General features: G+C 56.6%; 103 protein-coding genes and 6 tRNA genes (1 of these 109 running past the window's edge). 72 read left to right on the top strand and 37 right to left on the bottom strand.

Annotation, left to right across the window (positions count from 1 at the left end):
* The 3 genes in view from E2F51_RS01265 to pstB are tightly spaced (at most 13 nt apart) and all read left to right on the top strand, a layout consistent with a single transcriptional unit that may run on beyond the window.
* Nucleotides 1-1666: the 3' portion of an ABC transporter permease subunit gene (locus E2F51_RS01265; RefSeq protein ID WP_134822557.1), read on the top strand. 470 nt of this gene lie to the left of the window's left edge; the window shows 1666 of its 2136 coding nt (coding positions 471-2136); the start codon falls outside the window, past its left edge; the stop codon is at nt 1664-1666.
* On the top strand, nt 1663-3309 hold the full coding sequence (gene pstA / locus E2F51_RS01260; protein WP_013203373.1) for a phosphate ABC transporter permease PstA: 1647 nt from the start codon (nt 1663-1665) through the stop codon (nt 3307-3309). The genes E2F51_RS01265 and pstA overlap by 4 nt, the downstream gene beginning before the upstream one ends.
* 13 nt (nt 3310-3322) lie before the next feature.
* Nucleotides 3323-4096 carry a phosphate ABC transporter ATP-binding protein PstB gene (pstB, locus tag E2F51_RS01255; protein ID WP_013203372.1) on the top strand — a complete coding sequence of 258 codons (774 nt, stop codon included), beginning with the start codon at nt 3323-3325 and terminating at the stop codon, nt 4094-4096.
* 50 nt (nt 4097-4146) lie between these two features.
* Here the strand turns inward: pstB and purN are convergent, their stop codons facing one another.
* A complete protein-coding gene (gene purN, locus E2F51_RS01250; RefSeq protein ID WP_013203371.1) occupies nt 4147-4785 on the bottom strand; it encodes a phosphoribosylglycinamide formyltransferase in 639 nt (212 codons plus the stop codon).
* Entirely contained in the window at nt 4782-5822 is a 1041-nt protein-coding gene (purM, locus tag E2F51_RS01245) for a phosphoribosylformylglycinamidine cyclo-ligase (protein ID WP_041692384.1), read from the bottom strand. Before purM ends, purN begins: the two co-directional genes overlap by 4 nt.
* Before the next feature lie 243 nt (nt 5823-6065).
* On the opposite strand from purM, the gene upp reads away from it, so the two are divergent.
* The 3 genes from upp (at nt 6066) to hda (ending at nt 8832) form a co-directional block, all read left to right on the top strand.
* The gene (upp, locus tag E2F51_RS01240; protein WP_013203369.1) at nt 6066-6692 is read left to right on the top strand and encodes a uracil phosphoribosyltransferase; all 627 of its coding nucleotides are present in this window, start codon (nt 6066-6068) and stop codon (nt 6690-6692) included.
* A 67-nt stretch (nt 6693-6759) separates the two neighbouring features.
* Nucleotides 6760-8043: a uracil permease gene (gene uraA, locus E2F51_RS01235; RefSeq protein WP_134822556.1), complete on the top strand. Its 1284-nt coding sequence runs from the start codon at nt 6760-6762 to the stop codon at nt 8041-8043.
* Between the two features lie 87 nt (nt 8044-8130).
* On the top strand, nt 8131-8832 hold the full coding sequence (gene hda / locus E2F51_RS01230; RefSeq protein WP_219845779.1) for a DnaA inactivator Hda: 702 nt from the start codon (nt 8131-8133) through the stop codon (nt 8830-8832).
* A 35-nt stretch (nt 8833-8867) separates the two neighbouring features.
* On the opposite strand, the gene E2F51_RS01225 is transcribed toward hda, so the two are convergent.
* On the bottom strand, nt 8868-10328 hold the full coding sequence (locus tag E2F51_RS01225) for a M48 family metallopeptidase (protein WP_134822555.1): 1461 nt from the start codon (nt 10326-10328) through the stop codon (nt 8868-8870).
* Nucleotides 10329-11151: 823 nt separating this feature from the next.
* Between E2F51_RS01225 and E2F51_RS01220 the strand changes: the two genes are divergently transcribed.
* The 9 genes from E2F51_RS01220 to E2F51_RS01180 all read left to right on the top strand — a co-directional run bounded on the left by E2F51_RS01220 (nt 11152) and on the right by E2F51_RS01180 (nt 20488).
* Nucleotides 11152-11757: a DsrE family protein gene (locus E2F51_RS01220; RefSeq protein ID WP_013203365.1), complete on the top strand. Its 606-nt coding sequence runs from the start codon at nt 11152-11154 to the stop codon at nt 11755-11757.
* A 181-nt stretch (nt 11758-11938) separates the two neighbouring features.
* Nucleotides 11939-12952, top strand: coding sequence for a LacI family DNA-binding transcriptional regulator (locus E2F51_RS01215; protein WP_134822554.1), 1014 nt, complete (start codon nt 11939-11941; stop codon nt 12950-12952).
* A gap of 34 nt (nt 12953-12986) precedes the next feature.
* A complete protein-coding gene (locus E2F51_RS01210) occupies nt 12987-14006 on the top strand; it encodes an ABC transporter substrate-binding protein (protein ID WP_013203363.1) in 1020 nt (339 codons plus the stop codon).
* Nucleotides 14006-14884: an ABC transporter permease gene (locus E2F51_RS01205; RefSeq protein WP_134822553.1), complete on the top strand. Its 879-nt coding sequence runs from the start codon at nt 14006-14008 to the stop codon at nt 14882-14884. The genes E2F51_RS01210 and E2F51_RS01205 overlap by 1 nt, the downstream gene beginning before the upstream one ends.
* Nucleotides 14884-15705, top strand: coding sequence for an ABC transporter permease (locus tag E2F51_RS01200; RefSeq protein WP_134822552.1), 822 nt, complete (start codon nt 14884-14886; stop codon nt 15703-15705). The genes E2F51_RS01205 and E2F51_RS01200 overlap by 1 nt, the downstream gene beginning before the upstream one ends.
* Complete coding sequence (locus E2F51_RS01195; RefSeq protein ID WP_134822551.1) at nt 15705-16685, top strand: ABC transporter ATP-binding protein; 981 nt, start codon at nt 15705-15707, stop codon at nt 16683-16685. Before E2F51_RS01200 ends, E2F51_RS01195 begins: the two co-directional genes overlap by 1 nt.
* Before the next feature lie 23 nt (nt 16686-16708).
* Nucleotides 16709-17542, top strand: a complete 834-nt coding sequence (locus tag E2F51_RS01190; protein ID WP_134822550.1) for a phosphodiesterase — start codon at nt 16709-16711, stop codon at nt 17540-17542.
* A 159-nt stretch (nt 17543-17701) separates the two neighbouring features.
* Nucleotides 17702-19309 (top strand): sensor domain-containing diguanylate cyclase, encoded by a 1608-nt coding sequence (locus E2F51_RS01185; protein ID WP_134822549.1) that lies wholly within the window; start codon nt 17702-17704, stop codon nt 19307-19309.
* Nucleotides 19310-19414: 105 nt separating this feature from the next.
* On the top strand, nt 19415-20488 hold the full coding sequence (locus E2F51_RS01180) for an AI-2E family transporter (RefSeq protein WP_134822548.1): 1074 nt from the start codon (nt 19415-19417) through the stop codon (nt 20486-20488).
* Nucleotides 20489-20590: 102 nt separating this feature from the next.
* Here E2F51_RS01180 and bcp read toward each other — a convergent pair whose 3' ends face one another.
* Nucleotides 20591-21058 carry a thioredoxin-dependent thiol peroxidase gene (gene bcp / locus E2F51_RS01175; RefSeq protein WP_013203356.1) on the bottom strand — a complete coding sequence of 156 codons (468 nt, stop codon included), beginning with the start codon at nt 21056-21058 and terminating at the stop codon, nt 20591-20593.
* Nucleotides 21036-21629 (bottom strand): glycine cleavage system transcriptional repressor, encoded by a 594-nt coding sequence (locus E2F51_RS01170; protein WP_013203355.1) that lies wholly within the window; start codon nt 21627-21629, stop codon nt 21036-21038. Before E2F51_RS01170 ends, bcp begins: the two co-directional genes overlap by 23 nt.
* A 158-nt stretch (nt 21630-21787) precedes the next feature.
* Here E2F51_RS01170 and dapA point away from each other — a divergent pair, with 158 nt between their 5' ends.
* The 5 genes from dapA (at nt 21788) to E2F51_RS01145 (ending at nt 27628) form a co-directional block, all read left to right on the top strand.
* The gene (dapA, locus tag E2F51_RS01165) at nt 21788-22666 is read left to right on the top strand and encodes a 4-hydroxy-tetrahydrodipicolinate synthase (RefSeq protein ID WP_013203354.1); all 879 of its coding nucleotides are present in this window, start codon (nt 21788-21790) and stop codon (nt 22664-22666) included.
* A 15-nt stretch (nt 22667-22681) separates the two neighbouring features.
* Entirely contained in the window at nt 22682-23716 is a 1035-nt protein-coding gene (bamC, locus tag E2F51_RS01160; protein ID WP_013203353.1) for an outer membrane protein assembly factor BamC, read from the top strand.
* A 129-nt stretch (nt 23717-23845) separates the two neighbouring features.
* Complete coding sequence (purC, locus tag E2F51_RS01155) at nt 23846-24559, top strand: phosphoribosylaminoimidazolesuccinocarboxamide synthase (protein WP_134822547.1); 714 nt, start codon at nt 23846-23848, stop codon at nt 24557-24559.
* A 172-nt stretch (nt 24560-24731) separates the two neighbouring features.
* Complete coding sequence (locus E2F51_RS01150; protein ID WP_105760887.1) at nt 24732-25604, top strand: neutral zinc metallopeptidase; 873 nt, start codon at nt 24732-24734, stop codon at nt 25602-25604.
* A 2-nt stretch (nt 25605-25606) separates the two neighbouring features.
* Nucleotides 25607-27628: a tRNA(Met) cytidine acetyltransferase TmcA gene (locus tag E2F51_RS01145; RefSeq protein WP_134822546.1), complete on the top strand. Its 2022-nt coding sequence runs from the start codon at nt 25607-25609 to the stop codon at nt 27626-27628.
* Between the two features lie 59 nt (nt 27629-27687).
* On the opposite strand, the gene E2F51_RS01140 is transcribed toward E2F51_RS01145, so the two are convergent.
* Genes E2F51_RS01140 through E2F51_RS01130 form a run of 3 tightly spaced genes read right to left on the bottom strand, consistent with a single transcriptional unit; the run spans nt 27688 to nt 29380 of the window.
* Nucleotides 27688-27873 (bottom strand): YpfN family protein, encoded by a 186-nt coding sequence (locus tag E2F51_RS01140; protein WP_134822545.1) that lies wholly within the window; start codon nt 27871-27873, stop codon nt 27688-27690.
* A 17-nt stretch (nt 27874-27890) separates the two neighbouring features.
* Nucleotides 27891-29018: a succinyl-diaminopimelate desuccinylase gene (gene dapE, locus E2F51_RS01135; protein WP_013203348.1), complete on the bottom strand. Its 1128-nt coding sequence runs from the start codon at nt 29016-29018 to the stop codon at nt 27891-27893.
* A 2-nt stretch (nt 29019-29020) separates the two neighbouring features.
* On the bottom strand, nt 29021-29380 hold the full coding sequence (locus E2F51_RS01130; protein WP_013203347.1) for an ArsC family reductase: 360 nt from the start codon (nt 29378-29380) through the stop codon (nt 29021-29023).
* Between the two features lie 143 nt (nt 29381-29523).
* Here E2F51_RS01130 and E2F51_RS01125 point away from each other — a divergent pair, with 143 nt between their 5' ends.
* Both E2F51_RS01125 and ypfM read left to right on the top strand, forming a co-directional pair.
* On the top strand, nt 29524-29718 hold the full coding sequence (locus E2F51_RS01125; protein WP_013203346.1) for a hypothetical protein: 195 nt from the start codon (nt 29524-29526) through the stop codon (nt 29716-29718).
* Between the two features lie 316 nt (nt 29719-30034).
* Nucleotides 30035-30097, top strand: a complete 63-nt coding sequence (gene ypfM / locus E2F51_RS24265; RefSeq protein ID WP_141653794.1) for a protein YpfM — start codon at nt 30035-30037, stop codon at nt 30095-30097.
* Between the two features lie 85 nt (nt 30098-30182).
* On the opposite strand, the gene acrD is transcribed toward ypfM, so the two are convergent.
* Together acrD and narQ are read right to left on the bottom strand one after the other, a co-directional pair.
* Nucleotides 30183-33299, bottom strand: coding sequence for a multidrug efflux RND transporter permease AcrD (gene acrD / locus E2F51_RS01115; protein ID WP_134822544.1), 3117 nt, complete (start codon nt 33297-33299; stop codon nt 30183-30185).
* 262 nt (nt 33300-33561) lie between these two features.
* Nucleotides 33562-35220 carry a nitrate/nitrite two-component system sensor histidine kinase NarQ gene (gene narQ / locus E2F51_RS01110; RefSeq protein ID WP_134822543.1) on the bottom strand — a complete coding sequence of 553 codons (1659 nt, stop codon included), beginning with the start codon at nt 35218-35220 and terminating at the stop codon, nt 33562-33564.
* Nucleotides 35221-35599: 379 nt separating this feature from the next.
* Between narQ and E2F51_RS01105 the strand changes: the two genes are divergently transcribed.
* The 9 genes from E2F51_RS01105 to E2F51_RS01065 all read left to right on the top strand — a co-directional run bounded on the left by E2F51_RS01105 (nt 35600) and on the right by E2F51_RS01065 (nt 45420).
* The gene (locus E2F51_RS01105) at nt 35600-35875 is read left to right on the top strand and encodes a YdgH/BhsA/McbA-like domain containing protein (protein WP_013203341.1); all 276 of its coding nucleotides are present in this window, start codon (nt 35600-35602) and stop codon (nt 35873-35875) included.
* A gap of 319 nt (nt 35876-36194) precedes the next feature.
* The gene (gene ansP / locus E2F51_RS01100; RefSeq protein ID WP_013203339.1) at nt 36195-37664 is read left to right on the top strand and encodes an L-asparagine permease; all 1470 of its coding nucleotides are present in this window, start codon (nt 36195-36197) and stop codon (nt 37662-37664) included.
* Between the two features lie 324 nt (nt 37665-37988).
* Nucleotides 37989-38762, top strand: a complete 774-nt coding sequence (locus E2F51_RS01095; protein ID WP_041692094.1) for an ATP-binding cassette domain-containing protein — start codon at nt 37989-37991, stop codon at nt 38760-38762.
* Nucleotides 38763-38795: 33 nt separating this feature from the next.
* Complete coding sequence (locus tag E2F51_RS01090) at nt 38796-39779, top strand: autoinducer 2 ABC transporter substrate-binding protein (protein WP_134822542.1); 984 nt, start codon at nt 38796-38798, stop codon at nt 39777-39779.
* Nucleotides 39779-40756, top strand: a complete 978-nt coding sequence (locus E2F51_RS01085) for an ABC transporter permease (RefSeq protein ID WP_245174164.1) — start codon at nt 39779-39781, stop codon at nt 40754-40756. The genes E2F51_RS01090 and E2F51_RS01085 overlap by 1 nt, the downstream gene beginning before the upstream one ends.
* Complete coding sequence (locus E2F51_RS01080) at nt 40753-41697, top strand: ABC transporter permease (protein ID WP_134822541.1); 945 nt, start codon at nt 40753-40755, stop codon at nt 41695-41697. The genes E2F51_RS01085 and E2F51_RS01080 overlap by 4 nt, the downstream gene beginning before the upstream one ends.
* A gap of 3 nt (nt 41698-41700) precedes the next feature.
* Nucleotides 41701-43029 carry a M20 family metallopeptidase gene (locus E2F51_RS01075; protein ID WP_134822540.1) on the top strand — a complete coding sequence of 443 codons (1329 nt, stop codon included), beginning with the start codon at nt 41701-41703 and terminating at the stop codon, nt 43027-43029.
* A gap of 63 nt (nt 43030-43092) precedes the next feature.
* The gene (nudK, locus tag E2F51_RS01070) at nt 43093-43671 is read left to right on the top strand and encodes a GDP-mannose pyrophosphatase NudK (protein ID WP_013203333.1); all 579 of its coding nucleotides are present in this window, start codon (nt 43093-43095) and stop codon (nt 43669-43671) included.
* A gap of 657 nt (nt 43672-44328) precedes the next feature.
* Entirely contained in the window at nt 44329-45420 is a 1092-nt protein-coding gene (locus E2F51_RS01065; RefSeq protein WP_013203332.1) for a DUF1176 domain-containing protein, read from the top strand.
* Between the two features lie 138 nt (nt 45421-45558).
* Here E2F51_RS01065 and tkt read toward each other — a convergent pair whose 3' ends face one another.
* From tkt to rpiB, 3 genes are all read right to left on the bottom strand, one after another.
* Entirely contained in the window at nt 45559-47559 is a 2001-nt protein-coding gene (gene tkt, locus E2F51_RS01060) for a transketolase (protein WP_134822539.1), read from the bottom strand.
* A 25-nt stretch (nt 47560-47584) separates the two neighbouring features.
* Nucleotides 47585-48535: a transaldolase gene (gene tal / locus E2F51_RS01055; RefSeq protein ID WP_013203330.1), complete on the bottom strand. Its 951-nt coding sequence runs from the start codon at nt 48533-48535 to the stop codon at nt 47585-47587.
* 319 nt (nt 48536-48854) lie between these two features.
* A complete protein-coding gene (gene rpiB / locus E2F51_RS01050) occupies nt 48855-49313 on the bottom strand; it encodes a ribose 5-phosphate isomerase B (protein WP_013203329.1) in 459 nt (152 codons plus the stop codon).
* A gap of 415 nt (nt 49314-49728) precedes the next feature.
* On the opposite strand from rpiB, the gene E2F51_RS01045 reads away from it, so the two are divergent.
* The 7 genes from E2F51_RS01045 (at nt 49729) to maeB (ending at nt 58956) form a co-directional block, all read left to right on the top strand.
* On the top strand, nt 49729-51069 hold the full coding sequence (locus tag E2F51_RS01045) for an MFS transporter (RefSeq protein ID WP_134822538.1): 1341 nt from the start codon (nt 49729-49731) through the stop codon (nt 51067-51069).
* Nucleotides 51066-52817 carry a dihydroxyacetone kinase family protein gene (locus E2F51_RS01040; RefSeq protein ID WP_134822537.1) on the top strand — a complete coding sequence of 584 codons (1752 nt, stop codon included), beginning with the start codon at nt 51066-51068 and terminating at the stop codon, nt 52815-52817. The genes E2F51_RS01045 and E2F51_RS01040 overlap by 4 nt, the downstream gene beginning before the upstream one ends.
* Entirely contained in the window at nt 52817-53611 is a 795-nt protein-coding gene (locus tag E2F51_RS01035; RefSeq protein WP_134822536.1) for a triose-phosphate isomerase family protein, read from the top strand. Before E2F51_RS01040 ends, E2F51_RS01035 begins: the two co-directional genes overlap by 1 nt.
* Nucleotides 53596-54402, top strand: coding sequence for a sugar phosphate isomerase/epimerase (locus tag E2F51_RS01030; protein ID WP_134822535.1), 807 nt, complete (start codon nt 53596-53598; stop codon nt 54400-54402). The genes E2F51_RS01035 and E2F51_RS01030 overlap by 16 nt, the downstream gene beginning before the upstream one ends.
* A gap of 4 nt (nt 54403-54406) precedes the next feature.
* Nucleotides 54407-55264: a phosphogluconate dehydrogenase C-terminal domain-containing protein gene (locus tag E2F51_RS01025; protein WP_134822534.1), complete on the top strand. Its 858-nt coding sequence runs from the start codon at nt 54407-54409 to the stop codon at nt 55262-55264.
* Between the two features lie 154 nt (nt 55265-55418).
* Nucleotides 55419-56381, top strand: a complete 963-nt coding sequence (locus E2F51_RS01020; RefSeq protein ID WP_013203323.1) for a sugar-binding transcriptional regulator — start codon at nt 55419-55421, stop codon at nt 56379-56381.
* Between the two features lie 295 nt (nt 56382-56676).
* Entirely contained in the window at nt 56677-58956 is a 2280-nt protein-coding gene (gene maeB / locus E2F51_RS01015) for an NADP-dependent oxaloacetate-decarboxylating malate dehydrogenase (protein ID WP_134822533.1), read from the top strand.
* 60 nt (nt 58957-59016) lie between these two features.
* On the opposite strand, the gene hemF is transcribed toward maeB, so the two are convergent.
* Together hemF and amiA are read right to left on the bottom strand one after the other, a co-directional pair.
* Entirely contained in the window at nt 59017-59925 is a 909-nt protein-coding gene (gene hemF / locus E2F51_RS01010) for an oxygen-dependent coproporphyrinogen oxidase (protein ID WP_134822532.1), read from the bottom strand.
* Between the two features lie 50 nt (nt 59926-59975).
* Nucleotides 59976-60854, bottom strand: coding sequence for an N-acetylmuramoyl-L-alanine amidase AmiA (gene amiA / locus E2F51_RS01005; protein ID WP_134822531.1), 879 nt, complete (start codon nt 60852-60854; stop codon nt 59976-59978).
* 211 nt (nt 60855-61065) lie between these two features.
* Here amiA and E2F51_RS01000 point away from each other — a divergent pair, with 211 nt between their 5' ends.
* The 4 genes from E2F51_RS01000 to E2F51_RS00985 all read left to right on the top strand — a co-directional run bounded on the left by E2F51_RS01000 (nt 61066) and on the right by E2F51_RS00985 (nt 63640).
* A complete protein-coding gene (locus tag E2F51_RS01000) occupies nt 61066-61491 on the top strand; it encodes a GNAT family acetyltransferase (RefSeq protein WP_013203319.1) in 426 nt (141 codons plus the stop codon).
* 56 nt (nt 61492-61547) lie between these two features.
* Entirely contained in the window at nt 61548-61994 is a 447-nt protein-coding gene (locus E2F51_RS00995) for a DUF2919 domain-containing protein (RefSeq protein ID WP_013203318.1), read from the top strand.
* Nucleotides 61995-62110: 116 nt separating this feature from the next.
* The gene (locus tag E2F51_RS00990; RefSeq protein WP_013203317.1) at nt 62111-62728 is read left to right on the top strand and encodes an RpoE-regulated lipoprotein; all 618 of its coding nucleotides are present in this window, start codon (nt 62111-62113) and stop codon (nt 62726-62728) included.
* A 15-nt stretch (nt 62729-62743) separates the two neighbouring features.
* Complete coding sequence (locus E2F51_RS00985; RefSeq protein ID WP_134822530.1) at nt 62744-63640, top strand: Dyp-type peroxidase; 897 nt, start codon at nt 62744-62746, stop codon at nt 63638-63640.
* 64 nt (nt 63641-63704) lie between these two features.
* Here the strand turns inward: E2F51_RS00985 and xylB are convergent, their stop codons facing one another.
* A complete protein-coding gene (gene xylB / locus E2F51_RS00980) occupies nt 63705-65168 on the bottom strand; it encodes a xylulokinase (RefSeq protein ID WP_134822529.1) in 1464 nt (487 codons plus the stop codon).
* Between the two features lie 17 nt (nt 65169-65185).
* Nucleotides 65186-66505: a xylose isomerase gene (gene xylA, locus E2F51_RS00975; protein ID WP_013203314.1), complete on the bottom strand. Its 1320-nt coding sequence runs from the start codon at nt 66503-66505 to the stop codon at nt 65186-65188.
* Nucleotides 66506-66858: 353 nt separating this feature from the next.
* Here xylA and xylF point away from each other — a divergent pair, with 353 nt between their 5' ends.
* The 12 genes from xylF (at nt 66859) to E2F51_RS00915 (ending at nt 79698) form a co-directional block, all read left to right on the top strand.
* Complete coding sequence (xylF, locus tag E2F51_RS00970; RefSeq protein WP_134822528.1) at nt 66859-67854, top strand: D-xylose ABC transporter substrate-binding protein; 996 nt, start codon at nt 66859-66861, stop codon at nt 67852-67854.
* Between the two features lie 31 nt (nt 67855-67885).
* Nucleotides 67886-69427: a xylose ABC transporter ATP-binding protein gene (locus tag E2F51_RS00965; protein WP_134822527.1), complete on the top strand. Its 1542-nt coding sequence runs from the start codon at nt 67886-67888 to the stop codon at nt 69425-69427.
* Complete coding sequence (gene xylH, locus E2F51_RS00960) at nt 69405-70583, top strand: xylose ABC transporter permease XylH (RefSeq protein ID WP_134822526.1); 1179 nt, start codon at nt 69405-69407, stop codon at nt 70581-70583. Before E2F51_RS00965 ends, xylH begins: the two co-directional genes overlap by 23 nt.
* 133 nt (nt 70584-70716) lie before the next feature.
* Complete coding sequence (gene xylR / locus E2F51_RS00955) at nt 70717-71895, top strand: D-xylose utilization transcriptional activator XylR (RefSeq protein WP_134822525.1); 1179 nt, start codon at nt 70717-70719, stop codon at nt 71893-71895.
* A gap of 162 nt (nt 71896-72057) precedes the next feature.
* The gene (locus E2F51_RS00950; protein ID WP_134822524.1) at nt 72058-73074 is read left to right on the top strand and encodes a sulfate ABC transporter substrate-binding protein; all 1017 of its coding nucleotides are present in this window, start codon (nt 72058-72060) and stop codon (nt 73072-73074) included.
* Nucleotides 73074-73907: a sulfate/thiosulfate ABC transporter permease CysT gene (gene cysT, locus E2F51_RS00945; protein ID WP_013203308.1), complete on the top strand. Its 834-nt coding sequence runs from the start codon at nt 73074-73076 to the stop codon at nt 73905-73907. The genes E2F51_RS00950 and cysT overlap by 1 nt, the downstream gene beginning before the upstream one ends.
* Nucleotides 73907-74782, top strand: coding sequence for a sulfate/thiosulfate ABC transporter permease CysW (gene cysW / locus E2F51_RS00940; RefSeq protein WP_013203307.1), 876 nt, complete (start codon nt 73907-73909; stop codon nt 74780-74782). Before cysT ends, cysW begins: the two co-directional genes overlap by 1 nt.
* On the top strand, nt 74772-75860 hold the full coding sequence (gene cysA, locus E2F51_RS00935) for a sulfate/thiosulfate ABC transporter ATP-binding protein CysA (protein WP_134822523.1): 1089 nt from the start codon (nt 74772-74774) through the stop codon (nt 75858-75860). The genes cysW and cysA overlap by 11 nt, the downstream gene beginning before the upstream one ends.
* Before the next feature lie 79 nt (nt 75861-75939).
* On the top strand, nt 75940-76818 hold the full coding sequence (cysM, locus tag E2F51_RS00930; protein WP_134822522.1) for a cysteine synthase CysM: 879 nt from the start codon (nt 75940-75942) through the stop codon (nt 76816-76818).
* A gap of 93 nt (nt 76819-76911) precedes the next feature.
* On the top strand, nt 76912-77592 hold the full coding sequence (locus E2F51_RS00925; protein ID WP_013203304.1) for a response regulator transcription factor: 681 nt from the start codon (nt 76912-76914) through the stop codon (nt 77590-77592).
* The gene (locus tag E2F51_RS00920) at nt 77589-78938 is read left to right on the top strand and encodes an ATP-binding protein (protein ID WP_013203303.1); all 1350 of its coding nucleotides are present in this window, start codon (nt 77589-77591) and stop codon (nt 78936-78938) included. The genes E2F51_RS00925 and E2F51_RS00920 overlap by 4 nt, the downstream gene beginning before the upstream one ends.
* Before the next feature lie 64 nt (nt 78939-79002).
* Nucleotides 79003-79698 (top strand): GntR family transcriptional regulator, encoded by a 696-nt coding sequence (locus E2F51_RS00915; RefSeq protein ID WP_013203302.1) that lies wholly within the window; start codon nt 79003-79005, stop codon nt 79696-79698.
* Here E2F51_RS00915 and E2F51_RS00910 read toward each other — a convergent pair.
* Nucleotides 79695-80918, bottom strand: coding sequence for an amidohydrolase family protein (locus E2F51_RS00910; protein ID WP_134822521.1), 1224 nt, complete (start codon nt 80916-80918; stop codon nt 79695-79697). The two genes, E2F51_RS00915 and E2F51_RS00910, sit on opposite strands and share 4 nt — an antisense overlap.
* Nucleotides 80919-81066: 148 nt before the next feature.
* Here E2F51_RS00910 and E2F51_RS00905 point away from each other — a divergent pair, with 148 nt between their 5' ends.
* The 8 genes from E2F51_RS00905 to E2F51_RS00870 all read left to right on the top strand — a co-directional run bounded on the left by E2F51_RS00905 (nt 81067) and on the right by E2F51_RS00870 (nt 89976).
* Entirely contained in the window at nt 81067-81468 is a 402-nt protein-coding gene (locus E2F51_RS00905) for a nuclear transport factor 2 family protein (protein ID WP_134822520.1), read from the top strand.
* 259 nt (nt 81469-81727) lie between these two features.
* Complete coding sequence (locus E2F51_RS00900; RefSeq protein WP_134822519.1) at nt 81728-83302, top strand: ABC transporter substrate-binding protein; 1575 nt, start codon at nt 81728-81730, stop codon at nt 83300-83302.
* A gap of 23 nt (nt 83303-83325) precedes the next feature.
* The gene (locus E2F51_RS00895; protein ID WP_134822518.1) at nt 83326-84291 is read left to right on the top strand and encodes an ABC transporter permease; all 966 of its coding nucleotides are present in this window, start codon (nt 83326-83328) and stop codon (nt 84289-84291) included.
* 10 nt (nt 84292-84301) lie between these two features.
* The gene (locus E2F51_RS00890; RefSeq protein ID WP_134822517.1) at nt 84302-85270 is read left to right on the top strand and encodes an ABC transporter permease; all 969 of its coding nucleotides are present in this window, start codon (nt 84302-84304) and stop codon (nt 85268-85270) included.
* 14 nt (nt 85271-85284) lie between these two features.
* Nucleotides 85285-86277: an ABC transporter ATP-binding protein gene (locus E2F51_RS00885; RefSeq protein ID WP_013203296.1), complete on the top strand. Its 993-nt coding sequence runs from the start codon at nt 85285-85287 to the stop codon at nt 86275-86277.
* Nucleotides 86274-87299, top strand: coding sequence for an ABC transporter ATP-binding protein (locus E2F51_RS00880; RefSeq protein WP_106381730.1), 1026 nt, complete (start codon nt 86274-86276; stop codon nt 87297-87299). The genes E2F51_RS00885 and E2F51_RS00880 overlap by 4 nt, the downstream gene beginning before the upstream one ends.
* Nucleotides 87296-88486 (top strand): amidohydrolase family protein, encoded by a 1191-nt coding sequence (locus E2F51_RS00875; RefSeq protein WP_134822516.1) that lies wholly within the window; start codon nt 87296-87298, stop codon nt 88484-88486. Before E2F51_RS00880 ends, E2F51_RS00875 begins: the two co-directional genes overlap by 4 nt.
* On the top strand, nt 88483-89976 hold the full coding sequence (locus E2F51_RS00870) for an amidohydrolase family protein (protein WP_245174162.1): 1494 nt from the start codon (nt 88483-88485) through the stop codon (nt 89974-89976). The genes E2F51_RS00875 and E2F51_RS00870 overlap by 4 nt, the downstream gene beginning before the upstream one ends.
* A gap of 49 nt (nt 89977-90025) precedes the next feature.
* On the opposite strand, the gene crr is transcribed toward E2F51_RS00870, so the two are convergent.
* From crr to cysZ, 5 genes are all read right to left on the bottom strand, one after another.
* Nucleotides 90026-90529: a PTS glucose transporter subunit IIA gene (gene crr / locus E2F51_RS00865; protein WP_053144436.1), complete on the bottom strand. Its 504-nt coding sequence runs from the start codon at nt 90527-90529 to the stop codon at nt 90026-90028.
* A gap of 43 nt (nt 90530-90572) precedes the next feature.
* On the bottom strand, nt 90573-92300 hold the full coding sequence (gene ptsI / locus E2F51_RS00860; protein WP_134822515.1) for a phosphoenolpyruvate-protein phosphotransferase PtsI: 1728 nt from the start codon (nt 92298-92300) through the stop codon (nt 90573-90575).
* A 220-nt stretch (nt 92301-92520) separates the two neighbouring features.
* On the bottom strand, nt 92521-92778 hold the full coding sequence (gene ptsH, locus E2F51_RS00855; RefSeq protein ID WP_013203290.1) for a phosphocarrier protein Hpr: 258 nt from the start codon (nt 92776-92778) through the stop codon (nt 92521-92523).
* A gap of 392 nt (nt 92779-93170) precedes the next feature.
* The gene (gene cysK / locus E2F51_RS00845; RefSeq protein ID WP_134822514.1) at nt 93171-94142 is read right to left on the bottom strand and encodes a cysteine synthase A; all 972 of its coding nucleotides are present in this window, start codon (nt 94140-94142) and stop codon (nt 93171-93173) included.
* A 129-nt stretch (nt 94143-94271) separates the two neighbouring features.
* Nucleotides 94272-95033 carry a sulfate transporter CysZ gene (cysZ, locus tag E2F51_RS00840; RefSeq protein WP_013203288.1) on the bottom strand — a complete coding sequence of 254 codons (762 nt, stop codon included), beginning with the start codon at nt 95031-95033 and terminating at the stop codon, nt 94272-94274.
* Between the two features lie 220 nt (nt 95034-95253).
* Between cysZ and zipA the strand changes: the two genes are divergently transcribed.
* The 3 genes from zipA to E2F51_RS00825 all read left to right on the top strand — a co-directional run bounded on the left by zipA (nt 95254) and on the right by E2F51_RS00825 (nt 98538).
* A complete protein-coding gene (gene zipA, locus E2F51_RS00835; protein ID WP_013203287.1) occupies nt 95254-96216 on the top strand; it encodes a cell division protein ZipA in 963 nt (320 codons plus the stop codon).
* Nucleotides 96217-96302: 86 nt separating this feature from the next.
* Entirely contained in the window at nt 96303-98321 is a 2019-nt protein-coding gene (ligA, locus tag E2F51_RS00830) for an NAD-dependent DNA ligase LigA (RefSeq protein WP_134822513.1), read from the top strand.
* 1 nt (nt 98322) lies between these two features.
* Nucleotides 98323-98538, top strand: coding sequence for a DUF3820 family protein (locus E2F51_RS00825; protein WP_013203285.1), 216 nt, complete (start codon nt 98323-98325; stop codon nt 98536-98538).
* 18 nt (nt 98539-98556) lie between these two features.
* On the opposite strand, the gene E2F51_RS00820 is transcribed toward E2F51_RS00825, so the two are convergent.
* The gene (locus E2F51_RS00820) at nt 98557-99576 is read right to left on the bottom strand and encodes a bile acid:sodium symporter family protein (RefSeq protein WP_134822512.1); all 1020 of its coding nucleotides are present in this window, start codon (nt 99574-99576) and stop codon (nt 98557-98559) included.
* A gap of 96 nt (nt 99577-99672) precedes the next feature.
* Between E2F51_RS00820 and E2F51_RS00815 the strand changes: the two genes are divergently transcribed.
* A complete protein-coding gene (locus E2F51_RS00815) occupies nt 99673-100593 on the top strand; it encodes a LysR family transcriptional regulator (protein WP_053144426.1) in 921 nt (306 codons plus the stop codon).
* Here E2F51_RS00815 and E2F51_RS00810 read toward each other — a convergent pair.
* From E2F51_RS00810 to E2F51_RS00790, 5 genes are all read right to left on the bottom strand, one after another.
* The gene (locus E2F51_RS00810; protein ID WP_013203282.1) at nt 100590-100943 is read right to left on the bottom strand and encodes a FlxA-like family protein; all 354 of its coding nucleotides are present in this window, start codon (nt 100941-100943) and stop codon (nt 100590-100592) included. The genes E2F51_RS00815 and E2F51_RS00810 overlap by 4 nt on opposite strands.
* A gap of 202 nt (nt 100944-101145) precedes the next feature.
* A tRNA-Lys gene (locus E2F51_RS00805) sits at nt 101146-101221 on the bottom strand.
* Nucleotides 101222-101225: 4 nt separating this feature from the next.
* Nucleotides 101226-101301, bottom strand: a tRNA-Val gene (locus E2F51_RS00800).
* Nucleotides 101302-101331: 30 nt separating this feature from the next.
* Nucleotides 101332-101407 (bottom strand) — tRNA-Val (locus E2F51_RS00795).
* A gap of 50 nt (nt 101408-101457) precedes the next feature.
* A tRNA-Val gene (locus E2F51_RS00790) sits at nt 101458-101533 on the bottom strand.
* 273 nt (nt 101534-101806) lie between these two features.
* Here E2F51_RS00790 and gltX point away from each other — a divergent pair.
* A complete protein-coding gene (gene gltX, locus E2F51_RS00785; protein WP_134822511.1) occupies nt 101807-103222 on the top strand; it encodes a glutamate--tRNA ligase in 1416 nt (471 codons plus the stop codon).
* 50 nt (nt 103223-103272) lie between these two features.
* On the opposite strand, the gene E2F51_RS00780 is transcribed toward gltX, so the two are convergent.
* Complete coding sequence (locus tag E2F51_RS00780) at nt 103273-103632, bottom strand: YfeC-like transcriptional regulator (protein WP_013203280.1); 360 nt, start codon at nt 103630-103632, stop codon at nt 103273-103275.
* A 149-nt stretch (nt 103633-103781) separates the two neighbouring features.
* On the bottom strand, nt 103782-104570 hold the full coding sequence (locus E2F51_RS00775; RefSeq protein ID WP_134822510.1) for a formate/nitrite transporter family protein: 789 nt from the start codon (nt 104568-104570) through the stop codon (nt 103782-103784).
* Between the two features lie 430 nt (nt 104571-105000).
* Between E2F51_RS00775 and E2F51_RS00770 the strand changes: the two genes are divergently transcribed.
* Together E2F51_RS00770 and E2F51_RS00765 are read left to right on the top strand one after the other, a co-directional pair.
* A tRNA-Ala gene (locus E2F51_RS00770) sits at nt 105001-105076 on the top strand.
* Between the two features lie 49 nt (nt 105077-105125).
* Nucleotides 105126-105201: transfer RNA gene (locus E2F51_RS00765), tRNA-Ala, on the top strand.
* Between the two features lie 40 nt (nt 105202-105241).
* Here E2F51_RS00765 and E2F51_RS00760 read toward each other — a convergent pair.
* Genes E2F51_RS00760 through E2F51_RS00745 form a run of 4 tightly spaced genes read right to left on the bottom strand, consistent with a single transcriptional unit; the run spans nt 105242 to nt 109475 of the window.
* Entirely contained in the window at nt 105242-106843 is a 1602-nt protein-coding gene (locus tag E2F51_RS00760) for a rhodanese homology domain-containing protein (protein WP_134822509.1), read from the bottom strand.
* Entirely contained in the window at nt 106836-107426 is a 591-nt protein-coding gene (locus E2F51_RS00755; protein ID WP_134822508.1) for a cysteine dioxygenase, read from the bottom strand. The genes E2F51_RS00760 and E2F51_RS00755 overlap by 8 nt, the downstream gene beginning before the upstream one ends.
* Nucleotides 107419-108393 (bottom strand): ABC transporter substrate-binding protein, encoded by a 975-nt coding sequence (locus E2F51_RS00750; protein WP_134822507.1) that lies wholly within the window; start codon nt 108391-108393, stop codon nt 107419-107421. The genes E2F51_RS00755 and E2F51_RS00750 overlap by 8 nt, the downstream gene beginning before the upstream one ends.
* Nucleotides 108393-109475: an LLM class flavin-dependent oxidoreductase gene (locus tag E2F51_RS00745; RefSeq protein ID WP_053144416.1), complete on the bottom strand. Its 1083-nt coding sequence runs from the start codon at nt 109473-109475 to the stop codon at nt 108393-108395. The genes E2F51_RS00750 and E2F51_RS00745 overlap by 1 nt, the downstream gene beginning before the upstream one ends.
* Nucleotides 109476-109721: 246 nt before the next feature.
* On the opposite strand from E2F51_RS00745, the gene E2F51_RS00740 reads away from it, so the two are divergent.
* Both E2F51_RS00740 and E2F51_RS00735 read left to right on the top strand, forming a co-directional pair.
* Nucleotides 109722-110642 (top strand): ABC transporter substrate-binding protein, encoded by a 921-nt coding sequence (locus tag E2F51_RS00740; protein WP_134822506.1) that lies wholly within the window; start codon nt 109722-109724, stop codon nt 110640-110642.
* 1 nt (nt 110643) lies between these two features.
* Entirely contained in the window at nt 110644-111960 is a 1317-nt protein-coding gene (locus E2F51_RS00735; RefSeq protein WP_134822505.1) for an NtaA/DmoA family FMN-dependent monooxygenase, read from the top strand.
* 58 nt (nt 111961-112018) lie between these two features.
* On the opposite strand, the gene E2F51_RS00730 is transcribed toward E2F51_RS00735, so the two are convergent.
* Nucleotides 112019-113209 (bottom strand): NupC/NupG family nucleoside CNT transporter, encoded by a 1191-nt coding sequence (locus tag E2F51_RS00730; RefSeq protein ID WP_013203272.1) that lies wholly within the window; start codon nt 113207-113209, stop codon nt 112019-112021.
* Between the two features lie 364 nt (nt 113210-113573).
* On the opposite strand from E2F51_RS00730, the gene E2F51_RS00725 reads away from it, so the two are divergent.
* A complete protein-coding gene (locus tag E2F51_RS00725) occupies nt 113574-114812 on the top strand; it encodes an Nramp family divalent metal transporter (RefSeq protein ID WP_013203271.1) in 1239 nt (412 codons plus the stop codon).
* 64 nt (nt 114813-114876) lie between these two features.
* On the opposite strand, the gene E2F51_RS00720 is transcribed toward E2F51_RS00725, so the two are convergent.
* Nucleotides 114877-115236: a DUF2502 domain-containing protein gene (locus tag E2F51_RS00720; RefSeq protein WP_013203270.1), complete on the bottom strand. Its 360-nt coding sequence runs from the start codon at nt 115234-115236 to the stop codon at nt 114877-114879.
* Between the last annotated feature and the right edge of the window lie 107 nt (nt 115237-115343).

Below are 115343 nucleotides of genomic sequence, written 5' to 3'. Positions count from 1 at the left end.
AGCGGGCAGCGATGCCAATGCAACGGTCATGAGCCTGGCCCATGCCGACGACCGCTGGCTGATTGCTCAGGGCAGTGCGCAGCAGATCACGCTGTTGCGGTATGCGGCAGGCGGTGCGCCTGAGAAATTCACGCTTGCGGTGCCGGACATCAACCAACTGCTGCTTTCTCCGGATGGCAAACTGCTGTTCGGCGTCGCCGGCAATATTCTCCGCGTCTGGCAGATCGCCCCGGAAGGGCCGGTTCTGCGCGATACGCGCACCTTAACCAGCGCACCCCATCGAATTGCCTTACTGAGCGGCGGAAGCTCGTTGCTGTTGTCCGATGCCAATGGGATTGCGCAGTGGTTTGATATCGCCAGCGAAACCGGGCCGCATTTGCAGCCTATCCGCCAGTTTGCCGGAGCAGAAGATCGCGGGCTGCTGTTCAGCGAGGCGCATCGGCGGGTGTTTGCCACGCTCAGCCCCGCTGGTGAACTCAAGCTGTATGCCAGTAAGCAAAGAGGCGCGATTTTGTCACGCCAGCTGGCTGCCAATGCCGAAAATGGCGCATTTTCGCCGCAGGGTGATGGTTTGCTGCTGGAGCACGGCGGCATGTTGCAGCACTATAAAATTGATAACCCGTGGCCCGATATTAGCTGGCGCAACCTCTGGCAAAAAGTCTGGTATGAACACTATCCCTCGCCTGATTACGTCTGGCAATCGACCTCGGCCAATGACGAATATCAGGGCAAATTCAGCCTGGTCCCGATGGTGATGGGGACATTGAAAGCGGCTGGCCTGGCGATGCTGTTTGCCACGCCGCTGGCACTGGCTGCGGCAATGTATACCGCCTGGTTTATGGCGCCTGGCTTACGGCGCTGGGTGAAACCGGCGATAGAGATGATGGGCGCATTGCCCAGCGTGGTCATCGGCCTGATTGCCGGGCTGTGGCTGGCCCCGCTACTGGCTGACAGACTGCTCGGCGTGCTGCTGTTGCCGCTGATGCTGGCTGGCGTCCTGCTTTTATGCAGCTGGGCCTCGCTGAAACTGCCTGCGCGCTGGCGTCGCCGCCTGTGTGATGAAGGGCGTGAAATCTGGATCCTGCTGCCGCTAATGCTGCTGACCGGCGTCTTCTGCCTGTGGTTGCTGCCCGCCATTGAGCACAGCCTGTTTGGCCAGGGTCTGGCCGACCGTTTCAGCAGCGGCTATCAGCAACGTAACTTATTGATTGCCGGCGTGGCGATGGGCTTTGCGCTGGTGCCGTTAATATTCACCCTGGCGGAAGATGCCATCTTCAGCGTGCCGGCATCGCTAGGGCAGGGCTCACTGGCGCTTGGTGCAACGCAGTGGCAAACGCTCACTCGCGTGGTGGTGCCGGGCGCCTCTTCCGGCATTTTCGCCGCCCTGATGATCGGCTTTGGTCGGGCGCTGGGTGAAACGATGATTGTATTGATGGCAACCGGCAACACGCCGGTCACCGAAGGCGGTTTATTGCAGGGCGTGCGCAGCCTGGCGGCTAACGTGGCAATTGAAATGCCCGAGGCGGCTGCCGGAAGCGGTCACTACCGCATCCTGTTCTTAAGCGCGCTGGTGCTGCTGGTGTTTACCCTGACGGTAAATACCCTGGCTGAACTGATCCGCCAGCGCCTACGCCGGCGTTACAGTCAGCAGGAGGAGACGCTATGAGTGGAGTGATGAACAATCACCGCTGGCGCTGGCTGACCGGTGGCGCGGTGGCGGTCAGCCTGCTGGCGTTTATTTTGCTGATCGCTCTGCTTGCCTGGCAGGGCATGAAGTATTTCTGGCCGCATCCGGTTACGCTGTATACGGTTCAGCAAACGGTCGGCACCACGCAGATGCTGGGTGAAGTTGCCCAGTCACAGACGGTTTCCCGCCAGCAGCTTGAGGAGAGTGGCCGCGTGTTGCCAGCCGGGCTGCCGCAAGAGCTGACCCGCTATCTGATTAAAACCGGCAACCGCGATTTCGCCGCCTCCGATTTTCACAGCATCTTAAGCAGCCAGATTGTGTCCAGCGAGCAGCCTACCGGGGTGATCGCGCTGCAACGTCGCACCGGCGGCATGGCGTACGGCTGGTTCGACGGCCTGCTGGAGAACGGTCAGCCGCTGGTGGCGCGCAATATGATGCGCACCTTGCAGCAGCGGATAAAACAGTCGCAACAGCATATGTCGCAGGCGGAGAAAATCCGCCGGGTGAGCATGGCCAGGCTGAACAGCGAACTGGAGCAGCTGGCGCAGCAACAGCGGCATCTTCAGCAACAGCACCAGTACACGGCGCAGGCACAGTCGATCCATCAGGCGGACAGTGCCGAGCTGCAGCGTCAGTTTGTGCAGAAGGCCCAGCAGCTCAGCGACCTGAATGATGAAAGCAGCAGCACGGTGCTGATCCTGCGGGATGCTCAGGGCCAGCAGCACCGCATTGCGATGAACGAGATCCTCGGCGCCTGGTATCCCAATGCGATGAGCTACGGCGAGAAATGGCTGCATTTGGCCTGGCAGATCTGGCACTTTGTCAGCGGCACCCAGGGCGACAGCCTGGGCGAAGGCGGCGTGTTCCCGGCGATATTCGGCACCGTGCTGATGGTGCTGCTGATGTCGATCGTGGTGATGCCGCTGGGGGTGATCGCGGCAATCTGGCTGCATGAATATGCCGGAAACGGTCTGATGACCCGGCTGGTGAGGATTGCGGTGGTGAACCTGGCGGGCGTGCCTTCGATCGTTTACGGCGTGTTTGGCCTCGGCTTCTTTGTCTGGCTGGTGGGCGGCAGCCTCGACAAACTGTTCTTTGCCGATGCCTTGCCCGACCCTACCTTTGGCACGCCTGGCCTGCTGTGGGCCTCGCTGACGCTGGCATTGCTGACGCTGCCGGTGGTGATTGTCGCCACTGAAGAAGGCCTGTCGCGTATCCCTAAATCCCTGCGTCAGGGCTCGCTAGCCTTAGGGGCCACCCAGGCGGAAACGCTGTGGCACGTGACCCTGCCGCTGGCCGTTCCTGCGATGCTGACCGGGCTGATCCTCGCCGTGGCGCGCGCAGCAGGAGAGACCGCGCCGCTGATGCTGGTGGGCGTGGTGAAAATGGTGCCAGAACTGCCGATCGATGCGGTGTTTCCTTATTTGCATCTGGACCGTAAATTTATGCACCTTGGATTCCAGATATACGATCTGGCTTTCCAGAGCCCGAATGCTCAGGCGGATCGTCCGCTGGTCTTTGCCACCGCGTTGTTGCTGGTAACGATAATTCTGGCGCTGAACCTGCTGGCGATGGTGTTACGGCATCGCCTGCGGGAACGCTATCGCGCCCTGATGAACTGATGGTGAGAGAAAAATGGTGAAGTCCGATTTGCTGGAAAGCACGCTTGAGCTGGAGAACCTGTCGCTGTGGTATGGCGAAAAGCAGGCGCTGAATGAGATCAACCTGCGGATCCCAAAAAATCGCATCACCGCGCTGATTGGCCCTTCCGGTTGCGGAAAATCGACGCTGTTACGCAGCCTGAACCGGATGAACGAACTGATTGATGGCTGCCGCACCGAAGGCGATATCCGGCTGAATCAGCAGTCGATCCTCGGCAGCAGTCAGGACTTATCCTCGCTACGTCGGCGCGTTGGCATGGTGTTCCAGCGGCCCAACCCGTTTCCGAAAACCATCTATGAAAACATCGTTTATGGCCTGCGCCTGCAGGGCGTTCGCGATCGGCGGGTGCTGGATGAAGCGGTTGAGCGGGCGTTGCGGGCGGCGGCGCTGTGGGGCGAAGTGAAGGATAACCTGTGGCAGAATGCGCTGACGCTGTCCAGCGGTCAGCAGCAACGGCTGGTGATCGCCCGTGCGATTGCGATTGAACCGGAAATTTTGCTGCTGGATGAACCGACCTCGGCGCTGGATCCGATTTCGACGCTGGTGATTGAAGAGCTGATGAGCAGCCTGAAGCAGCACTTCACGCTGATTCTGGTAACGCACAATATGCAGCAGGCCGCGAGGGTGTCAGATTACACCGCGTTTATGCATCAGGGGAGCGTGGTGGAGTTTGGCGAGACTGACGAACTGTTTACCACGCCGCGCCAGCGTCGCACGGAAGATTACATTACCGGCCGCTACGGCTAATAAAAAAGGGGGAGATCGACGATCTCCCCCTTGATATGCGCGACGACAAGCTAGTCGCCAGCATGCCCTTCTTCAGGCAGCTTTTCACCGTCCAGCCACGCCGCATCATCACGCATCGCCAGTCTGCCATCGACAAACCAGCTGACCACCAGCGGATAAATAGCGTGCTCCTGATGCTGAACGCGGGCGTTCACATCCTCTTCGCTGTCTTCTGCAAACACCGGCACCTTCGCCTGAAGGATCACCGGGCCGCCGTCCAACTGCTCGGTAACGAAATGCACCGAGGTGCCGTGCTCTTCATCGCCATTTTCAATCGCCTGGCGGTGAGTGTGCAGACCCGGGTATTTCGGCAGCAGGGAAGGGTGGATGTTCAGCATGCGTCCGGCATAGTGCTGGACGAAGGCCGGGCTGAGGATCCGCATGTAACCGGCCAGCACCACTAAATCGGGGGCATAAGCATCGATTTCCAGCATCAGCTGGCGATCGAAAGCTTCACGGTCAGCAAACTGGGACGCGGCGAGCGCATGGGCCGGAACACCGGCCTCACGCGCGCGGGTCAGACCGTACGCGTCCGACTTGTTGCTGAACACGGCAGCGACGCTGCCGTGGATCTGGCCTTGCTGGCAGGCATCCAGGATTGCCTGAAGATTGCTTCCCTGGCCGGAAACCAGCACGACTAGCCGTTTCATGCGTTAATGACCACACGCTCTTCAGAATCGGACGCTTTGATCACGCCGATTTTCCAGGCTTTTTCGCCCGCGTCAGTCATCAGCTGTACCGCTTTATCAGCTTCGTCTGCGCTGAGGGCGATTAACATGCCCACGCCGCAGTTAAAGGTGCGGTACATCTCAAAGCGGCTGACGTTGCCCGCTTCCTGCATCCAGCCGAAGACGGCCGGCCACTGCCAGCTTGACTCTTCAATCACCGCCTGGGTGTTGTCTGGCAGCACGCGGGGGATATTTTCCCAGAAGCCGCCACCGGTCAGGTGAGCAATCGCGTGAACATCAACCTGTTCGATCAGGCTGAGGATGTTCTTCACATAGATGCGGGTAGGTTCCAGCAAATGATCGGCCAGCGACTTGCCTTCCAGCTGCGTCGTTTCCGGATTGGTGTTGCTGACTTCCAGAATTTTACGTACCAGCGAGTAGCCATTGGAGTGCGGGCCGCTGGAGCCGAGGGCAATCAGTACGTCGCCGTCCTGAACTTTGCTGCCATCGATGATTTCTGATTTTTCAACCACGCCAACGCAGAAGCCTGCCACGTCGTAATCTTCGCCGTGGTACATGCCCGGCATCTCTGCGGTTTCGCCGCCGACCAGCGCACAGCCAGACTGCGAGCAGCCTTCAGCAATGCCGGTGATCACGCTGGCTGCGGTGTCGACTTCCAGTTTGCCCGTGGCATAGTAATCCAGGAAGAACAGCGGCTCGGCGCCCTGAACCACCAAATCATTCACGCACATCGCGACCAGATCGATACCGATAGTATCGTGGCGTTTAAGGTCCATCGCCAGACGCAGCTTGGTGCCGACGCCGTCAGTGCCGGAAACCAGAATCGGCTCGCGGTATTTTTGCGGCAGCGCACAAAGGGCACCGAAACCGCCTAGTCCACCCATCACTTCCGGGCGACGAGTCTTTTTCACTACGCCTTTAATACGATCGACTAAAGCATTACCCGCGTCGATATCTACGCCGGCGTCTTTATAGCTGAGAGAGGTCTTATCGGTCACTGCGAAATCCCCACGCGGTTTGCGGTTGGTGGTATGGAAAATAAAGCGCGGCAATTCTAACAGCGCAGGCAAACGTTTGCGAGTGCCATCTTCAGACGCGTTGCGGATAACTGGATTTTAGCTAATTATTGACGGGTAGGGACGGTTTAATCAAAAGTTGCACTAAGTCATATGGCGTGGAGCGTAAATGGCGCTATAATCTCGCGATTTTTTTTTGCAGCTTAACACTCCGGGAGTACAACAATGAAGATCGTGGAAGTCAAACACCCGCTGGTCAAACATAAACTGGGTCTGATGCGTGAGCATGACGTAAGCACCAAACGTTTTCGTGAACTCGCCTCAGAAGTGGGAAGTCTGCTGACTTACGAAGCCACCTCTGATTTAGCCACCGAAACGGTGACCATTGAAGGCTGGAATGGTCCGGTAGAAATCGAGCAAATCAAAGGTAAGAAGATCACCGTTGTGCCGATCCTGCGTGCGGGACTGGGCATGATGGAAGGCGTACTCGAGCACGTGCCAAGCGCGCGCATCAGCGTTGTCGGTGTTTACCGCGATGAAGAGACGCTGGAGCCGGTCCCGTATTTCCAGAAGCTGGTTTCCAATATCGAAGAGCGCATGGCGCTGGTGGTGGATCCAATGCTGGCTACCGGTGGGTCAATGATTGCCACCATCGACCTGCTGAAAAAAGCCGGTTGTACCAGCATTAAAGTGCTGGTGCTGGTCGCCGCACCGGAAGGCATTGCCGCGCTGGAAAAAGCGCACCCGGATGTTGAGCTGTACACCGCGTCTATCGATCAGGGTCTGAATGAGAAAGGGTATATCATTCCGGGCCTCGGTGACGCAGGCGATAAGATCTTCGGCACCAAATAAGCCGTCATCAACGAGACAAGCCGACCGCAGAGTCGGCTTTTTAATGGGTAAAACAAGGGGTAATACTATGACACGTCGTGCAATTGGCGTCAGCGAGCGGCCACCGCTGCTGCAAACCATCCCACTCAGCTTCCAGCACCTGTTTGCGATGTTTGGCGCCACCGTGCTGGTGCCAATCCTGTTCCATATCAATCCGGCCACGGTATTGCTGTTTAACGGCGTCGGCACCTTGCTCTATCTCTTTATCTGTAAGGGCAAAATCCCGGCTTACCTCGGTTCAAGCTTTGCCTTTATTTCGCCGGTGTTACTGCTGTTGCCGCTCGGGTATGAAGTGGCGCTCGGCGGCTTTATTCTCTGCGGCGTGCTGTTCTGCCTGGTGGCGTTGATTGTCAAAAAAGCTGGCACCGGCTGGCTGGACGTGATGTTCCCACCGGCGGCAATGGGCGCGATTGTGGCGGTTATCGGGCTCGAACTGGCGGGCGTGGCGGCGAAAATGGCCGGACTGCTGCCCGCTGACGGCACTTCCGTTGACAGCAAAACCATTATCATCTCGATGGTGACGCTGGGCGTAACGGTGTTTGGCTCGGTGCTGTTCCGCGGCTTTCTGGCGATTATTCCGATCCTGATTGGGGTGATTGCCGGTTATGCGCTCTCCTCAGCAATGGGCATTGTCGACTGGTCTTCGGTAGAAGCCGCGCACTGGTTCGCCCTGCCCACCTTCTATACGCCGCGTTTCGAATGGTATGCGATGTTAACCATCCTGCCGGCCGCGCTGGTGGTGATTGCCGAACATGTTGGTCATCTGGTGGTCACCGCCAACATCGTGAAAAAGGACCTGTTGAAAGATCCGGGTCTGCATCGCTCGATGTTTGCCAACGGCATTTCCACGGTCATCTCCGGCTTCTTTGGATCCACGCCCAACACCACCTACGGTGAAAACATTGGCGTAATGGCCATCACCCGCGTCTACAGCACCTGGGTAATTGGCGGCGCGGCCATTCTGGCCATCCTGCTGTCCTGCGTCGGCAAACTGGCCGCGGTGATCCAGGCAGTACCTGTGCCGGTGATGGGCGGCGTATCATTGCTGTTATACGGCGTGATTGGCGCTTCCGGTATTCGCGTGCTGATTGAGTCGAAGGTTGACTATAACAAGGCGCAGAACCTGATCCTGACCTCGGTGATCCTGATTATCGGCGTGAGCGGCGCAACGGTGCATATCGGTGCGGCGGAGCTGAAAGGCATGGCGCTGGCCACCATCATCGGCATTCTGCTGAGCCTGATCTTCAAGGCGATCAGCCTGATCCGCCCTGAAGAAGTGGTGCTCGATCCGCAGGATCGCGATCGCCTGTAAGCGACGGCAATCCGGCCTGCGTTTATTAACAGAAGAAAGTTGTGATAAACTCCAGCCGGATTTTGCCCGATCAACACTGAGGTGCTTCTGAACACACCGGCACAGCTGTCTTTGCCCTTGTATTTGCCCGATGACGAAACCTTCGCCAGCTTCTGGCCGGGGGAAAACCCGTCGCTGATTGCCGCGCTGCAAAGTGCGCTGCAACAGGAGCACGGCAGCTATTTTTATTTCTGGTCGCGTGAAGGGGGAGGCCGCAGCCATTTGCTGCATGCCGCCTGCGCCGAGCTCTCCGCCCGTGGCGAGGCCGTCGGCTATGTGCCGCTGGATAAGCGCACCTGGTTTGTGCCGGAAGTGCTGGATGGCATGGAGCAGCTGCCGCTGATTTGCATCGACAATATTGAATGCATTGCCGGGGATGAACCCTGGGAAATGGCGATTTTCGATCTCTATAACCGCATTCTGGAAACCGGCCGCACCCGCTTACTGATCACCGCCGATCGTCCTCCCCGCCAGTTAAACCTCAAGTTAGCCGATTTAGCTTCCCGCCTCGACTGGGGGCAGATTTATCGCCTGCAGCCGTTATCCGATGAGGATAAGTTACAGGCGCTGCAGCTGCGGGCCAGACTGCGAGGTTTTGAACTACCGGAAGACGTGGGCCGTTTTCTGCTGAAAAGGCTGGATCGTGAGATGCGCACGCTGTTTGAAACGCTGGATAAGCTGGACCGCGCTTCAATCAGTGCCCAGCGTAAGCTGACCATTCCTTTTGTGAAAGAAGCGCTCGGTCTGTAGTTCGGCAACGGGCCACTGCATCAGCCCGCTCTGGATCACGATCGCATATAAGGCTTGAACCGCTGCTGTAACTGACGCAGCTGATCGATTCTCGCATCATATCTTGCCTGCTTCAGGCTACCCAACGGCACCGAGGCACTGGCACTGCTCAAACTTCTGATCGCCTGATCGAGCTGGCCGTTCAGCGCCAAACTCTCCGCTCTGGCCGCTTGCTCTTCGTCGGTTAATCCCTGATCGGCACTGGCCTGCGCCAGTAAATCCCAGCCGTTCGGATCGTCCTTGTGCGCCCAGGTATAGCGATTGAGAATCTTGCTGGCTTCGGCGGGTTGCTTCGCTTCGACATAGGCATTCGCCAGGTTGAGCTGAACCACCGCGCTGGCACTGACGCCTTTCGCGGCCAGCAGCATCGAGATTGCCTGCTGCGGCTGATTAAGCCCGATATCAATATCGCTCATAATATCCAGATACCAGACGTTGTCCGGCTGCTTTGCCAGTAACGGCGCAATGATCTTTTTGGCATTGGCGAAGCTTTTGGCCTGTAAAAACTGCACGGCTTTTCCGTACTGTCCCGCCGCCTGCTCCCGCGTGTTGCCTTTATTCAGCGTATCCAGCAGGTCATCGGTCAGCTGGTTTTGTCCGGTGGAATACATGCCCAGCGCGCGAACTTTCGCCATGTAATAGTCCTGCGAAGACTGCACCACCACCGGCTTCATCTGGTTGGCGCGGTTGCGGGCATCCGACAGGCGGCTATCCGGTAAAGGGTGCGTTAACAGGATCTCCGGCGGCTTGGAGGAGAAGCGGGACTGATCGGCCAGTTTTTGCAGGAAGTTCGGCATTGCTTCCGGATCAAAGCCCGAACGCTGCAACACCTGAATGCCGATGCGATCGGCTTCCTGCTCGTTTTGCTGGGTAAAGCTGATCACCCCTTGCTGCGCGCCCGCCAGCGTACCGCTTAACGCCGCCATGCCCGCCTGCGGGCTGGCCATGGCCAGCAGGATTGAGCCCAGCGCACCCACCCAGGTCAGCGGGGCATTGCGCTGCTGCTCTTCCATCGCGCGCGCCAGGTGTCGTTGGGTGACGTGCGAGATTTCGTGCGCCATCACCGAGGCCAGCTGGCTTTCATTGTCGGTATAGCGGAAGAGGGCAGAATGCAGCACCACATTGCCGCCAAAGAAGGCGAAGGCGTTAATTTCATCATTGCGGATAAGGAAGAAGTGGAACGGCGTTTTTACCGACCAGGCGTGAGCGACCAGCCGTTGGCCTAACTGATTGATGTAGTCGTTTAACAGCGGATCGTTGATCAACGGCGCGCTGCCACGCAGCTGGCGCACATAGAAGTCACCCATCTGCATTTCCTGGCCGATGGAGAGCGTATTGCCTGCCGTGGTGCCAATGTCCGGCAGATTGTCGCTGACGTCCGCTTTCAACGGCAGTGAAGCGGCCGAAAGAGAAAAGATGAGTGAGGCCAGAGCACACTGCTTCAATCTACTGATCATGCGGAATCCCATTCTGATGACGTCTTCTTTCGACCGACAGTCTGACCAAATGTTCTGGCAGCCGTGGGCAATCGTTGCACTTTTCGCAGGGTATCTTAATCACTAGTCAGTCGGAAGGGAACGGTTGCAACAGACGGTTACTGAATGATTTTCTGCAAAACGGCCATTATTGCCGTAAAAAATTGACTATCTCATCGCTAACCCCAATTACGCGGCTTAACGTACTTTGGTCTGAAAAGAACAGGCAGCGCCTGATATTTCTGCTTTTACTGCGTCCCCGATCACAAATAAATTTTACCAATCGGCGAATCGTAACCGCGCCTTCCTTAAAGTTAGGTAAATTTATTCAATTAATCTGATGATGGCATGGAATTTGATTAGGTTTAGTCCTAAAAATACTCCTATTGAATCGGGGAGTGAACGATGTGTTTATTAGCATAGTTACTTTATTTGGACTGATATCAGAAATTAAACAGAGCCAATAATTAATTTATTTTTTAACCAACAGTACCATTAATAACTTAAGTTAAATTTTAATTATGGATGTTAACCATGACGATAAAAAATACACTCTATTTAATGGGCTGAGTACTGGCTGGATCTTTACGCAACCTGTTGTAATCAGTAACTTTCAATATTTTTTTGATATTGCATAATATCAATGATTTCATCGCTAAACTAATTGCGCTCTTATGCTTTTTTCAGCCGCAAGCAATTCGTCAAAGCTATGGTATAGATCCTGTTATCGCCGCAGTTGGCGACACTCTACAGCCTTTTTATCCGTGAGCCATCTGACTCGTTGCCCTGTTGCGGAGAGCATCCTATGCGTCCTGTCGTATCCTATTTAGTCATCGCTGTTGTAGCCGGTTTTGTCGGCGCCAGTTTTTCAAAGGCCCCCGATATTGCCGATAAAATCAGTGCCCGTTTTGGCACCCCGGCTGCCGATCCCGCAGGTTTCTGGTCAACTCCAACCATTGAGGGTTACGGCAAAATTCATTACGAATCAGACGTGGCGTATAAACCGGCTGTGGGTGAGAGTAATAAAATCGTTTTCCAGATCACCAAAGCGGAAAATGGCCCCAACGATCCTAATCTCGGCCTGGAGCGTGTTGCCAGGGTTGTGAATCTGTATGTCGCTTCTGGCGTGCCGGTCGACCAGCTGAAGTTCGTGGTTTCTGTCACCGGTGATGGCACCCCGGCGATGTTAAATAACGAACAGTATAAAAAAATGTTTGGTATGGATAATCCTAACCTGAAGCTCATCAGCCAGCTGCGGGCCAAAGGAGTGGATGTCTCGGTCTGCGATCAGTCTGTCGCCTTCCACCATTTCCAGCATGACTGGATCGATAAATCCGTTACCCATGCGCTGTCCAGCCCGACCACGGTTTCAACCCTGGAAAACCAGGGCTATGCCTTCCTCGCGATGTAATTCTGCTGTCCCTGCGATAACGCGGGCCGCTGGCCCGCAAATCCGCACTCAGGCTTCTGCCGCCTTTCGTTGATCACCTTCCCTGAGCCGCTGCACGGCCCATTCTGCGATCATTTTTCTGTCATAAATCGTTGTTAACTTGCCTGCCATGAGATCGATCTCATGGTGAAAAGGTGAGCGAATGACGGATTTATTGCGGGTAGCAAAACTGGCGGGCGTTTCACGCGCTACGGCAGCACGGGCTTTCTCTTCGCCTGAGCTGGTGCGTGAAGAGACCCGGCTGAAAGTATTTGCTGCGTCAGATGCGCTTGGCTTCCGGCCAAATCTTATTGCCCGCCAGCTCCGCACCCAATCTTCCCGCACGCTGGGGGTGTTGTTGCCTTCGTTAAGTAACCCCGTTTTTGCTGAACAGCTGCAGGCGATGGAAGTGGCTGCTCAGCAAAGAGGCTACGGGCTGCTGATTGCCACCAGTGATTATCAGCCGCAGCGCGAAGCGGACATCGTGGAAAATATGCTCCGCCAGCGCGTTGATGGGCTGGTGCTGACCGTCGCCGATGCCGACAGCAGCCAGGTTCTCGCCAACCTTCAGCGGGAAGATGTGCCGGTGGTCTTGGTCCACAACGCGCCGCAAAAAATCACGCTGCCGTCGGTGTGTGTTGATAACCGCCAGGCCATGCGTCAGGCCACCGGGCACCTGCTTGGCCTTGCGCATCGCCACATCGGCATGATTGCCGGGCCAATCCTGCAATCTGACCGCGCGCTTCAGCGTTATCAGGGCTACTGCGATGCGATGAACGCCGACGGTCTGACGCCCGCCGCGGTGCTGGAAATGCCCAGCCATACCCGTTCAGACCTGCAGACGCTGCAACCCGCCTTACAGGGCCATCAGGCGATGACCGCGCTGCTCTGCACTAACGATCTGCTGGCCATAAGCGTGATCGGCGAGCTGCTTCGTGCGGGCTATCGCGTGCCGCAGCAAATTTCAATTATTGGCTTCGACGGAATCGATCTCGGGCGGCTGGTTTATCCGTCGCTCAGTTCCGTGGTGCAACCTTTACAGAATATGGGAACGCAGGCGATTACCCATCTGCTGGCATTAATTGCCGGTCAGCGTCCGGATCCTGTTGCGCCGCTACCGGTGCAACTGCGGTTGGGTGAAAGCATCGCGCCGCCGCCAGTTCTGCCTTTGCCTTAACCTTTTTTTATTACACCAACATCCGGGAAAACTTATGTTACAGCGTAAACAGTTCAGCAAGATTGCCGTCGCCGCGCTGCTGGCGGGGAGTGCAATGGTCAGCCAGCTGGCGTCAGCAGCCGATGCCATTTGTTATAACTGCCCGCCAGAATGGGCTGACTGGGGCACGCAGTTAAAAGCGATTGCCACCGATACCGGCATCAACGTGCCGCAGGACAATAAAAACTCCGGTCAGGCGCTGGCACAGATGGTGGCGGAAAAAGCCAACCCGGTGGCCGATGTGGCCTATCTGGGCGTCACCTTTGGTATTCAGGCGGCAAAGTCGGGCGTGGTGGAGGCGTATAAACCCGCCGGATGGAATGCGATCCCGGCTGGCATGAAGGATCCGGACGGGAAGTGGGTCGCGCTGCACTCTGGCACCATGGGCTTTATGGTCAATGTCGATGCCTTAGGCGGCTTGCCGGTGCCGCAATCCTGGAACGATCTGTTGAAGCCGGAATATAAAGGCATGATTGGCTTCCTCGACCCTTCCAGCGCGTTCGTCGGTTACGTGGGCGCGGTCGCCGCGAACCTGGCGATGGGCGGCACCCTGCAGGACTTCGGACCTGGCCTGGCGTACTTTAAAAAACTGTCAGCGAATAAGCCGATTGTGCCGAAGCAAACCGCCTATGCGCGTCTGCTGTCCGGCGAAATCCCAATCCTGCTGGATTATGACTTCAATGCCTATCGCGCGAAATACACCGACCATGCCAACGTCGCCTTTGTGATCCCGCAAGAGGGGACCATTACCGTGCCGTACGTCATCAGCCTGGTAAAAAACGCGCCACACGCGGATAACGGCAAAAAGGTGATTGATTACGTGCTGTCCGACAAAGGGCAGGCGATTTGGGCCAATGCTTATCTGCGCCCGGTCCGGCCGGAAGCGATGTCGGCTGAGGCGAAGAAACGCTTCCTGCCTGACAGTGATTATGCCCGCGCCAAAACCGTCGATTATCAGCAGATGGCTGACGCGCAAAAAGCCTTTTCCGCGCGTTATCTGAGTGAGATCCAGTAATGTCTGCGCCATTAGTCAGCAGCGGTTCGCGTCCCCATGTCGGGGCGCGCGCCACGCCATTTCTCCGCCGGATAAAGGTGCAGTGGATGCTGGTTCCCGCCCTGTTGTTTTTTGCGGCGTTCTGGCTGCTGCCTTTCGCCACTCTGATCATGATGGGCACCGAAGCCGATAACAGCACCGGTGTGAATGCGTACTGGACCATTCTGACGCAGCCGCAATACCTGCGCAGTCTCGGGGTGACGGTACTGCTGTCGCTGTTGGTTTCCCTGTTGGCGGTAGCGATCTGTGCCATCGTCGGCTGTTTTCTGGCGCGTCACCGCTTTGCCGGGCGCTCGCTGTTGCTGGCGGTGTTAACTTTCCCGCTGGCTTTTCCGGGCGTGGTGGTGGGCTTTCTGGTGGTGATGTTGGCGGGACGCCAGGGGCTGATTGCGCAAATTAGCCTGACGTTGTCCGGCGAACGCTGGATGTTTGCCTATTCGCTGGCGGGGCTGTTCGTGGGCTATCTCTATTTCTCCATCCCTCGCGTGGTGATGACGCTGGTCGCCGCCTGTGAAAAACTCGATCCGTCGCTGGAGGAGGCTGCGCGATCCCTTGGTGCCAGCCAGTGGCGAGTGGTGTGGGATGTGATCGTGCCGGGGATCTCGCCGGCACTGTTTTCCAGCGGCGCCATCTGCTTTGCCACCAGTATGGGCGCTTTTGGCACCGCGTTTACTCTAGGCACCGACCTGAAGGTTTTGCCGCTGACGATTTACGGTGAGTTCACCAATTACGCCAATTTTGCCACGGCGGCCGCATTGTCCGTGGCGATGGGCGGTGTCGCCTGGCTGGCGTTGATTCTGGCGCGCTGGCTGGCCGGTGAGCATAAGGAGATGGCGTAATGAAACGCACCGGACTGTTCTGGTTACAGCTGATTTTCACGCTCAGCCTGTGCCTGTTTATGGTGGTACCCATCGTCCTTTCGCTGCTGGCAGGGGTGACGGAGAACTATTTTATCGGGCTGAAAAGCGGGCTGACGCTGCGCTGGGTTGCCCAGGTTTGGGAGCTGTACGCCGGCACGATCGGGCTGTCGCTACTGATCGCCGTCAGCTGCCTCGGGTGCGTGTTGGTATTAGGCGTGCCAGCCGCATGGGGATTATTGAAAACCCCCTCACGTTGGGCCAGCCGCATTGAAGAGTTTCTGTTGCTGCCGGTGGCGTTACCCGGACTGGCCACGGCGCTCGGCCTGATTGTGATCTATGGCGGCTTCCACGGTTTACGCAGCAGCTGGCTGTTTATTTTGATCGGCCATGTGCTGTTCACCCTGCCCTTTATGGTGCGTCCGGTCCTGTCGGTGATGCGCGCCAGCCAGCTGCTGCAGCTGGAAGAAGCGGCCGCCAGCCTGGGCGCCGGTTTCTGGCGTCGGTTCTTTACCGTCATTGTACCGAACTGCCGTAACGGTATTCTTGCCGGGGCATTTATGGTGCTGACGCTGTCGATTGGTGAATTCAATATCACCTGGATGCTGCACACGCCGCTGACGAAAACGCTGCCGGTGGGTCTGGCGGACAGCTATGCCTCCATGCGTCTGGAAGTGGGCTCGGCCTATACCCTGATTTTCCTCGCGATTATTTTGCCGCTGTTGCTGGCGCTGAGCTGGGTCACCCAGTTTGCTCAGCGCCGGGCAGATGCGCGAGCGTTACCCGTTAAGGAAACCGTCTGATGGCAGACTCCCTGAGTATTCATTTACGTCACTGTTCACGCACTTTTGCCGGCGGTTCAGTGGCATTGCACCCGTTGGATCTCGACATTGTGGCTGGCGAAACGCTGGTGCTGCTGGGACCATCTGGCTGCGGGAAAACCACCACGCTGCGCATTATCAGCGGCCTGGAAACGCCAGACGCTGGCGGTGAAGTCTGGTTTGGCGATCGTAACGTCACCCACTTGCCGATTGAGAAGCGCAATGTCGGCATGGTGTTCCAGAACTATGCGCTGTTCCCCAATTTAAACGTTGCGGATAACGTCGGCTACGGCCTGCGTATTCAGGGTGTGCCCAAAGCGGAACGGCAGGAAAGGGTGGATGAGATGCTGGCGATGGTCGATCTGTTGCCCTTTGCTCATCGCCCGGTGCAGGCGCTTTCCGGTGGGCAAAAGCAGCGCGTGTCGCTGGCCCGCGCGTTAGCAGCCCGGCCAAAGGTTCTGTTGTTTGATGAGCCGCTGGCGGCGCTTGACGTGAAGCTGCGTGAGCGCCTGCGTGAGGATATCGGCCATCTGCTGAGAACGCTGGCCATCACTGCCGTCTATGTCACGCACGATCAGCAGGAGGCGATGGCGTTGGGCGACCGGATTGCGGTGCTTGAGCGTGGGCGGATCGCGCAGATCGACACGCCGCGCGCCATTTATCAGCAGCCTGCCACCCGGTTTGTCGCTGATTTTGTCGGTGCCATCAACTGCATTCAGCCAGCCGGTTACGGCACGCCGGCCCGTTTCTGCCGGCCTGAAGATATTCAGCTCGGTCAGCCGGATGCCGGCTTGCGTCATGGCCGTATCGTCGAACAGCTGTTTCTCGGTGCCAGCCAGCGCTTGCTGATTGATATCGGCAGCGAAAAACCGATTCAGGTCGAACGTTCTGCCCGTGAGGTCTGGCAGACCGGTCAGAGGGTGGGATTGATCATTACCGACGAACGGGTGATGCATTTTTAATTCGGGATTAAGGGATCGTTATTTTGACTCAGCAAGCCGTGTTACTGGCCCAGATCAGTGATTTACACATTAAAGCCCAGGGCAAATTGTCCTACCGCAAAGTGGATACCCTTGGTGCATTACGCCAGGTGATTGCCCGACTGAATGCGCTGTTGCCACGCCCTGATGCGGTGGTGATTACCGGCGATCTGGTCGACTTTGGCCACGAAGAAGAGTATCTGACGCTGAAGGAAGCGTTATCCCACCTTGAATTGCCGTACTGGCTGATGGCGGGCAATCACGACGATCGTCAGATGATGCGAAAAATCTTTGCCGACCAAACGCATCTTTTTCAGCACCACGAATTCATTCAGTGGGAAGGCGAATGCGGGCCGTTACGCCTGCTGGCACTGGATTCCACCGTGCCACAGCAACCGCAAGGGGAACTCTGCGAAGAACGTCTGGGCTGGCTGTCTGACAGGCTAAAGGAACAACCGCTGCGGCCGACAATAGTGATGCTGCACCATCCACCGTTTATCAGTGGGATTGACCATATGGATCGCCAGCGGCTGCGTAATCCCCAGCCGTTAGCTGCGGTGATCAAGGGCCATCCGCAGGTGGAAAGGGTGCTGTGCGGGCATCTTCATCGCAGTATGCAGGTCAGGTTTGCCGGTACGCTGGCGTGCAGCGCGCCAGGTGTATCCCATCAGGTGGCGTTTGATTTGCAAACCGACGGCCCGGCCAACTTCTGCCTGGAGCCCGCCGGTTATTTACTGCACCGCTGGACGCCGGAGCAGGGGGTGGTCACCCATCAGTGCGTCGTCGGGCAATTTGATGGCCCTTATCCCTTCTATGATGCCAACGGGCTTATCGATTAAACCAAATTATTATTGGTATAAAGGGCGTCAGAATATTCCCAAAACGAACGAGAGGTGTACAATTGGCGTGTGCTTTACCAGGGCATAACACGCACTTATCAAATGCGCACATAAAATAATAAGGCGCTACATTATGAAACGTCTCACCGAGGTGAGTCCATGTTGAGGCTAAGTCGCCCCAAGACGGACTTACGCACGCTTATTACATTATTAGCCGTGGCCAGCATCGTGATTACACTGGCCAACTCACTGTACGCCACCTGGCGAGTACAGCGTGAGGTGCTGATCAATAATACGCTCGAATCCAACCGCGTTTACGCCACGAAACTGGCCTCCACCACTGAAATGTTTTTTCAGCTGGCGCAGTCACAGCTGGCGTTCAGTGCCAAAGTGCTGGGCGACGGTATGGATAACGATGCGGCGTTGCAAAGTGAGGTCGATCGCCTGCGCGAACAGACCAACAGCTTTAACTCGGTGGTGATTGTCGACGCCAATGGCTGGGTGAAAGCGATTTCGCCCGAGTCTTTGATGCTGAAAGGCATGCATCTCACTACCAGCAGCACCACGCAAGCACTGACTGAGCGCAAACCGCTGATCGGCAAACCGAGCATTTCGGCGGCCAACAACCTGATGGTGTTTGTCTCTTATCCTGTCTGGTCAAAAACCGGCAGCTATCTGGGCTTTGTCGGCGGCACGATTTACCTGAAGAAAAAAAGCATTCTCAATGAATTGCTCGGCGAGCAGTTCTACCGCGATGGTTCGTCACTGTATGTGGTTGATGGCGACAACCGGGTGCTCTACCACCAGAACGCCAAACTGATTGGGCAGAAAATTGCTCCGCTGATCGGCGACGATGTCCGGGAGAAGAACAGCAACGGCTACCAGCAGATCCCGAAAGCCAGCGGCGAACCGATGCTGGCAGGTTACGCCACGGTCTCCACGCCGGGCTGGACCATCGTCGCGCTTAAACCGACGCAGACCACCCTTGAACCGCTGAACAGCCTGTTGATGAAGGTGCTTCAGCATTCGGTTCCCTTCGCGCTACTGACCCTGATTTGTGCCTGGATCCTTGCGCGCCTGATTGCGTTACCGCTGTGGCAACTGGCCCGTAAGGCCAGCCAGATGGACGCGCCAGGCGTGTCGAAAGAGATTAACGGCATCCGCTCCTGGTATTATGAATCGTCGCAAATCAAACGCGCGATGCTGGCCGGGATTGGTTTGTTGCAGGATAAAATTGGCCGGCTGAAGTTCGAGGTGCAGACCGATCCAATGACCGAACTGCTTAACCGTCGCGGCCTGAACGCGGTGCTGGAATATTTCCTCGCGACCCGTCAGCCGTTTGCCGTGCTGGCGGTGGACATCGATCACTTTAAGCGGGTGAACGATACCTGGGGTCATGATGTGGGCGATAACGTGATTAAAAGCGTCGCCGATCAGCTGGGTAATAGCTCCCGACAGACAGACGTTGTCTGCCGTAACGGCGGGGAAGAGTTCCTGATGATCATGCCTGGCGCCGATCGTGATGTGGCAATGGCGATTGCCGAGCGCGTCAGAAGAAAGATTGAGCAGCTGGAATTACCGACCGTTGGGCATATTTCGATTTCGATTGGCGTGGCGTTCTGGTCACCGGATGAAATCTCGATGGAGCGGGTGTTCAAGCAGGCTGATGATGCGCTTTATCAGGCGAAAAATGCCGGACGTAACCGTGTCATCGCCAGCCAGCCAGAACCGCAGCTTGAGATGCACCCGCAACGTCACAGCGGCTAATCCTCACCCGTCCGGCCTGGCATCCCGCCACGCCGGACAGCCACGCGACAGAGCCTCACCCTTCAGGTAGACTGTTTCCCCCCTTAGTACGCAAGGACGTTTCCCATGCTGGACCTCTTAATTCAGTGGTATCGCCGCCGCTTCAGCGATCCCCAGGCTATCGCCTTGCTGGCCATCCTGATCGCCGCCTTTTGTATTCTGTTTTTCTTTAACGGCCTGCTGGCCCCGCTGCTGGTGGCGTTAGTGGTGGCGTATCTGCTGGAGTGGCCAACGGTGCGCCTCGAACGCCTGGGCTGTTCCCGTACCTGGGCGACCGCCATCATCCTGATTATCTTTGCCTCTTTATTAATGGTGTTAGTGCTGGTGGTCGCGCCGGTTGCCTGGCAACAGGGGATTAACCTGGCGCATGAACTGCCGACCATGCTTAACGGCCTGTATCACTATGCCACCCGCTTACCGGAGCGCTTCCCTACGCTGATGGACGTGGGCATCATCGATATCGTGGTGGAGAACCTGCGCAGCCGCCTGAGCGGCATGGGCGACCAGCTGGTGAAATACTCGCTGGCTTCGCTGGTGGGCATTATGACCCTGGCGATTTATCTGGTGCTGGTGCCGCTGATGGTGTTCTTCCTGCTGAAGGACAAAGACCAGATGCTGGCAGCCATTAGCCGCGTTCTGCCGCGCAACCGTGGCCTGGCCGGTCAGGTGTGGGCAGAGATGAACCAGCAGGTCTCCAACTACATTCGCGGCAAAGTGCTGGAGATGGTGGTGGTCGGTATCGCCACCTGGATTGGCTTCCTCGCGATCGGCATGAACTATGCGCTGCTGCTGGCGGTGCTGGTTGGCTTCTCGGTGCTGATCCCCTACGTCGGCGCACTGGCGGTGACCATTCCGGTCATCGGCGTGGGCCTGGCGCAATGGGGCCTCGGCGGTGACTTCTGGACGATGATTATCGTCTATCTGATTATTCAGGGGCTGGACGGCAATATTCTGGTGCCGGTGCTGTTCTCAGAAGCGGTCAATCTGCATCCGCTGGTGATCATTCTGTCGGTGGTGATATTTGGCGGGCTGTGGGGATTCTGGGGGGTGTTCTTCGCCATTCCGCTGGCCACGCTGATCAAAGCGGTGGTGCATGCCTGGCCTGATGAGCTGAACGTCGAGCCGAAAAAACGCACATAGCGGGATAAGAAAAGGGCAGAAGCGGCGCTGTGCCTTAATCTTCGGCGACAAACCGGAGATTAAGGGGCACTCTCTTCTGCCCTTTTTATGTTGCGCCTGGGATCAGGCGCTCTTCAGGTAGTCCATCACGATGTCGTGGTGAGTGGCGGTTTTGAAGTCATCAAACACATGCTCAACCTTGCCATCGGTGCCAATCAGGAAGCTGATCCGGTGGATGCCATCATAGGTTTTGCCCATGAACGTCTTCTCACCCCAGATGCCAAACTGTTCGCAGACCTGATGGTCTTCATCGGAAAGCAGCGTAAAGTTCAGCAGCTCTTTCTCAACAAATCGCGACAGTTTCTCTGGCTTATCGGTGCTGATCCCTAACACATCAACACCGGCTTTTTTCAGCTCATCCATGCTGTCACGCAGACCGCAAGCCTGAACGGTGCAACCTGGCGTCATCGCTTTCGGGTAGAAATACACCAGAACGCGCTGTCCCTGGAAGTCGGTCAAATTTACTTGTTCGCCATCCTGATCGGGCAAGCTAAATTTCGGTGCGGTATCACCGGCTTTCAGTGGATTCATCACTACTCTCCATTTTTTCATCATGCTGTGGGTACTGGACGACGTTAATAGTGCCTTGCGCCTGCAGTTCTGTACATAGCCTGTTGAATGCCTGCTCAATAAATGAGGCATCCTGGCTGGCGGGGCTGTGAGCGGTAATTTGAATATAGAGTAAAGGCGGCTGATTTTCTTGCGCGGGCTGCGTGCGGGACACCAGCTCGGCGATGTTCATCTGATGGGAATCAAACAGATCGGTGAAGCGCTCAATAATATGCGGTGAATCCTTTACTTCCACCTGAACCCAGACCGTGGCGGGCATGGGCGGCCGTTCGCGGAAGGTGGTGCGCTTCATCACGATCAGCAGCTCCAGCTCCGCGCCTTTTAGCGGCAGGGTGGATTCAATCAGCGTAATCGCGTTCCAACTGCCGGAAAGCAGCATGATAAAGCTGAATTCCTCACCCAGCATGGCCAGACGGCTATCTTCAATGTTGCAACCGCAGCTGCTGACGTGGCGGGTGATGGTGTTAACGATCCCCGGGCGGTCAACCCCCAGTGCGGTGATAACCAGATGATGTTGCTGTGACTGCGGCAAAATGATGCTTCCTGTCCGTCATGATGATTAGCAATTGTGATAACTCTAAGGTAAACATAAAAAATACCCTATGCCAAGTGGCCTGGGGGGCTTGTCTGCTTGCTTTTAGAGTGCCGTAAACCGTACCATGAAGGACTTGTTTGTGGAGGGGATGGCTAATGTTCACGGGAAGTATTGTTGCACTCGTCACGCCGATGGATGACAAAGGGTTTGTCTGCCGTGCGAGTTTGAAAAAACTGATTGATTATCATGTTGCCAGCGGAACCGCGGCAATTGTCTCAGTAGGGACTACCGGTGAATCCGCCACATTAAGCCATGACGAACATGGTGACGTGGTGATGATGACGCTGGAACTGGCCGACGGCCGCATTCCGGTGATCGCCGGAACCGGCGCTAACGCCACCGCTGAAGGGATTGCTCTGACCAAACGCTTTGAAAAAAGCGGCGTGGTAGGCTGCCTGACCGTGACGCCATACTACAACCGTCCCACTCAGGAAGGGCTGTATCAGCACTTCAAAGCCATTGCTGAAAGCACCGATTTGCCGCAAATGCTGTATAACGTCCCGTCACGTACGGGTTGCGATATGCTGCCAGAAACGGTGGGTCGCCTGGCGAAAATAAAAAATATTATCGGAATCAAAGAGGCTACCGGGAACTTATCGCGGGTTAGTCAGATCCAAGAGCTGGTTGATGAAGATTTCATCCTGGTAAGTGGCGACGATGCGACTTCCCTCGACTTCATGCAGCTTGGCGGACAGGGCGTAATCTCTGTGACGGCAAACATTGCCGCGCGTGAAATGGCAGAATTGTGCAAACTGGCCAGCCAGGGCAATTTTACCGAAGCGCGACGCCTTAATCAGCGCCTGATGCATCTGCATCAGAAGCTATTCATTGAGCCTAATCCTGTCCCGGTTAAATGGGCTGCTAAGCAGTTAGGATTAATTGCAACCGACACGCTGCGTCTGCCGATGACGCCGATGACTGATGCCGGTCGTCCGGTTGTTGAGCAGGCACTGAAAAGCGCAGGTCTGCTGTAAATTTAGGGAGTTTTAATGGCTTATTCAGTACAAAAGTCCACGGTAGCAAAAGTGGTAGGGCTTTCTTTGGTGATGCTGCTGGCAGCATGTTCCAGCGACCAGCGTTACAAGCGTCAGGTCAGCGGCGATGAATCTTATCTGAAAGCGGCTGATGTAAGCGATCTGCACGCCCCGGCAGGGATGGTGATGCCGTTGCAGAATGGCGATTTCGACATTCCTTCCGCCAGCACCACCGGCGCGATTGGTAAGCAGCTGGACATCCGTCCACCGGCTCAGCCACTGGCGTTGATGAACGGCACCCGGACGCAGTTTGCCGGTAATTCTGGCGTCCTGTTACTGGACAGCGCGCGTACCGGTTCACTGTGGCCGCAGGTTGTCGATGTGGTGCAGGCGAAGAATTATCCGATTGCCAGCCGGACTGATGCCACCCAGACGCTGACCACCGATTGGGTGCAGTGGAACCGTGCTGATGAAGATCACCAGTATCGTGGCCGCTACCAGATCAGCGTGCAGCAGCAGGGTTATCAGCAGGCATTGTCGGTCAAACTGCTGGAACTGCAGCAGGAAGGCAAAGGCGTGAACTCACCGGTCCAGCTGCAGCGCTACACCGCGCAGATGCTGAACGAGCTGAGCAGCGGTCTGGATAAAAACGAAACCTCGCGTGAAAACGCGGCAGCTAAACGCAGTTCCGCGCAGATTGACGTGCAGAGCGGCGCAGATGATACCGGCTTGCCGGATCTGATTGTTCGCGCACCGTTCAACACCGTGTGGGAACGTCTGCCAGCAGCCCTGCAACGCGCAGGCTGGAAAGTCACCGATACTAACCGTTCTCAGGGCAGCCTGAACGTGACTTACAAAACGCTGGGCAGTGATGAGTGGGACGCGCTGGGCGCGAAAGATCCGGGTCTGACCAACGGCGATTATAAGCTGCAGGTCGGCGATCTGGATAACCGCAGCAGCCTGCAGTTCCTCGATCCTAAAGGTCATACGTTGACCCAGTCGCAAAATGACGCGCTGGTTGCCGTATTCAACGCAGCCTTTAGCAAGTAAACCTTAAGGCCGGATCTCTCCGGCCTTTTTTATTCCTCTGTACGTAAACGATTGCTTCGATTTTTTCGCCACAGAGAATAAACTGGTCACAGCACAATTTTCCCCGTTCTATTTTTGGAGTTTAAGAAGATGCAAAAGCAAGCTGAGTTGTATCGCGGCAAAGCGAAAACCGTTTACAGCACCGAAAACCCGGATCTGTTGGTACTCGAATTCCGCAACGATACGTCAGCACTGGACGGTGAACGTATCGAACAGTTTGATCGCAAAGGAATGATTAACAATAAGTTTAACCATTTCATCATGACTAAACTGCAGGAAGCCGGTATCCCAACGCAGATGGAAGCGCTGCTGTCTGATAACGAATCGCTGGTCAAAAAGCTGGATATGGTGCCGGTTGAGTGCGTGATGCGTAACCGTGCCGCTGGCTCGCTGGTGAAGCGTCTGGGCGTGGAAGAGGGAATGATCCTCAACCCACCGCTGTTTGACCTGTTCCTGAAGGATGATGCCAAGCACGATCCGATGGTTAACGAATCCTACTGCGAAACCTTTGGTTGGGTGAACAAAGAGAATCTGGCCCGTATGCGTGAGCTAACCTACAAAGCGAACGAAGTACTGAGCAAGCTGTTCTCCGATGCTGGACTGATCCTGGTGGACTTTAAGCTGGAGTTTGGTCTGTTCAATGGCGAAGTGGTGCTGGGCGATGAGTTCTCGCCGGACGGCGCGCGCCTGTGGGATAAAGACACCCTGAACAAGATGGACAAAGACCGTTACCGCCAGAGTCTGGGCGGCCTGATCGAAGCCTATGAAGAAGTTGCTACCCGTCTGGGTGTGAAGCTCGACTAAGATTTGTGGCTGCGGCGCTCATACCGCAGCCTTTCTTTTCCCTCGCATTGCCCGTATTCTCCCCGCCTGATTCACTCAAATCGCAGGTTACGCCCGGTTAACTGGTGTTACCCGAGACACACGTCTAAAATCAATCTGACAGCCGTGAAATGGATATAACGAGAGGTAAGGTATGCGTTGGCAAGGGCGCCGCGAGAGCGACAATGTGGAAGATCGCCGTGATGATTCTGGTTCGTCGCCATCAATGGGGGCGGGAAGAATGCGCATTCCCCGGGGCAAAGGCGGCATCATTCTGCTGATTGTGGTGGTGATCGCCAGCTACTATGGCTATGACCTTAGCCCGTTGCTGACCGGTGAAAGCAGCAGCGTTTCTCAGCCAGCCCCGCAACGCCAGAGCAGCATCAAGCCGCAGCAGGATGAAGCGGCCAAATTTACCTCAGTGATCCTTGCCACCACGGAAGATACCTGGCAGCAGCTTTTTCAGAAAATGGGTAAAACCTATACGCCACCCAAACTGGTGATGTATCGCGGGGCCACCCGCACAGGTTGTGGTACCGGTCAGTCAGTGATGGGGCCTTTTTACTGCCCGGCTGATACCACGGTTTACATTGACCTGTCGTTTTACGATGAAATGAAAAACAAGCTGGGGGCGGACGGAGATTTCGCCCAGGGATATGTTATTGCTCATGAAGTGGGTCACCACGTACAGAGATTGTTGGGCATTGAGCAAAAAGTCCGCCAGATGCAGCAGGGTGCAAGCCAGACTCAGGCTAATCAGCTTTCGGTGAAAATGGAGTTACAGGCGGACTGCTTTGCTGGCGTGTGGGGTTACTACATGCAAAAGCAAAATATCCTTGAACCTGGCGATTTGCAGGAAGCGCTTAACGCCGCTGAAGCGATCGGTGACGATCGTCTGCAACAGCGTGGTCAGGGCCGGGTAGTACCGGACAGCTTTACCCACGGGACGTCAGAGCAGCGTTACAGCTGGTTCAAAAAAGGGTTTGATAGTGGTAATCCTGGCCAGTGCGACACCTTTAGTCGCTGATTATGGCCGGGGTTAACGACACACTACGCCATAGCGAACATCTCAGGCAGCACGGGCTGCGGCAAATCCTGGTGATCAGCGGCGACGATAGCTGGTGCCAGCATCAGGCCGAGCAGTGGATGGCCTGGTTACCGGGCGACTGGATGTGGCTGGGCGATGCACCCCACAGTCCGCTGAACTGCGCGCCTGCGGCGGCAAGAACCCTGCTGGGGCGCGAGTTTCTGCACGCGGTGTTTGATGCCCGCAGCGGTTTTCATGCCGAAGCGCTGGCCGCACTTTCCGGCACGCTAAAAGCAGGCAGCTGGCTGCTGATGCTGGTGCCTGACTGGTCGCGTTGGGCCACCTTACCAGACACCGATTCATTGCGCTGGAGCGAACAGGCTTCGGCCATTCCTTCATTTAATTTTATCCGTCGTTTTCAGCAGCTGGTTGAGCAGGACGACAGCATTGCGCTGCTCCAGCAGCATCAGCCATTCACCTTACCGTCTCTGCCCACATCGCCAGCCTGGCAGCCTGATGATACGTCACAGCAGCAAGCGGTGCTTGATGCGTTGCTGGCCAGCGAACCCGGTATCTCTGTGATTATTGCCCCGCGCGGCAGAGGAAAGTCTGCGCTGGCCGGGCTGCTGGCGGCACGCTGGCCAGGGCGTTGCCTGATAACCGCACCGGCCAAAGTGGCCACCGATGTGCTGGCAGAATTCGCCGGCGACGCTTTTGAGTTTATCGCACCGGACCGGCTGCTGGCTCTCAGCCCTGAACAGCGGCCGCAGCCGATCGACTGGCTGCTGGTGGACGAAGCCGCAGCCATACCGGCGCCGACCCTGCGGCAGCTGGTGGCGCTGTATCCCCGCGTGTTGCTGACCTCGACCTTGCAGGGTTACGAAGGCACCGGTCGCGGCTTTATGTTGAAATTCTGTGCCAGCCTGCCGCAGGTGACGCTGCGTAAACTGGATCAGCCGCTGCGCTGGTCAGCCGATGATCCGCTGGAGCGCTTTATTAATCAGGCGCTGCTGATTGCGGAAGCGGAGCCAGAGCAAAGCACGCTGCCGCTGCAATTTTCGTTCCCTGAGCAATCCGCCTGGCTGACTCAGCCGGAACAATTGTCCGCCATGTACCAGCTGCTGGCGAGCGCCCACTACCGTACTTCGCCGCTGGATTTACGGCGGATGATGGATGCGCCAGGCATGCATTTCAGCCTGGCATCGCAGGGCAATACCGTGCAGGGCGCGATGCTTCTGGTTGATGAAGGTGGTTTGACAGCCGCTCTGTCCGAGGCGGTCTGGGCCGGCTTTCGGCGTCCCCGGGGAAATCTGGTGGCGCAGTCACTTGCCGCCCACGGCGGCTGGCCCGAAGCCGCGCAGCTTCGTTCCCGGCGTATCAGTCGGATTGCCATTGCACCTGAACGGCGGCGTCAGGGCATCGGCCGTCAAATGGTGGAGCGGAGCAGGGAAGATGCCGATGGGCTGGATTATTTGTCGGTCAGCTTTGGGTATACCGCAGAGCTTTGGGCCTTCTGGCAATCCTGCGGCTTTAAGCTGATGCGGCTGGGCAGCCAGCGTGAAGCCAGCAGCGGCTGTTTTACGGCGATGGCGATCCTGCCATTAAGTGAACCGGCTGAACAACTGCAGGCCTGCGCCGAAAAACGGCTTCAGCGCGACTGGCCGTGGTTACAGCGACTTGTTCCCGGCATCGCACTGCAACTGCCTGAGGCGGACGATTGGCAGCTGAATGAAGAAGACTGGCGCGAGCTGGCAGGCTTTGCCTGGGGCCACCGTCCGTTTGAAGCCAGCTTTGGCGCGCTGGGGCGGCTGGTCAGCCAGTGCCAGAGCGATCTGCCGTTGCTTAACGGGGCGATGGTGGCGGAGAAGTCGGCAGCGGAACTCAATCAGCACTTTGGCCTGTCTGGCCGCAAGGCACTGCTGGCCGGTTGGCGACAGGAGACGCAAAGAGCGTTAACGGGCCTGGATGCCGCAGCCAGCGAACGCTGGCAGAGCGTGATAGAGGCAATCAAAGCATTATCGTAATTCAGGAAAGTGAGCGGATAGAACGGGAAGGGTAAAGCAGGGGCCGAAGCCCCTGCGATTTATTTCTTTTTCGGCAGGTCGTCGTCATCCCACTTATCGTTAAAATCCCGATGCGGTGGCAAATCCGGTTTGTTCGCCATATATTTTTTCGGATCGATGCGCTTCAGATCTTTATAGACGTTCATCAGCACGCCTACCATCAGCACAATCACCAACAGCCACCAATACTCTTTCAGCCATTCCATATTCTCACCTTATTCGCTTAAGCGATTAGCTGTTCCATAATCCGCTGGTACATGCGGCTCAGCAGTTGCAGGTCGGCGGCTTTGACACACTCATTGATTTTATGAATGGTGGCATTCACCGGACCCAGTTCAACCACCTGCGCACCCATTCGGGCGATAAAACGACCGTCTGAAGTGCCGCCGGTGGTCAGCAACTGCGGTTTAATTTCATTATAGTGCTCAACGGCATTTACTACCGCATCGACCAACTTACCGCGAGACGTCAGGAACGGCTGGCCGGAAACATTCCACTCCAGCGTGTAACGCAGCTGGTGACGATCCAACAGCTCCTGCACTTTCTGCTTAATCATCGCGTCCGTCAGCTCGGTGCTGAAGCGGAAGTTAAACTGCACAAAGCATTCACCGGGGATCACATTGTTGCTGCCGGTTCCGGCCTGCACGTTGGCAATCTGCATACTGGTCGGCGGGAAGAATTCATTGCCCTGGTCCCACTCGGTGGCGACCAGCTCATTGAGCGCCGGCAGCGCGCGGTGAACCGGGTTGTCGGCCAGATGAGGATAGGCCACGTGACCCTGAACGCCATGCACGGTCAGATTGGCGGTCATCGATCCGCGGCGGCCATTTTTCACCACGTCGCCGACGATTTCGGTGCTGGACGGTTCGCCGACCAGACAGTAATCCATGCGCTCTTTGCGCGCCATTAGCGCTTCAACCACTTTCACTGTGCCATTGGTGGCGCTGGCTTCTTCGTCAGACGTAATCAGGAAAGCCAGACGGCCTTTATGATTCGGATTGCTGGTTACGAAGCGCTCCGCCGCGACAATCATCGCCGCCAGCGAGCCTTTCATATCGGCCGCGCCGCGCCCGTACAGCATGCCATCACGGATGGTCGGTTCAAACGGCGGGTTGATCCAGCGGCTGGCATCGCCGGTTGGCACTACGTCGGTATGCCCGGCAAAGGCCAACGTCTCGCCCTGGCCACGCCAAGCCCAGACATTCAGGGTATCGCCAATGTTCATCGGCTCAATGGTGAAGCCTAGCGCCTTAAGGCGTTCGATCAAAATAGCCTGACAGCCGGCATCATCCGGGCTGAGGGAAGGGCGACGAATAAGCTGCTGCGTCAGCTCGATGACCGGACAAAACATAATCAGGACTTCTCCGAAATAAATGGCTGGTAGGTTGCTTCACTAAAGCCCAGCAGCATAGAGCCGTCTGCGCTGCAGAGCAACGGGCGTTTGATGATTGCCGGCTGTTCCAGCATCAGTTCGCGAGCAGTTGCCGCATTATTCACCCCATTGCGCGTTTCTTCGCTGAGCTTGCGCCACGTGGTGCCACGGGTATTCAGCAAGGCTTCCCAGCCCAGCACGTCGATGAAGCCCTGTAAGGTTGCGCTGTCCAGGCCATCGGCGCGGTAGTCATGAAACTGATAGGCCACCGCCTCAGCTTCCAGGTACTTTCGCGCCTTCTTAATGGTGTCGCAATTTTTGATGCCGTACATTGTAAGCATGACGGTTCCCTTCTTTTTTCTGTGGGTTTCAACTATATTCGATACTGTTCAGGCGGTTAGTCTACAACGGATGCGCCTGCGAGGCAGCAGGGAAGCACAGAATATCATCACCCAGACAGAGACTTAGCGTAAGGAGGGACAATATGAACTATATGAAAGCGTCTTCCGCCCATTCGGTTGAAGAGACACAATCAATGATCGTGATCGTGCGGAAGAAAACCAGCCGGTGTGATGAGTTCAATCACATCGTTGAGGCCGTGATGTTAGACCATCCCGATGCCAAAACGCATATCGACAGCGAGAGCGGCGGCTACGATAAAGTGATAGTTCTGAAATAACAGTGGACGTGGATGGGGGGCGCGTTGCCCCCCAGGTCTATCCGCTAACGAATCCCTTCTCCTGCAACCTCAGTAATGCCGTCCCTTCTGCATAAATCATCCCGGTCGTCAGTACTCTCTGAATCATGCTTTTCCCTCTGGTTTTCGAACGATAATCACGCTATTGATTAGTCTGCCAATGGTAATGGCAGAACTGTGTCCTGCCACGCAAATTACAGTTTTGATCGAAACTGCCGATGGTATGGGTGAGCGAAAATGATTCACTTCGCCTTAGGATTAATCCTATAATGGACCCACAATAAAAGAGAGGTGATTTATGATTGATACAGAAATGGGGACCTGGAAAGACTTTATCGAAGCAATGTTAACGCGTAAATAACACCTTCTTTAAGTAAGGCGGATCGGGCAACACCGGCCACCTCCAGAACAGAAAAAGGCAGCACCTCGGTGCTGCCTTTGTTCGTTTATTTGCCGGGTTTTTCCTGTACCGGGAAGCGCCGTCTGACTAACACAAAGAACAGCGGGACAAAGAAGATCGCCAGCACCGTGGCGGAAATCATACCGCCCATCACGCCCGTGCCCACCGCATGCTGGCTACTGGAGCCGGCCCCGTTACTGATCACCATCGGCAATACGCCAAAGATAAAGGCCAGTGAGGTCATCAGAATCGGACGCAGACGCTGTTTCGAGGCTTCCAGGGTCGATTCCAGCAGATCCCGGCCTTTTGAATTGATTTCATTGGCGAATTCTACAATCAGAATGGCATTCTTCGCCGACAGGCCGATAACCGTCAACAGGCCAACCTGGAAGTAAACGTCATTTTCCAGACCGCGTGCCCAGGTGGCCACCAGCGCGCCGATCACACCGAGCGGCACCACCAGCATCACCGAGAACGGAATCGACCAACTCTCATACAGCGCCGCCAGACAGAGGAACACCACCAGCAGAGAAATAGCATACAGCGCAGGCGCCTGCGATCCGGACATCCGTTCCTGATAGGACGCGCCGGTCCATTGCAGGCCAAAGCCGGTAGGCAGTTTGCTGACCAGATTTTCCATCACGTCCATGGCGGTACCGGTACTGATCCCCTGACCGGATTCACCGACAATTTCCACCGCGGAATAGCCGTTATAGCGCTCCAGGCGTGGCGAACCGGTTTCCCAACTGGTGGTGGCGAATGCGGTAAACGGCACCATGCCGCCGCTGCTGTTACGCACGTACCACTTGCTGATGTCGTCCGGCAACATGCGGTATTTTGCTGCGGCCTGAACATAGACCTTCTTCACGCGGCCACGGTCGAGGAAGTCGTTAACGTAGGTCGAGCCCCAGCCGGTCTGCAGGGTGTTATTGATATCATCAATGGAAACCCCCAGCGCCTGAGCTTTATGCTGGTCGACGTTAATCCGTAACTGCGGCGTATCGTCCAAACCGTTATGGCGCACGCGCACTAACGAGGCATTGCCCTCGGCGGCGGCCAGCAGCCGATCGCGCGCCTTCATCAACGCATCGTGGCCAAGGCCGGCGTGATCCTGCAATTCCATATCAAATCCGGCTGAGTTCCCCAGCCCGGTAATGGCCGGCGGGCTGCTGGCAATCACGCGGCCTTCTTTGATCTTTTTAAAGGCGGCCGTTGCGCGTTCAATGATCGCGAAGGAGGTGTTTTCGGCGCCTGGGCGGTCTCCCCAGTCTTTTAAGCGGACAAACATACGCGCCACGTTCTGACCATTCCCGCCCGGACCGGCACCAATGGTCGAGAACACCGACAGCACGTTGTTCTTCTCCTCGGTCAGATAGTACTGCTCAACCTTATTAACCACCTTATTGGTTTCCTGCAGCGTGGAACCCGGCGGTAACTGCACCTGGGTGGTGAACACGCCACGGTCTTCAAGCGGCAGGAAGGAGGTTGGCAGGCGCAGGAACATAAAGGCCATCCCGGCGATCAGCAGCACATACAGCACCATCCAGCGTCCGGCTTTGGCCAGAATTTTGCCCACGCCACGTTCATAGCGTTCGGCATTGCGGTTGAACATGCGGTTGAACCAGCCGAAGAACCCGCGGCGACCATGATGATGGCCCTTAGCGATAGGTTTAAGCAGCGTGGCGCACAGGGCAGGGGTCAGGATCATCGCCACCAGCACCGACAGCACCATGGCGGACACGATGGTCACCGAGAACTGACGGTAGATTGCTCCGGTGGTGCCGCCAAAGAAGGCCATCGGAATAAAGACCGCTGACAGCACCAGCGCAATCCCCACCAGCGCGCCCTGAATCTGTCCCATCGATTTTCGGGTGGCATCACGCGGCGAGAGTCCTTCCTCACTCATTATTCGCTCAACGTTCTCCACCACCACAATGGCGTCATCGACCAGCAGCCCGATTGCCAGCACCATGGCGAACATGGTCAGGGTGTTGATACTGAAACCGAAGGCAGACAGGATGGTAAAGGTCCCGAGCAACACCACCGGCACGGCGATGGTTGGGATCAGCGTGGCGCGGAAGTTCTGCATAAACAGATACATCACCACAAATACCAGGATCACCGCTTCAATCAGAGTCTTGACCACATCCTCAATCGACGCTTTAACAAACGGCGTGGTTTCATAAGCGACCTCTGCTTTCAGCCCGTGTGGGAAGAAGTGCGACAGCTCTTCAATACGGGCGCGCACCAGCTCATCGGTTTGCAGCTCATTCGCGCCGGACGCCAGCTTGATCCCCAGACCGGAGGCGGCCTGGCCGTTGTACTGGCTGAGGAAGTCATATTTCTCCGCGCCCAGTGCCACATCCGCCACGTCGCCGAGTTTGACTTCTGACCCGTCCTGGTTTACCCGCAGGGTGATATCGCGGAACTGCTGCGGCGTGTTTAACAGGGATTGCGAGTTAATGGTGGCATTCAGCGCCTGGCGATCGACAGACGGCAGGCCGCCCAGCTGACCCACGGCCACCTGACTGTTTTGCGACTCAATCGCCGAAACTATATCCGAGGTGGTCAGGGCGTAATTGATCATCTTGTTGGGATCGAGCCAGATGCGCATCGCGTACTGCGAACCGTAAGCATCCACTTCGCCCACGCCATCAATACGGCTGAGTGGATCCTGCACGTTACTGGCGACGTAGTCGGAAATATCCTGCTTATCCATGTTGCCGTCGGTGGAGACGAACGCCACCATCAAAATATTGGTGTCACCGGTTTTGGTGACCGTGACGCCCTGGGTCTGCACGTCCTGCGGCAGCTTACGCAGCGCGGCCTGCAGCTGGTTCTGCACCTGCTGGCGCGCTTCATCCGGGTTGGTTCCGGCGGTAAAGGTCAGGGTGATGGTTGCCTGCCCGGTATTACTGCTCTGGGAAGACATGTACATCATGTTATCGATGCCCGTCATATTCTGTTCGATAACCTGGGTTACGGTATTCTCCAGCGTTTCGGCGGAGGCGCCAGGATAGTTGGCAGTGATGCGGACGTTAGGCGGAGCCAGGTCGGGATATTGCTCAATGGGGAGTTTTAAAATAGCCAGTGTGCCGGTCAGGCAAAGTAAAATCGCTATCACCCACGCGAAGATCGGGCGATCGATAAAAAAATTCGCCATTGAATAAGGCTCCTGGCAAGTAATCGGGAAAGGAAATGCGCCGGCCTTATTCTTGGGCGCGGGCTTCTGAAATCCGGTCCGCCGCAAATTTTTATAGTTTATTCAAACTGCTTCGGCAGCAAACACTTTACCCTCAGCATTGTGAAGAATCGTGGAGAAAATGAGGAGAAAGTGTAAATTATCGTGCTAATTCGTCCGCAGACGTACGCCGTCAGCCCTTGTGCCATCAGCAATATCTGATCTGACGACCGTGACCTCATCGCTATGCCGGGAAGCGTAATGAGACGGTGGTCCCCTGGTGGCCGGCGGAACAGATGGTTATGCCGCCGCGCAGGCTTTTGGCCCGTTCCTGCATAATCGACAGGCCGTAATGCCCGGGTGGCGAGGCCGCGTCGGCGATACCGACACCATCATCATGAATTTCAATCAGATTTTCTCCCGGCCCCGTACGGCTGCAGCGGATCACAATCCGCGATGCCTGGGCATGACGAATGGCATTGAGCAGGGCTTCGCGCACGATTTGCAGCACATGAACCTGCTGTTGTGCCTCCAGATGCTGTACTGCTGGCTCACTCTCTAACACGATTTCAGCGCTGGACTGCGTGCGCAGGGTGGCGATCGCCTGGCGCAGCGCGGTGGCTAAATCTGCGGGTTCAACCGACAGGCGGAAGGTGGTCAGTAACTCGCGCAGCTGAATATTCGCTTCGGTCAGGGCGCGATCGATCTCAGCCACAATCGCCAGCGCCGGTTCCGCCTTGCTATCGACCACCCGTTTTAATCTGGCGAGCTGAATGCGCAGATAGGCGAGGGACTGTGCCAGGGAATCATGCAGCTCGCGGGCGATGGTGGCGCGCTCCTCGATCACCAGCAGATGGTGAACTCTTTGCTGCGCACGATCGAGTTGCAGCGAGCGGGCCAGCATGGTGGCCAGTCCCTGCATCAGTTGCGGCTCACTGGTTGTTGCCTGCCAGCGTAATGCCGATGCGGGTTTCTCCGCCAGCGGCAGGCTCAGCCACGGCAGATGGGGATTGGGCTGGCCAGCGCTCAGCGTGCCGTGGGGATCGGCGCTCAGTTCAATCGCGCTGAGGCCTTGATGCTCAATGACTTTTTCCAGCACCTCCGGCCAGGCGTCGGCAGGATTCAGGTGGCGGTTAAGGGTTTCCGAGCAGTGATAGAGCAGCGCCAGATGGCGGTTAGCCTGACTCAGGTCGCTGGTTTTCTCTTTTACCGCCTGTTCGAGGCGTTGCACCTGCTTATCCAGTTCAGCCGACATGCTGGTGAAGGCGCGGGCCAGCACGCCCAGTTCGTTGCTCAGTCCGGTATCCAGCGGCGCGTGCTGAAAATGGGCCTGCTCAATCTCATGGCTGGCGTTCACCAGCTTATTCAGCGGGATCACCACCTGGCGCTTCACCCGTCTTAACGTCAGAAACACCAGCAGGGCGATGGCGATAAAGCCGAGCAGGCTGACGCCGGCCACCAGTTTCATCTTCAGTTCGGCCCAGTGCTGCAGCGCCAGCACAAAACGATCGATCTGCGCGACATATAAGGAGACGTTTTGCTGGTAGTGCTGAGTCTCTCCCGCCAGTAACGCCGGCTGCAGGCTCTGCCAGTCATGGAGCAGGGCATGATAGCGGGCCCGGACACTCTCCGGCACATAGGCCCGATCCAATGCTTTTAAAGGCGGCGCCTGCACGGATTTCTGATACGCGGCGATATCTTTCGCCAGTTCAGACCGCTGGCTGGCGGCATCCCACGCCAGTCGATAGCTTTGCATCCGCAGGGATCCGGCAATGTTCACCGCTTCCGCATCGCGCAGGCTGGTGGAGAGCGTCAGCAGCGCCAGACCGGTCGACAGCACTGAAAGCAGGGCAATGGCGAACAGCGCGCGGGCGAGGCTGCCAGTGACGGAACGTTTAAACATCCGGCTTATCCTTTATCAGAGAGGCGGTCAGTATAGCCGCAACCCACAAGCAAAATACTGACCTGAAGCGGCTGCAAAAAAGAATGTTCAAAACGTGCGGTGTATCGCTTGAAGCGCCGTGGCAACCCGGATAGAGTGGTTTAACTGCTTAAAATACCCGATTAAATGTATCTCCCCCGTGCGGTTTGACACCTCTGTTTACATCCCAGGTTAAATGTAACTTTTATTGACGCTTCTTAAGATAAATCCGCGATCTCTTCACAATCCTTAAACACCTTTACCCCTCGCTCACCCTGCTTTTCATTAGCACGGTCATAATTGATCCCGTAACCAACATCAACTTTCTGACGAATGATAACTTTCGACGAGGAAATCAATTATGAATATCAAAATACCTGCGCTTGTCGCCGCCACTCTTTTAGCTGCAACCTCTTTCTCAGCATTGGCCGCTACTCAGGTCGATGCGCAGCAGAGCCAGAATCTGCAATCAATGGGTACAGTGTCCGTCTCGGCCGTTAGCGGTTCGCTGGATGACGCAACCCATCAGCTTTCTCAGAAAGCATCTGAAATGGGCGCCACGCACTATCGTGTTATCCGCGCTGATACCCCGGGTGATTCAAGCCTGTGGAGCGGTAACGCAGAGATTTACCGTTAAGCTGTACCCTCTCCGTTTTATCCCTGTGTAGCCTTAGTGATTTCACTGAACCGACCGCCCTTTGCGGTCGGTTTTTTTATGCGCCATCCGGCAAAAATTACAAAAGCTCACGATTTCACGCGCGGAACTTTTGCGTCAGCTTTCCAGAACGGTTAGGATGCATCGCCGCAATTTTGCCGCTTCCGCTAAGAATATAATTACAGGAAGTCGGCTTTTGCCCAGACGTTTGTGCTGCGACGCAATCGTTTGGTTGGCGACAGACATCAGGATACCTGGGACGGGTAACCGTAATACTGTGGACAGGATAATAGGAAAGAAAATGAAAGCTGATAAAACAGCGGTCGCAGACAAACGCGCCGCAAGAAGACGTTGGTTAAATTCTCATGACTCTGGCTATCACAAGGCCATGGATAATCGTCACGTTCAGATGATTGCGATTGGTGGGGCGATAGGTACAGGACTGTTTCTTGGTGCGGGAGCCCGTCTGCAGATTGCCGGCCCGGCGCTGGCAATCGTCTATTTAGTGTGTGGCATCTTCTCCTTCTTTATCCTGCGTGCGCTGGGTGAGTTGGTTCTTCACCGCCCATCAAGCGGCAGCTTTGTTTCCTATGCGCGTGAATTCCTTGGCGAAAAAGCCTCCTACGTGGCGGGCTGGATGTACTTCGTCAACTGGGCGATGACCGGTATCGTGGATATCACAGCGGTGGCGCTGTATATGCACTACTGGGGCGCGTTCGGCGATGTGCCGCAGTGGGTGTTCGCGCTGGGCGCGCTGGCGATTGTCGGCACCATGAACATGATCGGCGTAAAGTGGTTCGCCGAAATGGAGTTCTGGTTCGCGCTGATCAAGGTACTGGCTATCGCCATCTTCCTGATTGTCGGCGTGGTGTTCCTCGGCACCGGTAAACCGCTGGACGGCAACTCAACCGGCTTCCACCTGATCACCGATAACGGCGGTTTCTTCCCGCACGGTCTGTTACCGGCGCTGGTGCTGGTGCAGGGTGTGGTCTTCGCCTTTGCCTCCATTGAACTGGTGGGGACGGCGGCCGGCGAATGTAAAGACCCGAAAACCATGCTGCCGAAGGCTATTAACAGCGTGATCTGGCGTATTGGCCTGTTCTACGTTGGCTCGGTGGTGCTGCTGGTGCTGTTACTGCCGTGGAATGCTTACCAGGCAGGACAGAGTCCGTTCGTGACCTTCTTCTCGAAACTGGGCGTGCCTTACGTTGGCAGCATCATGAATATCGTGGTGCTGAGCGCGGCGCTGTCCAGCCTGAACTCCGGCCTGTATTCCACCGGCCGTATTCTGCGTTCGATGTCGATGGGCGGCTCGGCACCTAAGTTCATGTCAAAAATGAGCGGTCAGCAGGTGCCTTATATGGGCATCCTTGTGACGATTGGCGTCTATATTATTGGGGTTTACCTCAACTATATCGTGCCATCGCGCGTGTTTGAGATCGTGCTGAATATCGCTTCACTGGGCATCATCTCTTCCTGGGGCTTTATCGTGGTTTGCCAGATGCGTCTGCGTAAAGCCATCAAAGAAGGGAAAGCGGAAGACGTCAGCTTCAAAATGCCGTGGGCACCGTTCACCTCATGGCTGACGCTGGTGTTCCTGGCCAGCGTGCTGGTGCTGATGGCGTTTGATTACCCTAACGGTACTTACACCATTGCTGCCGTGCCGCTGATTGCGTTGATCCTGATCCTCGGCTGGTTTGGCGTTCGCAAGCGTGTGCATGCGGTGGCGCAAACTGAGCATGCACCGGTGAAGGAAACCTCAGCGAAGTAATCCTGAGACGTTCAGAAAAAGGCGACCTTTGACAGGTCGCCTTTTTTTATGCCCGTGCCTCACACTGGCGCAATTATGCACAACGATGTCGCATCCTTGATTTAACACGGAAAATTCCCGCTGCTGACACGTGAACCGGTTTACCAGACCATTCACAAATTAGTGCAGGGTTTTCAGTCGCCTGGCTTTTATATTTGTCATAACCCCTCTGAACTGGCACGCGAACTGCTTAATAATCCTCCATAAGACCACCGCCGTAAGCCCGGGATGTTGAAAAGGGGTAAACCGGTTTACTCGTTTATTGCCAGCATCAGGGAAACCGTTATGGGTGACGTTTTGGTTAAAGCTACCAACATTACCAAGCGCTTTGGCGCGCTGACCGCGCTCAACGGCGTCAACATGGAGATCAACCGGGGAGAGGTGCTTGCGCTGCTGGGGGATAACGGCGCCGGAAAGTCGACCTTTACCAAAGTCCTGTCGGGTGCCTACAGCGCCACGGAAGGCGAGCTGGTTGTTTCCGGTAAAAGCGTGCGTTTCTCCTCGCCGAAAGAGGCGTCCGACTGCGGCATCGCCACCATTTATCAGGAGCTGGCGCTGGCGGAAAACCTGTCGATTGCCGAAAACGTCTTTCTCGGTCGCGAGTTGAAACGGCAGGTGCTGGGCATCCCATTTTTACGTATGCAGGCGATGCGTGAACGGGTGCAACAGCTGCTGGCCGAACTGGATGCGCATATCTCCGATGCAGAAGCGCCGGTAGGCAGTCTGTCAGGCGGTCAGCGTCAGGCGGTGGCGATCTGCCGCGCGCTGAATCTCAATGCCCAACTGGTGATCATGGACGAACCGACCGCCGCGCTGGCGGTAGCCGAAACCCGCAAGGTGCTTTCACTGACGCGGCGGCTGGCCGAGCGTAACTGTGGCGTGGTGCTGATCAGCCATAACATCAGCGACGTGTTTGAAGTGGCCGATCGCATGGTGGTTTTCCGCCGTGGCCGCAAAATTGCCGAACGGCGACGGGAAGAGACCTCGCCGGATGAAATCGTCTCGCTGATCACCGGCGCGCATCCCGATGCGCGCGCCTTTGAACAACGCCGTGACTAACCAATCGTTCCTTTCTCTGGGTGGAATTTAACTATGTTGAAACGCGTCACTCTTACACTGCTTGCGTCTTCTGTTTACCTTGTCAGCCAGTTGGTCAGCGCTGCCGACAAACCGAAAGTGGCCTTTGTGCCGCAGATAGTCGGCATTCCGTACTTCCAGGCGATGCAGGACGGTGGCAACCGTGCGGCGAAGGAACTGGGCGTCGATTTTATCTATTCCGGCCCGGTGGACACCAACCCGATGGATCAGCTGCAAATCGTGCAGAACCTGATTGCGCAGGGCGTAAAGGCCATCTCGGTCAGCGTGCTGGATGCTTCCAGCCTGGCCCCGGTGGTTGAACAGGCCAAATCACGCGGCATCTCGCTGTACACCAGCGACAGCGATGCGCCGGACAGCGGCCGGGCGGTCTATGTTGCTCAGGCCACGGACCAGGGATTGGGCGAAAGCATCATTGATGAGATGGTTAAACGGGTAGGCGATCGCGGCAAAATTGGCATCGTCTCTGGCGAAGCGACCGCATCGAATCTCAATGCCTGGATCGGTTTTATGCAGGCGAGGGTGAAAGCGAAATACCCGAACGTTACCTTACTGGCACCGCAGTTTGCCGGTGGCACCGCCAGTCGTGCGGCACAAATCTCCACCGATTTGATGTCTTCCAATCCTGACCTGAAAGGCATTATTGCCGTCGCGTCCACCACCTGCCCTGGCGTGGCGCAGGCCATCGAAACCGCCGGGAAAATCGGCAAGGTGATTGGCGCAGGCTACTGCAGCCCGAACACCGCGCGCGCCTATCTGAAGAGCGGCGCCTTTGGTTACAGCGTGCTGTGGGACCCGGAGAAACTGGGCTACCTGACCGTCTGGGCTGGCAAAGCGCTGATCGACGGCAAAAAATTTGCGGCGGAAAACCGCGTGCCGGGCTTTGCCGAGCCGGTCCGCTATGACAGCAAAACCGGTATCCTGCTGCTGGGTGCTCCTGCGGTCTTCACCAAAGATAACGTCGATCAGTATCACTTCTGATGAGCATGCAACTTAAAGGAACCCTGTGGCGCTGGTCGGCGCGTGAAATCACCCTTGCCATCGTCTGCCTGCTGGCCTGCGCGATCTTCTCACTGGCCTCGCCCTGGTTTGCCACCGTCGACAACCTGGGCACGGTATTGCGTAACAGCGTTGAGCTGCTGCTGATTGGTTTGGGAATGACGTTGATTCTGGCGATGGGCGGCGTCGATGTTTCCGTCGGCGTGGTGATGGGGCTGGCGGCCTGGGGCGTGGGACAGTTATTGGGGGCGAACGCGGTGTTGGCCGCAGCGATTGCCGGCCCGCTGATTGGCATGCTGGTCGGTGCCTTTACGGCGGTGGTGGTGGTGTTGGGACGCATCCCGGCCATTGTCGGCACGCTGGGTTTGTACGGCGTCTACCGCACCGCCATTTTTGCCTTACTCGGCGGTCAGTGGTTATCGGGTCTGCCCGATGGGCTGACGCGTTGGGTGGATGGCCGCTTGCTTGGCCTGCCGCTGATGGCGTGGCTGATAGCGCTGGCTTATCTGCTGGTCTGGCTGGCGTTGCGGCGCACGGCCTATGGCCCGCATCTGCTGGCGATTGGCCATTCGGAAGAGAAAGCCCGCCTGTCCGGCGTACCGGTCACCCGGGTGCGCTTTATCACCTTTATGTTGAGCGGCCTGCTGTGCGGGCTGGCAGCCACCTTTTATGTGGCCACCTACCGCAACGTGGAGATGACCGTCGGCAGCACGCTGGCGCTGGAAGCCATTGCGGCGGTGGTGCTGGGCGGAACCCGCATCACCGGTGGGCAGTGCAGTTTGTTGGGCACGGTGTTAGGCGTTCTGCTGCTGCGGATTTTGCAAAACGGCCTGCTGCTGGTGGGCGTGCCGTCGCTGTGGCAGACGGTGGTGACGGGCGTGTTGTTATTGCTGGTGTTGAGTGCGGAAGTGATTAGCGGACGCGTAAACCTGAATGGACTGAAGCGGGGAAGGGCATGAAATTTTTACGTGCGCATCTGGTGGCCTCTCTGCTGGTGTTGTTGTGGTGTCTGCTGTTGGGCACGGTATTGATTCTGCAACCCGGCATGCTGGACCCGATAACCCTGACCACCATCCTGCAATTTGCCACCGTACTGGCGCTGGTGGCATTAGGCCAAGCGCTGGTGGTGCTGGCCGGCGGCGCCGGGATCGATTTGTCGGTCGGTGGCAACGTTTCGCTCTCGGCAGTGGCGGGCATGATGGCGCTGCACGCCGGTTTACCGCCGGTGCTGCTGCCGGTTATTTGCCTGCTCTGCGGTTTCCTGCTTGGCCTGTTCAACGGCTATCTGGTGGCGAAGCTAAAAATCTGGCCGCTGATCGTCACGCTGGGCACGTTCTACGCCTGGTCCGGTCTGGCACTGGCGCTGACCGGCGGGGCCGCCCAATCCGGCGTCCCGCGCGATATTTTGCCGTGGGGACGCGGCGTACTGGCGGCCATTCCGCTGCCGTTCCTCTGCTGTGTGATCCCCGCGTTTGTTATCGCCTGGGCAATCCTGCGCTTTACCAGCTGGGGCCGATGGATTTATGCGATGGGATTCAACGAACGTTCGGCCAGGCTGGTGGGCATTCCTGTCGATCGTCTGCGCATGCTGGTGTACGGCATTTGCGGTGCGCTGGCGGGCTGTGCCGGATTTATTACTCTGGCCTGGCTGGGCAGCGGACGCCCCAATGTCGGCGTGAATCTGGAGCTGGAATCGCTGACCGCCGCGCTGTTGGGTGGCATGGCGATCTTTGGTGGCCGGGGCGGTGTGGTGGGCGTGTTTGCCGCCACCCTGTTGCTGGTGGCGATCAAAACCAGCCTGTTGCAGTTTGGCATCAATACGGTCTGGCAAGTGGGCGTGGTGGGGGTGTTACTGATCGCCGTGCTGCTGGCCGACCGCTTCTCATCTTACCGGAGATAATTTATGACATTAGCACAGCAGATTGCGCGTCACGTTGAGGCCAACACCGATCGTCTGGTGCAGACGCTTTGCGATCTGATCGCCTTCCCATCGATCGTCAAAGTCGATCCGCGTGAAGCCGGGCCGGGCGAGCGTGGCTGCCAGCTTTACCTTCAGCAACGGCTGCAGGCATTAGGCATGACCACCGATCTGTGGGATCCCGATGGCCCGGCGCTGTACGCCAAATACCAGGGCCGACCGGGCGCCAATAAAGGCCGCACCTTTGAAGGACGGCCGAATCTGGGCGGGATTCTGGCGGGCAGCGGCGGCGGGCGTTCAATCATGCTCAACGGCCATGTCGACGTGGTGCCGCCGGGTGCTGCGGAGCACTGGCACACCGATCCTTTTACCCCGGTGGTGAAGGACGGTGCGGTGTATGGACGTGGCTCGGTAGATATGAAAGGCGGCGTCACCTGCATGTTGATGGCGCTGACGTTTCTCAAAGAGTTGAATATTCCGCTGGCCGGAGATGTGGTTTTCACTACGGTGGTAGACGAAGAGATTGGTGGCATGGGATCGCTGGCGATGGTCGATCGCGGCTTTAAGGCCGATGCCGGGATCATGACCGAACCCACCGCCAACCGCATCGCGCCGATCTGCCATGGCGTGCTGTGGGGCAAAATTGTGCTGGAGGGCATCGGTGGCCACGCGGAGTTGACGCCGAACGCCTGGAACAGCAGCGGGCCGGTCGACGCCATTATGCTGTGCCGCCAGATGCTCGATGCGATAGATATTCTGAATCGCCGCTGGCAGACCGACCCACGCAAAAATCATCCGTTGATGGATCTGCCGAATCAGATCATCGTCACGCAGCTGAAGGCCGGTGAGCATCCGGCGTCGATCGCCGGACGGGCCGAAATCATTATTGACGTGCAGTATCTGCCGGCGGAAAAGGATCAATTCGGTCTCGGCGGCCACGTTAAGGCCGAGCTGGAAGACTATCTGGCGCGGGTCTGCGCGGTCGATCCCTATTTGCAGCAGCATCCGGCGCGCATTGAATGGATCCTCGATGCCGACTGCGCGGAAGTGCCCGCCGACCATCCTTTCGTCACCACCTTCCAGTCAGCGGTCACCGAAGCGGCAATGCCGCCGGCGCTGGTCGGCTTTGGTGCACACAGTGATATTGGCCTGCCGGGATTATTCGGCACGCCGACCGTCAACTTTGGCCCCGGCGACCCGGCGTTATGCCATCAGCCCAATGAACATGTTCCGGTGGCTGACCTGATTGCCTGCACCACCGCCATCGCGCTGGCGATCGCCCGCTGGAGCGGCCCGCAACAAAGCCCGAATTAGGATAGTTTTCCGCTAAGCCTGGCCTTATGATGACAGGCTCCTTAAAAACGCAACGGAGCCTGTATGTCAGCCAAAATCGAAGTGATTAAGAATAAAATCCTGTCAGAAAACTGGTTCGTTTTGCGTAACTTTACCTACGATCTTACCGCCAACGATGGCTCCACTATCCGCCACAAGCGCGAGGTTTATGATCGCGGCAATGGCGCGACCATCCTGCTGTATAACCGCGAAAAAAACAGCGTGATCCTCACCCGTCAGTTCCGTATTGCGACCTTTGTTAACGGCAATGAAACCGGCATGTTGATTGAAACCTGCGCCGGGCTGCTGGACGATGATTCGCCGGAAGACTGCATCCGTAAGGAAGCGATTGAGGAGACCGGCTACGAGGTCGGCCACGTTGAGAAGCTGTACGAAATGTATATGTCGCCGGGCGGCGTGACCGAACTGATCCACTTCTTCGCCGCAGAATACAATGATGCCCTGCGCGCCAATGCGGGCGGCGGCGTGGACGATGAAGATATCGATGTGATGGAAATTCCTTTCCCCAAGGCCTGGGCGATGGTCAAAGAGGGGCGCATCAAGGACGGCAAAACGGTGATGCTGTTTCAGCACGCCTTGCTGGAAGGCTGGCTGAAACTGTAACCCTCTCTGACCGGCTTACGCGGAGAGCATCGCGGCCGGACTTTTCCCAGATAGCGGCAGCTAAACTGCCGCGTCATGCCGCTATTGTTGCAAAATAAAGTCAACATTTGCCGGGGTACATCAACCCGATTAATCAGATCGACTCTCTCTCAGCATACTGATAATTAAAAGCTCCCATAGGCTAATAGCAAATACGGGAAGAAGAACATCAGCAATTTTCGGATATCCTTAATAAATATTTTCTTTGCCGGAAAAAAGCATGAGGCGTTTAAACAAGCGCTAAACGCATATCCCTTCAGTAAATAAACCGGATCAATGAATTAACCGCAGTTAAGTCATTTTCTGATGCGAGGGTCATTAATTTAAATCATTGAATGGCAATGTTTTTAAGTCCGCAACTTGAACCACATCACATTATTTCGCTATTGCAGCACGGTGCCGCAGAGAAATAGTCGGCTACGGTCTTATTGCCGAATCAGAATAACATGACCGCTTTTGACCGAATGTGTGGATTTGACTGATTTAACGTTTTACTAACACTGTCCGAAAAATCCGATTGAGCTGCCCGCCTGCAGACGTCATCATAGCGGTATCGAATTTTTGATCTTATCCGCACGTTTCCGTCGCCATTACGTCACCCTGGGATACACGTTTTCAATGCCTTACTGGATGAAATTACCTTTTGCTTCGCTGCTGCTGTTTGCTGCTTCGCTACATGCCGAGCCGCTGCAAAAAGTCTTTTCCGACTGGCAGATTACCTGCAATAACCTTAATGGTTGTGTGGTGCGTAATTTCCCCGGCGATGATGGCCTGGTGATGACCCTCAGCCGTAATGCCGGAATTAATGACCGGCCGCTGCTGCGCATTGATTATGGCAACCGCTATACCGGTGAGCTGAAGGGCGCCGCGCTGAAGGATAACCTGCTGCTGGACGGGCAGCGACTGAAGCCCGACCTGAAGCACTGGGAAGTAGAACCCCATCATCTGACCACCGCGCATAACATCTCCATCGATGAGTTTCTGGCGCAGGTGATGGACGCGGATAATATCCAGTTGCTGTACCGGCCAAACGCCACCATTTCCCTGCACGGGCTGAAAGCGGCGCTGCTGCTGATGGACGACGTTCAGGGACGGGTTAATGGCATGAGCGCCTGGATTAAGCGGGGCGATCGTGCGGCGATGGATGTGCCGCCTGAGCCGGCGATGCCTGAAATCATTCCGCCGCCGCGTCCGCCTTTACCGCTGACGCGCGAAGAAACCACCGGCCTGATTGATTTTGGTACCTGGCGGATCAATACCGATGAGTGCTCGCTGGATCCGCAACGCCGTGAAGTCAGCGTCGCCCCGTTATCCGATCAGAAAGCGCTGCTGCTGGTGAGCTGTGAGATGGGAGCGTATAACGTCATCGATCTGGCTTTTGAAGTCAGCCGCAGCGAACCCTATATTGCCAAGGGCATCACGCTGACCTTGCCGTTTGTGCCGCCTGGCCACGGTGATAAGCAGCTGGAATTGATTAATGCGGAATATGACGCCAACTCGGGAGAGCTGCTGACCTTCAGCAAGGATCGCGGGCTGGGAGATTGTGGTACCGCGTCACGCTGGCAGTTCAACGGACGTCAGTTTGTGCTGGCCGAGTTCGCGGAAGAGGGCACCTGCGATGCCTGGCACGGCAGCGATGACTGGCCAACGCTGTGGACCAGCAAAACCTTGCCGGTGACGCCAACCGGTAATGTGGAAATGACGCCTTAACAACTCCGCGCGAAGCCCGGTGATAAAGCCATCAGAGCCGCTTCTTGCGGCATAAAAAAAGCCCGGCAATCAGATTGCCGGGCTTTTTGTTGTCCATCAGCGATCGCCTCCAGTCAGCGATCGTGACGGTCAGTCACCTCAGTGAGGTTTCAGCAGTGCTTCAGCATGGCTGACGATATTCTCAACCGTGAAGCCAAACTCGTTAAACAGCTTATCGGCAGGCGCTGACTCACCAAAGGTGGTCATGCCGACGATAGCGCCGTTCAGGCCAACATATTTGAACCAGTAATCTGCAATGCCCGCTTCCACCGCAACACGCGCGGTGACGTTGGATGGCAGCACCGATTCACGGTAACCCACTTCCTGCTTATCAAACAGCTCGGTAGACGGCATCGATACCACACGCACTTTATGGCCGCTGGCGGTCAGTTTCGCCGCTGCGCCCAGCGTGATTTCCACTTCTGAACCGGTGGCAATCAGGATCACTTCCGGCGTGCCTTCGCAATCTTTCAGCACGTAAGCACCACGAGAGATGTTGTCGACCTGCTCTTTACTACGCTCAGGCTGCAACAGGTTCTGACGTGACAGGATCAGCGCGGTTGGCCCATGATGGCGCTCAACGGCATGTTTCCACGCCACGGCGGTCTCAACCTGGTCACACGGACGCCAGACGCTCATATTTGGCGTGACGCGCAGGCTGGCAAGCTGCTCAACCGGCTGGTGCGTCGGGCCATCTTCGCCCAGACCAATCGAGTCATGGGTATAAACCATAATCTGACGGGCTTTCATCAGCGCGGCCATACGCACGGCATTACGGGCATATTCCACAAACATCAGGAAGGTCGCGGTGTACGGGATAAAGCCACCGTGCAGTGCCAGACCGTTGGCAATGGCGGTCATACCAAATTCGCGCACGCCGTAGTGAATATAGTTACCGGCATGGTCTTCTTTGATCGACTTAGAGCCAGACCAGATGGTCAGGTTACTTGGCGCCAGGTCAGCGGAGCCGCCCAGATATTCCGGCAGCAGCTTACCGTAAGCTTCCAGCGTATTTTGTGACGCTTTACGGCTGGCAATTTTCTGCGGGTTAGCCTGCAGTTCAGTAATGAACTTCTGCGTTTCCTGCTCCCAGACGTCCGGCAGATCGCCGGCCATACGGCGTAAAAACTCTTTCGCCAGTTCCGGATGCGCAGCTTGATAAGCAGCAAATTTCTCGTTCCACGACTTCTCGTATTTCGCACCGGCTTCTTTGCCATCCCACTGGGCATAAATGTCTTTCGGGATTTCAAAGGCAGGGTAGTTCCAGCCGAGCTGCTTACGGGTCAGCGCCACTTCTTCAGGGCCCAGTGCGGCACCGTGCGCTTCTTCCTTGCCGCCTTTGTTCGGCGAACCAAAACCAATCACCGTTCTGCAGATAATCAGTGAAGGCTTATCGGTAACGCTTTGCGCTTCTTTGATGGCATTTTTGATGGCATCGGCATCGTGACCATCAATTTCGTGGATCACATGCCAGTTATAGGCTTCAAAGCGCTTGGCGGTATCATCGCTAAACCAGCCTTCCACTTCGCCATCAATCGAGATGCCGTTATGGTCATAGAAACCGATCAGTTTACCCAGACCCAGCGTACCGGCCAGAGAAGAGACCTCATGGGAAATCCCTTCCATCAGGCAGCCATCGCCCATGAAGACATAGGTGTTGTGGTCGACGATATCGTGACCCGGACGGTTAAACTGCGCGCCCAGCGTACGTTCCGCAATCGCCATACCGACCGCATTCGCCAGACCCTGACCCAGCGGGCCGGTGGTGGTTTCGACGCCCGGCGTATAGCCGTATTCCGGGTGACCTGGCGTTTTAGAGTGCAGCTGACGGAAGTTTTTCAGCTCTTCAATCGGCAATTCGTAGCCGGTAAGGTGCAACAGGCTGTACAGCAGCATTGAACCGTGGCCGTTAGACAGGATAAAACGGTCGCGATCGGCCCACAGTGGGTTGGTCGGGTTGTGATGCATAAACTCGCGCCACAACACTTCGGCGATATCTGCCATGCCCATTGGGGCACCTGGGTGACCGGAATTGGCTTTCTGCACCGCATCCATACTCAATGCACGGATGGCATTAGCCAGTTCTCTACGTGAAGACATATTTTTCTCCCTGGTTATTGAGTGTTTACAGCTTGGCGGACAGCACGTCTTCCAGCTTCTGCTGGTCAACGGCGAACTGACGAATACCTTCTGCCAGCTTGTCATTCGCCATCGGATCCTGATTGTGCTCCCAACGGAACTCGGCTTCAGTCATCGGCGTTGGCTGGTTAAAGGCCTCGGTTGACGGCTTCAGCTTACGCTCAACCGGCGCATCGCTGGCCTGCAGTTCTTCCAGCAGGTTAGGGGAGATAGTCAGACGATCGCAGCCGGCCAGTGCCAGGATCTGCTCAACTTTACGGAAGCTGGCACCCATGATCACCGTGTTATAGCGATGCTGTTTGTAGTATTCGTAGATGTTGCGTACGGACACCACGCCCGGATCTTCATCAACGACATACGGGTCGATCGGCTTGCGGCTGTTGTACCAGTCGAAGATACGGCCAACAAACGGCGAAATCAGGAACACGCCGGCTTCAGCACAGGCGCGCGCCTGAGCGAATGAGAACAGCAGCGTCAGGTTACAGTTGATGCCGTTCTTTTCGAGTTCTTCCGCAGCGCGGATACCTTCCCAGGTGGAAGCCAGTTTGATCAGGATGCGCGAACGGTCAATGCCGTTGTCTTCGTACATTCTGACCAGCTTCTCAGCCTTGGTGACACACATACCGCGATCGAACGACAGGCGTGCATCCACTTCGGTTGAAACGCGTCCTGGAACGCTTTTCAGAATTTCCATACCGAGGTTAATCGCGACCTTGTCGCTGGCATTGATGATCTGAGTCTCTTTGCTGCCGCCCTGTTTTTTGGCGTAGTCGATAGCGTCGGTAATCAGGTGTTTGTAAGAATCGAGGCTGGAGGCTTTCAGGATCAGAGACGGGTTGGTGGTGGCATCTTCCGGGTGATAATTGCGGATGGATTCGATATCGCCACTGTCAGCCACCACGGTGGTGTATTGTTTCAGTGCGTCTAGCTGGTTCATCTCTTGGCTCCTTGATGTGCAATCTGCATACGTTTACGACCCTTGCGGACAACGTGGGCTGAAGGCCAACTATCCAGCCTTGAATCTTCTCATAAGGGGGAATTTTCAGTGGCTAACAGCCGGTCTGCCCGACAGGGTTTTCTGTTCTCAGGCCAAACATTGCATCAGACGTCCTGTAATAGAAATGCGTTTTCTCTGATTATTGCAATGGGTTCGCCCAATGGTCAGGCCGCGCGGACGAAAAAAATGCCGCACTTTTCAGTGTAGCACTTCCCTGGGATTTCGTGATGGCGCGCACGGTTGCGCGCCAACGGCTGGCTTATTTCGCGCCGGCGTGCTGCTCGTAATAGCTGATTTTATCGACCTTCTCCGACGAACCGCCGCCCTCAAATTCCGAATTCAACCAGCTGGATACAATCGATCGCGCCAGTTCAGGACCGATCACTCGCGCACCCAGCGTCATCACCTGCGCATTGTTACTTTTGCGGGCGCGCTCGGCGGAATAGGTATCGTGGCACTGCGCCGCACGAATGCCCGGCACCTTGTTGGCGACGATCGCCATGCCAATGCCGGTGCCGCAAATCAAAATCCCACGCTCATGCTTGCCGTCTTTAATGGCATTGGCCAGCGTCCAGGCGATGTCCGGGTAAATCGGTTTATCGGTCTGCGCATCATTACTGTAGTCGCTGACATCCAGATTCAGCGTTTGAAGGTACTGTTTAATCAGGTTTTTTAATTCCAGCGCCGCATCATCAGCACCAATTGCAATAGAAGTCATAGGTTACTCCACGGGTAAGGGGGCCGCTGGGCATCCTGACGTCAGGAAAACCGGTCGACGGCGAACTGCTATTACCCTCGCATAAAAATGCTCATATGTTCAATAGGTGTTCTTTTGTTTTTTTTGATCGTGAGATTATTACGCGAGGTATGGTGACGAGTGTCGCTTAATTGCGCTTTTATTCGGCGGAAGTCGGAAAAATGAAAGGTTTTGAGGTCGCTCACACTTTTGTGATTGTCCCGTGGGCAATGAGCATTGATACAGGTAGTGTTCATATGTTCACGCATTGATGCAATGCACAAGAAGACCCACTGAGGACTCAAACCATGCGTCAAATTCACTTTCAACCAGGTTCATCGCCCTACACAACGTTAGCCGTTTCTTCCTTAATGCCGGTGGCAAAAGGGGTCGTGGTATGACAACTCATCTGCAATCGGCCGTCGAAAAATCGGCTATCCGCAAAGTCTCACTGCGGTTGGTGCCCTTTGTGGCGCTGATGTTTTTCATCAACTTCCTTGACCGCACGGCGATCTCTTTCGCCGGGCCAAACGGCATGAGCGAGGATCTGGGGCTGCACGCCGCGCAGTTCGGCCTCGCCTCGGGCATCTTCTTTATTGGCTATATCCTGCTGGAGGTGCCAAGCAACCTTGCGCTGCATCGCTTCGGCGCACGCAAGTGGCTGGCGAGGATCATGGTCAGCTGGGGCATCGTCTCGTTACTGTTTACCTGGGTAAGCAGCGTCGAAGGCCTGTACATCTTGCGGATGCTGCTGGGCGTGGCGGAAGCCGGCTTCTTCCCCGGTGCCATTCTGTTCCTGAGCATGTGGGTACCGGCGCGCCATCGCAGCAAGGTGCTGTCGCTGTTCTATCTGGCCCAGCCGCTGACGGTGGTGTTTGGTGCACCGCTGGCCGCCGCGCTGATCGAACAGCATGGCCTGTTTGGCTTATCCGGCTGGCGGGTGATGTTCCTTGGCGTGTCGATCCCGGCCATCGTCATCGGTATCGTCACCTGGTTCTATCTGGCCGACTCGCCGCGTCAGGCTAAGTGGCTTAACGCCGAAGAAAAAGCGTGGCTGAGCAGCGAGCTGGAAAAAGAGCGTGACCAGAAGCAGGGCAACGCCCATCCAGGCCTGCGCAGCGTGCTGTTTAATGGCCGCGTGTGGATGCTGTGCCTGATTTACTTCGGCTTCATCTATGGCCTGTACGCGCTGGCCTTCTTCCTGCCAACCATTATCTCTGGCTTCCAGCAGCAGTTCGGCACCTCGTTTAACGTGATTGAGAAAGGGCTGATTACCGGCGTGCCGTACATCTTTGCGGCGGTGGTGATGTTCTTCTGGTCGCGTGATGCATCACGCCGTGGCTGCAAAACCTGGCATATCGCGCTGCCGGCCCTGACCGGTGCCATCAGCGTGCCGCTGGCGCTGTATATGGACTCGCCGATGGCGACCATTCTGGTGATTTCCATCACCGCCAGCTCAATCTTTGCTGCCTTACCTAACTTCTGGACTTTACCTACGCAGTTCCTGACCGGCGCTTCAGCAGCCGCGGCAATTGCCCTGATTAACACGCTGGGCAACGTGGCCGGATTCTCGGCGGGCTATCTGACCGGGATGCTAAAAGACGCCACCGGCAGCTACACCGTGTCGATGATGGTGGTCGGCGGCTTTATGTTGCTCTCTGCCGTGTTGATGCTGTTGCTCAACGCCAAACGTTCAGGAATGCAGTCTGCCCGTCTTTCACAGGAGCCTTCACAATGACCTATCTCTTTAACCAACCCTCTGCGTTTGCCAATGAACTGATCGAAGGGTTTGTGGCGGCGAATGCGGACAAAGTGCGTCAGGTGGCGGGCGGCGTGGTGCGCAGCACGCGCAGCAAGCCGGGCTGTGTGGCGATTGTTATCGGCGGCGGCTCCGGGCACTACCCGGCATTTTCTGGCCTGGTCGGGCAGGGGATGGCGCACGGTGCGGCGATGGGTAACCTGTTTGCCTCACCTTCCGCTCAGCAGATTTATAACGTGGCCCGCGCGGCCGACAATGGCGGCGGCGTGTTGCTGGCGTTCGGCAACTATGCCGGCGATGTGCTGCACTTCGGCCAGGCCTGTGAGCGCCTGAAATCCGAAGGCATTCCCTGTGAACTGCTGGCGGTCACCGACGATATCTCCAGCGCGTCGCTGTCCGAGCAGGAAAAGCGACGCGGCGTCGCCGGTGATTTAGCGGTATTTAAAGCCGCCGCCGCCGCGGCTGAAGCGGGTTACTCGCTGGCCGAGGTCACCAGGCTGGCGCGCCATGCCAACCACCGCACCCGTTCCCTCGGCGTAGCCTTCTCCGGCTGTACGCTGCCCGGCGCCAGCCAGCCGCTGTTTGAAGTGGCGCACGGCACCATGGCATTGGGAATGGGTATTCACGGCGAACCGGGCATCAGCGAATGTGCCATTCCACCGGCCGATACGCTGGCGGAGCTGTTTGTTGAGCACCTGCTGAAAGAGTGTCCGCAAGAGATTGGCGAACCGCGCGGTCAGCGCGTGGCGGCAATCCTCAACGGCCTTGGCTCGGTAAAATATGAAGAGCTGTTTGTGGTCTATCGCCGCGTTGCCCAGCTGTTGAAAGACGCCGGACTGGAAGTGGTTGAACCCGAAGTGGGTGAGTTTGTCACCAGCTTCAATATGGCCGGCGCGTCATTAACCCTGGTATGGCTGGATGACGAGCTGGAAACCTTCTGGCGCGCGCCGGCCAATGCCCCGGCCTTCCGCAAAGGCAGCGTGCTGGTGGCTGAACCGCTGAGCGCAGCCGAACTGATTTTGCCGCAGGTGGATGAGGTGCCGAACGCCTCGCAAGCGTCACAACAGTCCGCGCGCTGCGTGCTGGCGGTGGTGAAGGCGATGGCAGAGGTTATCTATCAGCATGAAGAAGAGCTAGGCCGCATTGATGCGGTAGCCGGGGACGGCGACCACGGCATTGGCATGGCGCGCGGCGTGACCGGTGCGGTGGAAAAAGCGGTCGAAATGCACCAGCGCCACGCGGGCGCCGGCACCTTACTGTGCCGCGCTGCCGATGCCTGGGCGGATAAAGCTGGTGGCACCTCGGGCGCGTTGTGGGGCGTGGCGTTAACCGCCATTGGCTCCGCGCTGGGTGACGCTGAGTCGCCGAATGCGCAACGCGTGGCGTTGGGCGTGCAGCATGCCAAAGAGGGCATCATGCACTTTGGTAAGGCGAAGGTCGGTGATAAAACCCTGGTCGATGTGCTGGTACCGTTCAGCGAAACGCTGAGCGCCCGCGTTGAGGCCGGTGATTCGCTGAATGATGCCTGGGCCGCCGCCGCGAAGCAGGCGACGCTGAGTGCCGAAGCCACCCGTCAGATGGTGCCGAAAATGGGCCGCGCCCGTCCGCTGGCCGAAAAAAGCGTCGGCACGCCGGATGCCGGTGCCGTCTCACTGGCGCTGATCGTTAACAGAATTCATCAGCAGTTGACCGCGCAGACCGAAGCCCGCCTGCAGGGAGTGCACTGATGACACAGCCGCGTATAACGCTGGGCGTTAGCCTGAAGATGTATTTCAGCTATCAGCAGACGCTGGCGTGGAGTCAGGCGGTCGCGGCCATTGCCCGCAACCATCCGGCAATAATCAGTGGTGAGGTGGCGCTGTTTGTCCTGCCCGCGTTTCCCGCGTTGCCGCCGGTGCTTGAGGCATTTGCCGGCAGCAATGTGCTGGTCGGTGCGCAGGATCTGTGTCAGGAAGATAACGGTGCCTGGACCGGTGAAGTCAGCGGCGCGATGCTGGCGGAAATGGGCTGTGGCTTCGCCGAAATCGGTCATGCCGAGCGCCGTCGCTACTTTGCCGAAGACGACAGGCTGATTGCCGCCAAGCTGGCCGCTTCGCTGCGCAATGGCCTGACGCCGGTGCTCTGTCTGGGTGAATCAGAACAGGGCACAAGTCAGCAGGCGATTGCCGTTTGTCGTCAGCAGCTGGACGCTTATCTGCTGACGGCCCGCCAGCAACAGCTTTCCGGCCACATCGTTCTGGCCTATGAACCGCAGTGGGCGATTGGCGCGGCCACCTCCGCGCCCGACGATTTTATCGCTGAGGTCTGCCACGGCCTGCGTGCATTCAGCGGGCTGGGGGAATTCACCTTCAGCGTGATTTATGGCGGCAGCGCGGGGCCGGGCTTATTACGCCGTCTGGGTCACCACGTTGACGGTTTGTTCCTTGGACGCTTTGCCCATCAGCCGGCGGCACTGGCATCAATCATTGATGAAGCCGCCGAGCTGGCTACATCTCAGGAGGCAGCATGGCAACAGGCTTAAGCACCTACGCCTATTTCTGGCGGATGTCAGAAAAAGTCCCGGCACCGATGACCCTGCAACAGGTCCTGCAGCACACCGCCGAGATGGGCGTGTCGCTGTTCCAGATTTGCGACTATCCGCAGATTGAGAGCTGGAGCGCGGCGCAGCTTCAGGCGCTGCGGCAGCAGGCTGACCAGCTGGGCATGGCGCTTGAGCTGGGCACGCGGGGTCTGGAAGCCGGGCATCTGCAACGCTACCTCGAACTGGCCGATGCGCTTGAAGTGACCGTATTGCGGTCGATGTTCAACAGCGCGACGTCACGACCAACGCTGGCCGAAGCGGGCGCGATGATCGAAACCGTGCTGCCAAAATTTGAGCAGCAGCAGGTCAAACTCTGTCTGGAAACCTACGAGCAGGTGCGCAGCGCCGACATGATGTCGGTGATCAACCGCTTCGACTCCCCGTCTCTGGGCGTATGTCTCGATCCGGCCAACTGCGTGGCCGCGCTGGAACTGCCTGAACAGGTGATTGAAAACACCGTCGATCGGGTACTGAACCTGCATATCAAAGATTTTGCTTTCTCGCGTCAGGATGGCTGGGTCGGCTTTACCCTCGCCGGCAGTCCGATGGGCGAAGGCTTACTGAATTATCGCCAGCTGATTGAGCGCGTGCGCCCGGACAGCAGAGGCATCAACCAAATCGTCGAGCACTGGTTACCCTGGCAGCAGGATGCGCAACGCACCTGCCAGCTGGAACAGCAGTGGACTCAACAAAGCGTCGATTATTTAGCGAAACATCAATTCCAGGAGTGATTTTATGAGCACACAATTAAAAACAATTACCGTTATTGGCGCCGGCGGCAAAATGGGCATGCGCATCTCTGCCAATCTGCAAAAAAGTGATTATCAGGTCTTCTATTGTGAGAGCGCGCCACAGGCGCAGGAACAGGTCACCGCTCAGGGCCGTGAACTGTCAGCCGCTGAATCGGTGGTGCCGGTCAGTGATGTGGTGATCCTCGCGGTGCCGGACATCGTGTTGGGCAAAGTGTCTGAAATCGTGGTGCCGCAGATGAAAACCGGCGGCATCCTGTTAACGCTGGATCCGGCTGCCGCCTATGCCAACCTGATCGCCCAGCGCGACGGCATTGAGTACGCGGTTGCGCACCCTTGCCATCCCTCGGTATTCCTCGAGCGTTACACCAAGGAAGAACATGCCGATGCGTTCGGAGGTGTGGCCGCCATCCAGCACATTGCCGCATCCTATGAGACCGGCAGCGAGGCGCAAAAAGCCGAGCTGAGCAAGGTGGTCAGCGTGATGTACGGCCCGGTTGAGGAAGTGCACTGGGTAACGGTGAAGCAGCTGGCCTATCTGGAGCCAACGTTAGTGGAAACCGTGGCCTGTATGGTCGGTGCCTTTATGAAAGAAGCGCTGGACGAAACGGTCAAGCATTCTGGCGTGCCGGAAGCCGCTGCGAAAGCGATGCTCTACGGGCATATTCAGATTGCGCTGGCGGTAGCTTTCCGCGCCACCAACCCGTTCTCGGATGCCTGCATGATCGCCATGGAATATGGCCGTGAGAAGATTGTGAAACCCGACTGGAAGCAGATTTTTGACGAGAAAGAGCTGGATATCGTCATTGCCCGTATGCTGAAAATTGACGCAATCCGCCGCTAATTGTGAGCTTCCCCCGGGCAAGAATGGGCAATCATTGGCTCATCGCCGGGGGAAAGTGGTATAAATCCGGTCTATACCGTGCGGGCGGCCCGAGTGCCGCCCGGGCTTTGTTGCCCGCCAGGCACCGACTTATCTCCAGCTCAAGAGAACCCGGATGGAAAAGAACTCGCCTTCTCAGGATACAGAACTGCTGACGGAAATTGCCGTTGCCTACTATCAGGACGAAATTACCCAGGAAGAGATCGCGCGTAAATTCGGTATTTCCCGCATCAAAGTGGGTCGCTTGCTCAAGCGGGCCAAGGAAGAGGGCATTGTTGAAATCAACGTGCGCTATCACCCGGTGTTCAGTACCCGCCTGGAACAGCAGCTGCTGGAGCGTTTTCCGCTGCAACGTGCCTTAATCGCTTTGGATTATCAGGATGAAGAAGAGCAGCGCCGTCAGGTTGCAGCGCTGGTTTCCGCGCATCTGGCGCAGACGCTGAAGGATAACGCGGTGGTCGCCGTCGGACAGGGACGCAATATCGCCGCGGTGGCCGATCATCCCGGCAACGTGCCGATCCGCAACTGCCACTTTATCAGCGGCATTGGCGGCACTCATCGTCCTGGCGATGCGATCAACGCCGACCATATCAGCCGCCGTCTGGCGCGCAAATTCGGCGGCATCAGCGAAACGCTGTATGCTCCGGCCTACGTGGAAAACCGCGCGCTGAAAGAGTCCTTTATGCAGAACGGCACCATTAAAGAGACCCTCGATCGCGCCCGCAAAGCCGATATCGCGCTGGTCGGCATTGGTGACATGAACGAGAACAGCTATATGGTGAAGCTCGGCTGGTTTACGCCGCATGAAATTATTGATGCCAGCCTGAATCAGGGCGTCACCGGGGATGTGGCGGGCTATGACTTCTTTAATGCGCAGGGCCAGCACGTTGATACGGTGATGAACGATCGGGTGATCGGTTTGAGTATCGAAGAGCTGCGCAAAATACCCTGCGTGATTGCCATCGCCTCGGAAAATACCAAAGCCATGGCCATTCTTGGCGCGTTAAGAACCGGCGCTATCGATATTATTGCCAGCTCGGCGCAGAACATTCGCACCTTGCTGAATATGACCAAGTAACGCTGGAACGCGCGCGGATATCGCGGCGTTCAACGATAGCCCTTTCCTCGCTGATTTACTCTGCAGCAGCCTTTATGGCTGCTCTGCCTTTTCTCCCCCGCAGGCATTTATCCCGTCTTTGAAGGCGCCACGTTGCTGACGCCGGGCGGGGTTTATTCGCTGTTGCTGATTACTGGAAACCATTTCCATAAAACCTGAATTCCTGGCGGTTTTATGCACTGCTTCAAGTTTTGCCCGGCGAAGCCCTTTTATACTGACGCGTTGACTCCCTCCGTAGAAAACAAGGATCCTGATAATGGACGAACAACTGAAACAGAGTGCGCTCGATTTTCATCAGTTCCCGGTTCCGGGAAAAATTCAGGTCTCACCGACGAAACCCCTGGCAACACAACGCGATCTGGCACTGGCTTACTCGCCGGGCGTGGCGGCACCCTGTCTGGAAATTGCCGCCGATCCGCTCGCCGCCTTTAAGTACACCGCGCGGGGAAATCTGGTGGCGGTGATCTCTAACGGCACCGCGGTGCTGGGGCTGGGCAATATCGGTGCGCTGGCAGGTAAGCCGGTGATGGAAGGGAAGGGCGTGCTGTTTAAAAAGTTCGCCGGCATCGACGTGTTCGATATCGAAATTGATGAGCTGGATCCCGACAAGCTGATCAACGTGATTGCCGCGCTGGAGCCGACCTTTGGCGGCATCAATCTGGAAGATATCAAAGCGCCCGAGTGCTTCTATATCGAAAAGATGCTGCGTGAGCGGATGAATATCCCGGTATTCCATGACGATCAGCACGGCACCGCCATAATCTGTACCGCCGCGGTACTCAACGGGCTGCGGGTGGTGAAGAAAACCATTTCCGACGTGCGGCTGGTGGTTTCGGGCGCCGGTGCGTCCGCCATCGCCTGCATGAATTTGCTGGTGGCGTTGGGAATGCAGAAACACAACATTGTGGTCTGCGACTCCAAAGGGGTGATTTACCAGGGGCGCGAAGCAAATATGGCCGAAACCAAAGCGGCCTATGCGGTGCAGGACAGCGGCAAACGCACGCTGGATGAGGTGATTGAAGGTGCCGATATCTTCCTGGGCTGTTCGGGTCCCGGCGTGATGTCGCAGGAGATGGTGAAAAAAATGGCGCGCGATCCGCTGATCCTCGCGCTGGCCAATCCGGAGCCTGAAATTCTGCCGCCGCTGGCAAAAGCGGTGCGGCCGGATGCGATTATCTGTACCGGACGTTCCGACTATCCCAACCAGGTGAATAACGTGCTGTGCTTCCCGTTTATTTTCCGTGGCGCGCTGGATGTCGGTGCGACGGCGATTAATGAAGAGATGAAGCTGGCTGCGGTGCATGCTATCGCCGAACTGGCGCTGGCAGAGCAGAGTGACGTGGTGGCTTCCGCCTATGGCGATGAAGAACTGGCGTTTGGCCCGGATTACCTGATCCCCAAACCCTTCGATCCACGGCTGATTGTGCAGATAGCGCCGGCGGTGGCCAGGGCGGCGATGGATTCCGGCGTGGCGACGCGGCCGATTGAGGATATGGACGCCTATCGCGAAAAGCTCAGCGAGTTTGTTTATAAAACCAACCTGTTTATGAAGCCGATCTTTTCGCAGGCGCGCAAAGATCCGAAACGGATTGTGCTGGCGGAAGGCGAGGAAGCCAGAGTGCTGCATGCCACCCAGGAGTTAGTCTCGCTGGGGCTGGCGAAACCGATCCTGATCGGCCGCCCGAGCGTGATCGACATGCGGCTGAAAAAGCTGGGGCTGAAGATTGAAGCCGGAAAGGATTTTGACGTGGTGAATAACGAATCCGATCCGCGTTTTAAAGCCTACTGGAGCGAGTATTACCAGATTATGAAGCGGCGCGGCGTTTCGCCAGAACAGGCCCAGCGCGCGGTGATCGGCAACCCGACGCTGATTGGCGCAATCATGGTACATCGCGGTGAAGCCGATGCGCTGATCTGCGGCACCATTGGCGACTTCAAAGAGCATTACGAGGTGATCGAAAAGCTGTTTGGCTTCCGCGAAGGCGTCAGGGTAGCCGGAGCGATGAACGCGCTGCTGCTGCCTGCCGGCAACACCTTTATCGCCGATACCTACGTCAATGAGGATCCCACGCCGGAACAGCTGTGCGAGCTGACGCTGATGGCGGCGGAAACCGTGCGCCGCTTTGGTATTGAACCGAAAGTTGCGCTGCTCTCACACTCCAGTTTCGGCACCTCCAACGCGCCGGCCGCCTGTAAGATGCGGGAAACGCTGGCGTTGGTGAAAGCGCGCGCGCCGGAGCTGGAAATAGACGGTGAGATGCATGGCGATGCGGCGTTAGTGGAAAGCATCCGTCAGGAGTTGATGCCGGACAGCCCGTTAAAAGGCGCGGCGAATATCCTGATTATGCCGAACGTCGAGGCGGCGCGGATCAGCTACAACCTGCTGCGCGTGTCCTGTTCGGAAGGGGTGACCGTCGGTCCGGTACTGATGGGGATTGCCAAACCGGTGCATGTGCTGACGCCAATCGCCTCGGTCAGGCGTATCGTCAATATGGTGGCGCTGGCGGTGGTTGAGGCGCAAACGGCACCGTTATAAAGCTGCAGGCTGAAGAGGATGCAAGGGGCGATAAGCGTGTTATCGCCCCTTTTTTTTAGCTTAAATCCAGTCTTTCACCGGCAGGAAATCGGTATAGAGCGCGGCTTCCGGGGTGCCTGGCTGCGGCGCGTAGTCATACTCCCAGCGCACCAGCGGCGGCATAGACATCAGAATCGACTCGGTTCGCCCACCGGTTTGCAGACCAAACAAGGTGCCGCGATCCCACACCAGATTGAACTCTACGTAGCGGCCACGGCGGTACAGCTGGAAATCCCGCTCACGTTCGCCCCAGCTCAACCCCTTGCGGCGTTCGATAATTGGCAGATAGGCCTGCAAAAAGCCTTCGCCCACCGCCTGAGTAAAGCGGAAGCAATGGTCAAAGTCAGGGGTATTCAGGTCGTCGAAGAACAGCCCGCCGATGCCGCGCTGCTCGTTGCGGTGCTTGATAAAGAAGTAGTCGTCGCACCACTTTTTATAGCGCGGATAGACATCTTCACCAAACGGCTGGCAGAGATCGCTGGCCGTCTGGTGCCAGTGCACGGCGTCTTCGGCGAAGCCGTAATACGGGGTCATATCGAACCCGCCGCCAAACCACCACACCGGATCGGCACCGGGCTTCTCGGCAATAAAGAAGCGCACGTTGGCATGGCTGGTCGGCAGATAGGGGTTTTCCGGGGGGATCACCAGCGACACGCCCATCGCTTCAAAGCTGCGGCCTGCCAGCTCCGGACGGTGTGCGGTGGCAGACGCCGGCATTTGATCGCCATGAACGTGGGAGAAGTTAACGCCGGCCTGCTCGAATATCGCGCCGTTGCGCAGCACGCGGCTTCGACCGCCGCCGCCGCCTTCGCGGTCCCAGCTGTCTTCTTCAAAATTTGCCTTGCCGTCAGCCTGGGCTAACTGCTGGCAAATGCTGTCCTGTAATGTGAGCAGAAACTGCTTCACCTGGGCGAGGTCGGGTGCGTTCATGGCTTACCTTGCTGATGAAAATTGACGCGCGGAGTATACGCCAAAATGGGTCAGCTGGGGCGTCTGTTATTGGCATCGAACTCATTAAAGTAGCTGACGATGCCGCCGACAATCGCCGTGGCGATTTTTTGCCGGAAAGCGGTGGTGCCTAACAGACGCTCCTCAGCCGGGTTGGTAATAAAGGAGGTTTCCACTAACACCGACGGGATCGAAGGGGACTTCAGCACGGCAAACGCCGCCTGTTCGGTATGCTGGCTGTGCAGGTGATGCACCGGACGGATTTGGCCCAGCACGTGTTTGCCCAGCGTCAGGCTGTTTTTAATGGTGTCGGTCTGTACCAGGTCGAACAGCACCTGCTGCAGATAGTGGTCTTTATCGGCGGCCTTGACGCCACCGACGTCATCGGCGGCATTTTCACGCTGCGACAGGTAGCGCGCCATGCTGCTGCTGGCCCCGCGATTGGACAGGGCAAACACCGAGGCACCGTTGGCATCGGGGCTGGTAAAACCGTCGGCGTGGATCGACATAAACAGGTTCGCGCCGTGCTGATGGGCGATTTCGACACGCTCACCCAAGGGAATAAAGTGGTCGGACTCGCGGGTGAGCCGCGCTTCGATATGCGGATGGTCGTTGAGCATGGTGCGGATATGATTGGCAATTTCCAGCACCACATGCTTCTCTTCGGAACCCTCTTCGCCCACCGCACCGGAGTCAATGCCGCCGTGGCCCGGATCGATCATCACGATTTTTTTACCGTTGGCGGACGGCGGTGGCGGGGTGTTGGCTTTAGCCCGTGCCGAAGCGAGTTTTAGCGACGCGCTTTCCTCTTTCGCCCTTGCCGGTTTATTGACCAGTAAAGCCAACGCCAGGCCGGAAAGCAGCAGCTGACGTCGGGAAGTTAACGGGGTCATCTGGCCAAACTTTTTCATCAACACATCCTCAGGGCACAAAGTGCTTATTGTTATATCGTAACAATAGCTCCCGCGCGAGGAGGGAACTATTTCAACTTTTTACTTTCCATTTCAGCAGGCTAACAGATGGGCTCGGGCGTTTTTTTCGCTCTTAATGGTGGTTGAGGCTTGCACCGCCGAAAGAAAGCGTGATAATCAGCAAATTGTGGTTAACATCTGGGGCAACGCCATGGAAATTCGCGTATTTAGCCAGGACGATTTTGAAGAAGTGATTACCCTGTGGGAGCGTTGCGATCTGTTACGTCCCTGGAACGATCCGGAAATGGATATCGAGCGTAAGCTCAATCACGATCCCGATCTGTTTCTGGTGGCGGTCGTCGGTGGGGTAATTGTCGGCACGCTGATGGGCGGCTACGACGGTCATCGTGGATCGGCTTATTATCTCGGCGTTCATCCCGATTATCAGGGCCGTGGCTTTGCCAACGCGTTGATCAACCGGCTGGAGAAAAAGCTGATCGCCCGCGGATGTCCGAAAATCCACGTGATGGTGCGTGAAGAAAATGATGCGGTAATGGGCTTTTATGAAAAGCTCGATTATGAAGCGGTGGACAGCGCGCTGCTCGGCAAACGCCTGATCGAAGATCGCGAATATTAATCGCTCGGGTGGCGCGGTGTCACCCGACGTTCCTGCCTGTGATGTGAAATAACCTGATGTATTCCCCTGACGATTACGATGCCCGAGGCCAGCTGCGATTACCTCTGGGCTTCTGGGCGATTTTGCTGTTACAGGCCCGCACCTGGGTGCTGTTTGTGATGGCTGGCGCCTCGCGTCAGCAAGGGACTTCGCTGCTGGCGTTATTCTATCCTGACACCCATGCCTTCTGGTTGGGGCTGGGATTAGGCGTGCCCGCCGCGCTGGGCCTGCTGTTAACCGGCTATCGCCAGCGCGCACCGAAACTCTGGCAGGCCTGGCGCTGGGTGCTGATGCTGACCCTGGTGGCGATGCTGGCGTTACAGGCTTTCACCCTGTGGCACGGCGACGACGCCGTTTCACCACTGGTGATCCTGTTTACCGGTTTTGATCTGCTGGCGCTGTACTGGCTGGCTTTCAACCGGCGGTTAAAAGCCTGTTTTGATCCTGCCAGCAATATGGCATAAACCTGTTGCCTGGCACTTTCAGGTTTTTATCCGACTCTGTGAGCCGGATAAAACTTTTTCACGGATTAACACTCCAACCAGTTCAGACGTTTTGAGTCACCATGACAGGAGTTGCAATGAAATCTGTTCGCCCGGCACTGATCGCCGTCGCTTTGCTGTTGGCCGGTTGCGCCAGTTCAGGCCCTTCACCCCAGCCGTCCAACGGCGCGACCTGGTGGAATCCGCTGACCTATTCGTGGTCCAGCCTGGCGCCATGGCACTGGTTTGGCTCCTCGCTCACCGTTGAAGAGCAGGGTGTCGGCACGCTGAATGGCAGCACCGCCATGACCGAAGAGGCTATCAGTGACGGCCTCAACGGCAACTATCAGGTGCGCAAAGGGATGCGCAGTGATAACGGCAACGTGGTGACCTTCTTCCAGGCCGTGAAAGATGCCAAGGTTAAGGTGGAAGTGAGCGGGCAGTCGACCGTCGACCGTATTGAGGTGACCGACAGCAGCATCGCCTCCGCCGACGGCAATAAAATCGGTACGCCGTTCAGCGATCTGTTCCGCAAAGCCTTCGGCGCCTGCCAGAAAGGCACCGGCAAAGACAGCGACGGCGTGGAGTGTAATGCACCAGGCAGTCAGCATATCAGCTACGTCTTTACCGGCGAATGGCACGGTCCGGAAGGCCTGATGCCGTCGGATGAGGCGCTGCAGAAATGGACCATCAGTAAAATCATCTGGCAAAAATAGCAGGAGAGCCACACCATGTCCCAGTCCCAGAGCGGCATTTTATTAGAACATCGCCGTTTTGCTGTTTACCTTGAAGCGATGATGCAGGGCGATTTAGCCGCCTTTCGTCAGGGTATTCCTCTTTTCCTGCAGCAGCTTGAGCAGTTGCAACAGCGCTGGCCGGATGCGGGACTGGGTGCGGTTATCGCCTTTGGCCCGGCGTTATGGAACGATCTGAACCCTGCAAACAGCACCGCTGAGCTGAAAGACTTTCAGCCGCTGGGGAAGGGCATGGCACCCGCCACGCAGCGCGATCTGCTGATCCATATCCAGTCCTTACGCCATGACGTGAACTTCAGCCTGGCGCAGGCGGCGGTGGAGGCATTTGGCGGATCGATTGCGGTGGTGGAAGAAACCCACGGTTTCCGCTGGGTGGAAGATCGCGATTTAAGCGGCTTTGTTGATGGTACGGAAAACCCGCAGGGCGAGCAGCGGCCGATTGTGGCACTGATTGGCGCAGGCGAAAATGCCGGTGGCAGCTACGTCTTCAGCCAGCGCTGGGAACATAATCTGAAGATGTTTAACCGCATGGCGGTGAACAAGCAGGAGCAGATTATGGGCCGTACCAAAGAGAGCAATGAAGAGCTGGAAGGCGACGACCGCCCGGCCACGTCGCACGTGGCCCGTGTCGACCTGAAAGAGGACGGCAAAGGCCTGAAAATTCTGCGCCAGAGCCTGCCATACGGTACGGCCAGCGGCACCAACGGGCTGTTCTTCCTCGCCTATTGCGCCACGCTTTACAATATTGAAAAGCAGCTGTTAAGCATGTTCGGCGAGCTGGACAATAAGTTCGATGCCATGCTGCGCTTTACCAAGCCGGTCAGCGGCAGCTATTTCTATGCGCCTTCTCAGCAGCAGTTAGCCGCCCTGTAATACGCGATAAGCCCCGCACGAAAGGGGCTTAATTCCCTGCTCACAGATCCTCCCTCAACCGGCATTACTCCTCAGTCATAAACGGCAACAGCGCCTGATACAGCTGGCGGAAGGTTTCCCGCTGTTGGGCATAATGCTGATGATTTTCCGCATCCGGCGTATGGCGTTGTTCCAGCGGCAGCTCGGGCAACATCTCGCTGAGCGGCTTGTGAGGATTGATCGCGATTTGCGCCAGCCTGGCCGCACCCAGCGCAGGACCCACGTCACCGCCGGTGCGGTACTCCAGTGCATGTCCGCAAATATCCGCCAGCATCTGCCGCCACCAGGCACTTCGCGCACCGCCGCCGATCAGCGTGATGCTGCGCGGTTGCAGGCCGCTGGCATGCAGCGCATCCATGCCGTCCGCCAGCGCAAAACCCACCCCTTCCAGCACGGCGCGCGCCAGATGTTCGGCACCGTGCTGATGCGTCAGCCCCCAGAAAGCGCCTTTCGCCTGCGGATTGTTATGCGGCGTGCGCTCACCGGAGAGGTAGGGCAGGAACCACACCGGCGCATCAACCGGTTTGGCCTGCTCCGCCAACGTAAGCAGCGTCGGCACATCGCGAATATTGGTCAGCTTGCAGGCCCAGTCCAGGCAGGACGCCGCGCTCAGCATGACCGACATCAGATGCCAGGTTTCCGGCAGCGCATGGCAGAAGCTGTGCACCGCACTTTCCGGATTGCTCCTGAAGCCGTCGCTCACCGCGAAATAAACCCCCGAGGTGCCAAGCGACAGCATGGCCTGGCCCGGCTGATACAGCCCGACGCCAATCGCGCCGGCGGCATTATCGCCACCGCCCGCCACCACCGGTAAGCTACCCGCCAGGCCCCAACGCTCGGCGAGTGCGGCGTGCAGCTTGCCGGTAATCTGGTTGCCCTCAAACAGCGCAGGCATGGCGTTGCGGGACAGGCCGCAGGCAGACAGCAGTTCATCGCTCCAGTCACGCTGGCTGACGTTCAGCCACATCGTTCCCGCCGCATCGGACATATCGCTGGCGAATTCACCGGTCATCCGCCAGCGCAGGTAATCCTTCGGCAGCAGCACTTTGTCGATCTGGCTGAAAATCTCCGGCTCGTGCTGCTTCACCCACAGCAGCTTGGGCGCAGTGAACCCCGGCATCATCACGTTGCCGGTGATATCACGCGAGGCCGGAACCGCCTGTTCCAGTTCCCGACATTGCGCCGCGCTTCTGCCGTCGTTCCACAGGATCGCCGGACGTAAGATCTGCTGGCGCGCATCCAGCAGCGTGGCGCCGTGCATTTGTCCGGTCAGGCCGATGGCCTTCACCTGCTGCAAATCCTGTTGTTTCGCCAGCGCCTGCATCGCCTTATCCGTTGCCTGCCACCATTCAGCAGGCGACTGCTCGGACCATAATGGCTGCGGGCGTGAAATCGTCAGCGGCTCACCGTGCGTGGCAAGCAACTGCCCGCTTTCACTGAGCAGGATAGCCTTCACCCCGGAGGTGCCGAGATCGATGCCGATATACATAGGGACGTGTCCTTGTATTAACCAAACAGATAGCGATTCACCAGATTCTCCAGCTTTTCCTGATGACCGCTCTGATGTTGTGGGGCCAGGTTATGATCGCCGGCGTATTTCGCCAGCGCATCCAGCGACAGCTTGCCTTGCAGGATCTGCTGGCCCAGCTCGCCGTTCCAGTTGGCGTAGCGTTTGGCGACCAGCTGATGCAGCTCACCCTCTTCAATCATCTTCGCCGCCACCTTCAGCGCCAGCGCCATGGTATCCATGCCACCAATATGACCATAGAACAGATCGTATTTATCGGTGCTCTGACGGCGGACTTTGGCATCAAAATTGAGGCCGCCGGTGGTAAAGCCGCCCGCTTTAAGAATTTCAAACATCACCAGCGCATTTTCTTCCACGCTGTTCGGGAACTGATCGGTATCCCAGCCGAGCTGAGGATCGCCACGGTTGGCATCGACCGAGCCGAAGATCCCCAGCGCAATCGCCGTGGCAATCTCATGATGGAAGGAGTGGCCGCCGAGGGTGGCGTGGTTCGCCTCGATATTCACCTTGATCTCTTTTTCCAGCCCGAACTGCTTCAGGAAGCCATACACCGTCGCCACGTCGTAATCATACTGGTGCTTGGTCGGCTCCTGCGGTTTCGGCTCAATCAGCAGCGAGCCCTGGAAGCCAATCTTATGCTTATGCTCAACCACCATCTGCATAAAGCGACCAATCTGCTCGCGCTCCTGACGTAAATCGGTGTTAAGCAGGGTTTCATAACCCTCGCGTCCGCCCCACAGCACGTAGTTTTCGCCGCCCAGTTTCTTCGTTGCGTTCATCGCGGTGAACACCTGAGTCGCTGCCCAGCTGAACACTTCCGGATCGGGGCTGGTGGCCGCACCTGCGCCATAGCGGGGATGGGTAAAGCAGTTGGCGGTGCCCCACAGCAGCTTGACGCCGGTGGACTGCTGTTTTTCCGCCAGCACATCGCTCATCACCGCAAAGTTATTCAGGTAGGTCTTCAGCGAGTCGCCTTCCGGCGAGACGTCCACATCGTGGAAGCAGTAGTAAGGCACGTTCAGTTTCTGGAAGAATTCGAAGGCGACATCGGCCTTACGCTTTGCAAGCGCCAACTGATCCCCTGCCTGTTGCCACGGCCGCTCGAACGCCCCGACGCCAAACATATCCGCCCCGGTCCAGCAGAAGGTGTGCCAGTAACAGGCAGCAAAACGCAGATGTTCATCCATACGTTTGCCGAGGACGATTTCGTCGGGATTGTAATGGCGAAACGCCAGCGGGTTTTTACTGCCGGTTCCTTCAAAGCGAACCTGTTCAAGCTGATCAAAATAGGGTTGCATGGTTGACTCCTGGGTAGCTGGCCCGTCTGGCGGGATAGGGGCATCTTCGGAGTTCAGGGGCCGAACCACAATTACGTTATTTCACACTCAAATTCAGAGAATTATTAACTGTGCGTGAGATCTCATTATTCAGCGCAAAAAGTTAACCTCAGCCGGTGCCGCATTTTTAAATGCGCTGAAGGTGAATTCCGACAGCAAAACATGACCGTGGTCATAAAACAAAAACTAAACCAAAAATCGTAATCAACGGGTAAGAATCAGTAATTGCTCAACCGGAAGCAATTGACAACAATCCGCTGGACGTTTCGTGACCTCTATTTCCCCGACACCATCAATAAAAAAGGGTAATAAAAATGAAATTCAAGCACCTCTTACTCTCTGCCTGTGCGCTGTTCGTGTTGGCCAGCCAGCCTGGCGTCAGTAAAGAAATCAAAATCGGGATGGCGATTGACGATCTGCGTCTGGAGCGCTGGCAGAAAGATCGCGATATTTTTGTGAAGAAGGCCGAATCGCTGGGCGCAAACGTGTTTGTGCAGTCAGCCAACGGCAACGAAGAGACGCAGATGGCGCAGATTGAGAACATGATCAATCGCGGGGTCGATGTGCTGGTGATCATTCCTTACAACGGCCAGGTGCTGAGCAACGTGATCAAAGAAGCCAAGCGCGAAGGCATCAAGGTGCTGGCGTATGACCGGATGATCAACAACGCCGACATCGATTTCTATATCTCTTTCGATAACGAAAAGGTCGGGCAGCTGCAGGCGCAAAGCCTGGTAAAGCGCGTGCCGACGGGGAATTACTTCCTGATGGGCGGCTCGCCGGTGGATAACAACGCCAAGCTGTTCCGTCAGGGGCAGATGACCGTGCTGAAGCCGCTGATCGATAGCGGGAAAATCAAAGTGGTGGGCGATCAGTGGGTCGACGGCTGGCTGCCAGAGAACGCGCTGAAGATTATGGAGAATGCGCTGACCGCCAACAATAACCACATTGATGCGGTGGTGGCGTCGAATGATGCGACCGCGGGCGGCGCGATTCAGGCGTTATCGGCTCAGGGGCTGGCGGGGAAAGTGGCGATCTCGGGGCAGGATGCTGACCTGGCGGCGGTGAAACGCATTGAGGCGGGCACCCAAACCATGACGGTGTATAAACCGATCAGCAAGCTGGCCGATGACGCGGCGAAAATTGCGGTGCAATTAGGTTCGGGCCAGCAGCCAGAAAGTAATGCCACATTAAATAATGGCGCTAAAGAGGTGAAGTCCTGGTTATTAACGCCGATTTCGGTCAATAAATCGAATATCGACAGTACCATTATCGCTGACGGATTCCATAAAAAAGCCGAATTAAATTGAACCCTCCGCAGCGAAATAACGGGAGGACAGAATGGCTATTCTCTTAGAGATGAAAAATATCACCAAGCAATTCGGCGTGTTTAAAGCCGTCGATAATATCAGCCTGCAGCTTGAAGCAGGCCAGGTATTATCACTTTGTGGTGAGAATGGTTCAGGGAAATCAACGCTAATGAAAGTGCTGTGCGGAATATATCCGCACGGCAGTTATTCAGGTGAGATCTATTTTTCAGGCGATCTGATCACCGCGAAAACCATTCGGGAAACCGAACAAAAGGGCATTGCCATTATTCACCAGGAGCTGGCGCTGGTGAAACAAATGACCGTGCTGGAGAACATGTTTCTTGGCAGCGAATGGGGCCGTTTTGGCCTGATGGATTACGAGTCGATGTATCTGCGCTGCCAGCGAATGCTGGCGCAGGTCAAGCTGAACATCGACCCCAATACCCGCGTGGGTGAGCTTGGCCTGGGCCAGCAACAGCTGGTGGAAATTGCCAAAGCGCTGAATAAGCAGGTGCGCCTGTTGGTACTGGATGAGCCAACCGCTTCGCTCACCGAAAGCGAAACCGCCACGTTGCTGGAGATCATCAGCGATCTGCGCGATCACGATATTGCCTGCATCTACATCTCGCACAAGCTGAACGAGGTGAAAGCCATCTCGGATTTAATTTGCGTGATCCGGGACGGGCGGCATATCGCCACGCGCTCCGCCGCAGGCATGAACGAAGACGACATCATTGCGATGATGGTGGGGCGTGAGTTAACCGAGCTGTATCCCCAGGAGCCGCATCAGATTGGTGAGGTGGTACTGCAGGTGGACAACCTCACCGCGTGGCATCCGGTTAACCGCCATATTCGCCGCGTCGATGACGTTTCCTTTACCCTGCGGCGCGGCGAAATTCTCGGTGTCGCCGGGCTGGTGGGGTCGGGCCGTACCGAAACCATGCAGTGCCTGTTTGGCGTTTACGCTGGCCGCTGGCAAGGCAACATCGCGGTAAACGGTCGCCCGGTGACCATTCAGCACTGTCGCCATGCGATGGCGCAGGGCATTGCGATGGTGCCTGAAGATCGTAAACGTGACGGCATCGTGCCGGTGATGAGCGTGGGGGCAAATATCACTCTGGCGGCATTAGGCCAGTACAGCGGGCGCTTCTCGCTGCTGGATGAAGCCAAAGAACAGGCCACCATTCAGCATTCGCTGGCGCGGCTGAAGGTGAAAACCTCCTCGCCCTTGCTGGCGATTGGCCGGCTCAGCGGCGGCAATCAGCAAAAAGCGATTCTGGCGCGCTGTCTGTTACTGGACCCGCAAATTCTGATCCTCGATGAGCCCACGCGCGGCATCGATATCGGGGCGAAATATGAAATCTACAAATTGATTAACCAGCTGGTGCAGCAGGGCATCGCCGTAATTGTGGTGTCTTCTGAACTGCCCGAAGTGCTGGGGCTGAGCGACCGGGTGTTGGTGATGCATGAAGGGAGAATCAAAGCCGATCTGCCGAACCGCAACCTGACCCAGGAACAGATTATGGAAGCCGCGTTAAGGAGTGAAACTGATGTCGAAAAGCACGCAATCTGAAGTGAGTTTACCGGCAGTCACGCCACGCGGCCTGCGGTTGAAGTCTCTCAATCTGCAAGTCTTCGTGATGCTGGCCGCCATTGTGGTGATCATGCTGTTTTTCACCTTCACTACCGAAGGTGCCTACCTGAGCGCCCGTAATATCTCCAACCTGCTGCGCCAGACAGCGATCACCGGCATTCTGGCGGTGGGCATGGTGTTCGTGATTGTCTCTGCCGAAATCGATCTGTCGTCGGGCTCAATGATGGGATTACTGGGCGGTGCGGCGGCGATCTTCGATGTCTGGCTGGGCTGGCCGCTGCCGCTGACCATTGTGGTGACGCTGTTGGCTGGGGTGTTGTTGGGTGCGTGGAATGGCTGGTGGGTGGCTTACCGCAAGGTTCCGTCATTTATTGTCACCCTTGCCGGCATGCTGGCGTTTCGCGGCGTGCTGATCGGCATCACTAACGGCACCACGGTAGCGCCGACCAGCGATGCGATGTCGCTGATGGGGCAAAGCTATCTGCCCGGCGGGCTGGGCTTTGGTATTGGGGCGGTGGGGCTGATGCTGTTTGTCGCCTGGCAGTGGCGACGTCGCGCACGTCGGGCACAAATGGGATTGCCGGTGGCCAGTGCCAGCGGCGACGTCACGCGCCAAAGCATCATGGCGATTATCGTGCTGGGCGCGGTGTATCTGCTGAATGATTATCGCGGGGTGCCCACGCCGGTCTTGATCCTGACCGCGCTGATGCTGGCCGGAATGTTTATGGCCACCCGAACCGCCTTTGGCAGACGCATTTATGCTATTGGCGGCAACATCGATGCCGCGCGCCTGTCGGGCGTAAACGTTGAGCGCACCAAGATGGCGGTGTTCGCCATTAATGGGTTGATGGTGGCGATTGCCGGGCTGATCCTCAGCTCCCGACTGGGTGCCGGTTCACCTTCGGCCGGCAACATTGCCGAGCTGGATGCGATAGCGGCCTGCGTAATTGGCGGAACCAGCCTTGCGGGCGGCATCGGCAGCGTCGCCGGTGCGGTGATGGGGGCCTTTATTATGGCGTCGCTGGATAACGGCATGAGTATGCTGGACGTGCCGACCTTCTGGCAATACATCGTTAAAGGGGCGATTTTGCTGCTGGCGGTGTGGATGGATTCCGCCACCAAGCGTCGGGTATGAATCGCCTGGAATGCCGCCAGAATGTGCCGGCCCAGCGAAAGGCTTCGCGTTGCCTCACAAATCTGGCGGCATTTTCACTGCTCTATTGATGGCTGTGCTATCCAGAGAGCAGCATGATTTCAGGGGAACCCGTATGTTCGGCAAACGTTTTCGCATTACCTTGCTGTTTAACGCCAATAAAGTCTATGACCGTCAGGTGGTGGAAGGCGTCGGCGAATATCTGCAGGCTTCACAGTGCGACTGGGACATCTTTATTGAGGAAGATTTCCGCTGCCGCATCGACAATATCCGCGACTGGCTGGGCGATGGGGTGATTGCGGATTTTGATGACGGTGAGATAGCCAGGCTGCTGCACAACGTTAAGGTGCCTATCGTTGGCGTGGGCGGCTCGTATCTGCAAAAAGAAGATTACCCGCCGGTGCATTACATCGCCACGGATAACCATGCGTTGGTCGAAGCGGCCTTTATGCACCTGAAGGAAAAGGGCCTGAACCGCTTTGCCTTTTACGGCTTACCGCCGGAAGGCGGCAAGCGCTGGGCGCAGGAGCGGGAACAGGCCTTCCGCAATCTGGTTTCGGCCGAGCAGTATCAGGGCGTGGTGTATCAGGGAATGGAAACCGCGCCGGAGAACTGGCAATACGCGCAAAACCGGCTGGCGGACTGGGTGCAAACCCTGCCGCAGCAGACCGGAATTATTGCGGTCACCGATGCCCGCGCCCGTCATCTGCTGCAGGTGTGTGAGCATCTGGACATTGCCGTGCCGGAAAAACTCAGCGTGATTGGCATCGATAATGAAGAGCTGACGCGTTATTTATCGCGCGTGGCGCTCTCTTCGGTGGCGCAGGGCACGCGGCAAATGGGCTACCGTGCGGCAAAACTGCTGCATCAGCTGTTGAATGAGCGGGAAATGCCGCTGCAACGCATTCTGGTGCCGCCGGTAAAGGTGGTGGAACGGCGCTCGACCGACTTCCGTTCGCTGCGCGACCCGGCGGTGATCCAGGCGATGCATTATATTCGCCATCACGCCTGCAAAGGGATTAAGGTGGAGCAGGTGCTGGAATCGGTCGGCATGTCGCGATCGAACCTGGAGAAGCGCTTCAAGGATGAGACCGGCCAGACCAACCACAATATGATCCACGGCGAGAAGCTGGAGAGGGCGCGCAACCTGTTAATTTCCAGCTCGCTGTCAATCAACGAGATCTCACAGATGTGCGGCTATCCTTCCTTACAGTACTTCTATTCGGTATTCCGCAAAGATTACGATATGACGCCGAAAGAGCACCGCGATAAGTACGGTGAGGTGCTGTGCTGATCGTCTGCTTTCCCATCCCCTGCATAAACAATTCCATTCGCTTATAGCGTTTTAAACTTCCAAATCACCAAACGGTATATGAAATCGTTACTGCTTTTAGTGTGGTTATAAATAAACTGAGGATACTTCAGGGCGCGAGCCGACTGTTTCCCAGGGTGCATAATGACGTTACCGACGGTTAAAAAAATAATGAGCAGTGCCGCTTTCTCGTTGCTGTTAGCCGGGTCCGCTCAGGCTACCGAGCTGTTGAACAGCTCCTACGACGTCTCGCGCGAGCTGTTTGTCGCCCTGAATGCGCCTTTTGAAAAACAGTGGGCCGAGCAAAATAACGGTGACAAGCTGACTATCAGACAGTCACACGCCGGCTCATCCAAGCAGGCGCTGGCCATTTTGCAGGGTCTGAAAGCCGATGTGGTGACCTACAACCAGGTAACCGACGTGCAGATTTTGCACGATCGCGGCAATCTGATCCCGGCCGACTGGCAAAAACGTTTCCCCAATAACAGCTCACCGTTCTATTCGACCATGGCGTTCCTCGTGCGCAAGGGCAACCCCAAGAACATCCACAGTTGGGATGATCTGGTGAAAACTGATGTGAAGCTGGTGTTCCCCAATCCAAAAACGTCAGGCAACGGGCGTTACACCTACCTGGCTGCCTGGGGTGCCGCCGATAAAGCGGACGGTAAAGATCGGGCTAAAACCGAGCAGTTTATGACTCAGTTCCTGAAAAACGTCGAGGTCTTTGATACCGGCGGTCGCGGTGCCACCACCACCTTTGTTGAGCGTGGGCAGGGCGATGTGCTGATCAGCTTCGAGTCCGAAGTGAACAATATCCGCAACCAGTACGCCAAAGATGGCTACGAAGTGGTGGTGCCGAAAACCAATATCCAGGCGGAGTTCCCGGTGACCTGGGTCGATAAAAACGTCGATGCCAATAACACTGGCAAAGCCGCTAAAGCCTACCTGGGCTATCTCTACACGCCAGCGGCGCAGAAAATTATCACGCAGTATTACTACCGCGTGAACAATCCTGAGCTGATGGCGCAGCAGAAAGAGCGTTTCCCGGCGGTTGACCTTTTCCGCGTGGAAGAGGCCTTCGGCAGCTGGGACCAGGTAATGAAAACCCAGTTCGCCAGCGGTGGTGAGCTGGACAAATTGTTAGCCGCAGGACATCAGTAATGTTTGCCACTAAAAGTAAGCGCGTGCTGCCAGGCTTTGGTATCAGCCTAGGTAGCAGCCTGTTCTTCACCTGCCTGATCCTGCTGTTGCCGATCAGCGCACTGCTGATGCAGCTGTCGCAAATGACGCTGTCTCAGTATTGGGAAGTCGTGACCAACCCACAGGTGATGGCCGCCTACAAAGTTACCCTGATTTCAGCCGGCGTGGCCTCGCTGTTCAATGCCGTGTTCGGCATGCTGATGGCGTGGATCCTCACCCGCTATCGTTTTCCTGGCCGCACGCTGCTGGATGGCTTAATGGATCTGCCGTTTGCTTTACCGACGGCGGTGGCGGGCTTGACGCTGGCGGGCCTGTTCTCGGTCAACGGCTGGTATGGTCAATGGCTGGCGCAGTTCGACATTAAAGTGTCTTACACCTGGCTGGGCATTGCCGTCGCCATGGCGTTTACCAGCATTCCGTTTGTGGTGCGTACCGTTCAGCCGGTGCTTGAAGAACTGGGCCCGGAATACGAAGAAGCGGCCGAAACGCTGGGCGCCACGCCGTGGCAGAGCTTCCGTCGCGTGGTGCTGCCTGAAGTGGCGCCGGCATTGCTGGCCGGCACCGCCTTGTCCTTTACCCGCAGCCTGGGCGAGTTTGGTGCGGTGATCTTTATTGCCGGCAACATTGCCTGGAAAACCGAAGTGACCTCGCTGATGATTTTCGTCCGTTTGCAGGAGTTTGATTATCCTGCCGCCAGCGCCATTGCGTCAGTGATCCTCGCGGCATCGCTGCTGCTGCTGTTCGCGATTAACACCTTACAGAGCCGCTTTGGCCGTCGTATTGGAGGTCATTAATGGCTGATATCACCGAATTGAAAGGGGCCAGCCGCAGCCGCATCAACTGGGGTAAATGGATCCTGATTGCGCTGGGTATGCTGATCTCCTTTGGGCTGCTGGTGGTGCCGATGGTGGCGATTTTTACCAGCGCCTTCTCCAACGGCCTTATGGCGTCGTTCAGCAACCTGAAAGATGGCGACATGCTGCACTCAATCTGGCTGACCGTCCTGATGGCGCTGATTACCGTGCCGGTCAATCTGGTGTTCGGGACGCTGCTGGCCTGGCTGGTTACGCGCTTTGATTTCCCCGGCCGCCAGCTGCTGTTGACCCTGTTCGATATTCCTTTTGCCGTGTCGCCGGTGGTGGCGGGGCTGATGTATCTGCTGTTCTGGGGCGTCAACGGCCCGGCAGGCGGCTGGCTGGACGCGCACAATATCCAGCTGATGTTCTCCTGGCCGGGGATGGCGATGGTGACCATCTTTGTGACCTGTCCGTTTGTAGTCCGTGAGCTGGTGCCGGTGATGTTGAGTCAGGGCAGCAATGAAGATGAAGCGGCGGTGTTGTTAGGCGCGTCAGGCTGGAAAATGTTCTGGCGGGTGACCCTGCCCAATATCCGCTGGGCGCTGTTGTACGGTCTGGTACTGACCAATGCCCGTGCGATTGGCGAATTCGGTGCGGTCTCGGTGGTATCGGGATCGATTCGCGGCGAGACCTACACGCTGCCATTACAAGTTGAATTACTGCATCAGGATTACAACACCGTCGGGGCCTTTACGGCGGCCGGGCTGTTAACCCTGATGGCGATAGTCACACTGTTTCTGAAGAGCGCGCTGCAATGGCGTTTAGAACACCAGAACAAGCGTTTGCAACAGGAGGGGAACCATGAGCATTGATATCAGCAAAATTAACAAATCTTTCGGCCGTACTAAGGTCCTGAACGATATTTCACTGGATATCCCTTCCGGTCAGATGGTGGCATTGCTTGGGCCTTCTGGCTCAGGGAAAACCACGCTGCTGCGCATTATTGCCGGGCTGGAAAGCCAGAACAGCGGCCGTCTGAGCTTTAATGGCAAAGACGTCACCCAGCTGCACGCGCGCGACCGCCAGGTGGGCTTTGTGTTCCAGCATTACGCCTTGTTCCGCCATATGACGGTGTTCGATAACATCGCCTTCGGCCTGACCGTGCTGCCACGCCGCGAACGTCCTTCTGCGGCGGTGATTAAGCAGAAAGTCACCAAGCTGCTGGAGATGGTGCAGTTAAGCCATCTGGCTACCCGCTTCCCGGCACAGCTTTCGGGCGGTCAGAAACAGCGTGTGGCGCTGGCGCGTGCGCTGGCGGTTGAACCGCAGATCCTGCTGCTTGATGAGCCGTTCGGTGCGCTGGATGCCCAGGTACGTAAAGAGCTGCGCCGCTGGTTGCGTCAGCTGCATGAAGAATTGAAGTTCACCAGCGTGTTCGTGACCCACGACCAGGAAGAAGCGATGGAAGTGGCCGATCGCGTGGTGGTGATGAGCCAGGGCAACATTGAACAGGTCGGCACACCGGACGACGTCTGGCGCGATCCGGCTACCCGGTTTGTGCTGGAGTTCCTCGGTGAAGTGAACCGCTTTGAAGCCGAAGTGCATGGTTCCCAGTTCCACGTTGGCGCGCATCACTGGCCGTTGGGCTATACGCCCGCGCATCAGGGCCGCGTCGAGCTGTTCCTGCGTCCGTGGGAAATCGACGTCAGCCGCCACAGCAGCCTGGAAACGCCGTTACCGGTGCAGGTGCTGGAAGTCAGCCCGCGCGGTCACTACTGGCAGCTGGTTGCGCAGCCAGTCGGCTGGGGACTGGATCCGATTACGCTGGTGGTGGAAGGGACGCAGACTGCGCCGGTTCGCGGCGAGCAGCTGTTTGTAGGCCTGCAGCAGGCTCGCCTGTACAAAGGTGAAACGCCGTTGCGACAGGTTGCCTTTGCGCAAAGTGCCTGATATTTTCTAGTCGAACAGGGTCAGGTCTTCCTGACCCTTTTTTTTGCCAGCTTTTCTGGCTCCTTCCAGGAATCGCACAGTGACCACACTAGAAAATACCATCGGCAACACGCCCCTGATCAAGCTTCAGCGCATGACGCCTGCCAACGGCAGCGAAATCTGGTTGAAGCTGGAAGGCAATAATCCTGCAGGTTCGGTAAAGGATCGTGCCGCTTTCTCGATGATCGATCGGGCCGAGCGTCGCGGTGAGATCCAGCCGGGCGACGTGCTGATCGAGGCCACCAGTGGCAACACCGGGATCGCGCTGGCGATGATCGCCGCGATGAAAGGCTATGCGCTGAAGCTGTTGATGCCTGAGAACATGAGCGTGGAGCGCCAGATGGCGATGCAGGCTTACGGTGCCGAGCTGATTCTGGTCAGCAAAACTCTCGGGATGGAAGGCGCACGCGATCTGGCGAAGGAGATGGAAGCCAGAGGCGAGGGCAAGGTCCTCGATCAGTTCAACAACCCGGACAATCCGCTGGGACATTACACCACCACCGCACCGGAAATCTGGCAGCAGTCTGCCGGACGATTAACCCATTTTGTCTCCAGCATGGGCACCACCGGCACCATTACCGGCGTGGGTCGCTATCTGAAAGAGCAGAGCGACAGCGTGCAAATCATCGGTTTGCAGCCCGCTGAAGGCAGCAGCATTCCCGGTATCCGTCGCTGGCCCGAGGCCTATTTGCCGGGCATTTATCGCCCGGAGCTGGTAGATCGGGTGATCGATATGGCGCAGGCCGAAGCTGAGCAAACCATGCGTTTGCTGGCCCGCCGTGAAGGCATTTTCTGCGGCGTCAGTTCCGGCGGTGCGGTTGCCGGCGCACTGCGCATTGCGGAGGAGCAGCCGGGCAGTATCGTGGTGGCGATAGTTTGCGATCGCGGCGACCGTTATCTCTCTACCGGCGTTTACTAATTCCTGCTGATACACTGTAAGGATTAGGTAAAACCGGCTGCTATTAAGTCACCGACAGGTGAATATAGCGGCTGACTCACTGAGAGATGCTGTATGAAAATTTTACTGGTCGACGACGACCTCGAGCTGGGCACCATGCTCAGCCAGTACCTGATTGCTGAAGGCTTCGACGCTTCGCTGGTGTTAACCGGCAAAGCGGGCGTGGAAGGCGCACTGTCTGGCGAGTACAACGCGATGATCCTCGACATTATGCTGCCCGATATGAGCGGTATTGATGTGCTGCGCCAGGTCCGGCAGAACTGCCGCCTGCCGGTGATCATGCTGACCGCCAAAGGCGACAACATTGACCGGGTGATTGGCCTGGAAATGGGTGCCGATGACTACGTGCCGAAACCTTGCTATCCGCGCGAGCTGGTCGCCCGACTGCGCGCCGTGCTGCGCCGCGTTGAAGAGCAGCCGGTGGTTGTCGAAAGCAAAGAGCTGGCAACCTGGGGCGATCTGACGCTGAATCCGGCCACGCGCATCAGCGAATGGAAAAAACAGGCGTTTGATTTAACGGCCTCGGAGTTCAACTTGCTCGATCTGCTGCTGCGTTCTCCTGACCGCGTGGTCTCGAAGGACGAGCTGTCTGAAAAAGGCCTTGGACGCCCGCGCGAAGCCTATGACCGCAGCGTCGACGTGCATATCAGCAACATCCGCCAGAAGCTGGCCGCCTTAACTAACGAGACGATCAACATCGAAACCGTGCGCAGCATTGGCTACCGTATCCGATGAAAGCAGGGTTTCGCGGGCTGTTGTTCTGGAAAATTTTGCTGGGCTTCTGGCTGACCTTTTTGATCATGAGCCAGTTTCTGTGGCTGAGCTTTTCCTTTTACGGCAAGCACCATGAGCCGCCGGAAAGCCTCGCGGCCCGGCGCATCGTCAATCTGCAGATGACCTCGGCGGTGTCGGTCCTGCAGCGCGGCGGCATGGACGCGCTGAATGATATGATGGCCGACTGGTCTGACAGCGACCGCCGTTTCTTCTCGGTGCAGGTGATGCAAAAGCCGCCGCAGGAAATTCCGCGCGGCGATTTGAATCGTGACCTTCGTCCGGGTGAGTTTCCTAAAGAAGTGATTGAGTGGGTAACCGGTGCCGACGGCCAGCAGTATCAGCTGCGCTACGATGTGCAGGGCCTGCGCGAAGACAGCCATATGGGCGGCCCGCGCCGTAGCTTCCTCAATATCCCCGAGCCGATGCTATTTTTGGCCGGCGGCGGCGGTTTACTCTTCAGCCTGATACTGGCATGGAACCTGACCCGACCTATGCGCCAGCTGCGCGCCGGGTTTGACCGCGTCTCCAAAGGCGATCTTTCGGTGCGCCTGTTCCCGGTAATGCGACGTCGTTACGATGAGCTGTCGGTGGTGGCGCAGGATTTCGATGCAATGGTTGAGCGCCTTTCGGTGCTGGTGAAGGCGCGCGAAGAGCTGCTGCATGATGTCTCCCATGAATTACGCTCACCGCTGGCACGTTTGCAGCTCGCAACCGGACTGGCCCGCCAGACGCCGGAATCCGTTGGCCAGTCGCTGGATCGCATCGATGAAGAGGCGCGTCGTCTGGATAAGATGATTGGCGAACTGCTGACCCTCTCGCGGGCTGAACATGAAGCCATGCCCGACGAGCAGTACTTTGATTTACTGGGCCTGCTGGAAGCGGTGGCAAACGATGCCCGCTATGAAGCGCAAATCCCCGGTGTGGAAATCCTGCTGTTTGCCGACAAGAGCGGCGACTACACCGTTAAAGGGGATGCCAAGCTGATCCGTTCGGCGGTGGAAAACGTGGTGCGTAACGCGCTTCGCTACTCATTGCAGGGACAACGGGTGGTGATCAATCTGCGTCAGGAGCAGGGCTGGCTGAATATCAGCGTGATCGATCAGGGGCCGGGCGTGGATGCCGATAAGCTCTCCAGCATCTTCGATCCCTTTGTGCGGGTGAATTCGCCGCTGTCGGGAAAAGGCTACGGACTGGGGCTGTCGATCGTACGCAAAGTGCTGCTGGCCCATCAGGGCGAGGTCAGCGCAGTCAACGGCAAGAACGGCGGGCTGGAACTTACGTTACGTTTGCCACACTGGGTGGTTTAATTGTGCCGCACGGTGCTATGATTGTCGGCTTAAATCGTTAGCAATCACGTTCATGAGGTAAGGGATGAGTAAAGTTGCGACCAGCAAGCAACAGGAAGTCCAGCGGATCGTTGAAGCGTTGTCCATTGCCATCGCTCAGCATCGTTTAAAGCCGGGAACGCGACTGGTGGAAGCGCAAATTGTGGACGTGCTGGATGCCAACCGCAACCACGTTCAGTCGGCCCTGCAACGCATGGCGCTGCAGCATATCGTCACCATTGAGCCCAACCGTGGCGCGATGGTCGCGCAGCCAGAAGCCCGTGAAGCCCGTGAAATTTTTACTGCCCGCCGCGCCATCGAAAGCGCCATCATTGCCTGCATCACGCCTGAAAATATGGCTGCCCATCTGGCTGAGCTGGAAGCCCAGCAGCTGGCGGAAGTGAATGCCACTAAGCTTGATGACCGCCGGGAAATTGTCCGCGAGCTGAGTCAGTTTCATCTGCTGTTAGGCAAAGTCAGTGGCAATCAGGTGCTCAGTGAAATTCTCGCCAACCTGATGGTGCGCAGCTCGCTGATTGTGGCGCTTTACCAGCGTAACGATATTCCATCCTGCCAGTGCGACGAGCACAGCGCGATTGTCAGCTCGCTGAAAGAGGGCGATCTGGCCCGTGCGCAGGCGATTATGATTGCCCATCTTAATGAGCTGGAGCAGCAGCTGGATCTGAATGACACCTCGCCAGATTCCCTGAGCCTGCGCCAGGCGTTGACGCTCTCTTCCTAGTCTCTGAGTAACTGCGCTGCCGGGCGATGAAAGGTTTGTCGCCCGCGCTTAAAGCCCATCAGCGGCACCGCGATTTCCCTCACGACCTCACACGCCTGCGCGCTGGCAAACACCACAAAATCAGCCTGACATCCCGGCGTTAAGCCATAGTCTTTTAGCCGCAACATTTTCGCCGACTGGCTGGAAACCCACGCCAGGCAGCGCAGCATTTCTGCTGACGTGGCCAGCTGCGTGACGTTGGCAAACAGGTTTGCCTGACGCACCAGCGACGCATCGCCATATGGCGTGAACGGGTTGCCAATATTGTTGCTGGAGAGTGAGCAGGTCACGCCGCAGCGATCGAGCGTGGCCAGCGGCGCAACGCCACGCGGCTTCAGCTGAAACTGGTCACGGCCAGTGAGAAACAGGTCGGTGGCAGGCAGGGCGGTGATCTGCACGCCCGCTTTCGCCAGCCGGTGTGCCAGCGCGATCAGCTGCGGTTCAGCCAGGGCTGCGAGACGTGTCGCATGGCCCAGCGTGACCCGGCCCGCCATCTGCCAGCGTTCGGTGGCGGCAATCACATAGTCTATGTTGCTGCTGTCGGCCTGCAGATCGAAGTCCAGATGGAAATCGAGATCCACCTGCCAGCGAGCGGCCAGCGCAAACAGGCGGTCAATCTGCCCGCAGGGATCGCTGTCGGTATACGGGCAGCCGCCGAGCAGATCGGCACCTGAAGCCAGCGCGTCCTCCAGCAACGCCTCGGTGCCCGGATTGTTCAGCAAGCCTTCCTGCGGGAAAATGCACAGGCTGAGATCGATCGCCCACGCATAATCCGCTTTCAGCCGTTTGATCGCCTTAAACCCGGTGAGCCCAATCTGCGGATCGATTTCGATATGCGTGCGGATCCAGCTGGTGCCCTGCAAAATGGCCTGCTCCAGCACTTTCGCCCCACGTTGATAGACATCCTCTTCGCTAAAGGTGGCTTTCGCCAGCCGGGTTTGTTCGATGGCTTCGCCGAGCGTGCCCTTGTGCAACTGGCAGCGGGACAAAATACAGGCTTTATCCAGATGAAGATGGGTTTCCACCAGCCCCGGCAGCACCAGGTTGCCGCCTAAATCGACGGTGGAACAGCCGGAGAGCGCCTCGACAGGCGAGGAGATAAAGCGGCCGTCTTGCACCCACAGGGTTTGGAGCCGGTCGCTGTCGGCCAGCCGGGCATGAATAAACTGAACAGCACTCATGGTGAATCCTTAATTGCTAGCAATATTATAATTATCTCTAGCAATTTAGATGCCATTTTGTTATTTCTCACCCCATCCGGGCTGACCAGCGCCGGTATGGCGCTGACGGAATCCCCTGATGCCTGTTCAAGTAAAACTGGAGAGAACCATGACTAACGATTGTTCAGCGGTTGATCTCGTCAAAGACTTTTTGGCGGCATCAATGGCACCGGACCCGGTGCTGGCGGCCACCTATATGACCAAAGATGTAAAAATCACCTTCACCGGACGGCGCGAAATGCCCGATCCGCAGGCGATCACGGCATTTAACGGTGCCCGCTATAAATGGGTAAAAAAACAGTTGGGGCAGTTCGACTGGATGGATCGGGGCGATCACGTTGTAGTTTATGCGACCGGCACGCTGTATGGCCAGTGGCCCGATGGCCGCGAGTTTGCCGGCAATCGCTACGTCGACCGTTACGAAGTGCGTGAAGGTAAAATCACCCATATGGACGTGCTGAACGACAGCGCTGAATGGATCCTGACGCCAGAAATCGGCCGCACGTCCTGATCCCCGCAGGAGCGGATCGCCTCCGCTCCTGCCGCTTTGCACCAATACGGTGTGTTTTTCTGCTTTTTTTGTTCCATTTTTGGGCAACTCAACCCGCAATGCTTTTTCTCCCCTCCGCCTAATCTCCCGTGTTATCAGCTTATTTTTTCTTTTCTGAGATCTGGCACAGTTAATGCTAGCAATGATTGCTAGCAATTAAAGGGTTTGTTGCTATTTGTTTAAGGTGCCTCTTCTTTCACTGTTACCTCCAGGCGGAAAAATGAAAAAAGTCATGGTTACACTGTTGTTGGGTCTGATTGCTTCTCCGTGGGCAAAGGCTGAAAACGTCGTACGTTGGGCCGTTGCCGCAGATATTCCCACGCTGGACCCTTACGCCTATGCCTCTACCACGGCGTTGACCTTCCAGAACCATATCTATGAGGCGTTATTGCAGCGCGATAACGAACTGAAGCTGCAGCCGACGCTGGCGACAGGCTGGGAATATGTTAACGACACCACGCTGCGCTTTACCCTGCGTCAGGGCGTTAAGTTCCAGAACGGTGATGACTTTGATTCGGCCGATGTGGTGGCGTCCATTGCGCGCGTCACCGATCCGGCTTCCGGCATCCGTGCCAACGCCTCCACCATCAAAGATGCGGTGGCCGTCGACAAGTACACCGTCGATATTCATCTGAAAGAGAAAAGCGGTATCGCGCTGAATGAACTGAGCGGCGTGATGATGATGGACAAGGAGTGGATGGCACAGCATAACGCGCTGTCCCCGACCAGCATGAGCCAGGGAACCGAAGGCTTCGCCACCAATAACACCAACGGCACCGGACCCTTTATGCTGCAAAGTCGCCAGCGTGAAGCGCAGATGGTGCTGGTGCGTAACCCCAACTGGTGGAACAAGGCGCATTCGCAAACCAACATTGACCGCATTATTTTCAAACCGATCACCGCCGACGCCACGCGTCTCTCCGGCATTCTGGCGGGCGAATACGATTTGGTGACCAGCGTGCCGTTGCAGGATATCGCCCGGCTGAATCAGGATCGGACGCTGCAAACCCTGATCAGTCCCTCGCTGCGCGTCGACTTCCTCACCTTTAACCTGCGCGACACCCTGAATGCCGGCAACGTCGACGGCAAAAACCCGCTGAAAGATCTGCGCGTGCGGCAGGCCCTGATGATGGCGGTGAACCGCGAGGCCATCGTGCAAAAAATCATGCGCAAAATGACCAGCGTCGCCAATACCTATCTGGCACCGGCCATTCCTGGCTATGACGCGGCCAGCGCCATCACGCTGGACTACAACCCGGAAAAAGCCAAAGCGTTGCTGGCCGAAGCGGGTTACGGCAAAGGCTTTTCACTGGCATTTGACTGCCCGGAAGGGATGTATATGAACGCGCCGCAGTGGTGCCAGGCGGTGCAGAGCTACTGGGCAAAAATCGGCGTCAAAACCACGCTGACCATGCATACCAACAGCGTTTACAACCAGATCACCGATAACGGCAAAACCGATATTGGCGTGCTGGGCTGGGCGAACCTGCCGATTATGGATGCCTACAGCATTTCCGTGCAGCTGCTGCATACCAATGACGGCAGCGGCTACGGCATGTTCAACGTGCCGCGCTACTCGAATCCCGCCGTCGATAAGCTGATCGAGCAGTCTATCCCGGAGCTGGACAGCGCGAAACGAACCGAAATGCTGCGTCAGGAGATCAACCTGGCGCAGGCAGACCTGCCGTTTATGCCGATGCATTTCGAGCCGGTGGTGTGGGTGGCGAAGAAAAATATCGCCATCAAGCAGAGCCCGGACAACGTGGTGCGCCTGTGGTACAGCAGCGTTAAGTAACCCTCTGAACGGACAGATGACCTATGCCTCTCTTTCTGATTAAGAAGTTGATTCAGGCGCTGTGTCTGATGGTGGTGGTGGCGTTTATCGCCTTCTCGATGTTCCAGTATCTGGGCGATCCGGTGAATAACATGCTGCCGGAAAGCGCCACCCAGGCGGAACGGATGCAGCTGAGAAATTCGTTAGGATTGAGCGATCCGATGCTGACGCAGTTTCTGCACTTTATGCAGCGCATCCTGCACGGCGATTTCGGCATCTCCTATTACAACCAGGTCGATGTGTTCCATCTGATTATGGAACGCCTGCCCGCCACGCTGGAGCTGGTGTTTGTGGCGGTGGTGCTGTCGCTGATGGTGGGATTTCCGTTGGGCGTCTGGTCGGCTATCAGCAAGAACCGGGTGATGCCCGGCCTGATCCAGGGCCTGTCGTTAATCGGCATCTCGTTACCCAGCTTTCTGACCGGCATCCTGCTGATCATCATCTTCTCGGTGTGGCTGGGCTGGTTCCCTTCCAGCGGGCGCGGTGACACGGTGCATCTGGGCTTCTGGAGTACCGGCCTGTTAAGCCTGAGCGGCTGGCGCTCGGTGATCCTGCCGGCGATATCGCTGTCGCTGTTTATGATCACCCTGATTATCCGCCTGGTTAGAACGCAAATGCTGGAGGTGATGGGCACCGATTACATCAAGTTCGCCCGGGCGCGAGGGCTGAAGTCCCGCAGCATCTGGTTCCATCACGCGCTGCGTAATGCGCTGCTGCCGGTGGTGACCATTATCGGCCTGCAAATCGGCGGGCTGATCGCCTTCGCCATCGTCACCGAAACTGTGTTCCAGTGGCCAGGCATGGGTCTGCTGTTTATTCAGGCGATTAACTACGTCGATATCCCGGTGATTTCGGCCTATCTGATTTTTATCGCACTGATTTTTATCGTTATTAATACCACGGTCGATCTGCTCTATTTCCTGATCGATCCACGAATGAAAAAACAGTGAGGGCGGAATAATGAAAATGCCACAAAATCCGGCCGTAGCCGCGCCCAGCGGGAGCCTGACCCGGTTACGTCAGCGCCTTTCGGCCTGGCGGGACAGTGATTTTCTTTGGCTGTTCTGGCGCTCAAAGCCGGTGGTGCTGGCCTTTATCTGGACGCTGGTGCTGCTGCTGGCGGCGTTGTTCAGCCACTGGCTGGCACCGCACGCGATTTTTGACAGTTCCAGCTTCGATCTGATGGATTCAGAACTGCCGCCGGCCTGGCTGGAGGCCGGCGATGCGCGCTTCTGGCTGGGAACGGATGTGCAGGGCCGGGATGTGCTCTCCTTAATTCTTTACGGCTTAAGCATCTCCTTAACGGTTGGGGTGATCAGCGTGGGCTGCTCGCTGGTGGTAGGCACGCTGCTCGGGGTGATCAGCGGATATCTCGGCGGCTGGGTGGACACGCTGATCATGCGGCTTGCCGACGCGATGTTAAGTATTCCCACCATCATGTTTTCACTGTTGATCAGCGGCGTGGCGCGAGGGCTGGTGCCGAAAGAGATGTACGGTGCGGTGGCGATGCCGGTGATTGTGCTGGCGATTACCCTGACCGGCTGGATGCAGTATGCCCGCACCATCAGAAGCCTGACGCTGCTGGAGAAGCAGAAAGAGTATGTCCAGGCGTCCCGCGTCAGCGGTGGCGGCACCCTGCATATCATGTTTGCCCATATCCTGCCGAACGTCATCAGCCCGCTGTCGGTGCTGGCGACCCTGCATCTTGGGATGGCGATCCTCACTGAAGCCACGCTCTCGTTCCTCGGCGTCGGCATGCCGCCGGATCAACCTTCGCTGGGCACGCTGATCAACGAAGGCAATCAGTTTTTATTCTCGGGTCAGTGGTGGGTGGTGTTATTCCCGGCGCTGGTATTGGTGACGCTGTCGCTGGCGTTTAACGTGCTGGGCGACTGGCTGCGCGATGTGCTTAACCCGCGTCTGCGCTAAGTGAGAAAAGAATGATGAATCCTGACGCGATTGAAATTGAACCGTTGCTGGAAGTGAAGCAACTTTCGGTGGAATTCCTGCACCGTAAAGGCGATGTGCAGGCGCTGCATGAGGTCAGCTTCTCGCTGAAGCCGGGGGAAATCCTCGGCATCGTTGGCGAATCCGGTGCGGGGAAATCGCTGACCGGCGCGGCGATCAGCGGATTGCTGACCCTGCCGGGCCGCATCAGCGGTGGCGAAATCCGCTTTAATCACCAACGCATTGATAACCTGAAAGAGGAACCCCGCCGCAAGCTGCGTGGCAAAGCGATTGGTTGCATCTTCCAGGATCCGCTGACCAGCCTGAACCCGGTGTTGACCATCGGCGACCAGCTGACCGAAACCATTGCCACCCATCTCAAGCTTTCCGCGTCGGCGTGTCGCCAGCGGGCGATTGATTTGATGACCGAAGTCGGCATCAGCAGCCCGGAAATGCGTATGGACCAGTACCCGCATCAGCTTTCGGGTGGGTTGCGTCAGCGCATCGTTATCGCGCTGGCGCTGTGCGTCGATCCGCAGCTGGTGATCGCCGATGAACCGACCACGGCGCTGGATGTATCGGTGCAGGCACAGGTGCTGGCGCTGCTGCGGCGGTTATGCAAACAGCACCAAACCGCCGTAATGCTGATTACCCATGATATGGGGGTAATCGCCGAAATTTGCGATCGGGTAGCGGTGATGTACGCTGGCAGACTGGTGGAGATTGGGCCGGTTGCCGACGTCATTCACCATCCACGTCATCCCTATACCCAGGGGTTGATGGCGTCTATACCGTCGATGCATCAACGCCAGGAATTTCTCACCCAGATTGAAGGCGCGATGCCGCGTCTGACGCAACTGCCGTCGGGCTGTACCTTCCATCCGCGCTGCACGCACTGTACGGCTCACTGTCGTCAACAGGAGCCCGCCTTGCTGACTGTCGGCTCATCAAGCGTCGCCTGTCTTAACCTGCCTGGGAGTCCGCTATGAAACCCGTTTCGTCTCCACGCGTGGTGCTGTCGGTCAAGGATCTGCATATCAGTTTTCGGGTCGGTCAGCGCAGCCTGTTCAGCAAAGGTAAGCCGCCGCGGCTGCAGGCAGTGCGCGGCATCAGCTTCGATATTCGTCAGGGCGAAACCTTCAGCCTGGTTGGCGAATCCGGCTGCGGTAAATCGACGGTGGCGCGCGCGCTGGCCGGGCTTTATCAGCCGGAAGCGGGCGAGATCGCTTTTGCCGGGCAAACGTTAGATCCACAGGCGGCACCTTCTGCCAGCGGCATTCAGATGATTTTTCAGGATCCCTACGCCAGCCTGAATCCCCGCTGGCGAATCGAGCGGATTATTGCCGAGCCTCTGTGCCTGCAAAAGCGGGTAGGGCACTACCGTCAGGCGCGGCAGCAATGTATTGCTCTGCTGGAGCAGGTGGGGCTGACGGCGGCCGATATGGAGAAATATCCGCACCAGTTTTCAGGCGGGCAGCGGCAGCGAATTTCTATCGCCCGGGCGCTGGCAACCCAGCCGCGATTTTTGATCTGTGATGAGCCCACCTCGGCGCTGGATGTGTCGGTGCAGGCGCAGGTGCTGAACCTGATGCGCAAGCTTCAGCGCGAGCTGGGGCTGACCTACTTTTTTATCAGCCATAATATGTCGGTGATTTCGCACTTCTCCGACCGCGTGGGCGTGATGTATCTGGGGCGCATCGTTGAGACCGGCACCGTCGAGGAGATTTTCAGCCATCCGGCGCACCCTTATACCCGTCTGCTGATGGCCGCCATCCCCAATCTTGCGGGCAACACCCGCGAACGCAGCGCATTAACCGGCGAGGTTCCCAGCCCCTTAAATCCGCCCACCGGCTGTGCCTTCCACCCGCGTTGTCCGCACGCCACGGCGAAATGCCGCAGTGAAGCGCCCAAAATCCATTCCCGCTCGGCCAGCCATCAGGTGGAATGCCATTTCCCCGAGCTGGCGTTACCGCCTCAGCAATCCCTTATCACAGGAGCAGCAACCTTATGACCTTATTGATTAAGCAGGCGACGGCATTTGACCATCATCAACCCGAAGACTGGCTGCTGGAGCAGGGTAAAATCGTGGCCAGAGCCGCGACGTTGCCCGCACCGACCGCTGACTGTACGGTGATTGATGGCCGCGGCTACCAGCTGTTCCCAGGCCTGGTGGATGGGCACGCGCACATTGATAAAAGCGTCTGGGGACGCGACTGGTATCACAACGATGTGCCGCGGGATCTGACGGCGATTATCGCCAACGAACGGGACTATCGCCGCAATCAGCAGCCGGATATTCAGCTGCAATCGGAGCGGATAGCCCGTGAGTGCATCAGCCACGGCACCGCGTTTATCCGCAGCCATATCGACATCGATAACGAATGCGGGCTGAATAACCTTACTGGCGTGCTGGCCACCAAAGAAAAGCTGCGTGGACAGGTGGATATTGAAACCGTCGCCTTCCCGCAGAGCGGGATTTTGCGCAGTCCGGGAACGGAAGCACTGCTGGAAAAAGCGCTGCAGATGGGGGCCGATCTGATTGGCGGACTGGATCCCTGCTCGTATGAAAAGGATCCGGTTAAACACCTCGATATCATTTTCCGCCTGGCGACGAAATACGGCAAAGGCGTGGACATTCACCTGCACGAGCTGGGCGAACTGGGGGCGTTCAGCACCGAGCTGATCATCAACCGCACGCGGGAATACGGTTTAGCCGGCAAGGTGACCATCAGTCACGCTTTCTGCCTCGGGATGGTCGATGCCGACGCGCAGAAACGCTTTGCCGACCAGCTTGCCGAGCTGGACATCGCCATCGCCACCACCGCACCCACTAACGTCGCCGTTCCGCCGTTCGATCTGCTGCGTGCCGCAGGCGTGCGGGTCTGCGCCGGGAATGACGGCGTGCGCGATACCTGGAACCCCTATGGCAACGGCGATATGTTGCAGCGCGCGATGCTGATGGGCTTACGCTACCGCTGGCGCAAGGACAGTGAAATCCTCAAGGCTGCGCGAACCGTTACCGAAGGCGGCGCGGAGGTGATGCGGCTGGAAAATTACGGTCTGAACGTTGGCTGTCGGGCGGATATGGTGCTGGTGCCGGCCCGCGCGATGGCGGAAGCGATCGCCTGCCCGCCGTCGGGACGCACCGTGATCAAACAGGGCGTGGTGATTGCCCGCAACGGGGAGTGCCTGTTTTGACCGACATCCGGGAGAAAGTCAGCCGCATCCGGGCGCGCTGGGTGGTTGGCTATGAAAACGGCGATCATCAGCTTTTTCAGGATGGCGAAGTGGTCTGGCAGGGCGCGCAGATACTTTTTGTCGGCCATGGTTATCCGGGCGAGGTTGAGGATGAGATTGAGGCCGGAAATGCGCTGGTGGGGCCCGGTTTTATCGACCTGGACGCGCTGGGCGATGTCGATACTACCGTGCTGGGATTTGATAACCAGCCCGGCTGGCGTAAGGGCCGGGTTGTCGCCGCCGACTGGGTCCGGCGCGACCTGTACAGCCGGGACCAGCTCGACTTCAGTAAACGCTATGCTTACAGCCAGCTGTTACGCAACGGCATTACCACCGCACTTCCCATCACCTCAATCCTCTATCGCGAGTGGGCAGAAACCTTTGATGAATACTGCTACGCCGCTGACGTGGCGGAATCGCTGGGCATCCGCGCTTATCTTGGTCCGGCCTTTATGGCTGGCTACCACGTAGTGGAAGCCGACGGTAGCATTACTCTGCGGCTGGATGAAGCCAAAGGTCTGCACGGACTTGAGCAGGCGGTGGCGTTTGTCGACCGGCTGTCGGCGCGGAACTGCGCAACGGTTAAAGGTATGCTGGCACCGGATCGAATTGAAGGTGGCACGCCCGCGCTGTTTAACGGTCTCTCACAGGCTGTTAACGCGCTGCGCTGTCCGACACGCCTGCACTGTTGCCAAAGCCAGCTGGAGGTCAATGAGGTGGCTTCCCGCTTTGCAGGCAAGAGCTCGCTGGAAGTGCTGGAGGATTTCTCGCTGCTCAATCGCCATATGCTGTTACCGCATGGGCAGTTTTTAGGTGGTCCTCAGCCTGACAGCGTGAAGATCTCCGCAGACATCGCGCGGCTGGCGGCGTCGCAGGCCACGCTGATTTCCTGTCCGCTGGTGTCAGGGCGGCACGGTAAATATCTCGAATCCTTCGACGAGCTGCGTGAGAAGGGCGTAAACCTTGCGCTTGGCACCGATACCTTCCCGCCCGATATGATCAGCAATATGCATCTCGGCACTATTCTGAGCCGCGTGGTGGCGTCGGACAGCGCTGCAGCCAGCGCGGCCGGGTATTACCGTATGGCGACGCTGGGCGGTGCCAAAGCCCTTGGCAGAGAGGATTTAGGGCGACTGGCTGCGGGCGCGCAGGCGGATATTGTGCTGTTCGATCTGGATGAACCGGCGATGGGGCAGGTTTTTGATCCGATCACCGCGTTGGTGATTAACGGCAACGGCCGCGATGTGCAGGGCGTGATTGTGGCAGGAGAGAAGGTGTTGTGGGACCGACAGCTGGTTAAGCCGGGTTTTGATCTCGATCGGCTGCATCACCAGGCGGGCATTCAGCTGACCGAGTTGCAGCAAACCTATCCGGAGCGAAGCTGGCAGCATCCTGAGGTCAGCGAGATATTTCGCTCTTCGTTCCCCATCCGACGCGGCAAACAGCCATAAAAAAAGCCCCCTGACAGCTCAGGGGGCTCTGTTTCAGACGCAAAACCGATTACTTACGGATACGGATCACAGGTGTTTCACCCACGACCACAGAACCTGTCAGTTTAACCAGCTCTTTGATCTCATCCATGTTGGAGATGACGACCGGCGTCAGCGTTGATTTCGCTTTTTCTTCCAAAAGTGCCAGGTCGAACTCGATAACGACGTCGCCTTTTTTCACTTTCTGGCCTTCTTCAGCGATGCGCTTGAAGCCTTCACCCTTCAGTTCAACCGTATCAATTCCGAAGTGGACGAACAGCTCGATGCCGTTGTCTGACTCGATGGAAAATGCATGATTGGTTTCGAAAATTTTACCGATGGTGCCATCAACCGGCGCAACCATTTTATTGCCAGTAGGTTTGATAGCGATACCGTCGCCAACAATTTTCTCCGCAAACACTACGTCCGGTACGTCTTCGATATTGACGATTTCACCAGACAGTGGCGCTACGATCTCAATGGCTCCAGATGCGGTATCTGACTTATCGCCAAAAAGTTTTGAAAACAAACCCATGATCTTCTCCTAAGCAGTAATATTGGGCCAGCGTCTACACATCTTAGCAGAGTGTTTTTTCTTCAATGAACTTGTTAACCAGGTTCATCAACTCATCCGCTGTCGGTTGAGCCATAGCCTGCTCTGCTAATGCCTTCGCATCTTCAAAATTCGTATTACGAATAATTTTCTTGATGCGTGGGATAGAAATGGCACTCATGCTGAATTCGTCCAGCCCCATTCCCAATAACAACAGTGTAGCACGTTCATCGCCAGCCAGCTCACCACACATCCCTGTCCATTTGCCTTCAGCATGAGACGCATCAATAACTTGCTTGATAAGTGTCAGTACGGAAGGGGTCATCGGGTTGTACAGATGCGAGATCAGATCGTTACCACGGTCAACCGCCAGCGTGTACTGCGTCAGGTCGTTGGTACCAATACTGAAGAAATCAACTTCTTTAGCCAGATGATGCGCAATTGCCGCTGAAGCCGGTGTTTCCACCATAATGCCCACTTCAATGGTCTCATCAAAGGCTTTGCCTTCTTCGCGCAGCTGCGCTTTCAGCGTTTCCAGCTCGCCTTTCAGGGTGCGAACTTCTTCGACCGAAATGATCATCGGGAACATGATGCGCAGCTTGCCGAAAGCGGAAGCACGCAGGATAGCGCGCAGCTGAGCATGCAGGATTTCCGGACGGTCCATCGCGATACGGATGGCGCGCCAGCCGAGGAATGGGTTGTCTTCTTTTGGCAGGTTCATGTACGGCAGATCTTTATCGCCGCCGATGTCCATGGTGCGCACGATCACTGCCTGCGAGCCCATCGCTTCAGCCACGGCTTTATAAGCCTGGAACTGCTCTTCTTCGGTAGGCAGGGAGTCACGGTCCATAAACAGGAATTCGGTACGGTACAGGCCGACACCTTCTGCGCCGTTACGCTCAGCGCCGGCGACGTCGCGCACGGTACCGATGTTGGCACAGACTTCAACCTGATGGCCATCAAGCGTAATCGCCGGCAGATCTTTCAGCTTCGCCAGGTCGTTTTTCTCGCCCACGTACTGCGCGTGAATCGCCTTCAGCTCTTCAATTTTTTCTGCGGTTGGATTGACGTAAATCTGGTTGTTTACGCCGTCCAGAATCAGATAGTCGTCGTTCTTCACCTGAGTGGTGACATTGCCGGTACCGACGATGGCAGGGATCTCAAGGGAACGCGCCATAATCGAGGTGTGCGAGGTACGGCCACCCAGATCGGTAATAAAGCCCAGCACCTTGTCGAGGTTCAGCTGTGCGGTCTCTGACGGCGTCAGATCCTTGGCAACCAGCAGCACTTCATCAGCAATGGCGCTGAGATCGACGATGTGCAGACCCAGAATGTTCTGCAACAGACGCTTACCGATGTCGCGCACGTCAGCCGCACGCTCTTTCAGGTATTCATCATCCAGCTCTTCTAACGCTTTCGCCTGGCCTTCAATCACAGAGTGAGCAGCCGCGTCGGCAGAAGACAGATCGTCTTTAATCAGGGCTATGATTTCCTGTTCCAGCTCTTCATCTTCCAGCAGCATAATATGCCCTTCGAAGATGGCCGCTTTCTCTTCACCCAGCGATTCGCCGGCTTTGATGCGGATCGCTTCCAGCTGGCTTGCAGCCTTGGTGCGACCGTCGAGAAAACGCTGAACTTCTTGCTCAACCTGGTCGGCAGCAATTTTTTTCCGGTTGATGACTATCTCATCTTCTTTCAGCAGAAGCGCTTTGCCAAAAGCGATACCCGGTGATGCTAAAATACCTGAAATCATAACCCTACCTTTTTAATTACTAGTAATCACCCGGGGCGAACAACCCAAAATCTGTGGGTCAATCACCTCAGCGAGCCAGCCTCTATGTAGGCGACAGCGTAACACGCTGGCTGCTCCCGGTTTGCACAGAAACGTACTTTACGAAAGCAACAACGCGGACATGCTGTCCGCGATCAATATGTTTGCACTAATTTTACTGGCTCAGCGTGAGAAGAGGCGCTTATTCGAGCTCTGCCATCAGCTTGACCAGATGCTCAACCGCTTTCTGCTCGTCTTCACCTTCAGCAGACAGCATCACCACAGTTCCCTGAGTCAGGCCCAGAGTCTGCAGCTTGAACAGGCTTTTCGCGCTGGCTGATTTGCCGTTAGAGGTCACGGTGATGTCTGATGCAAAAGCTTTCGCTTCTTTCACGAACTGTGCAGCAGGGCGGGTATGAAGGCCGTTAGGTGCGGTGATGGTAACTTCTTGCTGGAACATGCTTTTTCCCCAACTTATTTTGTTTGATGTTATCGACCTAAAGTCTAGCCTGGTGACCGGACTTTAGCCTGGATGTGTCGCGCTAGCCTGCGTACAAAGACGCGCCAAAAAATGCGCTGTTTAAGGGTAGGGTGGAGGCGGAGTAAAACCTGTTACGCGCCATCACTAACCTGTTCCCATTATGCCGCGAATTGTGCCGTAGCGCCAAACCAGTAAATCGATTCAGCTTGATCCATCTCACGCGGCGATTAATTTTGTGGATCGAAATAATGGCAGCTTAGATACCAGACACTGACGGGTAAAAGCAATCTGCAGGATGGCAAAACTTTGATGTGCTCCACAAAAAAGCACCCGTTTGGGTGCTTTTTTAGACAAATCCGCCTGCTGCAGCGTTACTGCTGCAATTCTTTCTCGGTGAAGAGATCGGCAAACAGCGCAGTACTCAAATAGCGTTCGCCGGAGGACGGCAAAATCACCACGATGGTCTTATTGGCGAAGGCTTCTTCTTCCTGCAGCTTCAGTGCTGCAGCAACCGCCGCACCGGAAGAGATGCCGGCCAGAATCCCTTCTTCTTCCATCAGACGACGGGCAGTAGAAATGGATTCTTCGTTGGTGATCGCCACCACGCGGTCAATCAGGTTCAGGTCGAGATTGCCTGGGATAAACCCGGCACCGATACCCTGGATTTTGTGCGGGCCTGGCTTGATCTCTTCGCCTGCTAACGCCTGAGCGATAACCGGAGAATCCGTTGGCTCTACTGCAACGGTGATCAAATCCTTTTTGCCTTTGGTATTTTTCAGATAACGGCTAACGCCGGTCAGCGTTCCGCCGGTACCGACACCAGCGATAAACACAGCCACGTTGCCATCGGTGTCTTCCCAGATTTCAGGACCGGTGGTTTTTTCGTGGATTTCTGGGTTGGCTGGGTTGCTGAACTGCTGCAACAGCACGAATTTGTCTGGATTGCTGGCAACCACTTCTTCCGCTTTGGCGATGGCACCTTTCATGCCTTTTGCGCCTTCGGTCAGGATCAGGTTGGCACCCAGCGCTTTAAGCAGCTTGCGGCGCTCAACGCTCATCGTTTCCGGCATGGTCAGCGTCAGCTTGTAACCGCGCGCAGCGGCAACATAGGCCAGTGCGATACCGGTGTTACCGCTGGTTGGTTCAACCAGTTCAACACCTGGCTTCAGAATGCCACGTTTCTCTGCGTCCCAAATCATATTGGCACCGATACGGCATTTTATGCTGAAGCTCGGGTTACGGGATTCCACTTTTACCAGAATGCGACCGTTACCGATGCGGTTCAGACGAACCAACGGTGTATGACCGATTGTTAAAGAGTTGTCTTCATAAATCTTACTCATAGCCCGTCCTTAACTGTATGAAAAATTGGGAACGCAGAAAGCATACCCGCTTCAGTTTCTCAAGGAAGTGAAGAAATCGTATATATATATGTTATGCAGAAATAAGGGCAATGGAAATGGCATAAGGCCCTACGCCACTCGCCCGAGCGTCGTGCGATAGCGGTCAACCCACATCGCTGTCGCGCCACAAACCGCCACCGGCATGATCGCCAAATTCAGAATAGGGACCATGGTGAACAGGCTGACCAGCGCGCCAAACTGCATGTTGTCGGTTTTGTTTTGCCGCAATGCCATGCGCATCTGCTGGAAGCTGACTTTATGGTTATCGAACGGGTAGTCACAGTACTGAATCGACAGCATCCAGGCGCTAAACAGGAACCACAGCACCGGCGCAACGGTCTGGCCAAAGCCCGGCACAAAGTAAAGGATCAACAGCACAATCGCGCGGGGCAGGTAGTAGGCCAGCTTTTGCCATTCGCGTTTCATGATGCGCGGAAGATCTTTCACCAGACCGGCCCAGCCACTGTCTGGCAGCGGCTTGCCCGTTAATCTGGCTTCAAGCTGCTCGGCCAACAGGCCACAGAACGGCGCGGCTATCCAGTTGGCAATGGTGGAGAAGAAATAACTGAACACCAATACGATTGAAATAACGGTCAGCGGCCAGAGCAAATAGCTTAGCCATTGCAGCCAGTCGGGAACTTTAGCCATCAGGGCCGGGAGCCACTGGCCAAGTTGCCAGAACAGCCAGATAAAAGCACCGCCCATTAGCAGGACGTTGATCGCCAATGGCACAATCACAAAGCGGCGGATGCCCGGCAAGCGGATCAACTTCCAGCCCTGCGAAAAATAGTGAATGCCATTAACAGAAGGTGGGGTATTTGTCGGGGCCATGGTCTGATTTTCTCCTTACAGACGGTGTTGCAACGCTAGCATAACTCAGCTATTTGCGCTGACCAGTGCGCTTTTGAACGAAAAAACAGCAAAAAACCGTGTTGATGCACGCTTATTTGTCAGAAAATACTGCACGGACTTGCACTTGTTAACCAGGGCAAATACAGTTAGAGGATAAAGTTTGCCGCGGTGGCAAGGTATTGGAACAACAGAGAATACAATGATGCAGGATTTGCGTCTGATATTAATCGTTGTTGGCGCGATCGCCATAATAGCGCTTTTACTGCACGGCCTCTGGACCAGCCGTAAAGAGCGCTCATCCGTTTTTCGCGATCGCCCTCACAAGCGTTTAAAACAGGAAAGAGAAGAGACATTTGACGACGTCGATGATGGCGTGGGTGAAGTGCGGGTGAAACGGTCGCGAGCTGATGATGAAGACGATGATGTCGTTCCTCCAGCCGCTTTTGGCACTGATCAAGCGCCACCGCGTCCCGTTCGTGCCCAGCCTGAACCGGTACGTCACCAGCCGCAGATTGACGAGCAGCCGGAGCTCGATCCGCTGTTCGGTGGCGAACTGCCGCATGCGCCTGAACCTGATTACGACGATGAGCCGGAGCCTGTTCGTCAGCAGCCGCCTGTTCATCAGCCGCAGCCTGCCGCTAAGCCTGACGTCGCTACCCGTGCGCCGGTTGCCGAGGCTAAAGCGGAACCGGTCGCCGCAGAGCCAGAAGCGCCTGCAGCGGCACCGAAGCAGGAACGCGCGAAGGAAACCGTGCTGGTGCTGCATGTCGGCGCCCACGCTGGCGGCACGCTGAACGGCGAAGCGCTGTTACAGGGCGTGCTGCAGGCGGGCTTCCAGTTCGGTGAGATGAACATCTTCCACCGTCACCTGAGCCCGGCCGGAAGCGGCCCTGTGCTGTTCAGCCTGGCGAACATGGTGAAACCTGGTTCGTTTAACCCCGACGATATGGGTGATTTCACCACGCCGGGCATTTCCATCTTTATGATGGTGCCTTCTTATGGTGATGCGAATCAGAACTTCAAGCTGATGCTGCAATCTGCCCAGCGTATCGCCGACGATGTGGGCGGTGTGGTGCTGGATGATGAGCGCCGCATGATGACGCCGCAGAAGCTGGAAACCTATAAAAACCGTATTCGTGATGTGATCGAGGCCAACGCCTGACTCACTGAGCAGTAAGGCAACAGCCTGACTTCCCGTTTTTCCAAAACCCCCGCCAGTCGGGGGTTTTTTATCGCTATGGTGCCGCTATGGAATCCGTACAAGACAAAATCACTGCGCTGCAAACTACTCTCCGCCATCACGAATATCAGTATCACGTGATGGACGATCCTGAGGTTCCCGATGCGGAATACGATCGGCTGATGCGCGAACTGCGCGAGCTGGAACAGGCACATCCTGAACTGGTCACCGCCGATTCGCCCACTCAACGCGTTGGCGCGGCACCGCTCGGCGCTTTTGAGCAGGTTCGTCACGAAGTACCGATGCTGTCGTTGGATAACGCCTTTGATGAGGAGAGCTATCTGGCTTTCTATAAGCGGGTGCAGGATCGGTTAAAGAATACCGACGACATCACCTTCTGCTGCGAGCTGAAGCTGGATGGACTGGCGGTCAGTCTGCTGTATGAAGATGGCCTGCTGGTGCGGGCTGCGACGCGTGGCGACGGCACAACCGGTGAGAATATTACCGCCAACGTGCGCACTATTCGCGCCATTCCCCTGCGTTTGCACGGCGAGAATATCCCGTCGCGGGTGGAAGTGCGTGGCGAAGTCTTTATGCCGCTGGCAGGATTTGAAGCGTTAAATAATGAAGCGCGCCGCACAGGTAACAAAGTTTTTGCCAACCCGCGCAATGCCGCCGCAGGCTCGCTGCGCCAGCTTGATCCCCGCATCACCGCCAAACGCCCGCTGACCTTTTTCTGTTACGGCTTTGGCCTGCTGGAAGGCGGCGAGATGCCGCGCAGCCATATGGCGCGTTTGCAGCAGTTTAAGGCCTGGGGCTTGCCGGTCAGCGACCGCATCAAGCTTTGCCATACTGCCGAGGAAGTTTTGGCCTTCTATCGTCAGGTTGAGCAGGATCGCCCGACCTTAGGGTTTGATATTGATGGTGTGGTCATCAAGGGGGATTCACAGGATCTGCAGGAGCAGTTAGGGTTTGTCGCCAGGGCCCCGCGTTGGGCGGTGGCGTTTAAGTTCCCGGCGCAGGAGCAGATGACCACCGTGCGTGATGTCGAGTTTCAGGTGGGCCGGACGGGCGCTATCACCCCGGTAGCCCGACTGGAGCCGGTGCAGGTGGCTGGCGTGATTGTCAGCAACGCTACGCTGCATAACGCCGATGAAATCGAGCGTCTTGGGCTGCGTATCGGCGACCGGGTGATTATCCGTCGCGCCGGTGACGTTATCCCGCAGGTGGTCGGGGTGATTGAGTCAGAGCGCCCGGACGATGCGCGCGAAGTGGTATTCCCAACCCATTGCCCGGTCTGTGGCTCCGATGTCGAGCGCGTCGAGGGTGAAGTCGTTGCACGCTGTACCGGCGGCCTGATCTGCGGTGCTCAGCGCAAAGGCGCACTCAAGCATTTCGTTTCCCGCCGCGCGCTGGATGTTGATGGCTTGGGCGACAAGATTATCGATCAGCTGGTGGAGAAAGAGTACGTCCATACGCCAGCCGATCTGTTCAGGCTGACCGCAGGCAAACTCACCGGGCTGGATCGGATGGGGCCAAAGTCAGCGCAAAACGTGGTGAACTCGCTGGAGAAGGCGAAGACTACCACGCTGGCGCGTTTCCTTTACTCCCTTGGCATCAGTGAAGTGGGTGAAGCGACAGCCGCTAACCTTGCTGCGCACTTTGGCTCGCTGGAGAAGATCATGGCCGCCGATCTGGACGCGCTAATCGCGGTACAGGATGTCGGCACCGTGGTGGCCAGCCATCTGCGTAACTTTATGGATGAAGAGAGCAACCGCGAGGTGATCCGTCAGCTGGTGGAAGAAGCGGGTATCAACTGGCCGGCCGTTGAAGTGGTCAATGCGGCTGAGATCGACAGTCCGTTTGCCGGAAAAACCGTGGTTCTGACCGGTTCACTGACGATTCTGTCGCGCGATGAAGCGAAAGATCGCCTGACGGCGTTAGGCGCCAAGGTCAGCGGCAGCGTATCGAAGAAAACGGATCTGGTGATTGCCGGCGAAGCGGCAGGCTCCAAGCTGGCCAAGGCTCAGGAATTGGGTATCGACGTGATTGATGAAGCTGAGATGATCCGGTTACTGGGAGAGTGAGATGGAAAAAGAGCATTTGCTTGAAATCGCCAACAGCATCATGCCTTTTGGTAAATATAAGGGCAGGGCGCTGATTGATTTACCGGAAGAGTATCTGTTGTGGTTTGAACGGAAGGGTGAATTTCCGGCGGGTCATCTGGGTGAGCTGCTGCAGCTCACCCTCGCGATAAAAATCGAAGGGCTTGATGGGCTGGTGAAACCGCTGAAGCGCGGGTGATCACCAGCCCGGTCTGCATTACTTCTGCGATTCAACCACGGCGGGTTTTGCTTCCAGCTGCTGCTTAGCCGCCAGCTTCTCGCCAGCTTTTTTATAGCGTTGCGCCAGCATCGAGCAGACCATCAGCTGCACCTGATGGAAAATCATTAGCGGCAGCACGATGATGCCCACCGAGGCCGACGGGAACAGAATGTTGGCCATCGGTACACCATTCGCCAGGCTCTTTTTCGAGCCGCAGAACAGGATGGTGATTTCATCTGCGCGATTAAAGCGGAACAGTCGTGCGACCAGCAGGTTGATCACCAGCGCCACAAACAGGATCCCCAGGCTACCTGCAACGATATACAGCAGCGTAGATGCGCCCACGCGATGCCAGATGCCGTTTACCACCGCTTCACTGAACGCGGAATAGACCACCAGCAGAATCGACGCCTGGTCGGTTTTACCAATCAGCCCGCGGTTTCTCTCCACCCAGCCCGCAATCCAGCGGCGTGAAAGGTGACCCACCACGAACGGCACCAGCAGCTGCAGCATAATCTTACCGATCTGCTCAAAACTGCCGCCGGCAGCATCGCTGTGCACGTTCATCACCAGGCCCACCAGCATCGGCGAGATAAATACGCCCAGCAGGCTGGACGCCGAGGCGCTACACACCGCCGCGGCGACGTTGCCGCCTGCCAGTGAGGTCAGGGCAATGGCTGACTGGACGGTGGCCGGCAGAATGCACAGGTACAGGAAGCCGGTATAGATTTCCGCGCTTACCGGCAGCGGGTGCCACCAGACGAACAGCAGGCCGAGGATTGGGAACAGCACGAAGGTGCTGCACATCACCCACAGATGCAGCCGCCAATGGCTGCCACCGGCAATAATTTTTTCTTTAGACAGCTTGGCGCCGTGCATAAAGAACAACAGCGCAATCGCCGCCGTGGTCAGGTATTCAAAGAATTCCACAAAATGCCCACGCGCGGGCAGGAAGGTTGCCAGCAGCACGGTAATAATCAGTTTCAACATCAGGGGATCGATACGGAAGATGCCCATTGTTAATGCCTGGTTAAAAAAATGATGGGGGCTATTGTGCGCTGGGCGGTTTTAGAAATAAAATTGATTTATTGAATACATATATGAATAAAACAGATGAATTATACCCTGCGTCAACTTCGCGTGTTTGTCGCCGTGGCCCAGCAAGGCAGTTTCAGCCAGGCCGGGCAGCTGATCGGACTGAGCCAGTCCGCGGTCAGCCACAGCATTAAAGAGCTGGAAGGGGAGATGGGCATCCGTTTGCTGGATCGCACCACGCGGGAAGTGTTGCTGACCGAAGCCGGAGAACAGCTCTCCAGCCGGCTTGAGCGGCTACTGGAAGAGCTGAATACCACCTTGCTGGATGTACGCAGCTACGGGCAGCAGAGAAGCGGCACGGTGCGGGTAGCTGCCAGCCAGACCATCGCCGCGCATTTAATGCCGCAGTGCCTTGCCGCCAGCACGGAGCATTTTCCTGATATCAAAGTGATGCTGCGCGATCGTCCTCAGCAATGGGTGCTGCAAAGCATTCGCAATGCGGAAGTGGACTTCGGTATTGTTGTCGGGCCGCTGCCGGAAGAGGATTTCGAAACGGAAGCGATCCTCGATGAACCTTTTTTGCTGTTGTGCCGTAAGGACGATCCATTGGCGGCTCAGCAAACCATTCACTGGCAGATGCTTAACCAGCGGCAGCTGGTGCTGCAGGATTATGCCTCCGGCAGTCGGGTTCTTATCGATGAGGCATTACGCGTCCAGCAGGTGCAGGCGGAGATTGTGCAGGAGATCGGTCATCCCGCCACGCTCTATCCGATGGTGGAAGCGGGAATTGGCATCAGTATTCTTCCGGCGCTGGCATTGCCGTTGCCTGAAGGCAGGCCGTTGCTGGTCAGGCGTATGGTGCCGGAGATTAACCGCACCATTGTGCTGGTGCGCCGTAAAAATCGCTCGCTTACGCCCGCAGCCGAGGCCATCTGGCAGGAAGTACGCCAGCAGGCACTCCTGCTGACGCAACAACGCAAGAAAACTCCGGCGTTTTAGATATAGACGTTCAGCGTGTTGGTGGCAGTAGGACGGTTTACGCCATCTGCCGCTTTAGAAATGGTGTTGGCAGTGTCATCTTTCGCGCTGCTTTGCTTTTCCTGCGCCTTCTCAGCCTGCTGCTGCTCAACCTGAGCAATCTGCGCTTCAATCATCTGAATCTGGCCTTCGATCAACTGCTGTTGTTCAGACTTTTGTTCATCCGTCAGCGTCGTGTCGTTGCCCAAATCCTTTAACTGCGCCTGCAGTTGGGTGATCTGCTTGTTGAGGGTGGCAACCTGAGAGGCCGACCCGCCGCCTGAACTTCCAGAGCCAATAGAGGATAGGGAGTTGGAACTGATTGTAGTCATCGCTTTCTCCTGTGTAATAGACCAATACGGTTATCGGTAGGAGTGGCGGGATACTTGATGAGAAAAATCGTAAAAGAAGTGCTAAAAAATCGAAAAGGAAAAAGAGTGGCTGTCTATCTCCGTTCGACTCGACCTGCTGCAGGTTCAAATCCTTCACGAATCGCAGATAGCAAAAAGGCGCCTTTAGGGCGCCTTCGTACATTGGTGGGTCGTGCAGGATTCGAACCTGCGACCAATTGATTAAAAGTCAACTGCTCTACCAACTGAGCTAACGACCCGAAGTGGTGGGTGATGACGGGCTCGAACCGCCGACCCCCTCCGTGTAAAGGAGATGCTCTACCAACTGAGCTAATCACCCACTTCGGTACTTCACGAAACTGCTGAGAGATGGTGGGTGATGACGGGCTCGAACCGCCGACCCCCTCCGTGTAAAGGAGATGCTCTACCAACTGAGCTAATCACCCATCTCTGAGAACTTCGGTACTGCTTAACACTGCGGAGCCACCGTTTAGAGTGGTGGGTGATGACGGGCTCGAACCGCCGACCCCCTCCGTGTAAAGGAGATGCTCTACCAACTGAGCTAATCACCCCCGCTGTGTGGAGTCGCATTATAGGGATCGCGGCAAATGAGTCAACGGTTTTTAAAACGAAAATGTTCGTTCGTCTTAAATTTAATCAAGATGTTGGGGTTTTATCCAAAAATGGGGGGGTGCCGCTGGCTTTTCCGTCAAAGGCCTCTAACAACCGGGGGAATGCCGTTGAGGATTCGTTTGCAGATGGTAGAATGTTGCCCACTTTGTGTTGGTCTTTACAGACCTCCTCCAGCAATGCGCGACTCTGATAGCGTAATAAGGCAGCTGTTAATGAAAATCAAAACCCGCTTCGCACCCAGCCCAACCGGCTATCTGCACGTTGGCGGCGCGCGTACCGCGCTTTACTCCTGGTTGTTTGCCCGTCACCAGGACGGTGAGTTTGTGCTGCGTATAGAAGATACCGATCTGGAGCGCTCCACCCAGCAGGCTATCGACGCGATTATGGATGGCATGAACTGGCTGAACCTCGACTGGGACGAGGGCCCGTATTACCAGACCAAACGTTTTGACCGCTATAACGCGGTGATTGATCAGATGGTCGACGCCGGCACAGCCTATAAATGCTACTGCTCCAGAGAGCGTCTCGACGCGCTGCGCGAAAAGCAGATGGAGAATCATGAAAAGCCGCGTTATGACGGCCACTGCCGCGACAGCCACGAACATCATGCCGATGATGAGCCGTGCGTGGTGCGTTTCCGTAACCCGCAGGAAGGATCGGTAATCTTTGATGACCAGATCCGTGGCCCGATCGAATTCAGCAACCAGGAGCTGGACGATCTGATCATCCGTCGTACTGACGGCGCGCCGACCTATAACTTCTGCGTCGTGATTGATGACTGGGATATGGAAATTACCCACGTGATCCGCGGTGAAGACCATATCAACAACACCCCGCGTCAGATCAACATCCTGAAAGCGATCGGTGCGCAGGTGCCGGTTTATGCGCACGTGTCGATGATCCTCGGCGACGACGGGAAAAAACTGTCCAAACGTCACGGTGCCGTGGGCGTGATGCAGTATCGCGATGATGGCTATCTGCCAGAAGCGCTGCTGAACTACCTGGTGCGTCTGGGCTGGTCCCATGGCGATCAGGAAATCTTCTCTATTGCTGAGATGAAAGAGCTGTTCGAGCTGGACGCGGTCAGCAAATCTGCCAGCGCCTTCAACACCGAAAAGCTGCAGTGGCTGAACCATCATTACATCAATACCCTGGCGCCTGAGTACGTGGCGACGCATCTGCAATGGCACATCGAGCAGGAAAAAATTGATACGCGTACCGGCCCAGAACTGGCTCAGCTGGTCAAACTGCTGGGTGAGCGCTGCAAAACGCTGAAAGAGATGGCTGCGTCATGCCGCTACTTCTATGAGGACTTCGCGGAGTTTGATGCCGATGCAGCGAAAAAACACCTGCGTCCGGTCGCTCGCCAGCCTCTGGAAGTTGTGCGTGACAAACTGGCTGCTTTAACTGACTGGACGGCAGAAAACGTTCACCAGGCCATTCAGGCCACGGCTGATGAGCTGGAAGTCGGTATGGGCAAAGTCGGCATGCCGCTGCGTGTGGCGGTAACGGGTGCCGGTCAGTCTCCTGCGCTGGATGTCACCGTTCACGCCATCGGCAAAACGCGCTCAGTGGCGCGCATCAATCAGGCATTAAGCTTTATCGGAGAGCGCGAAGCTCAGCAGTAATCTCAGCTGACGTCTGCAAATAAAAAAAACCGGCCAACTGGCCGGTTTTTTTATGCCTGAGCGTCGCTGATGTCGAGGCGGCTCAGTAAACCTTGTACGCCTTCACGTAACAGCAACGCGTAAAGCCTTTCCTGTTCGGCGGCATTCATTTGCTGCAATGAGGTCATCAGTAAAGATTGCAGAGAGTTGGGGGCAACGCGGTAAGTTGCAGAGGGTTCCGACGCATGGCGCGTGGATTTTAGATACGTTTTGACGCGGTCATCAATTTGGATCATCCGTGCTTTACCGCCCTGGACGCCGGTTTTCGGCATGGTTGTCCACTGCTCTTTCTTGACCCATTTGTTGATCGTCTGACGGCTGAAACCTGTTTCCCGGGCCAGCTCTTCTGGTGTTAACCATTCCTTTTTCATAATGCAATTCCTGTTTGCGACGTGAGATAACGCGAACATATTACAGGATTTTGTTGCGTGGACAACTAACAGCAAGCGCTGAAAAGGGAGGCGGTTCGCAATTGAAAAGAAGAAATTTCCCCCTGCCCACAGGCAGAGGGAAAAAGGGATTAGCCCTGCGCTTTAGCTGACTCTGCCTGCGGACGGTAAGCCATATAATAAGCCAGACCGACGAACACCGCGCCGCCAAAGGTATTACCGAGGAACACGGCGGCAAAGTTAGGCAGATATTCCGCCCAGCTTAACTGACCGGCAAAAATGGCCGCAGGAATGATGAACATGTTGGCCACCACGTGCTGGAAGCCGATCGCCACAAAGGCCATCACCGGGAACCACATACCAAAGATTTTGCCGACCACATCTTTACTGGCAAACGCCAGCCAGGTCGCCAGGCACACCAGCCAGTTACAGCCGACGCCAGAGATAAAGGCGTGAGTGAAGTCAGCGTTTACTTTCGCGGTGGCAATAGCAACGGTCTTCTTCAGGTAGTCGCCTTCGGTCATGCCCAGCATATGACCAAAGAACCAGGCGATGGCGATGCTGCCAATAAAGTTAGCGATGGTGACCCAGAACCAGTTACGCAACACGCTGTAAGCGCTGATCTGACGCGCGAACCAGGCAATTGGCATGGTCATCATGTTGCCGGTCAACAGTTCACCGCCGGCCAGAACCGTCATGATAATTCCCACCGGGAACACCGCAGCGCCCAGCAGGCCGCCAAATGAGCCCCAGTCTGCAGGTAAGGAGTTAATAACGTGGAAATCCAGCAGGAAGCCAAGGGCAATAAACGCACCGGCCAGGAAGCCAAGGATCAATAAAGTCGAAACAGATGAATGGCTTTTCGCCACGCCGGATTGAATAGCAACCGCTGCGATTTCTTTAGGTGAATGCAAGGACATAGGAGCTCTGATTCTGGTGTAGTTAAGGATGAAATGGCCGGTTCCGTCGCGTCGGGAAACGCGCGCATCCAGCGCTGAGAGGGCTCCGGCCTTCGAAAGCGCGGGCAGTTTTGCACGAGAAATTAACAAAAACAAGATCAATTAGACCGCTAATTAACGCGTTGTTTACAAGATTGGCGCGGTCAAACTGTGTCGGCAGGAATAACCGGATGAAATTGCACTCTTTACCCTATTTTGTCGTTTCAACTGGCCAGTTCAAGGCAGTTCTCTCTGGATAAACGGTGACTCAACAAGCTGTAAGTGGTGCGGTTTGGCGGCTTTTTCAGCGATTAGACAGAGTTTGGCAATTTGCCGTTGACACCTTCATCCCCGTTTCATATTATCCCCGCCGTTGAGACGACTCCGGTTGTCTGACGAGGTTATCCGGCTTGGGGGTATAGCTCAGCTGGGAGAGCGCTTGCATGGCATGCAAGAGGTCAGCGGTTCGATCCCGCTTATCTCCACCAAATCTTCACCAGCAGATTTAGTGGCACCGGATAACAGATTGAATTATGTGGGGGTATAGCTCAGCTGGGAGAGCGCTTGCATGGCATGCAAGAGGTCAGCGGTTCGATCCCGCTTATCTCCACCAATCAATTCCTTTCTTGCTTCACTCTCCCCCAGCATCCGTTTTATTTCAGTTCAAGCACCGTAAATCCATGCGTTCCATCGCGATCTAACTGCGCAATCAGCCCAAACTCCCAGTCTAAATACGCCTGCATCGCGTCGGCAGAATTATCCGTGCCTTCATACGGGCGACGATAGCGATCGCTTCTCGGCTGTAACAGCTGCGTTTCACCCTGTTCTATGGGTAAACCTGCCGCTCTCCAAGCCGCATTGCCGCCCGTCAGCACGCTGACCGGCTTGCCGCTAAGCTGCTGCAACTCTTCCACGGCATAGCGTGCCAGCAAACTGCTGCCACAGGTCACCACATACCGATCGGCGGCGGGCAGTGCCTGCAGGCCTTTCTGCGTCAGTAAACCGCGCTGCAGCCATGCTGCGCCCGGAATATGGCTGGCAACATAGTTAGCGCTGGTGGTGAAGTCCAATACCTGGGTACCGGGCGTATTCAGCCAGTCCGCCAGCACGGCGGGTGAAACCTCTTCCTGCTCTGGCAGGGCAGGGACTTTCGCTACCCAAGGGCCTTGCTCGCTGAAATCGTGCTCAACCAATCCATCCAGTACCGACACATCCCAGCCCAACTGCGCCAGCCAGGACGCACTCATATTGGCGCGTGCACCGTCGTTATCAATCAGCACGATGCGTGCGCCGCGCACGCTGGCGGTGTGATCCGTCTCCTGCACCAGCTGACCGCCCGGCACCGATCGTGAACCGGGCAAATGACCGGCGGCATATTCTTCAGGATCGCGGACATCAAACAGATACAGCGTCCGGGCGTGATCCTGCTGCCATTGCTGCAGCTGCGCCCGCGTCAGACGCTTGACGCCTGCCTGGTCAGCGACATGACGGGCGCGTTGCGCGGCCTGGGTTTTGGCCGTCTCGCTGCTTTCACCAAAGCGTCGGCTCTGGCCATGCTCCAGCTGTTGTCCGGCCAGCGTCCAGCCGATGGTGCCATTTCGCAGCGCAAATACCGGGTTGGTAATCCCGGCATTCACCAGCGACTGCGTACCGATAATGCTGCGGGTTCGACCTGCGCAGTTAACGATAACCGTTGTGGTTGGCGAAGGAACCAAATCCTGCACCCGCAGCACCAGTTCTGCACCCGGCACGCTGATGCTGCCAGGAATGCTCATGGTCTGATATTCATCGAATCGACGGCTGTCCAGCACCACTACCGGTTCACCGCTGTTTAATAACGCCTGAACGTCTTCCGCGGGCAGCGACGGGGTGTGTACCCGACTCTCGACCAGCTCACCAAAGGCTTTGCTTGGTGAGTTAACATCGATAAACAGTTCACCGCCTGCGTCCTTCCAGCCTTGCAGGCCGCCTTCCAGCAGGGCGACGTTGGCATAGCCAAAGTCTTTCAGGCGCTCAATGGCCAGCGCCACCAGCCCTTCGCCGTTGTCATAGACGGTAATCGGCGTGGCAAAGCGCGGTACCCGGTTAAGGATCTCCAGTTCCAGCTTTGAAAGCGGAATGTTCACCGCAAACAGCGGATGGCCTTCGGCATACTGCGCTTCTTCCCGCAGGTCAATTAACGCCAGCTCCTGCTGCTGAAGCAACGCCTGACGGATGTCGTGAAAACTGCGGGTGTGGAGTAAATGATCAACCATGTGAAAGATCCCAAATATTAGGTAAATACGCGTTGTTATAGCCGGAAATAAACGGTTTTTCTTCGCCGGTTTCGCTGTAAACCGCGCGCTGAACTGCGCCGATATTGCCGCCATAAACATGAATACTGATGGAGGTGCGATCGCTGAAGGCGTTGCTGACCCGGTGAATATCGCCGACCTGCGGCGAGACCGCTTCAACCGTGCCGGGATCCAGCCGTACCGGATCGCCATGTGGCGATAACCCGCGCGCATCGCGGATGAAATTCTGCGAAATTTCCGCGCCGCGCAGCATGCCAATTAATCCCCAGACGCGATGATCATGCACCGGCGTCGATTGCCCTGCGCCCCAGACAAAGCTGACCACCGAAAACCGTTGGCGGGCATCGGCATGCAGCAAATACTGCTGGTAGCGGGCCGGATTTGGCTGGGCAAACGCCTCGGGAAGCCAGTCATCATGGGCGATGAGCTGATGCAGCAGCTGGCTGCCGCGATGAAGCAGATCGGCTTCCTGCGGCTGTTCATCCACCAGCGTGGCCAGGCTACCGACAAACTCGCGCAGGCGAGCGCTGTTCAACTCACTCATGTTTTGCCTCCTGGCTTAAGGCCAGCTGATTGGATTGGCTGGAGAGGCTGTAATCGAAGGCCTGATGGACATCAATCGACTTCGGCAGTACATGATTTTTATAGAAAAAATCGGCGGATTGCTGCAGGGAATTCGCCAGCTTTGGCGTGAATTCCACCGGGCGGATCTGCGCACTGGCAATCCAGCGTTGGGTGATGTTCTCTGGCATGCCCAGTGAGGTCGACAGTGCCTTAGCGAAGGCCTCAGGATGGTGCTGCGCCCAGATTTGCGCTTTTGCCAGCCGTGCCTGCAGGTCGGCTATCGCCTTGCGTTTGCCCGGATCCTTCAGCGCTTCTTCACGGGCTAAGGCATAGGAGTAACCGGACAGGATCCCTTTGCCGCCGCCCTGTGGCACTAACAGATCCTGATCGACCACCACGGCGGAAGAGACGTAGGGTTCCCAGGTAGCCCAGGCATCGACAGAATGACTGGCCAGCGCGGCACGTCCATCAACCGGTCCAAGGAAGCGCAGCGTGACGTCAGAGGGTTTCAGGCCGGCTCTGTCCAGCAGACCCAGCAACAGATAGTGGCCCCAGCCGCCACGGTTGACGGCAATTTGTTTGCCCTTCAGATCTTTTAAGCTGTGGATGCCCGAATCCGGGCGGGTAAGTAAGGCAATGCTGTCAGGGTTGTTTTGCCAGGCACCCACCGCTTTTACCGGTGCGCCAGCGGCATACACAAATAAGAACGGCAGATCGCCGGTGAAGCCCACGTCCAACGCGCCCGCGTTCAGCGCTTCCTGCACCGGTGCGCCGGAATCGAAAGAGGTGAGCTTCAAATCATAAGGCAGGTCTTTTAACTGTCCGGACTCGCGCAGCGAAATAAAGCGATCGCCTTTCACATCGCCCAGCCGCAGGGTGACTTTCTCTGCCAGCGCTGAGGTGGCGAGCGACGACAGTACGACTGCCAGTAAAAAAGGAAAACGCATCAGGCACTCCTTGCCACTTTGCGGGCCGCGACTTTCTCTCTGGTCAGCGGGATCAGTTCACGGCCGTAATCCAGCGCATCGTTCAGGGGATCGAAGCCGCGGATCAGCACGCTTTCAATGCCGAGGTCGTAATACTTCAGCAGCGCGTCGGAGACCTGGTCCGGCGTACCGACCAGTGAGGTGGAGTTGTAACCGCCGCCAACCAGTTTAGCGATGCCGGTCCACAGGGATTTGTCGAGGCGTTCCCCTTCATTGGCGGCGGCCATCAGGCGGGCCGCGCCGACGCTTTGCGGCTTCGGCAAACCAAAATCATGGCCGGATTCGATCAGCTTTTTGCGGGCGACTTCGCGAATATGCTCGGCTTTTTCCCAGGCTTCTTTCTCCGTGGCGGCAATAATCGGGCGGAAGGAGATATTGAAACCAATCTGGCGGCCCTGTCTGGCGGCTTCTGCACGCACCGTCCGCACGGTTTCTGCGGCACCGGCCAGCGGTTCACCCCAAAGGGCGAACACGTCCGCATGACGACCTGCCACTTTGATGGCTTCAGGCGAGGAGCCGCCGAAATAGATCGGCAGCGCGCTTTGCTGTGGCTTCACCGCCGAAAACGCCTGCTCAACCTGATAATGCTCGCCCTGGTGATCGTATGGCGTGTCGGAAGTGAGGCTCTGCCTTAATACGCTCAGGAAATCATCGGTGCGCTCATAGCGCTGGGTCTTGTTAAGGAAATCACCATCACGGCGTTGTTCAACATCGCTGCCACCGCTGATGATATGCACCGCCAGGCGGCCATCGGTGAGTTGATCGAGGGTAGCGAGTTTACGGGCTGCCAGCGTCGGCGAGACAAAGCCCGGACGGTGGGCCAGCAGGAATTTCAATGTTGAGGTGTTTGCGGCGGCATGCGCAGTGACCAGAAAACCATCCGGTTGATCGGACCAGTAGCCGACCAACACCCGATCGAAACCGGCCTGCTCATGAGCACGGGCAAAGTCTGCAATATACTGTTTATTGAATAGCGGACCGCTGGCAGGAATGATTTCGGACGCCAGGCGATGGCCAATCATACCGAGGAATTGAATGCTCATCAGGTTCTCTCCAGGTGAGGGCCGGTAAACGCCGGCAGAGAGAAAACCGTATAGTTGATGGGCGGGAGTGTGAAATTCATTAATCTGCGAAGCTTTGCGCAAATACAGCTATTACTCATTCGCAGGCAACCGACGGTGAGCGTGCCGCTCGTTATGTTCATTTTGCATAAATTATGCGCAATAAATGCATTTAGGTTCTAAAAAAGCCGGTGTTAGTCTCGGGTTTTCTCCTTATTGAGACACCAGATGAAAACCCTTTCTCTTTCAGTACTTGCTGTACTTCTCGCGGCGGTCACGGCGCCCGTTTTGGCTGCTGATACGCTTTCGGTTGGCGACCAGCGGGGCAATGCGCGGGCGATCCTTGAAGCCTCCGGCGAGTTAAACAACACGCCTTATACGCTGGACTGGCATGAGTTTGCTAACGCCGCACCGTTGCTGGAAGCGATGCGTGCAGGTTCAATAGATGCCGGTTCGGTGGGGGATGCACCCTTAACTTTTGCCGTGGCGGCAGGGCTGGATGCCAAAGGGATCCTGGCGACGCGCTATGCCGGCAACGCCATTATCGTCAAAAAGGGTAGCCCGATTCACAGCGTGAAGGATCTGATTGGTAAACGCATTGCGACGGTCAAAGGTTCATCCGGGCACAACCTGGCTTTGCAGGCGCTGCAAAAAGCCGGTGTCGATCCTAAGCAGGTCAGCTTTGTCTTTACCACGCCAGCAGAAGCGACGCTGGTGCTGGATCAGGGCGGCGTCGATGCGGTTTCCACTTGGGAACCTTACGTATCGTTTGCCACGCATCAGTCAGGCGCACAGATCCTGGCGGACGGTAAAGACTATCCGGCCCTCAACTATCTGGTGGCCAGCAACGCCGCCATTGCCAACAAGAAGGCCGAACTGGCCGACTTCACGCAGCGGTTGAGCCGTGCCCGCGCCTGGGGCATCCAGCATCCTGACGCCTATGCGGCCTCCATCAGCAAGCTGTTAAGGATCCCGCAGGACGTGGCGCTGGCAAAGGTGAAGCGCGAAGTGAACTCCGTCGACACCAACAGTCAGGACGTGGTTGCGGTGCAGCAAAATACCGCCGATTTCTACGTGAAAAATGGCCTGATCCCGGCACCGCTGAAGGCGGCTTCCTTTATTGACCTCAGCCTTTCGCAGGGGAAATAGCATGCATCTGGCGCTTTATCTCAGCGACACCGGGTTGCACGCCGGAGGCTGGCGGCATCCTGAGGCGCAAAATAACGATCCGATGCAGCTGCAGACCTGGCTGACGCTGGTGAAAAAAGCCGAGCAGGCCGGATTTGATTTCGCATTTATCGCCGACAAACTGTCGATCGATGATATTTACGGTAACGACATCGCCAGCACCGTTCAGTCGCGTCCGGGTTATGCCCGTCCGGAACCGATGGCGCTGCTGACCGCATTGAGCCTGTTTACCGATCGCATTGGCTTAGGCGCAACCGTATCGACCACCTACGGTGAGCCTTTCCATACTGCCCGCACCATCGCCACAATCGATCATTTTAGCGCCGGCAGAATGGGCTGGAACGCGGTGACCTCGACCAATGATGGCGAAGCACGCAATTTCAGCCGCCAGCAGCATTTAGGCCATCAGGCGCGTTATCAGCGTGCGGGAGAGTTTATCGATGCGGTGCATCAGCTGCTTGCCAGCTGGCAGCCTGGTGCGCTGGTGGCCGACCAGGAGAGCGGCGTTTATATGGATCCGGAAAAGGTCAGCTATACCGATTTTCACGGCGAGCATTTCCATATCAAAGGGCCGCTGACCGTCGCCGCCTCGCCGCAGGTTAGGCCGGTGCAGATCCTGGCGGGCGTCTCGGAGGATTTTAAAAAGGTCGCCGCCCGGGTGGCAGAGGTGATTTTCACCGTTCAACCCGACATGGCGCGCGCGCAGCAATTTTATCAGCAGTTTAAGCAGGAGATGGCCGCCTTGGGTCGTCCACCACAAGCCTGTAAAGTGCTGCCCGGCCTGATGCCGATTGTGGGCGCAACGCAGCAGGAGGCGGAAGAGAAGCGCCGTCAGCTGGATGAACTGGTCAATCCGTTAGCCGGGTTGAGCTTTATGTCTGCCAGCATGAATTACGATTTGTCGCAGCATGATGAAAACGACATATTCCCGGATATCTTCGACAAAATCAGCGGCAGCAAAGGGCGCTTTGAGTACGTGATTTCTCAGGCGAGGAAAGAGGGGAAAACGCTGGCCGAAGTGGCGAAAGCCTATGCGGCCAGCGCTTCATTTAAGGTGATTGCCGGCACGCCAGAACAGATAGCCAGCGAGATGATTGCCTGGGTAGAGGCCAAAGCCTGCGACGGTTTCGTGCTGATGCCCGCTGATATGCCAGCCTCGTTGAATAATTTTGCTGAACGGGTCATCCCGGAACTGCAAAAGCGCGGTGCCTTCAGGCAGGGCTATCAGGGAACCACGTTGCGCGACCATCTGGATTTACCGCTGGTCACGCCTCGCTGAACGATGAGTAAAAAAAAGGCGAACCCATCACAGGTTCGCCTTTTTTCGTTCTGGCGTGTTACCAGGCCAGCACTAATCCTGCAATGGAAGCAGAGAGCACGCTCACCAGCGTTGAGCCGTACAGCAGTTTCAGGCCGAAGCGAGAAACCACGTTACCTTGCTCTTCGTGCAGGCCTTTGATCGCGCCTGCCACAATCCCGATAGACGAGAAGTTCGCAAAAGAGACCAGGAACACGGAGAGGATGCCGACGCCGCGTGGTGACAGTTCAGCCGCCACTTTCTGCAGATCCATCATCGCCACAAACTCGTTAGACACCAGTTTGGTTGCCATGATGCTACCCACTTTCAGCGCTTCACCTGCCGGCACGCCCATCACCCAGGCAAATGGGTAGAAGACGTAACCCAGCACACCCTGGAAGCTGATGCCGAAGACGAAATCGAACAGGGCGTTAATCGCTGAAATCAGCGCAATAAAGCCAATCAGCATCGCCGCGACGATCACCGCAACTTTGAAACCGGCCAGGATGTATTCACCCAGCATCTCAAAGAAGCTCTGCCCTTTGTGCAGATCGCCCAGCGTCAGTTCTTCTTCGCTGTCGACGCTGTATGGGTTGATGATCGACAGCACGATAAAGGTGCTGAACATGTTCAGTACCAGCGCGGCCACCACGTATTTCGGATCAATCATGGTCATGTACGCGCCCACAATTGACATCGATACGGTAGACATCGCCGTTGCCGCCATGGTGTACATGCGGCGCTGAGACATTTTTCCGAGGATATCTTTGTAGGCAATGAAGTTCTCTGACTGACCTAAAATCAGCGAGCTCACGGCGTTAAAAGATTCCAGCTTGCCCATGCCGTTGATTTTTGACAGCACGGTACCGATGGCGCGAATAACAATCGGCAGGATACGGAAGTGCTGCAAAATCCCGATCAGTGCAGAGATAAACACGATAGGGCAGAGAACATTGAGCCAGAAGAATGCCAGGCCTTTATCACTCATGTTGCCGAAAACGAAATTAGTCCCTTGTGCTGCATAGCTCAGCAATTTGTCGAACAGACCCGCAAACCCTTTAACGAAGCCAAGACCCACTTCAGAGTTAAGGAAGAACCACGCAAGCAGCACTTCGATAACCAGAAGCTGTATAATAAAACGTACGCGGATGTTTTTCCGATCGGTGCTAACCAGTAAGGCCAGCACGGCTACCATCACCAGCGCCAAAGCAAAATGAAAAATGCCTGACATGTGTGCTCCATTTTTGAAGGATGTTATATTTCGCTGCACATTCTATGTAACAAGAAACTGAAAAACGAGATCTAGAACACAATATAACAATTACCTATCACCCTTCCCGACAGAATCCCCTGATTGATCACATCCTGATACTGTTTAAAAAAACACCCCACGCATCGGAAGGTTAAGCTTTTTCCGGCGCACGAAAAGTGATTGCTCATTTTTTAGCTATGGAGTAGTTTGAAATCAAGGTATAGCCTTTGCTATATTTCTTAGTACTGGCTATCAGAGCGATATGCAAAACCCATTCAAATGCGCTTGATAATCATTATCATTTAAAAGACAATGATCTCTTCAGGTGTTTAGGGGACTAACTATGTTTGAAGGCCGCACAGTAGAACAAACGGTTCGCGGATCGCGCAAAATCAAATTTGCGTTGATGGGCCCTGCGTTTATCGCGGCTATCGGTTATATCGATCCCGGCAATTTTGCCACCAATATTCAGGCCGGCGCCTCTTATGGCTATACGCTGCTGTGGGTGGTGGTGTGGGCCAATATTATGGCGATGGTGATCCAGCTGATGTCTGCCAAACTCGGCATCGCCACCGGGAAAAACCTCGCTGAACATATCCGCGATCGTTTCCCGCGTCCTGCCGTCTGGTTTTACTGGGTGCAGGCTGAAATTATTGCCATGGCGACCGACCTGGCGGAATTCATCGGGGCGGCGATTGGCTTCAAGCTGATTTTCGGCGTCAGTCTGCTGCAGGGCGCGGTGCTCACCGGCGTGGTCACCTTCCTGATCCTGATGCTGCAAAACCACGGTAAAAAGCCGCTGGAACTGGTGATTGGTGGCCTGCTGCTGTTTGTCGCGGCGGCTTACGTCATCGAACTGTTCTTCTCACAGCCGAAGATTACCGATCTGATGCAGGGTCTGGCCGTGCCTTCGCTGCCAACCGCCGATGCGGTGTTACTGGCGGCGGGCGTGCTGGGCGCGACAATTATGCCGCACGTGATCTATCTGCACTCCTCGTTAACGCAAAATCCCGACGGCGGCTCGCGTGAACAGCGCTACTCGTCGACCAAGCTGGACGTGGCGATTGCGATGACCATTGCCGGCTTCGTCAATCTGGCGATGATGGCCACGGCGGCGGCGGCGTTCCACTTTAGCGGTCATACTGGCATTGCCGATCTGGATCAGGCTTACCTGACGCTGGACCCGCTGCTGGGTCGCGCAGCGGCGCTGGTGTTTGGTCTGAGCCTGCTGGCTGCCGGACTCTCTTCCACCGTGGTGGGCACCATGGCCGGGCAGGTGGTGATGCAGGGCTTCGTCCATATTCACATTCCGATTCTGGTGCGCCGCGTGGTGACCATGCTGCCTTCCTTTATCGTGATCCTTGCCGGATGGGAGCCGACACGTATCCTGGTGATGAGTCAGGTACTGCTGAGCTTCGGTATCGCGCTGGCGTTAATCCCGCTGCTGACCTTTACCGGCAACCGCGAGCTGATGGGCGATATGGTGAACTCACGCCCGATGCAGCTGGCAGGCAAGGTGATTGTGCTGGTGGTGGTGGCGTTGAATCTGTATCTGCTGGTGGCGATGGCCATGGGGTTGTAAGCCGACTTCATTACTGCGCAGCCAATAAAAAAGCCGACCTTAACAGGTCGGCTTTTTTGATCGCTTAATGGCGATGATCGTGGTCGTGATGGCGCTCTCTTTCATGATGACGGTATTCGCGATGACGTTCGCGATCGTGCCATCTGCGTTCCCGCTCCCATTCGTGACGACGGCGCATCTCTTCATGCCTGCGCCACTGCTCGTGTCGCCACCAGCGGCCTTCATCATAACGGTAGTTGCTGCGCCAGTAGTGCCCATCGCGCCAGCGGCCGCCGTCCCAGTAATTACCGCGCGGATCGCGGTCACCAATATGTAACGAGACGCCAGGAGCTAAGGTGATATTTGCGTTGTCAGCCTGCGCTGTGTGCATTGCCAACGGGGATAAACTTGCCACTAAGGTGGCAACAAGTAATAAACGTTTCATTGGATCTCCTTATCAACGGCTCACCTGCTCCGCTGTGCAGCCAAGATTATAAAGAGTTTGCTGCCGTTTCGCCTGGGGGATTCCGAAAAACTGCCTGCCGGGAGATT

The organism is Erwinia sp. QL-Z3 (genome assembly GCF_004551645.1).
GTDB lineage: Bacteria > Pseudomonadota > Gammaproteobacteria > Enterobacterales > Enterobacteriaceae > Erwinia > Erwinia billingiae.
The sequence above is the reverse complement of the archived record's forward strand: the minus strand, read 5'-3'. Positions and strand labels throughout refer to the sequence as shown.

Coding starts and splice junctions, on each gene's coding strand:
- E2F51_RS01030 (WP_134822535.1), top strand. CDS start 53,596: ATGGCAACAGGCTTAAGCACCTACGCCTATTTCTGGCGGATGTCAGAA.
- zipA (WP_013203287.1), top strand. CDS start 95,254: ATGATGCAGGATTTGCGTCTGATATTAATCGTTGTTGGCGCGATCGCC.
- purN (WP_013203371.1), bottom strand. CDS start 4,785: ATGAAACGGCTAGTCGTGCTGGTTTCCGGCCAGGGAAGCAATCTTCAG.
- crr (WP_053144436.1), bottom strand. CDS start 90,529: ATGGGTTTGTTTTCAAAACTTTTTGGCGATAAGTCAGATACCGCATCT.
- E2F51_RS01195 (WP_134822551.1), top strand. CDS start 15,705: ATGGCAGACTCCCTGAGTATTCATTTACGTCACTGTTCACGCACTTTT.
- cysT (WP_013203308.1), top strand. CDS start 73,074: ATGTTTGCCACTAAAAGTAAGCGCGTGCTGCCAGGCTTTGGTATCAGC.
- E2F51_RS00725 (WP_013203271.1), top strand. CDS start 113,574: ATGTTTGAAGGCCGCACAGTAGAACAAACGGTTCGCGGATCGCGCAAA.
- E2F51_RS00730 (WP_013203272.1), bottom strand. CDS start 113,209: ATGTCAGGCATTTTTCATTTTGCTTTGGCGCTGGTGATGGTAGCCGTG.
- E2F51_RS00985 (WP_134822530.1), top strand. CDS start 62,744: ATGTCCCAGTCCCAGAGCGGCATTTTATTAGAACATCGCCGTTTTGCT.
- pstB (WP_013203372.1), top strand. CDS start 3,323: ATGGTGAAGTCCGATTTGCTGGAAAGCACGCTTGAGCTGGAGAACCTG.
- E2F51_RS00775 (WP_134822510.1), bottom strand. CDS start 104,570: ATGTCCTTGCATTCACCTAAAGAAATCGCAGCGGTTGCTATTCAATCC.
- E2F51_RS01185 (WP_134822549.1), top strand. CDS start 17,702: ATGTTGAGGCTAAGTCGCCCCAAGACGGACTTACGCACGCTTATTACA.
- E2F51_RS01200 (WP_134822552.1), top strand. CDS start 14,884: ATGAAACGCACCGGACTGTTCTGGTTACAGCTGATTTTCACGCTCAGC.
- E2F51_RS01125 (WP_013203346.1), top strand. CDS start 29,524: ATGAACTATATGAAAGCGTCTTCCGCCCATTCGGTTGAAGAGACACAA.
- xylA (WP_013203314.1), bottom strand. CDS start 66,505: ATGCAACCCTATTTTGATCAGCTTGAACAGGTTCGCTTTGAAGGAACC.
- xylH (WP_134822526.1), top strand. CDS start 69,405: ATGTCGAAAAGCACGCAATCTGAAGTGAGTTTACCGGCAGTCACGCCA.
- maeB (WP_134822533.1), top strand. CDS start 56,677: ATGGACGAACAACTGAAACAGAGTGCGCTCGATTTTCATCAGTTCCCG.
- cysZ (WP_013203288.1), bottom strand. CDS start 95,033: ATGGCCCCGACAAATACCCCACCTTCTGTTAATGGCATTCACTATTTT.
- ligA (WP_134822513.1), top strand. CDS start 96,303: ATGGAATCCGTACAAGACAAAATCACTGCGCTGCAAACTACTCTCCGC.
- amiA (WP_134822531.1), bottom strand. CDS start 60,854: ATGAAAAAGTTTGGCCAGATGACCCCGTTAACTTCCCGACGTCAGCTG.
- E2F51_RS00825 (WP_013203285.1), top strand. CDS start 98,323: ATGGAAAAAGAGCATTTGCTTGAAATCGCCAACAGCATCATGCCTTTT.
- E2F51_RS01085 (WP_245174164.1), top strand. CDS start 39,779: ATGAGCATGCAACTTAAAGGAACCCTGTGGCGCTGGTCGGCGCGTGAA.
- xylF (WP_134822528.1), top strand. CDS start 66,859: ATGAAATTCAAGCACCTCTTACTCTCTGCCTGTGCGCTGTTCGTGTTG.
- E2F51_RS00815 (WP_053144426.1), top strand. CDS start 99,673: ATGAATTATACCCTGCGTCAACTTCGCGTGTTTGTCGCCGTGGCCCAG.
- bamC (WP_013203353.1), top strand. CDS start 22,682: ATGGCTTATTCAGTACAAAAGTCCACGGTAGCAAAAGTGGTAGGGCTT.
- E2F51_RS01040 (WP_134822537.1), top strand. CDS start 51,066: ATGACCTATCTCTTTAACCAACCCTCTGCGTTTGCCAATGAACTGATC.
- narQ (WP_134822543.1), bottom strand. CDS start 35,220: ATGTTTAAACGTTCCGTCACTGGCAGCCTCGCCCGCGCGCTGTTCGCC.
- E2F51_RS00950 (WP_134822524.1), top strand. CDS start 72,058: ATGACGTTACCGACGGTTAAAAAAATAATGAGCAGTGCCGCTTTCTCG.
- E2F51_RS00905 (WP_134822520.1), top strand. CDS start 81,067: ATGACTAACGATTGTTCAGCGGTTGATCTCGTCAAAGACTTTTTGGCG.
- E2F51_RS00735 (WP_134822505.1), top strand. CDS start 110,644: ATGCATCTGGCGCTTTATCTCAGCGACACCGGGTTGCACGCCGGAGGC.
- bcp (WP_013203356.1), bottom strand. CDS start 21,058: ATGAATCCACTGAAAGCCGGTGATACCGCACCGAAATTTAGCTTGCCC.
- E2F51_RS00875 (WP_134822516.1), top strand. CDS start 87,296: ATGACCTTATTGATTAAGCAGGCGACGGCATTTGACCATCATCAACCC.
- xylB (WP_134822529.1), bottom strand. CDS start 65,168: ATGTATATCGGCATCGATCTCGGCACCTCCGGGGTGAAGGCTATCCTG.
- upp (WP_013203369.1), top strand. CDS start 6,066: ATGAAGATCGTGGAAGTCAAACACCCGCTGGTCAAACATAAACTGGGT.
- E2F51_RS00910 (WP_134822521.1), bottom strand. CDS start 80,918: ATGAGTGCTGTTCAGTTTATTCATGCCCGGCTGGCCGACAGCGACCGG.
- E2F51_RS01025 (WP_134822534.1), top strand. CDS start 54,407: ATGAGCACACAATTAAAAACAATTACCGTTATTGGCGCCGGCGGCAAA.
- E2F51_RS00990 (WP_013203317.1), top strand. CDS start 62,111: ATGAAATCTGTTCGCCCGGCACTGATCGCCGTCGCTTTGCTGTTGGCC.
- tal (WP_013203330.1), bottom strand. CDS start 48,535: ATGAACCAGCTAGACGCACTGAAACAATACACCACCGTGGTGGCTGAC.
- E2F51_RS01095 (WP_041692094.1), top strand. CDS start 37,989: ATGGGTGACGTTTTGGTTAAAGCTACCAACATTACCAAGCGCTTTGGC.
- purC (WP_134822547.1), top strand. CDS start 23,846: ATGCAAAAGCAAGCTGAGTTGTATCGCGGCAAAGCGAAAACCGTTTAC.
- uraA (WP_134822556.1), top strand. CDS start 6,760: ATGACACGTCGTGCAATTGGCGTCAGCGAGCGGCCACCGCTGCTGCAA.
- E2F51_RS01140 (WP_134822545.1), bottom strand. CDS start 27,873: ATGGAATGGCTGAAAGAGTATTGGTGGCTGTTGGTGATTGTGCTGATG.
- E2F51_RS00740 (WP_134822506.1), top strand. CDS start 109,722: ATGAAAACCCTTTCTCTTTCAGTACTTGCTGTACTTCTCGCGGCGGTC.
- E2F51_RS01130 (WP_013203347.1), bottom strand. CDS start 29,380: ATGCTTACAATGTACGGCATCAAAAATTGCGACACCATTAAGAAGGCG.
- E2F51_RS01145 (WP_134822546.1), top strand. CDS start 25,607: ATGGCCGGGGTTAACGACACACTACGCCATAGCGAACATCTCAGGCAG.
- E2F51_RS00750 (WP_134822507.1), bottom strand. CDS start 108,393: ATGCGTTTTCCTTTTTTACTGGCAGTCGTACTGTCGTCGCTCGCCACC.
- E2F51_RS00890 (WP_134822517.1), top strand. CDS start 84,302: ATGAAAATGCCACAAAATCCGGCCGTAGCCGCGCCCAGCGGGAGCCTG.
- E2F51_RS00820 (WP_134822512.1), bottom strand. CDS start 99,576: ATGGGCATCTTCCGTATCGATCCCCTGATGTTGAAACTGATTATTACC.
- tkt (WP_134822539.1), bottom strand. CDS start 47,559: ATGTCTTCACGTAGAGAACTGGCTAATGCCATCCGTGCATTGAGTATG.
- E2F51_RS00745 (WP_053144416.1), bottom strand. CDS start 109,475: ATGAGCATTCAATTCCTCGGTATGATTGGCCATCGCCTGGCGTCCGAA.
- E2F51_RS00880 (WP_106381730.1), top strand. CDS start 86,274: ATGAAACCCGTTTCGTCTCCACGCGTGGTGCTGTCGGTCAAGGATCTG.
- E2F51_RS00915 (WP_013203302.1), top strand. CDS start 79,003: ATGAGTAAAGTTGCGACCAGCAAGCAACAGGAAGTCCAGCGGATCGTT.
- E2F51_RS01000 (WP_013203319.1), top strand. CDS start 61,066: ATGGAAATTCGCGTATTTAGCCAGGACGATTTTGAAGAAGTGATTACC.
- ptsH (WP_013203290.1), bottom strand. CDS start 92,778: ATGTTCCAGCAAGAAGTTACCATCACCGCACCTAACGGCCTTCATACC.
- E2F51_RS00885 (WP_013203296.1), top strand. CDS start 85,285: ATGAATCCTGACGCGATTGAAATTGAACCGTTGCTGGAAGTGAAGCAA.
- cysW (WP_013203307.1), top strand. CDS start 73,907: ATGGCTGATATCACCGAATTGAAAGGGGCCAGCCGCAGCCGCATCAAC.
- E2F51_RS00925 (WP_013203304.1), top strand. CDS start 76,912: ATGAAAATTTTACTGGTCGACGACGACCTCGAGCTGGGCACCATGCTC.
- E2F51_RS01210 (WP_013203363.1), top strand. CDS start 12,987: ATGTTACAGCGTAAACAGTTCAGCAAGATTGCCGTCGCCGCGCTGCTG.
- ptsI (WP_134822515.1), bottom strand. CDS start 92,300: ATGATTTCAGGTATTTTAGCATCACCGGGTATCGCTTTTGGCAAAGCG.
- E2F51_RS00995 (WP_013203318.1), top strand. CDS start 61,548: ATGTATTCCCCTGACGATTACGATGCCCGAGGCCAGCTGCGATTACCT.
- xylR (WP_134822525.1), top strand. CDS start 70,717: ATGTTCGGCAAACGTTTTCGCATTACCTTGCTGTTTAACGCCAATAAA.
- E2F51_RS01090 (WP_134822542.1), top strand. CDS start 38,796: ATGTTGAAACGCGTCACTCTTACACTGCTTGCGTCTTCTGTTTACCTT.
- E2F51_RS01180 (WP_134822548.1), top strand. CDS start 19,415: ATGCTGGACCTCTTAATTCAGTGGTATCGCCGCCGCTTCAGCGATCCC.
- E2F51_RS01075 (WP_134822540.1), top strand. CDS start 41,701: ATGACATTAGCACAGCAGATTGCGCGTCACGTTGAGGCCAACACCGAT.
- dapA (WP_013203354.1), top strand. CDS start 21,788: ATGTTCACGGGAAGTATTGTTGCACTCGTCACGCCGATGGATGACAAA.
- E2F51_RS01220 (WP_013203365.1), top strand. CDS start 11,152: ATGCGTCCTGTCGTATCCTATTTAGTCATCGCTGTTGTAGCCGGTTTT.
- cysA (WP_134822523.1), top strand. CDS start 74,772: ATGAGCATTGATATCAGCAAAATTAACAAATCTTTCGGCCGTACTAAG.
- ansP (WP_013203339.1), top strand. CDS start 36,195: ATGAAAGCTGATAAAACAGCGGTCGCAGACAAACGCGCCGCAAGAAGA.
- hemF (WP_134822532.1), bottom strand. CDS start 59,925: ATGAACGCACCCGACCTCGCCCAGGTGAAGCAGTTTCTGCTCACATTA.
- E2F51_RS00965 (WP_134822527.1), top strand. CDS start 67,886: ATGGCTATTCTCTTAGAGATGAAAAATATCACCAAGCAATTCGGCGTG.
- rpiB (WP_013203329.1), bottom strand. CDS start 49,313: ATGACTTCTATTGCAATTGGTGCTGATGATGCGGCGCTGGAATTAAAA.
- E2F51_RS01080 (WP_134822541.1), top strand. CDS start 40,753: ATGAAATTTTTACGTGCGCATCTGGTGGCCTCTCTGCTGGTGTTGTTG.
- acrD (WP_134822544.1), bottom strand. CDS start 33,299: ATGGCGAATTTTTTTATCGATCGCCCGATCTTCGCGTGGGTGATAGCG.
- cysK (WP_134822514.1), bottom strand. CDS start 94,142: ATGAGTAAGATTTATGAAGACAACTCTTTAACAATCGGTCATACACCG.
- E2F51_RS00810 (WP_013203282.1), bottom strand. CDS start 100,943: ATGACTACAATCAGTTCCAACTCCCTATCCTCTATTGGCTCTGGAAGT.
- E2F51_RS01205 (WP_134822553.1), top strand. CDS start 14,006: ATGTCTGCGCCATTAGTCAGCAGCGGTTCGCGTCCCCATGTCGGGGCG.
- dapE (WP_013203348.1), bottom strand. CDS start 29,018: ATGTTTTGTCCGGTCATCGAGCTGACGCAGCAGCTTATTCGTCGCCCT.
- gltX (WP_134822511.1), top strand. CDS start 101,807: ATGAAAATCAAAACCCGCTTCGCACCCAGCCCAACCGGCTATCTGCAC.
- E2F51_RS01065 (WP_013203332.1), top strand. CDS start 44,329: ATGCCTTACTGGATGAAATTACCTTTTGCTTCGCTGCTGCTGTTTGCT.
- E2F51_RS01045 (WP_134822538.1), top strand. CDS start 49,729: ATGACAACTCATCTGCAATCGGCCGTCGAAAAATCGGCTATCCGCAAA.
- E2F51_RS00755 (WP_134822508.1), bottom strand. CDS start 107,426: ATGAGTGAGTTGAACAGCGCTCGCCTGCGCGAGTTTGTCGGTAGCCTG.
- nudK (WP_013203333.1), top strand. CDS start 43,093: ATGTCAGCCAAAATCGAAGTGATTAAGAATAAAATCCTGTCAGAAAAC.
- E2F51_RS01105 (WP_013203341.1), top strand. CDS start 35,600: ATGAATATCAAAATACCTGCGCTTGTCGCCGCCACTCTTTTAGCTGCA.
- E2F51_RS00780 (WP_013203280.1), bottom strand. CDS start 103,632: ATGAAAAAGGAATGGTTAACACCAGAAGAGCTGGCCCGGGAAACAGGT.
- E2F51_RS00760 (WP_134822509.1), bottom strand. CDS start 106,843: ATGGTTGATCATTTACTCCACACCCGCAGTTTTCACGACATCCGTCAG.
- E2F51_RS01020 (WP_013203323.1), top strand. CDS start 55,419: ATGGAAAAGAACTCGCCTTCTCAGGATACAGAACTGCTGACGGAAATT.
- E2F51_RS00900 (WP_134822519.1), top strand. CDS start 81,728: ATGAAAAAAGTCATGGTTACACTGTTGTTGGGTCTGATTGCTTCTCCG.
- E2F51_RS01150 (WP_105760887.1), top strand. CDS start 24,732: ATGCGTTGGCAAGGGCGCCGCGAGAGCGACAATGTGGAAGATCGCCGT.
- E2F51_RS01225 (WP_134822555.1), bottom strand. CDS start 10,328: ATGATCAGTAGATTGAAGCAGTGTGCTCTGGCCTCACTCATCTTTTCT.
- E2F51_RS00720 (WP_013203270.1), bottom strand. CDS start 115,236: ATGAAACGTTTATTACTTGTTGCCACCTTAGTGGCAAGTTTATCCCCG.
- pstA (WP_013203373.1), top strand. CDS start 1,663: ATGAGTGGAGTGATGAACAATCACCGCTGGCGCTGGCTGACCGGTGGC.
- E2F51_RS00920 (WP_013203303.1), top strand. CDS start 77,589: ATGAAAGCAGGGTTTCGCGGGCTGTTGTTCTGGAAAATTTTGCTGGGC.
- E2F51_RS01035 (WP_134822536.1), top strand. CDS start 52,817: ATGACACAGCCGCGTATAACGCTGGGCGTTAGCCTGAAGATGTATTTC.
- E2F51_RS01215 (WP_134822554.1), top strand. CDS start 11,939: ATGACGGATTTATTGCGGGTAGCAAAACTGGCGGGCGTTTCACGCGCT.
- E2F51_RS00895 (WP_134822518.1), top strand. CDS start 83,326: ATGCCTCTCTTTCTGATTAAGAAGTTGATTCAGGCGCTGTGTCTGATG.